Raw genomic sequence first — 115,343 nt, forward strand, 5'->3', positions numbered from 1 at the left:
TGACCTGCTGCGCCCTTTGCTGCTCAAGAAAAATGCCGACCTGCTGCACACCATAGACGGTGCCAGCAGCGCGCTGGATGCCGAACTCAATGGCCTGAAAACCCCGCAGGGCTACCGCACCTACGACACCGTCAGCGCCCCGCAGCGCCAACAAATCAGCAACAAGGCCAAGGTTATGGCCGATGCACTCGATGGAATCGATCCCGCCCTCGGCCTTAGCGGCCTGTAATTGCAGACGAGACGTACATGAGCGATTCACCACACACCCCGAACGAGTTCAACCTGCAACGCCGGCGCATCCTGATGGGCATGGGGGTCGCCGGGGCGGCACTGGCTGGCGGCGCCCTGAGCTGCCCGGCCATGGCCGCCGCCAACCCGGCCAATGCTCAAGTCACCCAGGCGCCGAGCAGCGACAAGACCCAGGATCATCACGACTTTCACGGCCAGCACCAAAATGGCATTGTCACCCCGCGCCCGGCCGCCGGTATGCTGGTGGCCTTTGATGTACTGGCCACGGACCGCGAAGGTCTCGAACGCCTGCTGCGCACCCTGAATGAGCGCATCGCCTTCCTGATGAAAGGCGGCCCGGTCGCCCAGGTCGATCCCAAGCTGCCGCCAGTGGACTCGGGCATTCTCGGCCCGGTGGTCAGCCCCGATAACCTGACCATTACCGTGTCCGTGGGCGACTCCCTGTTCGATGAGCGTTTTGCCCTGGCCAAGATCAAACCCAAACACCTGAGCCGCATGCAGGGCTTCCCCAACGATGCCCTGGACCCGGCCCAGTGCCACGGCGACTTGAGCCTGCAGTTTTGCGCCAATACCGCCGACACCAATATCCACGCCCTGCGTGACATTGTGAAAAACCTGCCCGACTTGCTGCTGGTGCGCTGGAAGCAGGAAGGCACCGTGCCGCCGCAAGCACCGGCCAAGCCCGGCGAGCCGGCGCAAAGTGCGCGCAACTTCCTGGGCTTTCGTGATGGCTCGGCCAACCCCGACTCCAACGACAACACAGCGATGAACCAGATTGTCTGGGTCCAGCCCGACAGTGGCGAGCCGCAGTGGGCGGTCAACGGCAGCTATCAGGCAGTGCGCATCATCCGCAATTTCGTCGAACGCTGGGACCGTACCCCCCTGCAGGAGCAGGAAAGCATTTTCGGCCGCAACAAGGCCAGCGGCGCGCCCATGGACGGTGCCCGGGAGACCGATGTGCCGGATTACAGCAAGGACCCCCACGGCAAGGTCACCAAACTTGACGCCCACATCCGTCTGGCCAATCCGCGTACCGCGCAGACACGCAACAGCCTGATTTTACGCCGGCCGTTCAACTACTCCAATGGCGTCAACAAGAACGGCCAGCTGGACATGGGCTTGCTGTTCATCTGCTACCAGCGCGACCTGGAACAGGGCTTTATCGCCGTGCAAACCCGGCTCAACGGTGAACCCCTGGAGGAGTACCTCAAGCCTGTGGGCGGCGGATACTTCTTCACCCTGCCGGGCGTGCGCGACGAACAGGATTTTATCGGCCGCTCGCTGCTCGATGCTGCTACACGCACCTGAACCTCAACCCACCGGAAAAAGTCCCATGAAGAAGACCCCGCTCGCACTGTTCCTGGCCCTGGGCTTGCTCCACACCCCTCTGTCGGCGCTCGCTGCAACCGCGCCACTGGATTTGGTGCAACCCGTGTCCGACTACAAGATCTACGTCACCGAGCAGCTGGATGAGCTGGCCAGCAACACGCAAAAATTCACCGATGCCGTGAAAAAGGGTGACCTGGTCACGGCCAAAAAACTCTACGCCCCGACCCGCGTTTACTACGAGTCGATTGAGCCGATTGCCGAACTGTTCAGCGACCTGGACGCCTCGATCGATTCACGCGTAGATGATCACGAAAAAGGCGTCACTGCGCCTGACTTCACCGGTTTTCACCGCATCGAGTACAGCCTGTTTGCCGAGAACAGTACCCAGGGGCTCGACACGCTCGCAGACGGCCTGAATAACGACGTCAAGGACCTGCAGACCCGCGTTGCCGGGCTGACCTTCCCGCCGGAAAAAGTCGTCGGCGGTGCTGCAGCATTGATGGAAGAAGTGGCCGCCACCAAAATTTCCGGCGAAGAAGACCGCTATAGCCACACCGACCTGTATGACTTCCAGGGCAACGTGGACGGCGCGAAAAAGATCTTCGATCTGTTCCGTGCGCAAATAGAACAGAGCGACAAGGCCTTTGCTGCCAAGGTCGACAAGAACTTCGCCACGGTGAACAGCATCCTGGCCAAGTACAAAACCGCCGACGGCGGCTTTGAGACCTATGACAAGGTCAGGGAAAACGACCGCAAGGCCCTCATCGGGCCGGTCAACACCCTGGCCGAAGACCTGTCGACCCTGCGCGGCAAGCTGGGTTTGAACTGATTCAAGGTTTCTCGCAGCGCCAACCGATGTGACTCACGTCACATATCCGCAGGTTGGCGCTGGGCTTTGCCTGCGCACTTGTTACTCATTAGTCATAAAAGCTGTGCTGAATCACTGTTCAAAATCGTTCAATCAATGTAAGAATCTTCCTGTTTAAGAAAAGTACTACTGTCAAGTCAGACAATGCTTGGGCGCTGTAAATACTTTCCTGAATAGCACCTGTCTAGCGTTTAGATAGGATGCACTGTTGACCCAACTTTTATAGGTTTTTCACAAGGACGCGTTTAACGTATGCAACAGCAACGAAAGCAATGCCCCAAGACTTTGCAACAAAATCATGTAGATAACGCTTTAGAACGACTTTACCTTTGTTAGAAACAGGCTTTACTCGTAAAGGGCCCGGATCTTTAACGCGCCCTGAGTTTGGTCGACAAAGACATGTCGTCTTGTGCCATTGAAACTGACTGGAACGAATACTTTGAAACCCTACCCAATCCAGTGTGTGTCGATCGTCATTCCGGTCTACAACGAAGAAGAAAGTCTGCCCGAGCTCTTGCGTCGTACAGAAGCCGCCTGCGCACAACTGAGCCAGGCCTATGAAATCGTACTGGTCGACGACGGCAGCCGGGACAAATCGGCGCAAATTCTCGAAGACGCTGCCGCACGTGAAGGCAGCCCCGTCGTTGCGGTTATTCTCAATCGCAACTACGGCCAGCATGCTGCAATCATGGCCGGCTTTGAGCACTCCAAGGGCGATGTGGTGATCACGCTGGATGCCGACCTGCAAAACCCGCCGGAAGAAATTCCGCGCCTGGTGGCACAGGCTGCTCTTGGGTACGACGTGGTCGGAACGGTACGCAACAACCGTCAGGACTCCGCCTGGCGCCGCTGGCCTTCACGGCTGATCAACCTGGCCGTACAACGCTCCACCGGGGTTGCCATGAGCGACTACGGTTGCATGCTGCGCGCCTACCGTCGCAGCATCGTCGACGCCATGCTCGCCTGCCGCGAACGCAGCACCTTTATCCCGATCCTGGCCAACAGCTTTGCCCGCCACACCACCGAGGTACTGGTCGAGCACGCAGAGCGCGAGCACGGTGACTCCAAGTACAGCGCCATGCGCCTGATCAACCTGATGTTCGACCTGATCACCTGCATGACGACCACGCCCCTGCGCCTGCTGAGCATCATCGGTTTCAGCATGGCAGCACTGGGCGCGGTCTTCGCCATTGCCCTGATCATGTTGCGCCTGATCTTCGGTGCAAGCTGGGCCGGCGACGGTACTTTCGTATTGTTTGCGGTGCTCTTCGTGTTTACCGGCGGCCAATTTATCGGCATGGGCCTTCTGGGTGAATACCTGGGCCGCATGTACAGCGATGTAAGGGCACGGCCACGATTCTTCATTGAAAAAATCGTACGCGCCGACTCTGCAACGCCTTCCGTTACAACCAGCACCCCGACTTCCTCTACTTCGACACAGGTTCAATCATGAGTTTGAAAGCCGTTGTTTTCGCCTATCACGATATTGGCTGCACAGGCATCGAAGCCTTGCTCAATGCAGGCTACGAAATTGCTGCTGTATTCACCCATGCTGACGACCCCAAAGAAAACAACTTCTACGGTTCGGTTGCCCAGCTGTGTGCACGCAAAGGCATTCCGGTTCACGCTCCTGAAGACGCCAACCACCCATTGTGGATCGAGCGCATTCGCAAACTGAACGCCGACTACATCTTCTCGTTCTATTATCGCCACCTGCTGGGCGAAGAGTTGCTGGCAAGCGTCAGCAAGGGCGCCTTCAACCTGCATGGTTCCCTGCTGCCACGCTACCGTGGACGCGCACCGGCCAACTGGGTACTGGTAAACGGCGAAACCGAAACCGGCGTAACCCTGCACCGCATGGTCAAACGCGCCGACGCAGGCGATATCCTGGCCCAGCACCGTATCAGCATCGAGCGTTCGGACACGGCCCTGACCCTGCACGCCAAGCTTCGCGAAACCGCCGCCCAACTGCTGGCCGAAGCCTTGCCACTGCTGCCACAAGGCAAGCTCACCGAAACCCCACAAGACGAATCCAAAGCCACTTATTTTGGTCGCCGCACCCCGGCTGACGGCTTGCTGCAATGGAACCGCCCGGCTGAAGAACTGTTCAACCTGGTACGTGCCGTGACCCAACCTTACCCGGGCGCCTTCTGCGCCGTGGGTGAGCACAAGCTGATTGTGTGGGGCGCCGAAGTGGTTGCCGGCAACCAGGGCCATGCACCTGGCCAGGTCATCAGCTGCGAGCCGCTGCGGATTGCCTGCGGCACAGACTCGCTGGTCATCACCGCAGGCCAGCGCAACGATAACGGCCTGTACCTGAGCGGCCCGCAACTGGCCCGCGAGCTGGGCCTGGTAGAAGGTTCGCGCCTGCGAGGCAGTGAGTCCGGTCGCCCGGCACGCCGCACCCGCGTGCTTATCCTTGGGGTTAACGGCTTTATCGGCAACCATTTGTCCGAGCGCCTGCTGCAGGACGACCGCTACGAAGTCTACGGCCTCGATATCGGCTCCGATGCTATCGATCGCCTGCGCAGCCACCCCAACTTCCACTTTGTGGAAGGCGATATCAGCATCCACACTGAATGGATCGAATATCACATCAAGAAGTGCGACGTGGTCCTGCCGCTGGTGGCCATCGCGACGCCAATCGAATACACCCGCAACCCGTTGCGCGTGTTCGAACTGGACTTCGAAGAGAACCTCAAGCTGGTGCGCTACTGCGTCAAGTACAACAAGCGCGTGATTTTCCCGTCCACGTCCGAAGTGTATGGCATGTGCCAGGACAAGAACTTCGACGAAGACACCTCCAACCTGATTGTTGGCCCGATCAACAAACAGCGCTGGATCTACTCGGTCTCCAAGCAACTGTTGGATCGTGTTATCTGGGCTTACGGTACCAAGGGCCTGAAATTCACCCTGTTCCGTCCGTTCAACTGGATGGGCCCACGCCTTGACCGCCTGGACTCGGCACGGGTTGGCAGCTCACGCGCCATCACCCAACTGATCCTGCACCTGGTGGAAGGTACCCCGATCCGTCTGGTTGACGGCGGCGAACAAAAGCGCTGCTTCACTGACGTGGCCGATGGTATCGAAGCCCTGGCGCGCATCATCGACAACAAGGATGGCAAGTGCGACGGCCAGATCATCAACATCGGCAACCCGGACAACGAAGCAAGTATTCGTCAACTGGGCGAAGAGTTACTGCGTCAGTTCGAGGCGCATCCGCTGCGTGACAACTTCCCGCCGTTTGCCGGTTTCCGTGATGTTGAAAGCCAGTCGTTCTACGGTACCGGTTACCAGGACGTCAGCCATCGCAAGCCAAGCGTGGAAAACGCCCGCCGCCTGATTGACTGGACCCCGACCACCGAGCTGAGCGAAACCATAGGCAAGACCCTGGACTTCTTCCTGCGTGAAGCCATGGTAGAAATCGCGGAAAAACGCTGATGCAAGCTGGACTGCGTATCGATGTCGACACGTACCGCGGCACCCGAGAGGGGGTGCCGCGGTTACTCGAACTGCTCGACGAAGCTCAGATCAAAGCGACGTTTTTTTTCAGCGTGGGGCCGGACAACATGGGCCGCCATTTATGGCGGCTGATCAAGCCCCGGTTCTTCTGGAAAATGATGCGCTCCAAGGCGGCCAGCCTTTATGGCTGGGATATTTTGCTGGCTGGCACCGCCTGGCCTGGCAAACCGATCGGCAAGGATCTGGGGCACCTGATGCGCCAGACCCTTGCCGCCGGGCATGAGGTCGGCCTGCACGCCTGGGATCACCACGGTTGGCAGGCCAATACCGCGCGCTGGAGCGAGACGCAGCTGATCGAGCAGATCCGCCGGGGTGTCGACACCCTGAGCGACATCACCGGGCAAGCCGTCGAATGTTCGGCGGCCGCTGGCTGGCGTGCCGACGAGCGCGTGGTCCGGGCCAAGGAAACCTTTGGTTTTCGCTACAACAGTGATTGCCGCGGGCACAGCCTGTTTCGGCCAAGGTTGGCCGACGGCAGGCTGGGGGCGCCGCAAATCCCTGTGGACTTACCCACATTCGATGAAGTGGTCGGGCCCGAGCTCAGTGCCGCCGATTTCAACTCATTCATTCTTGACCGCTTCAGCCCGCAAAAGCTGAATGCGTACACCATCCATGCTGAAGTAGAAGGGATTCTTATGGCCAATGACTTCCGTCAATTACTGGCGCAGGCCCGTGCCCGTGACATTCATTTCCAACCCCTGCGGGAGTTGCTGCCCGCCGACCTCGAGAGCCTGCCCGCCGGGCAATTGAGCCGTGGCGTGCTGGAAGGCCGTGAAGGCTGGTTGGGAGTGCAGAAGCCATGACTTCACGCTGGACAATACCGCTGCTGGTTCTGGCCTTTATCGCCTTTTACCTGTTGCCATTGGGCACCCACGGCTTGTGGATCCCGGACGAAACGCGCTACGCACAGATCGGCCAGCAAATCCTGATCGACGGTAACTGGGTCACCCCGCACTTTATGGATTTGCGTTACTTCGAGAAGCCGATTGCCGGCTACTGGATGATTGCCATCGGCCAGGCCATTTTTGGCGAAAACCTGTTTGGCGTGCGCATTGCCTCGGCCATCGCCACCGGTTTGAGCGTGTTCCTGGCCTATGCCGTGGCCCGTCGCCTGTGGAACGATCCGCGCAAGAGCTTTGCCTGCGCCCTGGTGTACATGACCTTTGGCCTGATTGCAGGCCAGGCCGGTTATTCCAACCTTGATCCGCAGTTTACCCTGTGGGTCAACCTGAGCCTGGTGGCGCTGTGGTTTGCCGTCGACAGCAGCTCCAATCGTGATCGCCTGATCAGTTGGGCGGTACTGGGTTTTGCCTGCGGCATGGGCTTTATGACCAAGGGTTTTCTGGCTCTGCTGCTGCCGGTACTGATCGCTCTGCCCTACATGCTCTGGCAAAAGCGCTTTCTGGAACTGGTCAAGTACGGCCTGGTGGCCATGCTGGTGGCGGCCATTGTCTCGCTGCCGTGGGTGTTGGCAGTACACGCCCAGGAGCCTGACTACTGGCGCTTCTTCTTCTGGCACGAGCATATCCGCCGTTTTGCCGGTGACGATGCCCAGCACGGTCGCCCATGGTGGTTCTACCTGCCGCTGCTAGTGGTTTCCAGCCTGCCTTGGGCAGCGTTGTTGCCGGTGGCCTTCAAGGACGCCTGGAGCAACAAACGCCATGCAAGCATTGTGTTCGTGCTGCTATGGCTGCTGCTGCCACTGGGGCTGTTCAGCCTGAGCAAGGGCAAACTGCCAACCTACATCATGCCGTGCATGTTGCCGTTGGCACTGCTGCTGGGCCACGCAATGATGCAACGGGTTGAACAGGCCAAAACCTGCGCCCTGCGCTTCAATGGCGCGGTCAACCTGATCGGCGGCAGTGCGGCATTGCTGGCCCTGGTGTATTTCCAGGTCAAACAGCCCTTCTATGACAACGAACCGCTGCATATGGCCCTGCTGGTCGTGGTGCTGCTGACGTGGATCATTACCGGCCTGCTGACACTGACCAAACCTCTGAAAATGTGGGCTGCGCCGGCACTGGCCATGGGTGTTCTGGTACTGGTACTGCCAGCCGCCATGCCGAGCAGCGTGGTTCACAACAAAATGCCTGACCAGTTTGTCCTGGAACATATGGATGAGCTGTCCCGGGCCAAGACATTTCTGAGTAACGACCTGGGCGCAGCGTCTGCTTTGGCCTGGCGTCTGCGCCGACCTGACGTGACACTTTACAACACCCAGGGTGAGGTCAAGTACGGCCTGACCTACGACGATGCCAAAGGTAAAAGCATTAGCCTGACCGAAGTTGGCCCGTGGATGGCTGAAGCTCGCCGCAAAGGCCCGGTCGGTGTGGTAATGCGGGTCAAGGACAGCGATGAGAGCCATGAAATGGACGAGTTGCCCAAAGACGCCAAGCGCTATGACGAAGGCAATATGGTGATTCTGATTTACCCGCAGATTGCTCCATGACCCTGACGCTATTGCTGTTGGCCTGTCTGTTGACCTGTGCTGGCCAGATCGCCCAGAAATACGCGGTCGAAGGTTGGCGCGGGGTTGACACCGGGGTGGCGCAAAAACTGCGCTCCCCCTGGTTATGGCTGGCACTGCTATGCCTCGGCCTGGGTTTGCTGGTGTGGTTGCTGGTACTGCAACGGCTCGAGGTCGGGGTTGCTTACCCGATGCTCAGCCTAAATTTTGTACTGATCACCCTGGTGGCCCGTTATCTGTTTAAAGAAACCATCGACCTGCGCCATTGGCTGGGCGTTGGGCTGGTAATAGCCGGGGTGGTTTTACTGGGGCAACACGCATGAGCCTGTACCGTGGATTTGCCTTTGCCTCAGGCAGTGTACTACTGGTCAGCGGCGCCCAACTGGGCATGCGCTGGAGCATGACGCGGTTGCCGCAGCCCGCCCAATGGCTTGAAGCGTTCAGCCAGGGCAGTGTCTCGCTCCCGGCGTTGGCCATGGTAGTTGCCGCCATTGTCGCGTATGCACTGTCGATGCTCTGCTGGCTGCTGGCCCTGCGCGATTTGCCCTTGGGCCGCGCCTATTCGCTGCTAAGTGTCAGCTATGCATTGGTCTACCTGCTGGCTGCCAGCCTGCCGATTTTCCATGAAAGCTTCACCCTTTCAAAAACCCTCGGTGTGACGCTGGTCATTCTTGGGGTGCTTGTGATCAATTCTCGACGTACTTCCGGAAACAGCGCATGAAAATCAGTGTATTTGGTAGTGGTTATGTAGGCCTGGTGCAGGCGACGGTTCTGGCGGAAGTCGGCCATGACGTCATCTGCATGGACATTGACCAGAAAAAGGTCGAGTCGCTGCAACAAGGTCACGTCAGCATTTTCGAGCCCGGGCTTTCAGCCTTGGTGCGTGAAAACCTCGAGAGCAAGCGCCTGCGTTTTACCAGCGATGAAAAAACCGCTGTCGAGCACGGCGAGGTACTGTTTATCGCCGTGGGCACGCCTCCGAGCGAGGACGGCTCGGCTGATCTTGGCCAGGTGTTCTCCGTGGGTGACGCCGTTGCCCGCCACCGCAAGGAGCCGCTGATCCTGGTCGAGAAATCCACCGTGCCCGTAGGCACTGGCGACGCGCTGACCGCCCATATCAACAAGGCCCTGGAGCAGGCCGGACGCTCGCTGCAATTTGACGTGGTGTCCAACCCGGAATTCCTCAAGGAAGGCTCGGCCGTCACTGATTGCCGCCGCCCGGACCGCATCATCATTGGCTGTGCCCGTGAAGAAGTGCGTGAAGTCATGCGCGACCTGTACGCGCCGTTCAACCGCAACCATGACCGGATCATTTTCATGGACCTGCGCAGCGCCGAGCTGACCAAGTACGCCGCCAACTGCATGCTGGCGACCAAGATCAGCTTTATCAACCAGATCGCCGAACTGGCCGAGCACCTTGGGGCCGACATCGAAGCCGTGCGCCTGGGCATTGGCGCCGACCAGCGCATTGGCTATCACTTCATCTACCCTGGCTGCGGCTATGGCGGTTCGTGCTTCCCCAAAGACATGCGCGCGCTGATCCACAGTGCCCAGCAGGTCAATTGCTCCAGCGATCTGCTGCAAGCGGTCGAAGCGATCAACGAGCGGCAGAAGCACAAGCTGTTCGAACGCATCAACGCGTTTTTCAAGGGCAACCTTCAAGGCAAGACCTTTGCGTTGTGGGGCCTGGCATTCAAACCCAATACCGATGACATGCGCGACGCACCCAGCCGCGTATTGATGGAGGCCCTGTGGGCTGCGGGTGCCAATGTGCGCGCTTTCGACCCCGAAGCCATGCAGGAAACCCAGCGCCTTTACGGCGATGAAGCGCGCCTGAGCCTGATGGGCACACCGGAATCTACCCTTAATGGCGCCGACGCATTGATCGTCTGCACCGAGTGGCAGCAATTCAAGGCGCCGGACTTCGACCTGATCAAGCAACGCCTGAGCGCGCCGGTGATTTTTGACGGGCGCAACCTGTATGACGGTGAGCGCCTGGCCAAGGCCGGCTTGCAGTACTTCCCGATGGGGCGTGGCGAGTCGTGCAACTTGCCGGTCGGGTCAACAACCCTTTGATGATTCAGCAGCGCCGCCATTGGCAACAATGGCGGCGTTTTTTTTGTGCGTCCCGATGAGACAAGGAAACTCGACATGCGTGCCGATTTCACCTCCCCCGCCCTGCTCACCTTGCGCAGGCAATCGCTGATTCTGGGCGCGCTCGCCTTGCTGCTGTTTATCCTGGGCAACCATCAAGAGGCCGCGATTGGCTTTGATTCGCGCTTTGTCATGTTCGCCAATGAAATGCTGCGTCACGGCCCCGGTTTTTTCCCGACCACCTACGGCCAGCCTTACGCGGACTACAGCGCAACCTCGACCCTGCTTACCTGGCTGCTGTCCCTGCCCTTTGGCAAAGTCACCAGCCTGACAGCTTGGCTACCTACGGCCATTGCCAGTGCAAGCATTGTGACCTTGATGTATCGCCTGGTAGCGGCGCAATCGCGCACCTGGGCGCTGGTCAGCGTGGCACTGCTGTTGCTGAGCATGACTTTTATCACCGAAACACGTGCGGTATCGCTTGACCAGATGCTGGCAGCGCTCAGTTTCAGTGCCTTCTACCTGGCTTACGCCCACGATCACTTTGCGGCACCACGCCGTCATTTCTGGCTGTTGGCCCTGCTGGTACTGGGTTTTGCCGTGCGCGGGCCGATCGGCCTGGTCATTCCCAGCGGTATCCTGTGCAGCTATTACCTGCTTAATGGCCAGTGGCGGCGCCTGATCAGCTTTGGCCTGCAAGCGCTGGTCTTGCTGATCCTGTGTATTGGCACGTTATTGATGCTGGCCTGGATCAGTGGCGGTGAGGCTTTTGTACATGAAGTCATCCGCATGCAAGTGACAGGACGCATGGATGGAACCGAAGGCGCCAGCGGCGTGCTGTATTACTTCACCAGTTCCATGGGCAATTACGCGCTGGCTTATCCGCTGGCCGTTTTGGTGCTGCTGGCGATACTGATTACCGGGCGCAAGCCGTCGGGGCCAGCCTTGCAACTGGTCAAGTACTGCGTTGGTGCAGCCCTGATCGTGATGATCGGCCTGTCGATTCCCCAGGCCAAAAAGGCCCGTTACCTGCTGCCCATGTTACCGATGGCCGCGATTATTGCGGCCTACCCGTTCCAGGTCATGCACGGGCGGGTATTTGCTGGCCTGCGCGGCTTGATTCAGGGGTTGTTCCTGCTGCTGCCGGGTTTACTGATTATCGGTCTGGTGATTGTACGCAAGCGTTTTGGTGAAGAGTTGCCACCCTTGACCGTCATATTCGTGGCCCTGGCCGTGCTTCAGGTTCTGGCCATTGGCGTACTGTTCAAAGCCCAATGGCGTGTTGCGGGGCTGGCAACCTGTGCGGTGCTGGCGATGTGGAGCAGCTATATCATGGTCTTCGAACCTGCAGAGCGCAGCCTTTACGATACGCGTACCTTTACCCTCAAGGCCATGCAACTGATCGACCAGGCTCCGGCCCCAGTAGTACTGCATGGCATGGGCAAGGACGCCAAGGCGATCAAGTTCATGGTTAACGTGGATCGTGATCTGCTACCGCTGTTCACCCAGTCATCCGCTGAACTGGCAGCATTGCCGGCTCCGGCCTGGATCATCATGGATCGCAAGGACTATGAGGCCTTGCAAGGCAGTGACCTGGGTAATATTGCCCCGACGCTGAGCGGTCGTTTCGACAAGAACGACTATGTGTTGCTGCATCGGCCTTGATCCTGTGGGAGCGGGCAACCCCGCTCCCACAACTACGGCAAAACGCCAGAGCACAAACAGTGCGCCTGCAGGTACAATCCCCGCCCTTCTCTCTCCCCAAGGAATCCCAATGTCAGGGCTTGAACTGTTTGCCGCCGCACTCGGCGTCATTGCTGTCTGGTTGACAGTCAAACAGAACCCCTGGTGCTGGCCCATCGGTCTGGTGATGGTGCTGCTCTACAGCTGGATCTTCTTCGAGATCAAACTGTATTCAGGCATGCTCTTGCAGGTATTTTTTGCCCTGTTGCAAGTCTATGGCTGGTGGCAGTGGACACGCGCAGGGGCACAGCATGAAGGCCGTGTCGTCAGCCGGCTAAGCCCATTGCAAGTGCTCGGCGGCGTGATTGCAGGCGCCATCGGCAGCGTCGCTCTCGGCGCCTCAATGGCCCATTGGACCGATTCCACTTTCCCCTGGTCAGATGCCACGCTGACAGCCTTCAGTCTGGTTGCCCAATTATGGATGGCGCAAAAACGCCTGCAGTGTTGGGCATTGTGGTGTGTCATCGATGTGCTTTATATCGGCTTTTTTGCCTGGCAGGACCTGTACTTCACCGCCGGCCTGTACGCGTTGTTTACCCTGATAGCCATTCAAGGCTGGCGTGACTGGCGCCGCGACCCGGCGCTGCGCACATGAAGGTGGTCGTTCTAGCGGGGCCGGAGTCGAGTGGCAAGAGCTGGCTCGCTGCGTTATTGCAGCAGCGCTTTGGCGGCACGATGGTGGGCGAGTATGTGCGCTACTTTATCGAGCAAAACCCTCGCGAGACCTGCCTGGCCGATATTCCGGACATCGCTCTCGGGCAGCTTCGCTGGGAAGACGAAGCGCGCGCCCAACAACCCGCGCTGCTGATTCTGGATACCCATTTACTCAGCAATATCCTCTGGAGCCAGACCCTGTTTGGTGACTGCCCACAGTGGCTTGAAACTGAACTGCTCAAGCGCCACTACGACCTGCATTTGCTGCTGTCCCCCGACGATGTGGAGTGGACCGCTGACGGTCAACGCTGCCAACCCTCACTGGCGGAACGCCAGGCGTTTTTTGCGGCCAGTCTTGACTGGCTCACCGATCATCAACAAACCGTACAAGTGATAACCGGCGACTGGCAGGCCCGGCAACAGCATGCCTGCGCCGCAGTCGAACAATTAATGGGTAGTCGGGAAACTTGCTCAGGCAGTATTAGTTCATAAGTTAGGTTGTTTACAACAAACAACTGGCAAGCGAGTTACTTAATGCTTTCAGCTTCTTGCCAATGTCCGTTGCTGTTACATGAAAATTTCGTGAAGCCTCTAAAACATTGGTTTGAGGCACGACTTTGCGCAATTGTAAGGTTAACGAGACACCCCCCTGCCCCACGTAATTTGCAACCCGGCCCTTATTGTACAAGGGCCGGGGCTGCACACTGACATCTCATGTTCGTTACACCTGATCCCGCCCGGAACAGTCATCGTGCTGTGTGCTGTTGTTTTCAAACATTAAATTGGAAATGGCACAGCTCATGCTCTCTTCCTATCACGCTTGCCAGGGCCAGCGTCGATAAGGGAGCACAGTCATGGGGCACGCATGTTGTGGTAATGGTCACCTGCTGATGGCTTGCAGCCTGAGCGCCTTGCTGGGCTGGTGCGCCGTTGTTCAGGGCGCCGGTAATGGCGAGATAGTGCTTACCCGTACCGTGCAACCCCATGCGGTGGGCAATCCGCCCATGCATCCCGATCCTGACCCGCTAACCGTCAATGCCAGCCCCTTGGCTCAAGTCATGGGGGCAACCCGTGAACTGAGCGATGGTGATTTTGCCAGCGTCAGCAGCGGAACTGCGATCACCCGGTCCATTTTGCCCAGTGGTAACACACTGCCCGGCCTCACCACCAGCAACGGCCTGCCAGGCATAAGCAATGGTCATGCTGGCGGCAGCGCAAACAGCATTTCCGGCACGATTGGCAACAGCATTAGCCAAGGGATGCGCCCGCTCTCTGCCCTGGGCCAGGGGAAATAACATGATTGCCTGCCGCCTGCCTGCACTGATTGCCGCGCTGCTGGTCACCTCCTTCGCTGTGGCGGCTTCCGATAACAACGCCACGATCAAGGATTCGGGGGCCAACTACCATGGCAATGTCTCGCTTAACCAGGCCTCTGGCGATCAGCAACAGCAAGTCAATATCCGTGCAATTGCCATCGGCACCGAGGCACGCGCTACGACTGCAGTGACCCAGAAACTCAATACCCCCGCCGACACCTCGCTCAATGCCCGGGCAACTATCGGTGGCAATTCCTTCAGTAATGGCAGCGGTGTGATCGGTATCAACCAGTCAGCCGGAGCCAATAACCAGATGGTCAATGCCGTGCGGGTCAGCATCAGTGCCCAGCCGCAAGGTATCGACGACAGCGCCTTGTCCCAGCAGAACGTGGCGCTGCTTCCAGACTCGGGTACCGCATCCCCCGCCAGCGGCAGTCGCCAGATCGTTACCAGCGATCAGGCCTTCACCGGCAGCCGAGGGGTGGTGCAGTTGAACCAGAGTGCAGGGGTGGGGAACCGCATGGCTAACACCCTGAATATCCGGGTTGCTGACTGACCCGGCAACAACGCAGTGCAATTGGAAAGTGCCAACACTTAACCCAACTAATGATGCACGGAGAAACACCATGAAACCGTCAATCGCTCTGAAGCCACTGGCTTTCGCTCTGGCAACACTGGTGGCCGTATCTGCTCAAGCCAACGGTAACGGCAACGGCAACAACAATCCGCCGCCTCCATCGACACCGCCTGCATACACCCTTGACCCTAATGCCGCCGCTGCTGCAGTCGTGATTGACGTGCAAAACAGTCATAACAACAAAGTGACCAACAAGGCGGTCGAAAACAATGCAACCATCAAGGACTCGATCAAAGGGTCTGAAGGCAACATGGGCGCGAACGCCGCTTCCGGCTCCGGCAACCAGCAAGACAACGCCGTAGCGATCGCCACTTCAGACGAGAGCTTTGTGTTTGGTACCGCTGCGTCCCTGACCAGCGCCACCCAGACCAACAGCCACAACAACTCGCACAACTATGGCGCACAAAACAACGCCTCGATCAAAAGCTCGGCCAATGGCAGTTCGGGTAACGTCGGCATAAACGTTGCTTCGGGCGAGTTCAACCAACAGAAAAACAACCTGGCCATCGCCGTATCCAATGGTCGTATCGCCAGCGCCGGGGCAACCGCCTCGCAAACCTCGAACAACCTGTCGGTGATCAACGAAGCCGGTGCGTCTTACCTGAGCAATGTGAATACCTGGAATCAAGGGTCGGGCTGGAACAACAAAACCCCTGTCGTCAACAACGCCACCATGGACCATTCGTTCAATGGCTACTCGGGTAATGGCGGTGCCAATATTGCGGCAGGTACCGGCAACCAACAAAGCAACTCGCTGTCCATCGCTGCCGGCTGCAAGGTCTGCATGTAGTCGCGACGCTAAAGAAGGGTCTCGTTTATGAGACCCTTTTTCCTTATTCAGGCGTATCAATCATGCGTATTGTCGCCCTCACCCTCTTCCTCGGCCTGAGCGCAATGGCCCATGCCGCACAGATGCCAATCGCTGCCCTGCCTGGCGGCAACCTGGTGTTCAAGCAGGTGCAGAGCATTCGTGAAAGGCGCTTTGCGGATATTGTTGAACAAAAAACCGATTTCAGTTGCGGCGCTGCGGCGCTCGCCACCGTACTGCGTCAGGCCTATTGGCTGGACGTCAACGAAGACCAGATCATCAAGGGGATGCTGCAAAACGCTGATCAGGATCTGGTTCGCACCCAGGGCTTCTCAATGCTCGACATGAAGCGCTACGTTGAGAGCATCGGCATGCGCGCCAGGGGTTACCGAATTCCGGCGCAGAGCCTTGAAAGCGTGAACATACCCGTTGTGGTGCTACTGGATATCCGTGGCTACAAGCACTTTGTCGTGCTGCAACGCGCGCAGAAGGACTGGGTGTATATCGGCGACCCTGTACTGGGGCACAAGCGCTACTCCCACGCAGATTTCCTCAAAGGCTGGAATGGCATTGTGTTTGCCATCATCGGCCCCGGTTACGACAAGACCAATGCGTTATTGACCCCGCCTGCCCCGCTGACCGCAAAAAACCAGCTCAACGGGTTTAACCCGGTCAAAGACGCAGAACTCATGGACTTCGGTTTTATCCAAAGCGACTTTTTTTAAGGTGCGTCAATCATGACTACGGGGCCCGACGCTCCAGGAGCCGTACATGAATACTTCCATTTGGCTGATTGCCGCATGCCTTGCGACCAGCCTGCACGCCCAGGCGGCGTCCTTTAAACCGGTTGAATTGAAAGACACTGAAATGGCCGAGTTGCGCGGCCGCTATGTGATGCCCGGGCGGATCATCAGTTTCGGCATCGTGATGAACAGTACCTGGACCAGCAGCAATGGTGGCGTAGTCGGCGCCAGTACTTCCATGTATGTGCAAAACACCATTGAACCCAAGTTTTACGTGTCCACTTACAGTTCTGCCGGTAACGGTGCCCCTGGCTCAAACGGCACTGGTTCGGTTACCGGTGGTGCGGGCCTGACCACAGCCCAGGGCGTCACCCAGAGCGTTCGGGCTGCGGGTGACAACAACAGCGCCTATAACAACGTCGACATCAATGTCAGCGAGGCCGACCAGGCCCCCGTGGTCAACCAGCAAGGGGTTTTACTCACGACCCATACGTCCATCACCCAGGCTGCTGGTGCGGGCAATGTGACCGTCTCGGCCACGGCTGGGGGCGTTCAGCTGGCCATCCAGGCCAACAACAATCAAGGCAACTCACTGCAGCAAATCGCCCAGGGTGGCGTATTGCAAAGCACTACTTTGCTGGGCGGCGGTAATAGGGTCAATAACATGGCACAACTTAACGTGGTACTGGGTAACAACCTGCCCAGCCTCGGCGCGCTCGATTGCAACCTCAATCAATTAAAAGGCCTTCGCAATATGGGTTATTGAACTAGGCTCAGGCTCTACAACTTGGCTTATCTGGACGGCTTATTTCATGCATCGATCGATAACCTTTCGCGCAGTTGTATGTATGAGCACTATATTCCCGTCACCCCTGTTATATGCAGCGGCTGATGCCGATCTAGCGCTACTAAAACAAGAACTTATGGAGCTTCGCCAACGTTACGATCAACAGCAAAAAGCCCTGGCAGTGCTTGAGCAACGGGTGCGTGAAGTTGAGGATCAGCCCGCGACGCCACAACCCAGGCGCCTGGCCAAATCACCGGCCGACATGAAGGGCAACCAGAACGTTACGGCTGCCAGTGGCACCAGTACCGCTGCACAAGGCAGCTCTTATGGCGCCGCGCTCAAGGATGACTCCGCCCCCGCCCAGAGTGTGGTCAACCTCTACGATGAAGCCAGCGGTTTTTTCGGCGGCGGCAAGTTCAGCCTCGAAACGGGTATTACCTATTCGCGTTATGACACACGCCAGCTGATTCTCAATGGTTTTCTGGCCCTGGATTCAATTTTCCTGGGCAACCTCAACCTCGACCGGATCAAGGCCGACAACTGGACCCTTGACCTCACCGGACGCTATAACCTGGATAACCGCTGGCAGTTTGACGTTAACGTTCCGGTGATTTACCGCGAGAGTACTTACCAGTCCGGCGGGGCCAACGGCGGTGATGCGCAAGCCACTTCAGAGCAAACGGTTACCCGCGACCCGACCATTGGCGACGTCAACTTCGGAGTCGCGTACAAGTTCCTCGACGAGTCGGTCAATACCCCGGATGCAGTCTTCAGCGTGCGGGTCAAGGCCCCCACCGGCAAGGACCCGTTTGGCATCAAACTGGTCAAAGCCTCTGAAAACACCAACTTGTTTGTCCCTGAAGACCTGCCCACCGGCAATGGTGTGTGGTCGATCAGCCCTGCCATTTCCCTGGTCAAAACCTTCGACCCAGCTGTGCTGTTCGGCTCTCTCTCGTATACCCATAACCTTGAAGAGTCATTTGACGACATCAGTTCCACGCAAAACCTGAAGCAGCCCGGCAAGGTCAAACTGGGTGACAGCTTCCAGATTGGCGCAGGGGTTGCTTTTGCCCTCAACGAAAAAATGAGTATGTCGTTTTCCGTGTCCGACCTGATTCAGAAAAAGAGCAAACTCAAGCAGGATGGCGGTGACTGGCAAACAGTTACCACCAGTGATGCCAACGCCGGTTACTTCAATATCGGCATGACCGTAGCAGCGACCGATAACCTGACCATCGTGCCCAACCTGTCCATAGGCTTGACCGACGATGCGCCAGACTTCACCTTCAGCCTGAAATTCCCTTACTACTTCTAAACAGCAAAAGGCCCTCCGCGCTTGAGCGCTGGGGGCCTTTTGCTGTTTTTAACGAATGTGATGCTTGTGCAGTAACCGATAAAACGTCGGCCGCGAAACCCCAAGCACCTTGGCGGCCATGCTCAAATTGTCGCTGTGCCGGTCCAGCACCTCGCACAGTGCCTGGCGTTCGGCGCGGTCCTTGTATTGTTCAAGGGTGTTCATCGTGCCGACCAACAACGGGCGCAACTCCAGGCCCAGATCATGCGCTTCGATCTGCCGCCCTTCGGCCAATACCAGCCCACGACGCACGCGGTTGGCCAGCTCGCGGACATTTCCCGGCCAGCCATGATTGCCCATGGCAATCAACGCCTCGTCACTGAACGTACGCGGGCGACGGCCTGTTTCCAGACTGTAGAAACGGGCAAAGTGACTGGCCAGCATGGCCAGGTCACCATGTCGCTCTCGCAAGGGGGCGGTGGTTAATTGCAACACGTTGAGGCGGTAATACAGGTCTTCACGAAATTGACCGTTGGCGACTGCCGCCTCGAGATCAACATGGGTCGCTGCCAGAATACGAACATCGATGGGGATCGGCTGGTTGCCGCCGACTCTCTCGATGTGTTTTTCCTGCAAAAAACGCAACAGGCTGGCTTGCAATTCCAACGGCAGATCGCCAATTTCATCCAGAAAAAGCGTACCGCCATTCGCGGCCTCAATGCGTCCAACCCTGCGCTGATGGGCGCCGGTGAAGGAGCCCTTTTCGTGGCCGAACAGCTCAGACTGGATCAAGTGGTCGGGAATGGAGCCGCAATTGATTGCAATAAAGGGCTTGCCGTTGCGCTGGGATTGACGGTGCAGTGTGCGGGCGACCAGCTCCTTGCCCGTACCGCTCTCGCCGCGAATCAGGATGGGCGACTGGGTGGGTGCAAATTTGCTCACCGTCATGCGCAGGTCCCGCATCAATCGGCTGTCACCCAGCAGTTCATCTTCCTGTACATCGGACGGGGTTGAAGTTTGCCCTCGCAGGCACGCCATGCCAAAGGCCCGGCCGAGTGTGACTTGGACCCGGGAGACGTCAAAGGGCAAGGTGTGAAAGTCAAAAAACCATTCGCAGACAAAATCCCCCACATTGTTCATTTTCAGTACGTCAGGGGTGAGCGCCGCAATCCACTCGGTACCACTGCGACTGATCATGTCTTTTACCGCTTCGGGACGTTCCAGATGAAAAGGTTGCAGCCTGAACAGGCCAACATCGCAAGAGCGGTCAACAACGGTTGCCAGAGTGCAGCTGTCGACCGCCCAGCCTATGGTTCGCAGACCGGGGAGCAATTCATGACAATCCGCACAGGGATCGACCACCAGCAGACGTCGGGGAGAGGACATTGCAAGCATGACTGTTCCTTGGCGCCAGAAAAACATAAAACAGCATTAAAAACAGTCCCTTGTTTAACTTACGCGTAACCTTAGCAAGCCATTGGGCGCTTTCTGGATCGTTTGTTTATAACCCTAATAGCCAATCAAACTGTACAGCCTCGTTCCAAGAGCAGGGGCGATAGATACACTCACTGAAAATTGATCTGGATCAGTCATATAAAAAAACTTTTAAAAATATGACGAAAGTGTGTGACCTGATGCCCCTCTAAAGTCATCAGTACAAGTAACCAACCGAACGGTAAGCCCAGCCGACGGTTAATCACTTGATGGGCATACTTGAGAGAACACCCTATGAACGCCCCGCTCCGTTTCAACGAAGCTCTTTTGATTGCCGGCCACGCTTTTGAACCTTTTCAATGCGTTGCCTGGGCTGCACAGGATGGTCATGGCGAGTTGAGCCTGACTGTTATCGATCGCACCAATACCCGTATCGGCCGCAAACAGATCCCGCGCAGCGCCTGCGCTGACGCCGCTCAGCTGGAAAGCCTGCTGGCACAAGCCCGCGCCGAGATCAGCAGCGAAGGCTACACCCTGCAGCCTTGGGTCATGCCTGCTTGAGAAGCGGCTGACTGATTTGGGAGCTGGTTGACCAGCTCCCACAAATAATCAGCCATCAATGTGCACATACTCTGCATTCAACTCGGCGGCCATTTGACGCGAGCGGCCCAAACGAATCGGGCCACGCTCGATATCGATCAACAGTCCCGGGCAGTCAATGGCCGGCAGCGTTGACCACTCTTTCAGTCGGCCATCGGTCAACAGTAAAAAGCGCTGTTGTTCCTCGGGACACTGTTTGCGGCGCCTTTCAAGCCAGTCAGCGACTTCCTGCAAGGCCTCCAGTAAAGGCGTCCCGCCTCCAGCACCCAAGCCCTGCAACCAGTCATTCAAGGCAGCAGACGCCTTGGAGCCGATGACCTGCCACTGCGGCGCCTTTGCGCTGACCGTCATCACCGCCACCCGCACACGCTGACGATACGCATCTTCAAACAGTTGGACCAGCAGCCCCTTGGCGTCACTCAGCGCCTGATGGCGACGGGTTGAAGCAGACGCATCCACCACCACCAGCCAGAGTTCCGGCGCTGCACTTTGCCGGGTTTTCCAGGCCAGATCAGCGTGCAGCCGGGGACGACCGCCGAGCAGGGTTTGCACCCAGTCGATCATCCCGCTGCCGGCGCTGCGGCTTGCGCCTTGCCTGCCCGCAGAGAGCTGACCTGACCGGGGCCTGGCATCCGCCCCCACTGCAGAACGGGGGCGGATGCCTAGGGCTTTTTTGGCCAGCTCGGCACTTCACGGCGCGCGCCCATGGGTTGCACCTGTGCAGGCAGTTCGCCCCACTGGCCCTGCCCCGATTGAGGCGAAGCATTGCTAGCCTGAGGGGGTGACTGCGGCGGTGGTGTTGACGCCTGGCCTTTAGGTTCTCGGCGGCGATGACGCAAGGCAAACTCGGCCACGGCATCAATATCGTCCAGGCTGATGGCCGCGGCCCCGCGCCAGGCGGCATGGGCCCGCGCTGCGCGCAGCCAAACCAGGTCGGCACGCATGCCATCCACCGCGGCGGCAAAACAGCGCTCAGTTACAACAGCCAGAGACTGATCATCCAGAGCGATGCTGCCCAGCCGTTCACGGGCCTGCTGGCAGCGCTCGCGCAAGGTCGTTTGCGCCTCATACCATTGCGCGCAAAACTTCTGCGGATCAGCGTCAAAGGCCAGGCGCCGGCGGATGATTTCGCTGCGTTCTTCCGGTTGCGGCTGGCCGCTGAGCATCACATTCAGGCCGAAGCGGTCGAGCAACTGCGGGCGCAACTCGCCTTCTTCCGGATTCATGGTACCAATCAGCACGAAACGCGCAGCATGCCGATGGGAGATACCATCACGCTCGACCACATTGGTGCCGCTCGCTGCCACGTCCAGTAGCACGTCCACCAGATGGTCGGCAAGCAGGTTGACTTCATCGACGTAAAGCACGCCGCCGTCGGCCTTGGCCAGCACCCCCGGGGAGAACTGCGCCTTGCCCTGGCCCAGTGCGGCATCCAGATCGAGGGTACCAACCAGACGCTCTTCGGTTGCGCCCAACGGCAAGGTGACAAACTGGCCGCTGGCAAGCAGGTCGGCCAGACCGCGTGCCAGCGTCGACTTGGCCATGCCGCGCGGGCCTTCGATGAGTACGCCGCCAATTTTCGGGTCAATGGCGGTCAGGCACAGCGCCAGTTTCAATGAGTCCGCGCCGACCACCGCCGATAACGGGAAATGTGGGGTGTCAGTCATGTTTTCGGGCTCCAGATTTTAGAATAGTGATCGGCCTTAATAGCCCCTCACCCCAGCCCTCTCCCAAAGGGAGAGGGGGCCGATTTTTGGTGAGGTATAAATCCTGAACATCCCCCGATCAGTCCCCTCTCCCTCCGGGAGAGGGTTAGGGTGAGGGTTGCCTGGTTACTCTTCCTCTATATCCAGCAACAGATTCTCCAGCGCCGCTTGATACTCCCCCGGTTCACTCCACAGCCCGCGCTGCTGCGCTTCGAGCATGCGTTCGGTCATGTCGCGCAGGGCATGCGGGTTGTGCTCACGCACAAACTCACGGGTATCCGGGTCCAGCAAATAGGCATCCGCCAGCAATGCATATTGATGATCATCGATCAGGTGCGTGGTTGCATCAAAGGCAAACAGGTTGTCCAGGGTAGCGGCCATTTCAAATGCGCCTTTGTAACCATGGCGTTTGACCCCTTCTATCCATTTCGGGTTGGCCGCACGGGAACGGATAACCCGGTTCAACTCTTCCTTGAGCGTACGGATCTTCGGCAGATCCGGCTGGCTGTGGTCGCCGTGGTAGCTGGCTGCGGCCTCCCCACGCAAGCTCTCTACCGCCGCCAGCATGCCACCCTGAAACTGGTAGTAGTCATTGGAATCGAGCAGGTCATGTTCACGATTGTCCTGATTTTGTACCACCGCCTGCATCTGCCCCAATCGCTGGGCAAACTGACCGCGGGCCGCCGTGCCTTCATCGGCGCCGCCATAGGCATAACCGCCCCAGTTCAGATACACCTCGGCCAGGTCGTCGCGGCTTTGCCACAAACGCCCATCGATTGCGTTCTGTACCCCGGCACCGTAAGCCCCGGGTTTGGCACCAAACACCCGCCAACCCGCCTGACGGGCCGCCAGTTCCGGGGCCAGCCCTTCGCGCTCCAGCTGTTCACGCTCGCTGCGCACTTTTGCCGCGAGCGGATTCAGGTCATCAGGTTCGTCCAGCGCCGCCACCGCCTGAACAGCGGCATCGAACAGGCGAATAAGATTGGCAAAGGCATCACGGAAGAACCCGGATACACGCAAGGTCACGTCCACCCGCGGCCGGTCCAGCAGGCTCACCGGGAGGATTTCAAAGTCATCCACCCGCTGGCTACCCGTGGCCCACACCGGGCGCACGCCCATCAGCGCCATGGCCTGGGCGATATCATCACCGCCGGTGCGCATGGTCGCAGTGCCCCATACCGACAGGCCGAGCTGACGCAGGTGATCGCCGTGGTCCTGCAAATGACGCTCAAGAATCAGGTTGGCCGACTGAAAACCGATACGCCAGGCCGTGGTGGTGGGCAAGTTGCGTACATCCACGGAAAAGAAATTACGACCGGTAGGCAGTACGTCCAGGCGCCCGCGGCTCGGTGCACCACTGGGGCCGGCAGGGACAAAACGCCCCGCCAGAGCATCAAGCAGACCCTGCATCTCGGCCGGGCCGCAGGCATCCAGACGCGGTGCAACAACCCCAAGCAACGCCTCAAAAATCCCTCGCACTTCGCTCCATTGCTCGGTGTCGGGCAATTGCAGCGTGCCCGCCAACGCCTGCTCGATCAGCTGCGCAGCATACAGTTCCAGACGTTCGCGGGTATCGCCTGCGGTGCGCCACAGCGCCTCGCTGACTGCTTGCAAAGGCGCGGGGCGACGTGCCGTCCAGGGCTCGGCCAGCGCACAGTCCAGCGGATCAAAACTCAGCCCGAAGGCTTTGGCCAACGCCCGCAGCACGCTTGATTGCGCCCCGCGTCCATCACCGCGGGGGATGCGCAGCAATGCCAGCAAGGTGTCGATGCGCAGACGCCCGGCAGGCGATTCACCAAAAATATGCAGGCCGTCGCGGATTTGCGATTCCTTGAGGTCGCACAGGTAGGTATCCAGCCGTGGTAGCCAGATTGCGGCATCGCTGTCGCTGTCGAGGTGTGCGTCCAGTTGCAGCTCGCGGTCGATATGGGTATCGCGCACCAGCTTGAGAATATCCCGTTGCAACTCCCGCGCCCGGCGCGGATCAAGCAGTTGCGCTTCGTAATACTCGTCGGCCAGCAGCTCCAGGTCACGCAGAGGGCCATAGGTTTCGGCCCGGGTCAGCGGCGGCATCAAGTGGTCAATAATGACCGCCTGGGTCCGGCGCTTGGCCTGTGCGCCCTCACCCGGATCATTGACGATAAACGGATAGACGTTGGGCATGGGGCCCAAAATAGCATCCGGCCAGCAGTGTTCAGACAGCCCGACGCCCTTGCCCGGCAACCATTCCAGATTGCCATGCTTGCCCACATGCACCACCGCATGGGCGCCGTAAGTGTTGCGCAGCCAGAAATAAAACGCCAGATAAGCATGGGGCGGTACCAGGTCCGGGTCATGGTAGACCGCACTGGCATCGACCTGATATCCCCGCGCCGGTTGAATGCCGACAAAGGTCAGGCCAAAACGCAGCCCGGCAATCATCAGGCGACCTCTGCGAAACATCGGGTCGTGCTGTGGCTCGCCCCAACGCTCAATCACCGCCTGGCGATTGGCTTCTGGAAGACGATTAAACATCGCCTGGTATTCATCCAGCCCAAGGCTTTGATGGCACGGGCGCAGGTCGAGGCTGTCGAGGTCGTTGCTGACACCGCCCAACAGAGCTTGAATCAACGCGGTGCCGGTATCCGGGAGCTCAGCAGCCACCGGGTAGCCTTCGCCCTGCAAGGCGCGCAAAATATTCAGCGCCGCAGCCGGGGTATCCAGCCCTACGCCATTGCCGATACGGCCATCGCGGGTCGGGTAGTTGGCCAGGATCAGGGCGATACGCTTTTGCGGGTTCGGCACACGTGCCAGCTCCACCCAGCGCCGTGCCAGTTCTGCGACAAAATCCATCCGTTCGGGATGCGCTCTGTAGCACACCACATCCGACTGACTGCGCTCACTGCGCCACGCCAGGTCCTTGAAGCTGATCGGCCGGCTGATGATCCGCCCGTCCAGTTCCGGCAAGGCAATGTGCATGGCCAGGTCCCGCGGGCCCAGACCCTGCTCGCTGGCTTGCCAGCCGGGCTGGTTGTCCTGGGCACAAATGGCCTGGATCACCGGGATATTGCGGCGAAACGGGCGCAAATGCGGAGCTTCCGGGCTGGACTGGGCAAACCCGGTGGTATTGAGAATGACCCCTGCGCCGACTTCATCGAGCAAGTCCTGTACCACCGCCAGGCAGCCTTGCTCCTTCAGGCTGGCGACCGCAATCGGCAGCGGATTTAGCCCTGCCGCCTGCAGTCGCTGGCAGAACACATCGACAAATGCCGTATTGGCCGCCTGCAAATGCGAGCGATAGAACAAGAGCGCCGCCACCGGTTGGCCCGGCTGCCAGTCGCCTTGCCAGTCCTGCAGTGCAGGGCTGGAATGGGCCGGATGATAAATGGCAGTACGGGGCAAGGTGTGCGGTTCGTCCCAGGCATAGTCGCGGCCCAGCCATTGGCTGGCCAGGCAACGATAAAGCTGCAGGGCGTTATGCCGCCCGCCCTGGCGCAAAAAGTGCCAGAGCCGCTCCGCCTGTTCGGCGGGTACCGTGCTCAGAGCGCCCAGTTCCGGGTCGGGGCGGTCATCCCCGGGCACCAGAATCAGGGTCACACCGCGTTCAGCCAGTTGCACCAGCCGTTCAATGCCGTAGCGCCAGTAGCCGATGCCACCGTGCAGCGACAACAAAATAACCTTGGCGTGTTGCAGGACCTCATCGACATACAGGTCGACCGAGCCGTGGTTTTGCACCTGCATCGGGTTGGCCAGACGCAGGCTTGGATAATCGTCAGGCAACTGCTGCGCCGCTTCGGCGAGCAGGGCCAGGCTTGAATCACCGCTGCACAGGATCACCAGCTCGGCGGGGGTCTGGCCGAGGTCGGCAATATTGTCGTCCGCTACAAAGCCGCCGGGCTGGGTCCTGAGCAAATGCATGGTTTAGGCGCTCAATGCTGTACGCAGGGTGGACTCGAGCAGGGCCGCGTCCAGGTCCTGGCCGATCAGCACCAGTTTGGTGGTGCGCGCTTCGTCGCTGCCCCAGGCGCGATCGAAGTGCTTGTCAAAGCGCGTGCCCACGCCCTGGATCAGCAAGCGCATCGGTTTGCCCGGAATCGCGGCAAAGCCCTTGACCCGCAGAATGCCGTGCTTGACCACCAGTTGGCTCAGAGCATCCATCAGCGCGCGCTCCTCTGCCTGAGGCAGCTCGATAGAGATCGAGTCGAAGGCATCGTGATCGTGATCGTGGTCATCATCGCCATCGTGATGATGGTCGTGATGGCTGTGGCGGCCATCGATATGGTCTTCCGAACCCGTCTCCAGGCCCAGCAGCACGTCCAGCGGCAAGCGACCGCTGCTGGCTTCGATGATCTTGACCGCCGGTGGCAGTTCTTCAGCCACTTCGGCACGTACACGGGCTAGGTCTTCAGGGCTGATCAAGTCAACCTTGTTGAGAATCACCAGATCGGCACTGGCCAGTTGGTCAGCAAACAGCTCGTGCAGCGGCGACTCGTGGTCCAGGTTAGGGTCGAGCTTGCGCTGGGCATCTACCTGATCCGGGAAGGCCGCGAAAGTGCCAGCCGCCACCGCCGGGCTGTCGACCACGGTAATCACCGCGTCAACCGTGCAGGCACTGCGGATTTCCGGCCACTGGAAGGCTTGAACCAGCGGCTTTGGCAGGGCCAGGCCCGAGGTTTCGATAAGGATATGGTCGATATCGCCACGGCGCGCCACCAGCTCACGCATCACCGGGAAGAATTCTTCCTGTACCGTGCAGCACAGGCAGCCATTGGCCAGTTCATAGACGCGTCCCTTGGCCTCTTCTTCGGTGCAGCCAATAGCGCATTGCTTGAGGATTTCGCCATCGATACCCAGTTCGCCGAATTCGTTGACGATCACTGCAATGCGACGGCCGTTGGCGTTGTCCAGCATATGACGCAGCAAGGTAGTCTTGCCCGAACCGAGAAAGCCGGTAACGATAGTGACGGGGGTTTTGGCCAGTGTTTTCATCGGATGCCCTTTGGCAAAACGGCGGGCATACGGGACGACGGCCGCAAGCAGTGCGCGGTCAGTCTTCGCCACCGGATCACCCCGCCCGGTTGAAGTAAGAATCTGTTACGAGGCAGGTCTCCTGGCTTACGGCTGATACCTACCTTGCGCCTTCCCGCCTGTGAAGCAGTGGCATTGCAAGATCAACGACCGTTTACAGTTGCGGGGGCAGCCGCGGCATACCGCGTTCCCTTCTTAGCTTCGCGCTGCGAAGAACCTCGAACGCGCAAGGCTACGCAGTGCTTTGTAACAGGTCAACACAGATACGTTTAGATACCCTGACCTATTGTGGGAGCGAGCCTGCTCGCGAACGACCTTCGCGAGCAGGCTCGCTCCCACAGGTGCAGTATTCCTGTAGCCGCTCACAAGGTAAGAGGCAGCGACCACAGGTGTTGTAGGCAACTTGTGTTCTAATTGCCGCCTTTTTTTCAGCCATAGCTCTTCAAGGATCTGCCCATGCCGTCCACTCGCCCAACCCGCGTCCTGATTATTGGCTACGTGTGGCCCGAGCCCCGCTCTTCGGCGGCGGGCGGACACATGATGCAGATCATCGAAAGTTTCTTGCAGCAAGGCTGGCACATCACCTTCAGCAGCCCGGCAGGCATTGGCGAACACAAGGCTGATCTGGCGACATTGGGCATTGATGAAGTCAGTATCGCGCTCAATAACAGCAGCTTCGATACCTTCATCACCGAGCTGGCCCCGGATATCGTGCTGTTCGACCGCTTCATGATGGAAGAGCAGTTCGGCTGGCGCGTGGAGAAGCATTGCCCGCAGGCCCTGCGCGTGCTGGAAACCTCCGACCTGCAAAGCCTGCGCGACGCCCGCCAGCAACAGCTCAAGGCGCGCCTCAAACTCGACGCCGACACTGATGATTTCAGCAGCCTGTTCGCCCCTGCACAACGGGAGACCTTCGAGCAGATGGCCGTTACCGATCTGGCGCAACGGGAGATCGCGGCGATTTATCGATGCGACTTGAACCTGATGATTTCCGAATACGAAATCGATCTGCTCGTAGAGCACTTCAAGGTGCCCCGAGCCCTGCTGCACTGGTGCCCGTTGATGGTCGACAGCGTACCTGCGCAGTTCGTACCCTTTGACCAGCGTCAGAATTTCCTGAGCATCGGCAATTTCCGTCATGCCCCCAACTGGGATGCCGTGCTCTGGATGAAAACCGCGATCTGGCCATTGATACGTCAGCAACTGCCCACGGCGCAATTGCATGTCTATGGTGCTTACACCCCGCCCAAGGCCACTGCGCTGCACAACCCGGCACAGGGTTTTCACGTGCTCAACTGGGCCGAAGATGCGCTTGAGGTGATGAGCAATGCGCGGATCTGCATGGCCCCCCTGCGCTTTGGTGCAGGAATCAAGGGCAAAATCGCCGATGCCATGCTCTGCGGCACGCCCAACGTCACAACTCCCGTAGGCGCCGAAGGCATGCATGGCGACCTGCCGTGGGCAGGTGCCGTCGAACAGAGTGCCAGTGCGATTGCTGCCGCTGCGGTGCAGCTGTATCAGAGCCCTGACGCCTGGCATCAGGCCCAGCAGCACGGAACGGCACTACTGGCGCAGCGCTATTTGCAAAGTACCCACGGCCCGGCACTGGTCGAGTGCATCGAAGCCTGCCGCGCCGGCCTGCAACAGCATCGGCGCAACAACTTCACCGGTGCCATGCTGCGCCATCATCAGCATAAAAGTACCCAGTACATGTCGCAGTGGATCGAGGCAAAGAATCGAACGGTTTGACTAGGGCTGTGCCAGTCGCGTCGCCTTGAACATCTCGGCAATCATGATGATGCGGTCTTTTTCGCCCGGTATCTGGACGCTTGCCGACATTGGCGCAAATTGCATGGCGTCGGCACTTTGCGTCTTGTCTGGATTGAAATTGACCGTAATTCGGGTTCCATCATCAAACACCGTGCGCTGCAGGCTCCGGTCTGCACTGAGCACCTGAAAATCAACCAGTGCCTGGGTAAAAAGCCGTTGATGCAAGGGCGAAAAAACCTCGTTGTAGGCCGCGATAAAGGGCAAGTCGCGCTCCAGCACGGCGGCATTGAGGTGGTACATGGGCGGCGTCATGTACAACAGCTGCAGCAGTGCCGTGTTCTGCTGCTCATTGGAAAATTTCAACGATGGGTAGGCCCAGTGATGCGTGCTGACCAGACTGTCGTGAAGCACCATTTGGTAAAGCGGCAAGCGGTACTTCCAGGAGCGGACATAGGTTGCCAGTTGCCGTTTGATCCGAACAGTCTTGAAAAACAGTGTTGGCGTCTCCGGGGGCCAGTACTGCCCTACAAAGAAAGGTGACTGTTGATTACCGGACATGTCAGGGTCGGTCCAGTCGAATGGTTGTGTGGCAATGCCGTGGCTGTAGGCAATATTGGCTGCAAACGTAGAAACCGCCCCCTCGCTGCCCGTGACCAGCCCCAACGACTCGCCCGGGTAATCCAGGCGCCGGGCAATCACCCGGGCATTTTCACTTTCACTGGTTTCCCGGCCGGGGGTGTAGTCCGCCTGTGCAGTGACCGCAGCATCGACATCGAGAAAATAGCTGTTGAGCCCGGCAGCACCTGCCACAGCCTTGATGCGCTGGCGCGCATAGTCCTGGGCCTCCCGGGGATTGGCAAAGACGCCAATGCCATTAAACCCCTTGCTCGAAGCACCGCTCGCATCATGCTGCCCTGCACTGGCCAGGTTCGCGCCCATTTGCGCAGCGGCCCAGGTTTCCGGTTCGGCGGGTGCATGAGCGTCTGCGTAGTTGTCGTACACCGCCACCAGAAACCCGGCTTGCTTGGCCAATGCCACAGCCTGCGGGTGCCAGAATGCATCAAGCCAGTCCTTGGCACCCAGCCAGGCACGGGTGAGCCCGGCTTGTTTGAGCGCGTTGACCGTATCCACAGACAGCCCTCCTCCCCAGCGCTCGGCCGGTAACAGGTAAGGCCCGAAAGCCTCGACCAGCTGAGTTCTGGCTGCCTGCCCCCACAGCACCTCGCCAGCCGGATCATGCCCCCCGTCCAGAGGTTCCTTGGCGGGTACCGCTACAACCTGCCGCATTCCCTGGTTGATGGCACGAACCAGTTGCAGTTGATTGAACGGTGAAACCATTCGTAGCCGTGAGCGCGTACTCGACAAACTCATGTCAAATACGCTGCGGGTTTGCGGATCAAAGCTTGCCCATAAACTGGCAGCCAGATGCCCGGGGGTACGGCGCGCCCGGTCAAAAGCCGTGATAAAGCTTGCCCAGTTGAGGACGTCTGTGGTTTTCAGCGGCCCTGCGTCCCAAACGTAGATATGGGGTGCACCGCCGAGCAGGGCAGTTTGCGGCACCGCACGAACTTTATCTGTCAGTGAAACGAACTGGCCGTTGCTCTTGAGCCAGTTGCGATATAACCCTGCGCCATATAACGGTTGTGCGGGGCCGGGGGCGATGCTGATCACAAAGGGCGCATCAGGTGCAAGCCGGTTGAAGTCATGCTGCAATTGCGGCACCGCAGTGTTTTTGACTCGCTTGATACTAAACAGGGTGTCAAAGGGCGTTTCTACTATCCAGGTGACCGACAGGTCCTCGTGCAATTGAGTCCAGAACGGCATGCTCAACTCACCCAGCAACTGCCCGCCGGAGTAGCGCTTGACCAGCCAGTTAAGCCAGCCGGGGTCATTGGCCGGTATATAGCTACCCTCGCCAAAAGGAATGGCGTAGGCGCGAATGTCGGTTTGCAGGCGCGGCCAACGCAAGCTTGCAGGGCGGGACGCCTGTATCGAAACGCGCAACCTGTCGTCCTCAACCTTGATGTCGACCCGGTATTGATTCCCCTCCTGGCTAATCGTCCAGCTGTCGGAAGCCAGTTCAGTGACCTCGCTGTCCTGCCTGAATGCACCGCCACTGAGCAACAAGGGCGCTTTGCCGGGCCGTAGCAAAAACACCTCAAGGGTTGCCCGGTTCACATCGAAGGTACCCTGAGCGACAGCAAAACTGGCTCTGCCAGTGGCATTGGCAGAGCCCGGCATCACAAGCCCCCATGCTGCAAAAAGCAGGACACACAAGAACCCACGGTAACAACGCAAACAGGCAAGATGGGCTTTCATAGCTGACTCATGTAAACGACGCAATACAGGAGCCGAACTGTAGGCAGCTGTATCAACTTGACGCCATAATCTAATTCTACAAAACATGTACGAAAAAGACTTCGACGCAACTGCCTATTCACTCAGGCGGGTGCGTCTGCGCAGCAGATACGTGTCCATTATCCAGCCCTTGCTTGCTCGGGCAGTACTGCGGGCCTGCTTGATCTGCTCGCACACTTCGCTCAGTTTGCCCGCGATCAGAATCTCGTCCGCAGTGCCGATATAGGCGCCCCAATAGATATCGACATTTTCATCGACAAAAGCTTCAAAGGCACAATGTGCGTCGAGCATGACCACGACATTATCCAGATCCTCGGCCACCAGCTTGCGTCCGGTGGTGATGCGGATCGGCTGGCCGATAGTGTTGAGCGCAATGCGATGGCGCGCGGCCAGGGCCTGTACACTGCTGATACCGGGGATCACCTCATGCTCGAAGTCGCTGCAGCCCCCGGCCCGGACACGGTCGAGAATACGCAAGGTGCTGTCATACAGCCCCGGGTCGCCCCACAACAGAAAAGCCCCGCATTCGCCATCGGCCAGTTGGTCTTCGATCAAGTGGGTAAACACTTCGGCCCGCTGTTGGTGCCAATCCTCGACGCCATCGGTGTAGCACGCCGTTGAGCTGTCACGCTGCGGGTCGTTGACCTGCACCACACGGTAGCCCGGCTCACGGATATAGCGCTGGCAGATCTGCAGGCGCATGCGCACCAGGTCTTCGGTGGCCTGGCCCTTGTCGAGCACAAACAGCACATTGGCGCGATTCAGCGCGTTGATCCCCTGGACGGTGATGTGCTCCGGGTCTCCGGCGCCGATACCGATCAACAACAGTGTTTTCATCCTGTAATACCCTCAAATCTGACTGGACTTAACCGCAGGAACCGGCATGATCCACGCCATAACAAGACTGACGACGGCCCAGCCCATGACCCGCTCCGCCCGCGCCACAGACCCGTCCTACGAACTGATGGACGACCACAATGGCCTGTCGATCATCTATCGCCAGCATGGCTTCCCCTGTCCGCTGGTGCGCTGGCACTTCCATAAGGAATACGAGTTGCATCTGATCGTTGCCAGCAGCGGCAAGGTGTTTGTGGGCGACTATATCGGTAATTTCCACCCTGAAACATTATTCCTCACCGGGCCCAACCTGCCTCATAACTGGATCAGCCAGGTGGCCGGTGACGAGGTGGTGCCCACCCGCGACATGCTGGTCAACTTCACCGATGAACTGCTTGAGAACGCCGCCTCGGTACTCACCGAACTCAAGTCCCTCACGCCAATGCTTGAACGGGCGCGCCACGGGATCGAGTTCCGCTGTAAAGCCACGATCCGCAAGGCTATGGATCTGATGCAGGCAATTGCCGGCTCCAGCGGCATCACCCGGCTTGGCCATTTCCTGATCCTGCTGGAACTGCTGGCCGGCTGTGATGACTACCAGCTGCTGTCTGGGGTCACCGCCGGAAATCTGGCCGACGAGCAGACCATCGATCGCACCAACCGGGCCGTCGACTATATCTTCAGCCACTACACCCGCGAGCTGCCGCTAGAAGAAGTCGCCGACTACATGGGCATGAAGCCCACCTATTTTTCCCGCGTATTCAAGCAAGCCACAGGGCGCTGCTTCATCGAGTTCGTCAATCGACTGCGCATCAGCAAGTCCTGCGAGTTACTGGCCGATGGTCAAAAGCCCGTCACAGACGTGTGTTTCGAGTCAGGTTTCAACAATATTTCCAACTTCAACCGTCGCTTTCAGCAACTCAAAGGAATGACCCCGTCACACTATCGTCGCCTGGCGGTGCAGCGTTTGACCGAGCAAAACCAGCGTGCACCGAGTGAACGCCTGCGCAGTGCAAAATAGTATCGATTGATGTGCTTCCAGTGATTTGTCACGCCGGTGATTGAGGGCTGTAATCGGCCCAGGCGCTTGCCCCGTGCGAGCCGCTATAAAAACAATAACCGTCCTTCAAAAGCCGCCAGGCCGCTGAAGTGGAGTGCTCAATGAATATTCCTGTCAAAGCGTTATGTGTCGCCACGTGCATGACCCTGAGTGGCATCAGTTCAGGCGCGCAAACCCTGACCATTGCCACGGTCAACAACAGCGACATGATCCGCATGCAAAAGCTGGCGAAAACCTTCGAGAGCGAGCACCCCGAGATCAAGCTCAACTGGGTGGTGCTGGAAGAAAACGTATTGCGCCAGCGCCTGACCACGGACATTGCCACCCAGGGCGGACAATTTGACGTGCTGACCATCGGCATGTACGAAGCCGCACTCTGGGGTGCCAAGGGCTGGCTCGAGCCCATGACCGACCTGCCCGCCACCTATGCCATCGACGATGTGTTCCCGGCGGTTCGCGACGGCCTGTCCGTCAAGGGCACGCTCTATGCCCTGCCGTTTTATGCCGAAAGCTCGATGACCTATTACCGTACCGACCTGTTCAAGGATGCCGGGCTGAGCATGCCCGAGCATCCGACCTGGGAGCAGATCGCCGGCTTTGCCCGCACCCTCAACAAACCTGACCAGGAACAATACGGCATCTGCCTGCGCGGTAAGGCGGGCTGGGGTGAAAACATGGCGCTGATCAGCACCATCGCCAACGCCTACGGCGCGCGCTGGTTCAATGAGCAATGGCAACCGGAGTTCAACGGGGCCGAGTGGCAAAATGCCTTGAATTTTTATGTCGGCACACTGAAAGCCTCAGGCCCGCCGGGTGCGACCAGCAATGGTTTCAACGAAAACCTGGCGCTGTTCAACAGCGGCAAATGTGCGATCTGGGTCGATGCCAGTGTTGCTGGCTCGTTTGTCACCGACAGTAGCCAGAGCAAGGTCGCCGAGCATGTCGGCTTTACCTTCGCCCCCCATGCTGTGACAGATAAAGGCAGTGCCTGGCTGTACTCCTGGGCACTGGCCATACCCACCAGTTCCAAAGCCAAGGACGCCGCCAGGACATTCAGCACCTGGGCCACGTCCAAAGAATACGGTGCACTGGTAGCGGAAAAAGACGGCATTGCCAATGTACCCCCGGGCACCCGTGCCTCGACCTATACCGAGGCGTACCTGAAAGCTGCACCCTTTGCCAGGGTCACCCTCGAGTCCTTGAAAGTTGCCAACCCTCAGGACCCGACCCTCAAGCCCGTCCCTTATGTGGGTATCCAGTTGGTCACCATTCCGGAGTTCCAGGCGGTGGGCACCCAGGTTGGCAAGCTGTTCAGTGCCGCGCTGATTGGCCAGACCACCGTGGACCAGGCTCTGGCCGCGGCCCAGCAGAGCACCGAGCGTGAAATGAAGCGGGCGGGTTATCCCAAGTAGCACTGCCAACACCAAACTCTGGTCTGTGGGAGCGAGCCTGCTCGCGAATACCGCGTCGACTCCTTCGCGAGGAGGCTCGCTCCCACGCAAAGCAATTCAGGTGTATTGACGATGACGACTTCGACTGTTATTGCCGCGCTCGCCGCCCCGCCAACGGGGCGGCGTCCGCGTCTGTTCAATCCCGGCTGGTTTCTGGTAACGCCCTCTGTGGCGCTTCTGTTGCTGTGGATGATCGTGCCACTGGGCATGACCCTGTACTTTTCACTGATCCGCTACAACCTGCTCTATCCCGGCGAAAACCAGTTCGTGGGGCTGGAGAACTTCACCTACTTCCTCACCGATTCGGGCTTCCTGCCCGGCGCAACCAACACTTTGCTGCTGGTTGGCAGTGTGCTGCTGATCAGCGTGGTGCTCGGCGTACTGATCAGCGCCCTGCTCGAAGCCAGCGAATTCATGGGCCGCGGCATCGTAAGGGTGCTGTTGATCTCGCCGTTTTTCATCATGCCGACCGTGGGCGCGCTGATCTGGAAAAATCTGATTTTCCATCCGGTATCCGGTATCCGGCGTCCTGGCCGCCGTGTGGAAGTTGTTTGGCGCCCAGCCGGTGGACTGGCTGGCGCACTACCCGCTGCTGTCGATCATCATCATTGTGTCGTGGCAATGGCTGCCCTTTGCGATCCTGATTCTGATGACCGCCATGCAGTCTCTGGACCAGGAACAAAAAGAAGCCGCGCGGCTGGACGGTGCCGGCCCCATCGCGATTTTCTGGCACCTGACCTTGCCCCATCTGGCGCGCCCCATTGCCGTCGTAGTGATGATCGAGACCATCTTTCTGTTGTCGGTGTTCGCCGAAATCTTTACCACCACCAACGGCGGCCCGGGCTATGCATCCACCAACCTCGCGTACCTGATCTATAACCAGGCGCTGGTGCAGTTCGATGTGGGCATGGCCTCGGCCGGCGGTTTGATCGCCGTGGTCATCGCCAATATTGCCGCCATCATTCTGGTGCGCATGCTCGGCAAAAACCTGACAGACAAGCCGTGAGGGCTCAGTGATGACACTTCAACAATCGCGCCGCCTGCAAAGCCTGCTGCTGGGCACCCTGGCCTGGGCTATCGCCATCCTGATCTTTTTCCCGATCTTCTGGATGCTCCTGACCAGTTTTAAAACCGAACTCGACGCCTTTGCCACGCCGCCCCAGTTCATTTTCACGCCCACGCTGGAGAACTACCTGCATATCGAACAGCGCAGCGGTTACTTTCACTTCGCCTGGAACTCGGTGGTGATCTCGTTCACTGCCACGGCCCTGTGCATGCTGATCGCTATCCCGGCGGCCTACTCGATGGCGTTCTACGAAACCAAGCGCACCAAGGGCACGCTGCTGTGGATGCTCTCCACCAAGATGCTGCCGCCAGTGGGTGTACTGATGCCCATCTACCTGCTGGCCAAGAGCTTTGGCCTGCTGGATACACGGGCGGCACTGATCATCATCTATACCCTGATCAACCTGCCGATCGTGGTGTGGATGATTTACACCTACTTCAAGGATATTCCCAAAGACATCCTCGAAGCCGCACGGCTGGACGGCGCCACGCTGTGGCAGGAGGTGGTGCGCGTATTGCTGCCGATCAGCAAGGGCGGCCTGGCTTCAACCCTGCTGCTGTCGCTGATCCTGTGCTGGAACGAAGCGTTCTGGTCACTGAACCTGACCTCTTCCAGCGCCGCGCCTCTGACTGCACTGATCGCGTCCTACTCCAGCCCCGAGGGCCTGTTCTGGGCCAAGTTGTCGGCCGTTTCGACCCTGGCCTGCGCACCGATCCTGATTTTTGGCTGGATCAGCCAGAAGCAACTGGTGCGCGGTTTGTCCTTCGGCGCAGTCAAATAAAAATACTGATTGGAGGCCCACTATGGCCAACCTGAGAATCAACAATCTGCACAAGGGCTTTGAAGGTTTCTCGATCATCAAAGGCATTGATCTTGAGGTCAACGACCGTGAGTTCGTGGTATTTGTCGGGCCGTCGGGCTGCGGTAAATCCACACTGCTGCGCCTGATTGCCGGGCTTGAGGAAGTGACGCACGGCACCATCGAGCTGGACGGTCGCGACATCACCGAAGTCAGCCCGGCCAGGCGCGACCTGGCCATGGTGTTTCAAACCTATGCCCTGTACCCGCATATGAGCGTGCGCAAAAATATGTCGTTTGCCCTCGACCTGGCAGGCGTGCCCAAGGCCGAAGTGGCAAAAAAGGTCAACGAAGCCGCCCGCATTCTGGAACTGGCACCCTTACTTGAGCGCAAGCCCAAACACCTGTCCGGTGGTCAGCGTCAGCGCGTGGCCATTGGCCGGGCGATTGTGCGCAACCCCAAGATCTTCCTGTTTGATGAGCCGTTGTCCAACCTCGATGCCGCGCTGCGGGTGCAAATGCGTCTGGAACTGGCACGCCTGCATCAGGAACTGCAAGCAACCATGATCTACGTGACCCACGATCAGGTCGAAGCCATGACCCTGGCCGACAAGGTGGTGGTGCTCAATGGCGGCAGGATCGAACAGCTTGGCTCACCGCTGGAGCTGTATCACCACCCCGCCAACCTGTTTGTTGCAGGCTTTCTCGGCACACCGAAAATGGGCTTTTTGAAAGGCCGGATCAGCCGCGTTGACAGCCAGGGTTGCGAAGTCGAGCTGGACGCTGGCACCCGTATCCAGTTACCCCTGAGCAGCCCTGCGCTGAGCCTGGGCAGCCCGGTCACCCTGGGCATTCGTCCGGAGCACCTGAACCTGGCCAAACCCGGTGAGTGCACCCTGAGTGTGACCGCCGATGTCGGCGAGCGCTTGGGCAGCGACACCTATTGCCACGTCAATACTGCCTGCGGTGAACCGCTGACCATGCGCGTGCGCGGTGATATGGCCAGCCGCTATGGGGAGCAGTTGCAGTTGCACCTGGACAGTGAACATTGCCATTTATTCGATGCCGGGGGCCTGGCCCTGACCCGTCCATTGCGCGCAGCTGCCTGAACCCACGAGATTGCCCCATGAAACTCAATCGCCGAAACCTCGACACCCTTACCAACCTGGTGGCCAAACCCACCTACCTTGGCAGCGATACCCGGCAGGGCATTGCCCACATCGGCGTGGGCGGATTTCATCGCGCCCACCAGGCGTATTACACCGATGCTCTGATGAATCGGGGCCAGGATCTGGACTGGAGCATCTGCGGCATCGGTCTGCGGGGCGAAGACCGCAAGGTGCGCGACGCTCTGGCTGGTCAGGACTACCTCTATACCCTGTTCGAACTGGGCGACAGCGACGACACCCAAAGCCGCATCATCGGCTCTATCAGCGGCATGCTGCTGGCCGAAGACGGCATCAATGCACTGATCGACAAGCTGGCCAGCCCGGCCATTCGCATCGTTTCGCTGACCATCACCGAGGGCGGCTATTGCATCGATGACAGCAGCGGCGAATTTATGTCTGCACTGCCACAGATCCAGCACGATCTCACCCACCCCGAAGCACCGACAACCGTGTTTGGTGTGCTGTGCGCCGCCCTGGCCCGACGCCAGGCCAGCGGTATCCGGGGCTTTACCCTGATGTCCTGCGATAACCTGCCCCACAACGGCGCTGTCGCGCGCAAGGCCCTGCTGGCTTTTGCCGCGCTGCGCGGTGCTGAACTACATGATTGGATCGCTGCCAATGTCAGCTTTCCAAATGCCATGGTGGATCGCATCACGCCCATGACCAGTAACGCCCATCGTTTGCAACTGCATGACCAACTGGGTATAGACGACGCCTGGCCGGTGGTCTGCGAGCCGTTTATCCAGTGGGTACTCGAAGACAAATTTGCCTGCGGCCGCCCGGCATGGGAAACCGTGGGCGTACAACTCACCGACGACGTCACGCCTTATGAAGAGATGAAAATCAAACTGCTCAATGGCAGTCATCTGGCATTGACGTACCTGGGGTTTCTCAAGGGCTATCGGTTTGTTCACGAAACCATGGGCGATCCCCTGTTCGTGACGTATATGCGTGCCTATATGGATCAGGACGTAACGCCGCAACTGGCGCCGGTGCCCGGCATTGACCTGACGGCCTACAAGAACACCCTGGTGGAACGCTTTTCCAATCAGGCCATTGCCGACCAGTTGGAGCGCGTGTGCTCGGATGGCTCGTCGAAGCTTCCCAAGTTCACCGTGCCTGCCATCAACCGGCTGATCAGCGATGGTGGCGAGTTGAAACGTGCGGCACTGGTGGTTGCAGCCTGGGCGCTGTATCTCAAGGGGGTTGATGAAAATGGGCTGCACTATGCCATTCCCGACCCGCGGGCGGAGTTTTGCCAGGCCCTGGTGGCGGATGATGAGTTGATCGTGCAGCGATTATTGAGCGTTGAAGAGATCTTTGGCGGCGCCATTCCCCGGTCTGCCGAGTTTGTGGCTGCGTTCGAGTGGTGCCTGAACAGCTTGCGTGATGTCGGGGTGAGCAAAACCCTGGAAAATCTGCTTCATCTTTGATGCCCAGCCCAGCCCTCTCTGGCAGAGGGTGCTGAATTGAGCAGTCGCAAGTGCACCGTTATCCCCGATCAGTCCCTTATCCCTGCGGAAAGGGTCTGTTAGAGGCTTTTGATCTGGCTAAGAGCAGGTTCCCATGAGCACAACCCACTTATACCTGGGCATCGATTGCGGCACCCAGGGCACCAAGGCCCTGATCCTCGACAGCGAGTCCGGCCAGGTGCTCGGGCTGGGCAGCGCCCCACACACGTTAATCCAGGGCGCACAGGGGCGGCGCGAGCAGGATCCCGGGCAATGGCTGGATGCATTGCAACACGCCACCCGCCAGGCCCTGACCCAAGCCGGCATCAGCGGCCAGCAGATTCAGGGCATAGGCGTGTCCGCACAACAACACGGGCTGGTGCTGCTCGATAGCCAAGGCGATGTATTGCGCCCGGCCAAACTGTGGTGTGACACCGAGTCAACTGGCGAAAACAACCAACTGTTAGAATGGCTGGGCGGCGAAACCGGCTCCCTGGAGCGGCTGGGCCTGGTGATCGCGCCAGGCTACACGGTCTCCAAGCTGCTCTGGACAAAACACCATCATCCTCAGATTTTGGCACGCACTGCCCATATCCTGTTACCCCATGACTACCTGAATTTCTGGCTGACCGGACGCTGCTGCAGCGAATACGGTGATGCGTCCGGCACCGGTTATTTCAACGTGCGCACTCGCCAGTGGGATCGCGAACTGTTGCATCATATCGATCCCGACGGCCATCTGGAGCAGGCGCTGCCCGAGCTGATCGAGCCCCGCCAACCGATCGGGCGTATCCGCCCGCTTATCGCGCAGCTGCTGGGACTGAACCCCGATGCCGTGGTATCCAGCGGGGGCGGCGACAATATGATGGCAGCCATCGGCACCGGCAATATCGAACCCGGAATCATCACCATGAGCCTGGGCTCGTCGGGTACGGTGTATGCCTTTGACCCGCAGCCACAGGCCCGCCCTGAGGCCTCAGTGGCCAGCTTCTGCTCGAGCACCGGCGGCTGGCTGCCGCTGATCTGTACCCTGAACCTGACCAATGTCACCGGTGCCGTGCGCGAGCTGTTCGGCTTGTCTCTGGAGGGTTTCAACCAGATGGCCAGGCAGGCACCCGCAGGCGCAGAGGGCGTCAGTCTGCTGCCCTTCCTCAACGGCGAGCGGGTGCCTGCCCTGCCCGATGCCACCGGCAATTTTCAGGGCCTTACACTGACCAACATGACCCAGGCCAATCTGTGCCGCGCAGCCATTGAAGGCACCACCTATGGCTTGCGCTATGGCCTCGATCTGCTGCGCCGCAACGGCCTGCAAAGCCACGTCATCCGCCTGGTAGGCGGCGGTTCAAAAAGCCCCCTGTGGCGCCAGTTAGTGGCCGATATCATGGCCACCCCGGTAGTCTGCCCTGAGCAGAGCGAAGCCGCCGCACTGGGGGCTGCAATTCAGGCTGCCTGGTGTGTGGCTGCTGACTCACCGACACTGGCTGATCTGTGCCGGCGTTGCGTGCGCCTGGATCCTGCGGGTGAAACCCGGCCCGAGGCCGATAACGTCCGGGCCTACGAACACCTCTATCAACGCTACCGACTACAGGTCGCAGCCTTAACCGAGTAAATGTTATGTATCTGGTATGCGGAGAAGCCTTATTCGATTTTTTTGCCCGGTCGCCTGAGAGTACGCCGACGGGCCAGGTGGACTTCAAGGCCATTGCTGGCGGCTCACCCTTCAACGTGGCGGTGGGCCTGCGTCGCCTGGGCGTCGACACCGCACTGTTTGCCGGGCTGTCGACCGACTACCTGGGCCAGCGGCTGAAACAGGTGCTGGTGAATGAAGGCGTGAGCACGCGATACCTGCATGATCTGGACGCGCCCACCACGCTGGCCATGGTCGCGCTGGATGCCAACGGCTCGCCCGCCTACAGCTTTCGCGGTGAGGGCTGCGCCGACCGGCAATTGCACGCCCATCACCTGCCGCTGCTGGGGCCCGAGGTGCGGGGTGTGCATGTGGGGTCTTTTTCGTTGGTGGTGCAGCCGGTGGGCGATACGTTGCTGGCACTGGTCAAGCGCGAGAGCGGGCAACGGCTGATCAGCCTTGACCCCAATGTGCGCCTTAATCCAGAGCCGGACATCGAACGCTGGCGTCAGCGGATCAAGGAACTGATCCCCTATGCCGATGTGATCAAGGTCAGTGATGAAGACCTGGAGTTGCTGTACCCCGGACAGGACGCGCAGGAAATTGCCCGGTCATGGCTCAACCATCGTTGCCAACTGGTGTTTTTGACCCGGGGCAGCCAGGGCGCCAGTGTGTTCAGTCGCGAACATGGCCAGCGTTCGGTGCCCGCCAGCCTGGTGGAGGTAGCCGATACCGTGGGCGCGGGGGATACCTTCCAGGCCGCAGTGATTGCATGGTTGACCGGGCATGGGCTGGACTCGATCGAAGGCATACAGGGCCTGAGTGCGGTGCAACTGGACGCCCTGCTCGACTTCGCCAGCCGTGCCGCAGCCCTGACCTGCAGTAAAACCGGCCCGGACCTGCCCTACCGCGAACAGCTGCTATAACCGTTGTAGCCGCTGAGGAGCACAACGAGGCTGCGATAAGGGCCGCAGGACCTTCAATATTTCAGGGTCGCTGCGCAACCCATCGCCGCCTCGCTGCGCTCCTCAGCGGCTACAGCACTTACCAGATCGACAGGTTATAGCTGACGATCAAACGGGTCTCATCCACGTCACGGGCAAACTGGGAGTAGTTGGTGCGGTAGGTGGCATTACGCAAGCGCAGGCTGACGTCCTTGAACGTACCGCTTTGCACGATGTATTTCAGCTCGCTGTCACGCTCCCACTCCTTGCCCTCTTCGCTGCTGCCCACCACCTTGATATGGTCGCCATTGACATAGCGGGTCAGGAACGACAGACCGTCGATGCCGATGGCTTTGAAGTCGTAGTCGTAACGCAGTTGCCAGGAACGCTCCTGAGCGTTGGCAAAGTCGTTGACCTGCAGGTAGTTGACCAGATACGGGTTGCTGCCATCCAGGTACGGCATTGAAGTATCGCCGTTCATGCGCTGCCAGCCAGCACTGATCTTGTGCCCGCCCAGTGCATAGCCGAGCATGGCGCCCAATGCGCGGTTGTCGATAGTGCCAGCTTTGGCCGAACCCGAGTCATCACTTTTCAGCAAGCGCACATCGGCGGACAACACACCAGGACCGACCGGTTGATTGGCCTGCAAACCGACAAACTGCTGGCGATAGATATCCTGCAATTCACCGTAGTGGTATTGCGCAGTCAGATGCTCGTTAACCTTGTAATCCAGACCGTACATGCTGAAGTGATCAGCGGTGATATTGCAGCCATAACGCTTGTTTTTGCAGTTCAGGCGCAGGTCCTGGGAGTCGGTGGAGTCCCGGGCGGTATAACGGTCAAGGCGCGAGGCCATGAACTTGAGATCCCTGATTTCCTGGGATACCAGCATGGCGCCATTGAACATGTTTGGCAGTAAACGGCCATCATTGTATTTGAGCAACGGCAGATCAGGCAGCAGCGCGCCGTATTTGAGCACGGTGTCGGATACGCGCATTTTTGCTGTCAGGCCAAATTTGGCGTACTGATCCTTGGAACGACGCGGGTCGCTGCCGGTCGAAGGCAGCAGGCCACTATTGCTGTCGGCCGGGCTGGAATCCAGCTTCAGGCCCAGCATGCCCAGTGCATCCAGGCCAAAACCGACGGTGCCCTCGGTATAGCCCGATTGCAGATTGAGGATAAACCCTTGCGCCGTTTCATCGCGCTTGGAGGCGCCCTGGGGGTTTGAGCTGCTACCATCGCGAAAATCGCGATTGAAGTACACCGTACGTGCTTCCAGTCTGGCGCTGCTGTCTTCAAAAAAGCCGCCGGCCTGTGACGGTGCGGCAAAGCCGGCACACACTGCCAGCGCGCCCAAGTGTGCTACCCGGCGATGCGCCAACAATGAAAAAGGATGAACCATGTACAAGCTCCAGCAGCCAATCATTGGCAGGGTGAAAACGACCGAAGACACGCTCGGATACAAAGTGAGCGTCCTCAATCAAAAAAAGGGGCGCAATTGTACGAAAGGCTAAGCTGGAGCCTCATTCGACCTTAGTCGCACGGTCAAGACCGGGCTTTGCAGCAAGGCTGACAGCCTTGTACCGGTATGCGGCCTTAAACAGACCGACTTACAGATTCAAATTCAGGACCTACCATGCCAATCAAGAGTTCAAGGCGCCACCAACGCTTGCAGGCCAGCGCCACCGAACAAGCTTTGCTTGAGCTTAACGAAACCCTTGAGGAGCGTGTGGCCGAGCGTACCCGGGCATTGGCCGAGGCCAATATGCAATTGCAGCTCGAGATACAGGAGCGGGCCCGTGCCGAGGAAGCCCTGCGCCACGGGCAAAAAATGGAGGCGGTAGGGCAATTGACGGGCGGCATCGCCCATGATTTCAATAATATGCTCACTGGCATTATCGCCAGCCTGGACCTGATGAAACGCTACATCGCGGCAGGCCGTATTGATGAGGTCGAGCGTTTTGCCGATGCCGCCGTCAACTCTGCGCAGCGGGCGGCCGCGCTGACCAACCGCTTGCTGACGTTCTCCCGTCGCCAGTCGCTGGATCGCAAGCCGCTGGACCCCAATCAGCTGGTGAAATCACTGCAGGAATTGTTCAGCAGCAGCAAAGGCGCGAATATCGACCTGATCCTGGAACTGGGGCAAAACATCTGGCCGGTCAATACTGACAGCGGCCAGCTCGAAAGTGCCCTGCTCAATCTGATGATCAATGCCCGGGATGCGATGCCCGACGGTGGCACCCTGGTAGTCAAAACCGCCAATCATTACCTCAATGCCAGCGATCTCGGCACTCTGGAATCAGTCAGCTCCGGGGATTACGTCATGCTCGAGGTCAGTGACAACGGCACCGGTATGAGCCCGCGGGTCCTCGCCAGGGCCTTTGACCCGTTTTTCACCACCAAGCCCGTGGGCCAGGGAACCGGGCTTGGGCTATCGATGATTTACGGCTTTGCCCAGCAGTCCGGCGGGCATGTCAGCATCAACAGCCTGAGCGGATGCGGCACCCGTGTGTGCTTGTACCTGCCGCGCCATCATCACCCGGAGGCGAAAACTCAGGCATAATCCGCGACCGCGCACTATGCCCCACTGTTCCAAGGTACAGATCACATGAAAGCTCAAGCCCGCCATATTTTGGTGAAAACAGCCGAAGAGGCCGAATCGCTCAAACAACGCATCGCCAAAGGCGAAGCCTTCGATGTGCTGGCGAAAAAATTCTCCACCTGCCCGTCAGGCAAACGCGGCGGCGATCTGGGCGAAGTGAGGCCCGGGCAGATGGTTGGCATCATTGACCAGATCATCTTCAAAAAACCGCTGCGGGTGGTGCATGGCCCGGTCAAGAGCAAGTTCGGCTATCACTTGGTGCAAGTCTTTTACCGCGACTGAACAGCCCCCTGCCCTCTGACGGCACCCTCGAAGACAGGGTTTGGGGTACTCGAGATTTCGGTCACTGCAGTCGCCACCAGCGCGGCAGCAGTTGCTGCACCTTCGGCTCGGCAAAACGGTCATCAATCAGAAACAGCGTGCCCTGATCGCTCTGGGTGCGAATTACCCGGCCGGCGGCCTGCACCACTTTCTGCACACCCGGATAAAGGTAGGTGTAGTCATAACCGGCGCCAAACCGTGCCGCCATGCGCTGTTTGATCTGTTCATTGACCGGATTCAACTGGGCCAGACCGAGGGTGGCGACAAAAGCACCAATCAGCCGCGCGCCAGGCAAATCAATGCCTTCACCGAATGCCCCGCCCAGCACGGCAAAACCGACGCCCTGACTGGTCAGGGTGAACTGGTCGAGAAAGTCCTGACGTGCTGCTTCGTCCATTCGTCGTGCCTGCAGCCACCGTGATATCGACGGATGGCGCTCGGCCAGTAGTTCGGCAACCTGTTGCATATAATCAAAACTGCTGAAAAACGCCAGATAGTTGCCCGGACGCTGCCCGAACTGCCTGGCAATCAGCTCCACAATCGGCTCCAGCGAAGCCTGACGATGGACAAAACGGGTGGATATGCGGCTCACCACCTGCACGTCCAGTTGCTCGGCGCCAAATGGCGATTCGACATCCATCCACAGCGCATCCTCCGGCAAGCCCAACAGATTGGCGTAATAGGTTTGCGGGCTGAGGGTGGCGGAAAACAGCACATTGCTGTGAGCACTCGCCAGACGCGGGCCGATAAAACCGGCAGGCACAATGTTGCGCAGATTGAGTTGCGAGAGGCGCCGCTTGCCGCCTTCAACCAGACTGACGTCGAACAGGAAATTGTCATCGAACAACTCCGCCACCCGATTGAACTGCAAGGCTTCGAAGTAGAACGCCTGCAGGTTTCCCGCCAGCCCATGGGGGTGATCGTTGAGGTAATCGCCTATGGCGGTGATGCAGGAAGACAAGGCATTCAGCCATTTGGCTGGCAGTTGCGGGTATGCCTGATAGGGGCCCGCCTGCGCCTTGTGCAGGGCACTCCATTCGCGGTCAAGGCGTTTGAAGGGTTTGTCCAGCGGTGCCGGAGCCGTGTGCCGTACGCTGTTGAGGGTCTGCTGATCGAGGCTTGCGCTGTACATCCCGCGCGCCCGCTCGACCAGGTTATGGGCTTCATCCACCAGGGTCCCGACCCGCCATTGGTTGGCCTGGGCCAGACCATAAAGCAAGGCACTGAAGTCGAAGTAATAGTTGTAATCGGCAATCACCAGATCAGCCCAGCGCGCCATTTCCTGACTCAGGTAATAAGGACAGACCTCGTGCTCCAACGCGACATTGCGCAGGCTCTTCTGATCGAGGGGGGTTTGGCCAATCGCAGCCCTTCGCGCAGCGGGTAAACGATCGTAGAAGCCTCTGGCCAAAGGGCAAGAGTCACCATTGCAGGCGTTTTGCGGGTATTCACAGGCCTTGTCTCGCGCCACCAGCTCCAGCACCCGCAACGGAGCGTCCTGCCCTTCGGGAAAAAGCACCTGCATCGCATCGAGGGCGAGTTTGCGCCCCGGCGTCTTGGCCGTCAGAAACAGCAGCTTGTCGAGCTGCTGGCCGGGCATGGCCTTGAGCAACGGAAACAGGGTACCGATGGTTTTGCCGATCCCGGTAGGTGCCTGGGCCATCAGGCAGCGCCCGGTGCTGACGGTCTTGTATACCGCCTCTGCCAAAGTCCGCTGCCCGGTTCGAAACTGCTTATGGGGAAAGGCCAGGGCACGGGCGGCAGCATTCCTGGCCGCACGATGGGCCATTTCCTGCTCGGCCCAGGCCAGGAACAACCCGCATTGCAGCTCGAAAAATTGCTGCAGGTCCGATGCTGACCAGGTTTCCTGCAGGCGGGTTTCCTTTTCACTGATAATGTCAAAATACACCAGCGCCAGGTCAACCTGTGGCAACTGCAGGCTCTGGCACAATAACCAGCCATAGACCCGGGCCTGAGCCCAATGCAGTTGACGGTGGTTGGCCGGTATTGCAGTGAATTCGCCGCGAAAGGTTTTCACTTCTTCCAGGACATTGGCCGCGGGGTCATAACCGTCTGCACGACCGCGTACGCTCAAGGCGCCGAACTGTCCTTCCAGGCTCAGCTCCGCCTGATACTCCGGGCTGCGCCGCGATGCAACCGTGCGATGCCCGGCTATGCCCTGCTGCGCCGTGGGCGAAGGGGTAAATCGCAAGTCCAGATCGCCAGTCTTGGCGGTGAATTCACACAAGGCACGCACTGCAACGCGATAATTCACCCTTGCAGCTCCTGCCATTGCACATAACACACGGTCACCGGCATCCCGTGCTCTTCACAAAAGGCCAGCCAGCGCAGTTGGTTGTCCTGCAGACGGTCACCCGGGCCTTTGACCTCAATCATGCGATAGGTGTGTTGCGCCGTAAAAAACTGGATCAGGTCGGGCATACCGCTGCGATTGGCCCTGATATCCAGCAACAGACGCCGAAACCAAAGTTTCAAGTGCGCAGGGGGCAAACACCGTAATGCCTCTTCCAGCAGGTTCTGATTCAGGTGATTCCAGGCCACGAAGTTAGACTGCACGCCAAATTTGGCAGCATAGGTGTCGCGGATAGTGGTCAGGTAACGGCCATCATCGAGCTGCGCCAGGCAAGCCTCGAACCTGTCGGCACGCTGCTGATAGAAATCATCTTCCAGCATGTCTGCCGGACCACTCTGATACGGGTGAAAAAAGGCGCCCGGCAAGGGTGCGAAAATCGCCGGCCAACACAGCAGACCGAAGAGCCCGTTAACCAGGGTGTTTTCCACGTAATGCACAGGCGCTGCAGCGCTGTGCAAGTGCGCGGCAGCCATTAGCTCGACACTGGCCGCTTCGTCCCGTGGCAGGCTCAGGTCGAGCCGGTCGGGTGCCATTGCCTGGGCCACGGGCAATGGCGCCAAGCCCAGCTTGCGGCGCAAGCGCGGGATGATTCGTCGCAGATGCTGAAGCTCGGCATCAGTCAGTGGGGCCTGTTGCGCGTCTTCGGCCAGCTGCAATGCCGGTGCATAGTGCGCCTGACGTTCGAGCACGCGAATGCTGCGCTGGCGTGCCTCGGGGTGCAGGCTGTGCTGATAGACCTCCAGTGCCCGCGTCAGATCCCCTGCCCGCTCCAGATGCTGACCCAGCTGAAACAACAAGCGCCCGCGGCGCCGTTGCAGCCAGCGGTTGCCTGCCTGGTAGTCGAGCACCTGTTGCAGCACGGCAGCGGCATCGCCACTGAGCTCAAATTGCTCGCGACAGGCATGGAGCTGCAAATAGCCCTCTATATCGGCCCGGCACCCCAGAGCACGGGACTCGTGGCTGAAATCGACCTTCTCATAGGTAAACAGGCCGAGGTCGGCCAGTACCAGATCGGACCAGCTCTGCCCCAGGTTGCCAAAAAACATCAGCCGCAGGCGGTCACACAGCGCTCGGTGGTTGAGGGTGTAAAGCGGCTCGGTAAGGCCGGGATGCCATTGGGAAAGGGGTTGGCGCTGGGTAAAGTCGGCAGCCAGTTGCTCGAACCAGTCCGTTTTTTTACCCTTGGGTTGCGTGATACGGGCACTGAAACAGGCCAGGATTTCCGCTTTTTGCAGTACATCAAACACGTCGGCCAAGGCCAAGGGCGCCTGATTATCCAGCCAGCCAAGGGCCAGCAAGGGGGCCGCCGCCAGCGCGGTATCACCGATTTCCGGGTAATTGAGCCTGCCGGCCCGGAAGTGATCGCCCTTGCGCATGATCATGCGCACCCACAGCGCTTGCGAGGGGCCGGGTAATTGGGCAAAACCTGCGATAAACCGTTGCTCGTCGACAGTCAGCACGTCTTCATAACGGGCAGCGATCCAGTCAAGCACATGCCGGAAGTTTTTCAGGTAGTAAAACGGGTCTTCGAGGGGATTGGAAATCACAGGCAGAACTAACCACTGAGCATGAATACTGGATATGCGTACAGATATCAGTTTGCCCGGGGCTCTGGCAAATTCTATTGGATGAGCGGTGCGTTCGCCGGGTCCCCGCCAGCAGGCCGGGGTGGTACTCACCCGCCCCCAAACCACCTGCCTTAGCCCGCAAGTACTGGGTGCCAGAGTTTTTTGCTTGGGTCGTGAGCGCACAATGTGGCAATCAGGGTGTTGCTTGTTCTCACGTCTGTTTTTTCCATTTGATAAAGCGCTTGCAACGATGCAAGGGGCAGTCCGCTTACAGACTCCAGCCAGGCGATATCGACCTGCGAAGAGCTGTCCGGGTCCATCAGTACCCGTCGAAACTCGTGGATGTATTGCAATTTTTCGGGGTAGCAGTTTTGTAGAAAGGACTCCAGGTCATCGGCTTTATTAACAAAAGGCGAACATATAAAGCAGCCCAACTGTTCATTATTGACACCGTGCAGTTCACCCAGGTACTGAGTGGCGACACCGTGCAACTTTCTAATTCGTTTCGGTGTATTGAACGAAGCGCCGAGCCTCTTTATCAATTGACCTTTAAACCGTTCATTGCACTGATTTTCCAGCGATGCACGGCGCAAGTAAGCATCCGCACCGACACTGTATTCCACCCCGTACTGGTAAGTGCCACGCAAACCCTGGAGGTGGGCAGCCACTAACACGACCGCCGCTTGCGGCTCTTCAATGTCCAGCATTTTTATATTCCATGGTCCCTCCACAAACATCAGTACCTGAGAACTCAACACGTCCGCTTCGTGGCATAAACAATCAAAAATATTGATCACGTCAATATCATTGCTGCCGCCACTGATTGCAGAAAACTCACCCCGATACGCGGGAGGCAATTTCAAGAACTCTTTATAGTCATCATCCAGCTTGCTGCACAACTTGACTGCGTTTTCAAAGCTTTCATGGTCATCACCCGGCGGTGCATGCCCGTGCTGCTCTGCAACCTGCTGGATCCACGTCACGTATTGCCCCAGATGGCTGGGCGGGCGCCGGTCAATCAGGGCGTCCACCCTGGCGCCCCATCTGCATGCCTGACGGTACAGCTTGGCCCGGGCCAGCAGGTCGGAGTAAAAGAATGTCGCTCTGGCGTCGCCTTGGGTCAGGTGTCCTGACATCAGCACCTGAGTACGATTCATCACCGAAGGCAGGCTCTCGAAAACCGTCTGTTTATGCAGCCTGGTTGTACTCTGCTCATCGACAATCAACAACTCGACACGCATATCTTCATAGATAAACAACTCGTTGCACTGGGTCTGAATTCGCTCCATCACATTGGCGGTCATGCGTGGCTGGCGCAGTATCGCAATGCGCAACTTGAACGTCTCTGGCGAGCGCCCGGCAATACTCAGTTGTGCGGCGCGTAAAAAAGCCAATGTATAGGCACACTCCTTGCCGCCCTCATGAACCACCATTACCCGGTAATTCCCTATGCGCTCCACGCCACCGGCCGCCACTAATAAACGTTGAATCAACAACTGCAATGCAATGCGCTCGGGACGACTGAAACACCCCAGAAGCCGATGCAGAACTTGTTGATACACAAAGCCCATGGCCTGTTCATGAAAGTTGTTCATGGATTATCCTCCGGATCGAGCTTCTTATTATCAGCACGCCCAATTAGACGCGCCCAGATTTACTGCAACTCTTGGACCCGGAAGAGACGAGACGCACATACGCACAGGAAGAAACCTACAAAAACCACTCAATAGAATACATGCTTTCTTATGCTGCACTCTTATGACATGTTCTTCAGCCGCACTTTCTTTCTGGATAAAGCAAACCAAAAGTCCGCTGGGGCCAGACACAAAAAAACGCGGCCCTGAACACTATGTTCAGGGCCGCGTTTATGAGACGGGAAGTTTTGCGCAGCCTTGTCAGGCTTCAGGTCGCAGCCACTTGCAAAGCAACTCGCCCCCGGCACGGACAACCATCCATATAACGATGGGCTTCTACAAAGTCCTCAAAAGGGAACACCTTGATCTCCAGCGGTGTGAGCACCCGGTCAGCAGTTAGCTGGTTGATATCACGCAAGGCACGTTTCATCGCCTCTTCGTCCTGTGCGATACCCAGCTCGGGCTTGCCAGTGAAGTTACCGATGCAGTGCACGAAGAACTTGATGTTCTTCTGAAAGCACGCACAGCCCGGAAACCCTGTCTGGTTACCGCCTTGCAAACCATACAGAACAAGGCTGCCACGAGGCGCCAGGACATCACCCAGCACTGACATTTGCGGGCCACCCAGACCATCGAGCACCACATCCACGCCCTTGTTGTCGGTGATCTTGTTGATCTGCATCAGCAAGTCCTGCTCTTCGGTGACAATCACCTTGTCGGCACCCAGTGCCAGCAGGCACTCGCGCTCACTGGCGTCCTTGGTCGCAGCAATCACCTTCAGGCCCATCGCCTTGCCCAACTGCACGAACGAAGGACCGGCGCAATGGCTGGCATCGGTGATCAGTACGGTCTGCCCGGGCTTGACCTGGGCCAGATCGACATATGCGAAATAGGCGATCAACAGCGGTGTGTAATGTACGCTGGCCTCTACCGCAGACAATACGTCCGGGTAGCGGGTCAGCGTGGAGCGTGGCATCAAAATCAGCTCGCCATAGGTCGGGTAGTCATTGGCGCTCTGGCCCGGAAAGCTGGCGACCTTGTCACCAATCGCCAGATCATCAACCCCGGCACCGACGGCGGTGACGATACCTGCCATTTCATGGCCGATACCCGCAGGCAAACGGGCGTGGCTGGGGGCCAGGTTCTGCCGCCAGAGCACGTCATACCAGCTGATGCCAATGGCTTGAACACGGACCTGCACTTCGCCGGGAGCAGGCGCGGCGACTTCGTGCTCTTCGCACTTGAGCACCTCGGCCGGACCAAACTTGTGAAAACGGATCGTGCGCGACATTACCAACCTCGCCTAATTAATCGCTAATACCACGGGACTTTATCCGGGCTTTGTGCGCAAGACTAACAGACAGCATTAATAGTCGACATGCCTGGCATTGATCCGCCGACAGGTTTACAGCGAGCAGAAGCCCTGAAAAACCGGGGAAACCACCATAAACAGGAGTTAAACCTCCTACAGTCAAGCAAGAAAGAAAATCTACCGAGTGACGAAAAAACAGTTTTGCCAGTAAGATCCGTTACCTCACTACCTGTTGAACCGACTGCGAAGCCTGCCCGATGAACCGTAACGACTTGCGTCGCGTCGATCTGAATCTGCTGATCGTCTTTGAAACCCTGATGCATGAACGCAGTGTGACCCGTGCAGCCGAGAAGCTGTTTCTGGGCCAGCCGGCCATCAGTGCGGCGCTGTCACGCTTGCGCAATCTGTTCGACGATCCGCTTTTTGTCCGTACCGGGCGCAGCATGGAGCCGACTGCCCGGGCGATCGAGATCTTTGCCCTGCTCTCGCCTGCCCTTGACTCGATTTCCACGGCGGTGAGCCGCGCTTCAGAGTTCAACCCGGCGACCAGCACCTCAGTGTTTCGCATCGGCTTGTCGGACGATGTCGAATTCGCCCTGCTGCCGCTGCTGCTCAAGCGCTTGCGTGCAGAAGCACCGGGTATCGTCCTGGTTGTCCGCCGCGTCAACTACATACTGATGCCGCCACTGCTGGCCTCGGGCGAGATTTCGGTGGGCGTCAGCTACACCAGCGACCTGCCTGCCAACGCCAAGCGCAAAGTACTGCGCCGTAGCCGTCCCAAACTGTTACGTGCCGACACCATGCCCGGCCCCCTGAGCCTGGACGACTTCTGCGAACGCCCCCACGCACTGGTGTCGTTCGCCGGTGACCTGAGCGGGTTTATCGATACCGAACTGGAAAAAATGGGCCGCAAGCGTCATGTGGTGCTCGCCGTACCGCAGTTCAATGGCCTGAGCACCCTGCTGGCAGGAACCGATATCATCGCCACCGTGCCCGACTACACGGCCGAAGCCCTTACCGCGGCGGGTGGCGTGCGCGCCGAAGACCCGCCGCTGGACACCCAAAGCTTCGAGCTGCATATGGCCTGGCGCGGCGCCCAGGACAACGATCCCGGGGAGCGCTGGTTGCGATCACGGATTCAGATGTTTTTCGGGGATCCGGACAGCCTTTGACACCTGCAAGGCGCAGGAGCAATTACCACTCACCTGGCAAATTCCTGCTGTGACTGAGCCTGTGCTGCAACATTCAGCGTGCGCAGGCCAAGCAATACAATCAGCACCATCACCGCTCCCGCGACAATAGGAACGGCAAAACCGGCGCGGGCGCCCCAGGCGTCGATCACCAGGCCTGCCACCACCCCGCCGAATGCCACGCCGATGCTGATGCCGGTGGACATCCAGGTCAGACCCTCAGTGACCCGCTGCGGCGGCAATATAAGCGTGCCCAGGTTCATGACAATCACCATGGTTGGTGCGAAAGACACCCCGGAAACAAACAGCAACAGGGCCAGGACATAGACACCGGATGAAAAAATCGGCAATACCGCAGTGATGGCCGTGACCAGAATCCCGATAAAAAATTGCTGTGCCATGGGCATGGCAATTCTGAAAGCGCCAAAGGCCAGACCGGCAATCAATGACCCCAGAGCATAGGCGGCAAGGATAAAACTGGCAGATGCCGGCCAGTCATGGGCGTTGGCAAAGGCAACCACGGCCACATCGACGGAGCCGCCGATAACGCCCATGCCCAGCAAGGCCAGGACAATGGTAGGCAGCCCCGCAAGACGCCAGGTCGAGCCTGTATGAGTGCTGGCCGATTTGATGATCTGTGGCTCAGTCTGGCGCTGCATCACAAACGCCGTAACGCCCACCGCCAGTAGTACGGCCACCGCCAGGGGCCCGGCTTCGGCAAACAGCCCGGTGCTCAGGCCAATCGCCAGGGGCGGCCCCAGGATAAAGGCCATTTCAGTCAGCACGGTATCCAGGGAGAACGCGGTATGCAGCAGCGACTTGCCGCGAAAAAGCTGGGTCCAGCGCGCCCTGGTCATGGCCGGCATGCTTGGCATGGTGCCTGCCAGTGCCGCCAGGACAAACAGCAACGGTGCGTCGGCACGCAGATGTGCTGCGGCGATCAACGCCAGCAGCATGGCGATGCTGAATGCGGTGAACACCGGCAGCACCCGGCGCTGGCCCAGCCGGTCGACGCGTTTTGATATCTGCGGCCCCACCAGGGCATTGGCCAGGGTAAAGGTTCCGGCCACCGCCCCGGCCAGCCAGTAAAGCCCTGTTTGCTGCACCAGCATGGTGATGATGCCGATGCCGATCATTGCCTGCGGCAAACGGGCAATCGAACTTGCCACCACCAACCCCATGACGCCAGGTATTGCCAGAAGTTCGCGGTAAGGGTTGGCCATGGTTATTCCTGTTCAAAGACGCTTCAGATAAAGAATCCAGCGTCGTATCCTTCTGGCGATAAGTCAAAGCCGGCGGCCTTGACCGCACTTTAAAACTGCCCGATTGCGGAGCCACAATGCACGAACATATTGCAGCCGTCCCTCTGGACAAAGCCTACCGACTGCTTAATCACGGCCCGACGATTCTAGTCTCGTCCCGCCATGCAGGGGTGCAGAATGTCATGGCAGCAGCCTGGGCATGCGCCCTGGACTTCGACCCGCCCAAGTTGACCGTGGTGCTGGATAAAAACGTGAAAACCCGCGCCTTGGTGGAAAACAGCGGGGTCTTTGTGATCCAGGTACCTACCGTAGCCCAAATCAGGCTGACCAGCCTGGTCGGCAGCGTCAGCCTGGTCGATGACCCGGACAAACTCGAGCATTGCGCGGTGCAACTGTTCGAGATGCCTGGTCATGACCTGCCATTTGTTGAAGGTTGCTCAGCCTGGCTGGCCTGCAAGTTGATCCCCGAACCGCACAACCAACAAACTTACGACCTGTTTATCGGGGAAGTGGTTGGGGCCTGGGCCGACACTCGCGTTTTCAGCGAAGGTCACTGGCACTTTGAAACGGCCGACCCGACCTTGCGCAGCCTGCATTACATCGCCGGAGGACATTACTACGCTATCGGCCAGGCGCTGGATGTGGATGTGGATGTGGATGTGGATGTGGATGAGAGCAATCTGTAGAGGCGCTTCCTGTCGTTGCGGGCAATATTCTGCAGTCCTCTTTGCCCTGCACACAGAAGAACAAGGCAAGCGTGTGCTAGCAACGCTGCCAATCATCAATTCAATGCCACAACTAACCGTGTAACATTCACCTACTCCAGCCAGCCCATCACGGCTCCCGCATGGGAAGCCGCAGACCGCTCCACTCTCTGCAACAGCATGAGCCTGGCTATTTTTTCAAGCTGACACCGTTCAACAACTTACAAACCGGGTAACAACCATGAACCGTCGTAAAAAAATCAACCAGATATTGAAGGCCAATGCCAAGAAGGCCAACGCCAAGCTGGCCCCGAAGAACAAGAACCCGTACATCAGCAAGGCTGACCGCCTGAAGCTGGCCGAGCAATCGGAGCAGGACACCACAACAACCACTGGGGATTAAGCCATGGTCATACCCGAGCCCCTCTTCAGGCAGGCAACGCCCCAGGATGCCGAATCCTGCTATCAGATCGAGGTTTCGGCCTATGAAGGCGATGAAGCAGCCACCCTGGAGAAGATCCGAACGCGAATCGCCCAGTATCCCCAAGGGTTTCTTGTGCTTGAGCAGGCTGGGGAAATCGTCGGGTTTATCAATAGCGGCTGTGCCTACAACGTCGTGATGTCGGATGAGGCTTTCAAGGAGCTGATCGGCCACGACCCTGTTGCACCCAATGTGGTAATCATGTCCGTAGTGGTTGCCCCCGCACACCAGGGCAAGGGCTTTGCCAGGCTGCTCATGAATGAGTTTGTCAGGCAGATGAGCAACCAGGGCAAGCACTCGATCCATCTGATGTGCAAAGAACAGCATGTACCTCTCTATACCGGCATGGACTATCAGTACGTCCAGCCATCGCCCTCCGGGCATGGCGGCATGGCCTGGCATGAAATGGTCATGGCGCTCTGACGGCTGAGAAAGCTTGCCGGATCAATAGCCCACCGCGAGAGTCCTACTTTTGACTCTCCCGCACCTCAAGCCTGTCCGGGCTGCTGCATCAAACGCAGGCCACTGGCCAACGCACCCGCCAGGGCAAAAGCGCAGCCCAGCCACAATGCATGGTACGGGCCGCTGACCGCAGACAAGTGAAAGCACAGCGCCACCAGTGACGCGCCCAGTGTCTGCCCGAGCAACCGCGACGTGGCGACAATGCCGCTGGCACCACCACTACGGGCCAGCGGCGCACTGGTCATGATCGCCTTGAGGTTGGGCGACTGGAAAAACCCGAAACCGGCGCCACACAACGCCATGCGCCAGCCAATATCAAAGGTCGAAGCGCCTTCGCTCAATAACGCCAGCGCTGCCATGCCTGCGCTCAACATCAACAGGCCGATGCCGCACAGCAGTGCCAGCGATACGCGGTCCGCCAGACGCCCGGCAATCAGCGCCATAACCGCTACCACCGCGGGCCACGGCGTCATCAAAAAACCGGTAGCCACCTGGCTGTGGCCAAGCGCCGTCTGCAACAGAAAAGGCAACGAAACAAACGCCAGCCCCTGGGCGCTGAACGCACAGATTGCGGTCAGAGAGGACAAGGCAAACAGTGGCCGCTTGAACAGATCAATCGCCAGCATCGGTGCCGGATGCGCAGCCTGACGGCGCATCAGCCATACCCCGCACACCAGCGCCACGCCGATCAGCCCCAGGCTTAAATCGCCCTCGGCGCCATGTACCGCCGAACCCAGCCCCAGCACCAGCAAGGCAAACAGCCCGGCACACAAAATCGCGGCCAGCCGGTCAAACGCGTGTCCGCTTCTGGGAATTTCCGGCAGCGAGCGCAAGCCCAGTACAACGGCCAGCAGTCCCAACGGTACATTGATCAGGTACAGCCAATGCCAGGTCGTCACCGACAGGATGGCCGATGCAGCCGTTGGCCCCAGAGTGAAAGCCAGCCCCACCACCAGCGAGTTATAGCCCAGCCCCTGCCCAGAATTTTTGCCGGATAGATGTGGCGCAACAACGCGATATTCACACTCATGATCGCCGCAGCGCCCAGCCCTTGCACCACCCGCGCGGCAGTCAGCGTGGGCAGCGACCACGCCAGGCCGCAGAACAGGGAGGCCAGGATAAACACCAGCAGGCCGCCGAGAAAAACCCGGCGATGGCCCAACACGTCACTGAGGGAAGCAAACGGCAACACCGCGGCAATGGTCGCCAGTTGGTAAGCGTTGACTACCCAGATGACCGAGGCGGAGTCAGTGCCGATGCCTTCGGCCAGGGTTGGCAAGGCGGTGTTGATGATGGCGGTATCGAGGGTCGCCATGCCAATCCCCAGGGAGATCGCGATCACGGCAGGCAGGCGTTTGTTACTGGGCAAACCATCGACAACTGAAGACATGAGCAATCCGCGTACACGACAAAAACGTCAAGATTAAGGCCTGCAGAGGATATTTTCTGTGGCCGATTGCGCACTCGGACGAAATTTCATGTTCGTCGATAGCCTTGTAGCCACACCGGATTATTGCTGCTTTACCAACAATGTTTCTCAGGCCTGAGGATTTCTCCCAAAAAACATCCGAACGTTCGGCAGCATGAGTGCGATTGATCTCAATACGCAGAAACTGGTGAGCAAGTGTGGAAGGCACGTTTGCCGGTGGGTGCGGTTGCAGCGCCGTTGATCTACAAGTCGCCGGCCACGGGCAAGCAATATGTGCTGATCTCGGCGGGCGGCATGAGCCACTCGCCTGATGTGGGTGACTACATCATTGCCTATGCATTACCGGACTAAGACGTTGTAGTCGCTGAAGAGCTTTGCGGTGTTTCAGTAAAACTGCGCGCCTGGGTTCTACACGGCTTTGCGGTCTGTCTCTAATCCCCTGTCCGGGCTTCCAGCGTTCCCAGCCAGCGCGCCTGGGAACACAGCAAATGCTGGCGCATGGCAGTCTGGGCAGCAATCACATCCTTGCATTCCAGGGCCTGCAAAATGGCCTCGTGCTCGACCACCGCGGCATCCCAGGTGCCGTGGTTTTCCGAACGCTCGCTCAACTGCGCAGAAATCGGGCTGTGACGCTCATCGAACAGCGCAGTAATGATGCGCACCAACGCACCATTGCCGGTCATCTTTGCCAGGCGATGATGAAACTTTCGGTCGTCTTCCAGCGGCGGACGGTTCGCTTCGATGCTCGCGCGCATGGCATCAATGCACTCCTTCAGGTAACGGTAGTCGCTCTTTTTCCCGTGCATGCAGGCCAGTACCACCGCTTCGCCCTCGATCAGCGCGCGGGCCTGCATCAGTTCAGTCGGGCTCTCGCCATGAGTGCCGGTACGGGCGCCGCCTTCGCTCGGTCGGGCAGCCACATAGACCCCCGAGCCCATTCTGATCTCGATGCTGCCTTCGATTTCCAGGGCAATCAGGGCCTCGCGCAACGACGGGCGCGAGACGCCCAGCAACTGGGTCAAATCGCGCTCGGGAGGCAGGCGCGAGCCCACCTTGAAGTCACCCTGGACGATGTAGTCGCGCAATCGGTCGGCGATTTTCTGATAGAGCTTGCGCTCTGAAGGAGCAAAGGTGGAGACCATCGAGGCAGCGTCCAAAAAATGATGCCAAAGGCTACCACACAGGCCCGGGTGCGCTGCACAAAGCTTGGAGCCAGCCCTTGGACGTGTGGGTGTTACATCACCGCGCCAATTTGCCAGGGCACAAATTCGTTGTCGCCAAGGCCGTTTTCCTCGCTGCAGGTTTTGCCGCCTGACGCGGTTGTGAGCATCAGTGCGAACAGGCGTGCGCCCGCCTCGATCACCGATTCCTCGCCATCGACAATCGTTCCGGCATTGAAATCCATGTCCAGCGCCATGCGCTCAAACAGGCGGGTATTAGTGGCAACTTTCAGCGATGGCGTCGGTTTACAGCCATAGGTAGAACCACGACCAGTGGTAAAGCAGATCAGATTCGCACCACCCGCCACCTGGCCAGTGGCAGACACCGGGTCATAGCCGGGCGTGTCCATAAACACCAGACCTTTATGCTGGACTGTCTCGCCATATTCATAGACCGCCATCAAGCCGGTAGACCCCGCCTTGGCCACTGCACCCAGGGACTTCTCGAGGATGGTGGTTATGCCTCCGGCCTTGTTGCCCGGTGAAGGGTTGTTGTTCATGTCGCCGTCATGCTGGCGTACATAGGCCTCCCACCAGTGGATACGGCCCATCAGTTTGTCGGCAATCTGCGCTGACGCTGCGCGGGCCGTCAGCAGATGCTCTGCCCCATAGATCTCCGGTGTTTCGGAGAGAATGGCGGTACCGCCGTGGCGCACCAACAGGTCGACCGCCGCACCCAGCGCCGGGTTGGCGGTAATCCCCGAATAACCGTCCGAGCCACCGCATTGCAGGCCTACGGTGAGGTGGCTGGCCGACACGCTGCTGCGTTGCTGGCGGTTGACCTGATCGAGCATGGCGTTGACCAGCTCTTTGCCGCGTTGCACGGTTTCGCGGGTACCGCCGGCGTCCTGGATCACCAGGCCTGCTTTGAGCACCGCGTTGCGCTCGGCCAATTGTTCCATGAGCGGGGCCAGTTGATTGACTTCACAGCCCAGGCCGATCACCAGTACACCGGCGAAATTGACATGATCGGCATAGCCACGCAGGGTGCGCTTGAGAATCTCGATGCCCTCGCCCTTGGCGCCCATACCGCAGCCGCTGTCATGGGTGATTGCCACTACGCCGTCCACATTGGGATAGTCGCGCAGGTAGCCCGCATCAAATGCCGCGGCAATCTGTTTGCACACGGTTGCCGAGCAGTTGACGCTGGAAATCACCCCGATGTAGTTGCGCGTACCGACACGCCCGTCTGCACGGACATACCCGGCAAAGCGGGCACCGCCGCCATCCTGGACGGTAGGTTGGTACACGTTGGCCAGCGTGTGGTTCGAGCTGGTCTGCGGCATCTGCAGGTTGTGCACGTGAACATGATCACCAGGGTGCAGGGCTGCACTCGCCTGGCCGATGGACTGCCCGTATTTGCGCACCAACTGCCCTTGGGCAACGGCACGCAGGGCGATTTTGTGCCCCGCAGGGATATCGGCCAGCGCAGTCACGCTCAGGCCATCGGCAAACAGTTGCTGACCCTTGGCAATGTCGCCGCGCGCCACCGCCACATCATCACCGCCAGTCAGTACAAGTAATCCAGGGTTGCTCATTTTCATGCTGGTTCCTCAACGGTTAGGGTGCGCTGCTAGCACTCGATAATGGCCTTGACCACGCCCTGCTGCGGATCCAGCAGCGTGGAGAAACGGCTGGCCACTTCGTTGAGGGGAATACGGTGGGTGTTGAGCGCCTGATCGGGGATCAGGCCGTCGCGCAGGCATTGCTCCACATAGCGGAAATCTTCGACGGTGGCATTGCGGCTGCCCATCAGGGTGGCTTCGCGCTTGTGGAACTCGGGATCGGAGAAGGTGATCGTGTCACGCACCACCGAGATCATCACGTAGGTGCCACCGTGGGCGATAAATTCAAAGCCACGCTCCATGGCCCGGGCGTTGCCGGTAGCATCGAAAACCACATCATAAAAATCGCCATCGGTAAGGTCGGCGAGCGCATCTTTATCGCCGTCGCCAATCTTCACCGCGGCGTGAATATTCAGATGTTTGCGGCAAAAATCCAGACGGTCGTCACGGGTATCCAGCACCGTGACCTGCGCTCCGCGCAAGCCGGCAAAAATCGCCGCGGCCATGCCGATCGGACCGGTACCGACTACCAGCGTGCGTTGCCCGGCCTGAAGGTTCGAACGGCGCACCGCATGGGCGCCAATGGACAGGAATTCGATCATTGCGGCCTGGTCCAGGGTCACCCCGACGGCCTTGTGGATGAACTGATGGGCGACACTCAGGTACTCGGTAAAGGCACCGTCACAGTGCACACCCAGCACCTGGATGCGCGAGCAGCAGTTGGTCTTGCCCTGCCGACAGGCGATGCACGTACCACACGAAATGTAAGGCATCACGTAGACCACATCGCCCGGCACCAGGGCGCTGCCCTCTTCGCTGGCCTCGACGATGCCGGAAAATTCGTGGCCCATCACCCGCGGGTACTCCAGATACGGCTGGTTACCGGTAAAAATGTGCAAGTCGGTACCGCACACACCCACGCGTTTGATCCTGATCAGGGTTTCACCGGGGCGACGCTCGGGAATAGGGCTTTCGAGGGTGGTGAGCAAGCGGGGTTCGTTACAGATCACAGTCAGCATTTTTTATTCTCCGTCGATAGCGCAAGGGCTACCGGGTATTGGCGAGACCACAATGGGTGCGGCTCGAAAACTACACGGAGGAAAAAATATTGGCAAGACCAATTATTTTTTTAATGAATTGGCCTTACCAGATTCCATGCCTGGATTTACCCCCCGAACGGGTCAGCAGGAGTCGCGCTCAACCAGCGGGCAGGCAATCTTGTGGATGGCGCAGTCGTCCCGGCCTTCGATCAGATGCAGTGCCGCGCGGCGACCCATTTCGTAATACGGCAACTGCACGGTGCTCAAGGGTGGGTAAAACAGCTCGGCAACCCCCACCATATTGTCAAACCCCAGTACCGCCACATCGTGCGGAATACGCAAGCCGCGACTGAGCAGATACTGATACGCCACCAGGGCAATCCGGTCGTTGCCGCAAATCAGCAGGTCAAAGGGCGGAGTTCCATTACCCGCTAGCAGCTGTTGCTCCAGCACCACAAGGGTGTGCTGATAGCCGTCATCGTCGGGCAGGTCGAACTGAGGCAGTTGCGCGGCACTGATCCCGGCCTCGTCCAGAGCGCGGGCCAGTCCGCGTTGGCGCAACCCCCAGGCCATACTGCTTTGCGGCAGGTTTATGCAGAGCGGACGGCGGTAGCCCTGTCGCAGCGCTTGGCGTACCGCCTGATACTGCCCGTCTTCATCGTCTGATATATAGCAAGCAATGCCGGTTTCGGTGCTGACGCAATTGCCCAGAACCAGCGGTATGCTGCGCAGTACCTGCGGAATTTCCACCCGGCGAAGCTGCATGGCGCTGAAGATGATGCCGTCCGGTTGATGGGAGAGCATCAACTCGATGGCCTTCTGGCAGGGCGGGGCTTCAAACACGTTGAGGATAAACACGTTCCAGCCATGCTCGCGGGACGTACGCTCCATCGAGAGCAGCATTTCAACGGCAAAAGGAGTGGTGGCCGTATCCAGGGCAAAGATGCCAATGGTCTTGCCACTGGAGTGGCCGCCGCGGGTCTTGCGCGCAGAAAGACTGGGCACATAACCCAGGGTCTCGACGGCCTGCAGCACTTTGGCCAGGGTCTCCTGATTCAACTTTCCCGGGGTGTTGAGGGCCCTGGAAACGGTCATCAGGGAAACCCCCGCCAGCCGTGCAACATCTTTTACTGAAGCCATGGGTACGCGCCATACGTGTCTGACCGGGCATGATGTCATGCCTGATAGCGTCAGAACAGCATGAGCAAGGACGGCGCGCCCTGCGCCAAAAGGCCTGACTTCATAGCTTCAGATCCGCCAGCCCCCACACCAGGGCCTCGCCAAAATGGCCTGTGCCATTGACGGCATAAGCCCGCAGCGCAAGGCTGTCAGTCTTTGGGTAAATTCGGCTGCTCAGATTCCAGGCGCCATCGTCGACGAACACTTCGATGGATGAACGATCGAGATAAATTCGCAGGGCAATGCGTGTCTGCCCTGCCGCGATCGGTACACTGCGAACTCCGCTCACCCCGGTGCCGGAATGTTGCCTGTCGAGCACCAGGCGCCGGGCCATGGCATCAAAATACAGCAAGGTACACTCCTGCTGGTCATCACTGCAGCGCAATGCCAGACCAAAATGTTCAGCGCTGCTGGCGGCAATATCCAGCTCAAGTTCAATCTCCAGCAGCGCCCCCCAGGTATCCAGCAACTGATTGGCAGACTTCAGCGCACCTATCTGCAGCACCTGCCCCGCCTGCCTCAATGCAATCAGCTCGCGGGCCGGACGCATCAGCAGTCGATCACCGTCGCGACTGACTTCACGGGGTAATGTCAGCGCCCCGCACCAGTGCTCGGCCTGGCTGGGCATCGGGCTTTCCCACATGTCCATCCAGGCCCATAACAAGCGCCGGCCATCTGGTGCGAGCAAGGTCTGGGCAGCATAGAAATCGTGGCCATGATCGAGTTCATGGAGCGGCCCACCGGGTTTGAACACACCCTTGTCGTCCAGTTGCCCCATGCGGTAGCTGTTCTGATACAGGTTCCAATTGTCATATCCGCAGGGCTTCAAGCCCTGGGGCGAGTACAGCAACACATCGCGCCCCTCCAGCTCGAAAATATCCGGGCACTCCCACATATACCCATCAAGTTCACGTTGCCCCTGCAGCGCACAGCCCAGAAAGTCCCAGTGCAACAGGTCATCTGAACGATAGAGCAGCAACTGCGGGTCATCCCCAAGGCGTGCCCCCAGCGCCATCCACCAGGCCCCGTGGCGCTGCCACACCTTTGGGTCACGAACATGCATGATGGCCGGGTCAGGCGGTGTGTCGATGACCGGCCCGTGCTTGATAAAGGTAATGCCATCGGTGCTGCTGGCCAGGCACTGGACCTGACGGATGTGCTGGTCATCACCCGGCTCTTGCAACCAGATGTGACCGGTATAGATCAGGTACAGGGTGTCATCGAGTACCACTGCCGAGCCTGAGAAGCAGCCATCACGGTCATAACTGTCACCCGGTGCCAGGGCGATGGGCAAATGCTGCCAATGCACCAGGTCGTCGCTGCTGGCGTGCCCCCAGTGCATGGGGCCCCATTGTGCAGAAAAAGGATGATGCTGATAAAACATGTGGTATTGGCCGCGAAAGAACACCAGGCCGTTAGGGTCGTTCATCCACCCGGCTGCCGGGGCCAGGTGATAGGCGAGGCGATAGTCGTTGCCGCGTTCGGGCAGTGTTTGTTCAATGGCGCGATGGGCCATGTCCAGCCGTGCAGCGTGCATGGGGTGGTCCTTGTCAGGGTTCATAACGGGTAACTGATTGAGTGATGGCGGGTAATGCCAGCGCTTCGGCAACAGCGTTTTTGCCCGGTGGTTGCCGTGGATCGTTGCGCAGCAGGGTCCAGGACAGCAGCAGGCAGGCGCCAGCCAGAGCGGACATGGCCAGGTACACATCGGCAAATCCGTATTGGTCATAACCGTAGCCAACCAAGGGCGACAGCAGCATGGCGGTGAGTTGCTGGGCGAAGTGAAAGCCCACCAGATAGATCGAGGCAGACAGGCGCGGGTCGAAATTGAACGCGATATATTTGAACACCGAGACCAGCAGGATCGGCACCTCAACCGCATGCAGCATCTTGAACACGGCGATGGCCCAGGTTTCTGTAGCCAGGCCGGAACCCAGAATGCGAAAAAACATGATGCTGCCCGCCAGGATCAGCCCGTATTTCGCACCGGTACGGCCAACCACCCAAGGGGCAACCAGGAGCAAGCCGGCCTCCAGCAGGACCTGGGATGAGTTCAGGTAACCATAGGCCTGAATGCCCTGTTCCGGGGTCGCAAAAAACGACGAGAAATACACCGGAAACTGCTGCTCGTAGATCATGTAAATTCCGCACACCCCGGTCAGATAGACACTGAAGGCCCAGAACCGCGGCAACTTGAGCAATTGCCATAGATCACCGACAGATACGGGGGCAGCGCCACTTGCGCCGCTGGCGCAGCCGGGTTGGTTGAACCGGCTCAGGTCCAGTCGAAACAGAATGAGCAAAAACGCCACGCCGGCAGCACTGCTCATGTAGAAGGCAATATTGGGGTTGATGTTGAACACCACACCCACAATGCAGGTGGCCGCAGCCCAGCCCAGGGAACCCCACATCCTGCTGGTGCCGAACTCGAAACCCACGTGCCGTGACAACCGTTCGGTATAACTTTCGATCACGCCAACCCCGGCCAGCATGGCAAAGGCCAGGAAAACCGCCCCCACCACTGCGCCGAGCACTACGTTCTGAGCCAGCAAGTGGCTATAGACATAAATCGCGAAGGGTGCGGCGGCGCACAGCAGCAGGCCAATCCATACCAGCAGCTTGCGGGACAGGCCGAGCTTGTCCTGCAATGCCCCGTAGAACGGCTGGATCAGCAGTGCTGCGATTGCATTCGCGGCAAATACATAGCCGGTCTGCGCGCCATTGAGGCCGATGACCTGATGCAACCAGATGGAAAAAAGCGAGTAACTGGAAGACCATGAAAAAAAGAAAAAAAACAGCAAACCGCTGATAAGCCAGTAATCACGCTTGACCGTCCGTTGCATGGGTGTCCCTCTTGTTCTTATTTAAGTTAACGTTAACATTTTCTCCTATTACGGATGCCTACAGCTTCGCTGTCAAGCTCATGGCTCAGGAAAGCAGCAATGGACAGGGGCTGGAAGCTCATATCAGGTCGCGATGACCCGGTGCCTGATCAGGTGTTTTTTTGACACCTTGCAGGGGAACCCCTGCGCAAGGACATCAAGCAGGTTAAGGATTAACCCGACTACGTCGCCGGCCTTCAGTCGGGCTCAGGCTAGCCTGTAATGTGCTGGCATTTGCAGGCTGACCCGTGCCAGGTAACAGGCCGCAGGGCGACTGGCACAAGGCTTACCCGCTAAGTTTCGTATACCATATATCTTTTACAAGCGAATGATGACCACCGTGGCCCATCCAAAACTCAATGCACCCGACCTCGGCAATTCGCCTTCCACATCGGAAATCATCACCCTGCATTTGCGCGATGCGATTGTCGCCGGGCATTTCGCTGAAGATGAACCGATTCGCCAGGATGATATCGCCCGCCAGTTCAATGTCAGCAAAATCCCCGTGCGCGAAGCCCTCAAGCGACTTGAAGCTGAAGGGCTGGTGATGTTCCAGCGCAACCGCGGCGCCATGGTCACGCGCATTTCCGAGGCCGAACTGGCGCAGATGTTCGAAGTGCGCATGCTCCTTGAAGACAAACTGCTGCGCCTGGCCATTCCCAACATGACCGCAGACACCTTTGCCCGTGCCGAAAGCATATGCCAGGAGTTTGTCGGGGAAGATGACGTGGGCCGCTGGGCCGAGCTTAACTGGGAATTGCACGCCTGCCTGTACGAGCCGGCGCAGCGACCGTTCATGATCAGCCTGATCCGCTCAGTCAATGACAAACTGGAACGCTACCTGCGTATGCAAATGAGTTTGTCGGCAGGTAAACACCGTGCCGATCACGAACACCGGGAGATCCTTGACGCCTGCCGCGCTGGCGATGTTGAGCTGGCCGTCAAGTTGCTGGATGAGCATATTGCCGGCGTGTGCAAAACCCTGTTCGAGCATTTGCCGCAAAGCCATTGAGCCTGTACGCAACGCTTTAGCTTGTAGTCGCTGAGGAGCGCAGCGAGGCTGCGATCGGTTTGGTGCGCCACTGCGACACAGCAGTCGTAAAATCGGTTAATGCGTTGGGCCAAGTACATCCGGGGCTCAGGGTTTACGACCGCTTCGCAATCGATCGCAGCCTCGCTGCGCTCCTCAGCGGCTACAAGATTTCGTGTTCTTCACTCCCCCACCGAGTACACCGTAATACACAGGTCGATCCCCAATGACTGCATGCGCAGCAACGTATCGATCGGGATCGGGTGGCTGACGGAACGTGGTGTAACTCCGCTGTTGTAGCCAATATCCAGGGTCTTTTTTGTACAGGCGTGCCATAACGGCTGCAGTGCTTGCGGCAATTGCTCAATGGCATCGAGCAAGGCCCTGATGCTTTCATCAGGGGTGGGGTAACTGCCTTGCGGGCCAAAGGCTTCGAAAACAGAACGATAGAGGTCGCCGTCAGCCTGACTGTCATGCAGGCAACTGATTGATTCCTCGGGCAGATCTCCAGGCGCCATGGCTTGTGCCAAGGGCGCCAGATTCACCGGAGCCGTGAGCATCAGGTCTGTATTGATGTAGTACACCCAGCAGTCATCATCGATAGGCACAGGCTTCACACTCCCAAAAAAAGTACCTAGCCCATACTGCCCGCAGGGCAAAAAGTAGCCAATACCGCCAAAAAGCCAGCAAGTGTTCCTTTGTGGGGCATTTCCCACAGTAATGCTCCCTTCTGTAACACCCCCCTGCTACCGCTCAACCCCTCCAGTACCAGAGTGCCATCACGCAAGCCTGCAAATACCGCGCTCGCTCACTTATTGCGGCCTGCGGCAAAAATCGGCACACGCCTTGCAAAACAAATATCGTATACGAAATCCAAAGACCGTTAATCAACAGCCCTTCAACGACTCCGAGGCTTCCATGAAAAACCCCGTACTTGCCGTAGCTCTCAGCGCTGTTCTCAGTACCTCCTTTATTGCCACGGCGCAGGCCGACAAGCTCGACGATATTATCGGTTCGGGCAAGTTGCGCTGCGCCGTCACCCTGGACTTCCCGCCCATGGGCTCCCGTGACGAGGCCAACAAGCCCGTCGGCTTTGATGTGGACTACTGCAACGATCTGGCAAAAGTGCTCGGTGTCGATGCCGAAATCGTTGAAACCCCCTTCCCTGACCGGATTCCGGCGTTGGTCTCCGGGCGCGCCGATGTCATTGTGGCCTCCACTTCCGACACCCTGGAACGGGCCAAGACCGTTGGCCTGAGCATTCCTTACTTTGCCTTCCAGATGGTGGTGCTGACCCTCCACAACACCGGTATCAACAGCTTTGAAGATCTCAAGGGCAAGGCCCTGGGCAACACCAGCGGCACCTATGAAGCCATCGCCCTGGAAAAAGACGTGAAAAACTGGGGCAGCGGTTCATTCCGCGCCTATCAGTCGCAGAACGACACCCTGCTGGCCGTTGCCCAGGGCCATATCGAGGCCACCGTGGTCACCAACACCGTGGCTGCGGCTACCCTTAAATCAGGCAAGTACAAAAACCTCAAGGTCGCCGGTAACGCGCCTTATGTGGTCGATTACGTGTCCCTGGGCGCCAAGCGCAACGAGTACGGCCTGCTCAACTACCTGAACCTGTTCGTCAACCAGCAAGTACGCACCGGACGCTACAAGGAGCTGTGGACCAAATGGGTCGGGACCGAGATTCCACCGGCTGATCTGACCGTACCTCACGTTTATTACTGAGGTATCCAGCATGTCCGGGATAAGTTCTCTTGAAGGCCGCAGCCTGGTTGATGGTTGTGCATCCGCCCCGCTGCTGTACGCCGAGGTCGGCCTGAGTTTCTGGGGCGGCGTCGATCCGTTCAGCGGCGAGGTGATCGACCGCCATCACCCGCTCAGCGGCGAATGCCTGGCCGGCCGTGTGCTGGCAATCCCCAGCGGGCGCGGCTCCTGTACCGGCAGCAGTGTGCTGATGGAACTGATCAGCAATGGCCATGCTCCTGCTGCGCTGGTGCTGGCCGAGGCCGACGAGATCCTGACCCTTGGCGTGCTGGTGGCACAGACCCTGTTCCAACGTTCCCTGCCGGTGCTGTGCATCGGCAAGGAAGCCTTTGGCCAATTGCGCGGCAAAGCGTTCGCCAGGGTCGATGGCACCGGTTTGAGCCTTTACGATTCAACGCCTGACGATACTCCGGCACCACGCAACGACAGGCCAACCGAAGATGCACACAGCTCGATCGAGCTGACCGCACACGACCGTGCACTGCTCGACGGCAGCCAAGGCAAGGCCGCTCAGGTGGCCATGCAGATCGTTTTGCGCATGGCGCATATCCAGGGCGCCAAATATCTGGTGGACATCACCCAGGCCCATATCGACGGCTGCATCTATACCGGGCCGGCGAGTTTGCGCTTTGCGCAACAACTGGTGGCATGGGGTGCCAAGGTGCGGGTACCCACCACCCTCAATTCGATTTCCGTGGATCAGCGCCGTTGGCGCGAACTGGGTATCGACCCGGCGCTCGGTGTACCCGCCAGAGCGCTGGGCGATGCTTATATGGCCATGGGCGCACAATTGAGTTTCACCTGCGCGCCTTATCTGCTCGACAGTGCGCCCAAGGCCGGCGAGCAGATTGTCTGGGCCGAATCCAACGCGGTGGTTTACGCCAACAGCGTGCTCGGCGCACGCACCCTCAAGTACCCCGACTATCTGGATATCTGTATCGCCCTCACCGGCCGGGCACCGCTGATTGGCTGTCATCTGGAAGATCAGCGCAAGGCCCGTTTGCACATAGAAGTGCCGCCCCTGTCCAACCTTGACGACTCTTTCTACCCGCTGCTCGGCTACCACATCGGTGCCCTGGCCGGCAGCCGGATCCCGCTGGTTTCCGGGCTCCAGCAGCAGCATCCGAACCTGGACGATCTCAAGGCATTCGGTGCGGCCTTCGCCACCACCAGCGCCGCTGCGCTGTTTCATATCGCCGGGGTTACCCCCGAAGCTCTCGACCCGACACGGGTGATCGATGGGCCGCTGCCGGTGTTCAAACTCAGCCTGGAGGAATTGCGGCTCAGTTGGCAGGAGCTCAACAGCGCCCGCGATGCCAGGGTGGATGTGGTGTCATTGGGCAACCCGCACTTTTCCCTCAGCGAGTTCGCCCGTTTGGCAAGCCTGTGCCAGGGCCGCCACCGTCATCCCGACGTGGTACTGGCGATCACCTGTGGTCGCACCGTGCTGGAGCAGGCCCGCGTCGCCGGGTATATCGCCGTAATCGAAGCCTTTGGTGCCGTGATTGTCAGCGATACCTGCTGGTGCATGCTCGGTGAACCGGTGATCCCGCCAGCCGCCAGAAACCTGATGACCAACTCGGGCAAATACGCCCATTACGCCCCCGGCCTGGTGGGCCGCAAGGTTCACTTCGCCAGCCTTGCCGAGTGTGTGGATGCGGCGTGCAGCGCCACGGCCAGCGGGCGCTTGCCGCAGTGGCTGCAAGCCGCTGCCTCACTGGAGAACGCACCCCATGTTTGACTATACCTTCCAATGGCGCTCTGCCCTGCGCGCCTTGCCAGACATGCTCGCAGGCGCCCTGGTGACCTTCGAGACCGCTGCCCTGTCGATGATCTTCGGTGTACTGATCGCCCTGGCCCTGACGGTGATGCGCGAAAGCAAAAACCCGCTGCTGCGCGGCGCCGGTAATGCCTGGGTGTCCATTGCCCGTAACACGCCCTCGTTGTTCCAGATTTATGTCCTGTACTTCGGGCTCGGCTCCCTGGGCCTGCATGTCAGTTCATGGGTCGCCCTGCTGGCCGGGATCACCTTCAACAACGCAGGTTACCTGGCCGAGAACTTTCGCGGCGGGCTCAAGGCCGTACCCGAAACCCAGGTACGCGCAGCTCGCTCGCTGGGTATGAGCGCCTTCCAGACCTACCGCATGATCGTCGTACCGCAGCTGCTGCGCATCGTGTTTTACCCGCTGACCAACCAGATGGTCTGGGCGCTGCTGATGACCTCGCTGGGGGTGATCGTGGGCCTGAACAACGACCTCACCGGTGTGACCCAGGACTACAACGTCAAAACGTTCCGCACCTTTGAATACTTCGCCATTGCCGCGGTGCTGTATTACCTGATTGCCAAGGCGATCGTTGCAGCAGCCCGGCTCATGGCCTGGCGACTGTTCCGTTACTGAGGACTGCCCATGTTTTCCACCAGCTTTACCTGGAACGATTTTCTGTTTTTGCTGCAGGGGGCATGGGTCACCCTGCAACTGACCAGCTGGGCGATTTTGCTCGGCACCGTTGCCGGCCTGCTGTTCGGCCTGATGCGTGCCTTGCTGCCACGGGCCAGCCTGCCGCTGGCCTGGGTGCTGGATGTGTTTCGCAGCGTGCCTTTGCTCATTCAGTTCGTGCTGTTCAACTCGCTCAAGAGCATCGTCGGCCTGAACATCAGCGCTTTCAGCGTCGGCTGCATCGTGCTGGGGGTCTACGCAGCCGCGTACTTCACCGAGATCGTGCGCAGCGGCGTGCTGGCAGTGCCGTTTACCGTGCGCCGGGCCAGCCGTTCGCTGGGCCTGAGCTACCTGCAGGACCTGCGCTACATCGTGTTGCCCATTGCCATGCGCGTGGCCTTCCCCGGTTGGCTCAACCTGGTGCTCAGCGTGATGAAAGATACCGCACTGGTGATGTGGATCGGCATCGTCGAACTGCTGCGCGCCTCGCAAACCATCGTCACCCGCATCCAGGAACCGATGCTGGTGCTGTGCATCGCGGGCCTTATCTATTACGTCATGAGCCTGGTGGTTGCGCGCCTTGGTGCTCGCCTGGAAAAAAGGTGGCAAGAAAATGATTGAGATCGACAACGTCTACAAATCCTTCGGCGACCTCGAAGTGGTCAAGGGCGTCAGCTTGACCGTGAACAAGGGTGAGGTGGTCTCGATTATCGGCGGCTCCGGCTCCGGCAAGTCGACCCTGCTGATGTGCATCAACGGCCTGGAACCGATCCAGAAAGGCCATATCCGCGTCGACGGCATTGCAGTCCACGACCGCGCCACCAACCTTAACCATCTGCGCCAGAAAATCGGCATCGTGTTCCAGCAATGGAACGCCTTTCCACACCTCACCGTGCTGGAAAACGTGATGCTGGCGCCGCGCAAGGTGCTGGGCAAAAGCAAGGCCGAAGCCGAGGCCCTGGCGGTGCAGCAACTGACCCATGTGGGCCTGGGCGACAAGCTCAAGGCCTTCCCCGGCAAGCTTTCCGGCGGCCAGCAACAGCGCATGGCCATTGCCCGCGCCCTGGCCATGTCACCGGACTACATGTTGTTCGACGAAGCCACCTCGGCCCTCGACCCGCAATTGGTGGGCGAGGTGCTCGACACCATGCGCATGCTCGCCGAAGACGGCATGACCATGGTGCTGGTCACCCACGAAATCCGCTTTGCGCGGGATGTATCCGACCGCGTGGCGTTCTTTCGCAATGGCCTGGTGCACGAAATCGGTACCCCCGATCAAGTCATCGGCAACCCTGTGCACGCGGAAACCGCGGCCTTCCTCAAGTCGGTCAAATAGGAGCAGAACATGCGTTCATCGAAAGTCATTCATGTGGTCAGCTGTCACGCCGAGGGCGAGGTCGGTGACGTGATCGTCGGCGGTGTGGCGCCGCCGCCCGGCGCTACCGTATGGGAGCAGTCGCGCTGGATCGCCCGGGACGAGACCCTGCGCAATTTTGTGCTCAACGAGCCTCGCGGCGGGGTGTTCCGGCACGTCAACCTGCTGGTGCCGGCCAAGGATCCACGGGCGCAAATGGCCTGGATCATTATGGAACCGGCCGACACTCCGCCCATGTCGGGTTCCAACTCGATCTGCGTGTCCACAGTCTTGCTCGATAGCGGCATCCTGCCCATGACCGAACCGCAAACCCGACTGGTGCTCGAAGCTCCCGGTGGCCTGATCGAGGCCGTAGCCGACTGTCGAGACGGCAAGGTACAACGGGTCGAGATCAAAAACGTGCCCTCCTTCGCCGACCGCCTGGATGCCTGGATCGAAGTCGAGGGCCTGGGCTCGCTCAAGGTCGACACCGCCTATGGCGGCGACAGCTTCGTACTCGCCGATGCCAAGGAACTGGGCTTTGCCATCAGCCCGGATGAAGCCAGGGACATCGTTGAGACGGGTTTGAAAATCACTCACGCCGCCAACGAGCAACTGGGCTTCACCCACCCGTTGAACCCGGACTGGTCGCATATCTCGTTTTGCCAGATCGCTGCGCCTGTGGTGTATGAGAACGGTATTGCCAGCGGCGCCAACGCGGTCGTGATCCGCCCGGGCAAGATCGACCGCTCGCCCTGCGGCACCGGTTGCTCGGCGCGCATGGCGGTGTTGCAGGCCAAGGGGCTGCTCAAGGTGGGCGAGCGCTTTATCGGCCGTTCGATCATCGGCTCTGAATTTCATTGCCGCATCGACTCCATGACCGAAGTGGCCGGCCGCGTCGCGATCTACCCGTGCATCTCCGGACGGGCGTGGATTACCGGTACCCATCAACACCTGCTCGACCCGAGCGACCCATGGCCACAGGGCTATCGCCTGTCCGATACCTGGCCGGGTGCCAACTGACCAGAGCATTTACGCAATACCCGTAGCAGCTGACGAGCGCAGCGAGGCTGCGTTCGTCATCTACAGGAACACTGCAACTGTGGGAGCGAGCCTGCTCGCGAAGGTCGTTCGCGAGCAGGCTCGCTCCCACAATAGGGCTTGACCTGCAACAGAGTATCTACATAAAACCGTGACTAAACGTATACGAAATACTATTTTAGCGACCGGAGGCAACAAACATGAGCAAGCGCATCAACTGGAGTGGCGTCTTCCCTGCGGTGACCACTCAATTCAACGATGACTTCAGCATCAACCTGGACAAGACCCACCAGGTGATTTCCAACGTCATCCGTGACGGCGTGTCGGGCCTGGTGGTCTGTGGCTCGGTGGGGGAAAACACCTCCCTGACCGCCGAAGAAAAAATCGCCGTGACCGAAGTCGCTGTGGCAGCCTCCGGCGGCCGGGTGCCGGTCATCTGCGGCGTGGCCGAGTTCACCAGCGTGCAAGCCGCCAAGGTGGCCAATGCCGTGCGCAAGGTCGGCGTCGATGGGGTGATGCTGATGCCCGCGCTGGTCTACGGTTCCAAGCCTTTCGAAACCGCCGAACACTACCGCTATGTAGCCAAGCACGCCGACGTGCCACTGATGGTCTATAACAACCCGCCCATCTACAAAAACGATGTCACCCCCGACATCCTGATTTCTCTGGCCGATTGCGACAACGTGGTGTGCTTCAAGGACTCCTCGGGCGACACCCGCCGCTTTATCGATATCCGCAATGAAGTAGGCGACCGTTTCGTGCTGTTTGCCGGCCTCGACGACGTGGTGCTGGAGAGCCTTGCCGTGGGTGCCGAAGGCTGGGTTTCGGGCATGTCCAATGTGTTCCCCAGGGAAGGCGAAACCATCTTCCGCCTGGCCAGGGCCGGACGTTTCGCCGAAGCCATGCCGATCTATGAATGGTTGATGCCGATCCTGCATCTGGACGCCCGTGCCGACCTGGTGCAGTGCATCAAGCTGTGCGAAGCCATTGCCGGTCGCGGCAGCGCCTTGACCCGTCCCCCGCGCCTGGCCCTGCCACGGGAAGATCGTGAATTTGTCGAACGAATCATGGCCAAGGCTCTGGCAAACCGCCCGCACTTACCTGATGTCGGTCTTTGATCAACGGCTTACTGTAGATACTCTGTTGCCGCCTCCCCCCTTGTGGGAGCGGGCTTGCCCGCTCCCACAACAAGCGCCACCCCGGCAAATCTATCCCTTCAGCAGCGCCTGCAGGTCATTGAACAAGGCTAACGGAATTTGCACCCCCTCCGCCTCGCTGCGCGCCCGCGCCTCATACCGGCGTTGCGACGGCAAGCGCGCGCCCTGCCCTTCGATCCCGGCAAACAAACCCTCGGCCCGGGCCAGATGCTCTTCGGTTGCCGCACCCAGAAAGCGCTGCGGATCAAACGCGATAATCAACTCGCCATGATAAGGCGATGACTTGCTCCCCGCGTCGTAAGCCAGGGACTCGGCGCTGGTCAAATCGCCAATCAGGGGCCCGGCAATCAACTCCACCATTGCCGCCAGTGCCGAGCCTTTATGCCCGCCAAAGGTCAGCATCGCGCCGCTGTCGAGCACCACATTGGCATCGGTGCTGGGTTGCCCGTGCGCATCAACACCCCAGCCCTCAGGAATAGCCTTGCCGGCCCGGCGATGAAGTTCGATATCGCCACGGGCAATGGCACTGGTGGCAAAGTCAAAGACAAACGGGTCACGCCCCGCCCGTGGCCAGCCAAAGGCAATGGGGTTGGTACCGAACACCGGCTGGCAGCCCCCCGCCGGGGCCACCCAGGCATGGCTCGGGTTACAGGCCAGCGCTACCAGCCCCGCCGCGGTCAACTGCTCGATTTCCACCCAGAGTGCGGAAAAATGCACACAACGATTGATCGCCAAGGCTGCAATGCCGTTGGCCCGGGTTTTTTCCTGTAACAGCGGCAAACCCGCCTGGAACGCCAACTGGGAAAACCCGCCGGCTGCATCCACCAGCACTATCGACGGCGCCTGGTCGATCACCCGCGGCGCGGCATCGGCCGAGACCTTGCCCGCGCGCAGTGAATTGACACAGCCCAATACCCGGTACAGACCGTGGGACGCGCAACCATCGCGCTCCCCGGCCAGCACCGTGGCGCTCACCGCGCGGGCATGGGCCTGGTTGAAACCGTTATGCAACAGGATCGATTCGGCAAGCTCGTAAGCCTGGGCCAGGGTCAGTCGTTTCATGGTCAGCTCCTTGAACAGACCTTTCAGACTGGACCATCCTCAGGCTCACGGCTTGATCGGTTCAGGCCGTGGGCATGACGAATTCAGCACAGAGCGGGCCATGAAAATACCCGGCAATTGCCTCAATCAACGCCGCATCCGTGACCGGGTCCAACCCCGGATACGGCTGGCCGTTATAGCTGCCGGTAAACGTCAGGACCGCCTCGATGCTGCCATTGTCCTGATACAGACTACGCATCTGCTGGCACTCCAGATCCTTGCTGTCAGTGCTGCGCAGCGCATAGTGCAACGCCAGCGCCGCGCCGAACTGCAGGGCACTGCTGTCAATCCCGTGCTTTCTGGCCAGATCGATACTGCGAAAAATCCGTTCGTTACGTTGCAGTTTGCGTAGTGGATCACGTCCGACACGGGCACAGGGGTCCTTGAAGGAGGTATTGCAGCGCTCCAGAAAGGTGGCTGAAAATGCTGCCACGGCATCTTCCATCTGCGGGTTTTCGGCCACCAGTGCCGGGCCGACTGCCTCACCGATCAAGCGCTGCGCCAGCTCACTGACGCGCGGGTCGCCCATGCCCTGCCCCAGCCAGGAGTACCCCAGCAGGCTCGCATACCAGGCAATGATCGCGTGCGGGCCATTCCACAGCAGGTTCTTGATGACTTGTGGCTGGGTGATGTCGTCGACCGTCTTCACCTGGCGCAAGCGCTCAAGCAGATTGCTGCAGCGCTGGGCGTACAGGGGCATGTCCGGCTCGCTGTTGAACAGGATCAGATGCAATTGGCTCAAGGCGTTGCTGGACTGGGTAAAAGGTCGAAAGCGGCTGATCAGGCGCTCGTACTCGGGCACCGGAGTGCGCGGTGCGGCGCGAGGTGCGTCAGGCTCGTCATCGAGGCTGTTCTGGAACATCTTCGACTTGATCCGCAACTGGCGCACCAGCGCTTCGTTGGACAACTTTGAGACGATGCGGCTGACCACCGTTTCTACAAAGTGGGTGTTGTCCAGAATCTTGCGGCACAGCTCGGCAGACACCAGCAACTCCAGTTGCGCCTGCACATGGCGACGCACAAAGTCCGCACCGCCGACCTTGTTCAGCACAATCAAAATGGTCAGCTCACGCCCCCGGCGCTCGTAGCGGCGCACCAGGCCCCGGGCAATCACCCCGGCCTGCTTGCGAATTGCCGTTTCAGGCAGGCTCAGGCCGATGATTTCCGCCACGTCATACATGCGGATCACTGCTTCGGCGTCGTCCATATCGATCATGCGCAGGTTATCGATGGTCTGATCGAAGGACGTGGCGCTGTAGCGCACACTGAAGCGGCCAAACGCCTGGATGGTCTCGCGCAGCATGCGTGAGCGGGTGGCGGCGATGATCTCGCAGGGTCGGGTGTAGCCGTCCCAGTGCGAGAAAATCTGCGTCAGGTAACCGCCGCCCATTGCGCCAAAACCATGAATACCGGCACTGAACTGATTGAGGGTGGGCGGGAAACTGTCGGTCAGCGCGGGAGGACCGAGATCGGGCATGCACTCGTTCAAGTCACCCAAAAAACCGTGCATGCTGGTGTAGGCCTTGAGGGCGCAGTCCGCGACTTCAGGCGCTGGCGGCTTGATATCCTCAATCAGGATCGGCTGGCCGTCGGCACGAATGGCCGACAACAGACCGTTTTGCGAGTCCTCCAGCATAAGGCAATGCTCTGGCAGACAATTGAGCGCGCTAGCCGCCTTGAGGAAAATCTCCGGGTGGGGCTTGCCCTGGGTCACCTCATCACCGCACACGGTAACGTCGAAATACTTCAGCACATTGGCATTGATCAGGTATTCCTCGGCGATGGCGCGACGGCTCGACGTAGCCACCGCCATGGTCAGGCCGTATTTGCGCAAGCGCTCCAGCACTTCCAGCAGGCCATCCTTGATCGGCACGCCGTGGTCACGCACATGGGCCAGCTCCAGCTCGTCGGCACGCTGGCGAACCTGGGCATAGGGGAAGTCTTCGCCGTGGTTGGCCCTGGCCAGGGCCTCAGCTTTTTTGGCACTCAGGCCTAATGAGCCGATCAGTGTTTCTTCACTCAGTGGCGTGCCGTAAATCTCCTCGGCGGCCTGCTTGAGCGTTTTGAAGCGCAAGCGCTCGGTGTCGAACATGGTGCCGTCCATATCGAAGATGGCACTGAAAATTCTTTTACCCTGAAAATAAATCATCAACACAGCTCCTTGTAGCGCGAGCAATTATTGGCTGCCCGCGGAAACGCTTTGGATCAAAAACGTGGTTTCAAATACAAATCCCGGGCAGCAGAACGCACCATTGACAGCGGGGCGTGAGTGCACCGGAACGGCTGGCGGTCAGAAATAATCAGGCGGAGGGACGTAACAATGGCGCCAGTTGGCGCAGCTGCCCGAGAAGCAGGGTCTCAGGTGGGGGATAGCGAAGTTTGCGAGAAAGCGGGAAATAAACCCTGTGACTGCACTGATGCAGCATTTGACGTGAGGCCCACAGCTTGCAATCAGGGATGCGAAGTGTGAGCCCAACTGGCGATTGATACGTGTGATTCCATCCATAAGGGCGTTTTAATTTCCTGTAATACTACGACTGACCTTTTTAGCTATAACCCATGCAACACGTCTAAATCAAGGATTGCCTTGAGCCACAGGCTGTAACGGCTGCGCAAAAAACCCGTCGGGCCAGGCCCTGATAGGCCGTCATGGCAGGCTCCCTGATGGCGAAGCGCCAAGCGCAACCCGGCTTGCGACTGTATGATGGCGCGCTTGAGAAACAGGCTCGGGTCTCAAGCCTGCCCACCGTTCAGGAGCTGTGCATGAACATGCTTTACCGGACTTTCAGCCAGGGAGAGTCCGCCCCGCGATTCTCTCTCAGTTTGCTTAGCCTCGGCCTGCTGCTGGGCAGCGCCATGCCTGCGGCACATGCAGCCGGGACCGAACTGCCGGCGACGTCGGTGACGGCCACGGGCAACGGCGATTATCAGGCCGACAACGCCTGGGTCGGTGGTTTCGACGCGGCGCCCTTGCTCGATACGCCGGCCGCCATTGCGGTGTTTACCGATGCCCTGATTGAAGACCAGCAAGCCCGCCTGCTCAGCGATGTGCTGAAAAACGACGCATCGGTCGGCGAAAGCTACGCGCCCGTCGGCTACTACGAGAATTTTGTAGTGCGCGGCTTTTCGCTGAACTCGGCCAGCAGCTACAAGATCAATGGTCGCACCATCACCGGCGAGCAAAATGTCGGGCTGGAAAACAAGCAGCAGGTAGAGCTGCTCAAGGGGCTTTCAGGCTTGCAAAGCGGCGTTTCCGAGCCCGGAGGCGCGGTCAACTATGTGACCAAGCGGGCAGCCGATGTGCGCTCTGTAACGGTGTCTACCGACGATCGCGGCAGCGGTTACATCGCCACCGATGTGGGGGGCTGGTTCGGCAGCGAACAGCAGTTCGGCCTGCGTGCCAACGTTGCCCATGAAGATATTCACTCTTATGTCGATCACGCCAACGGCCAGCGTGACTTCGCCTCTGTGGCGTTCGACTGGAACATCAACCCCGATGCCCTGCTGCAACTGGACGTGGAGTATCAGAACAAGGAGCAGCGCTCGGTGCCGGGCTATCAGTTGCTCGGCGGCAGCGAACTGCCGCATCACGCCTCGCCGAAAAAGCTGCTGGCGCACCAGAGCGGCTCGAAACCTGTGACCATTGATTCACTGAATATCAACGGCAACTTCGAATACCGCTTCAACGACAGCTGGAAAGGCAGCCTGAGCGCCTCACGCAGCAAGGTGGTGATCGACGACTACAGCTCGTTTGCCTGGGGCGGTTGTACTGTCGGCTGCGTTACACCCAATGTCGGCAACTACTTCACCCCCGAGGGCGGCTATGACATCTATGACTTCCGCAGCCCTGACGATACCCGGCGCAATGATGAGGTACAGGCAGCCCTCAGCGGTCGCTTCCATACCGGCGCAATCGGTCATGAGCTGACCGTGGGCAGCAGTGCATTCCGGCGCGTGGTGAATAATCGTGAAGCCATCAACCATTGGCTCGGCAGTGGCAATATCGACAGCGAGCCTGAAAACCTCGAGCGCTACAACGGCGCCCTCAACGACAGCCATCGCCGCCTGGACAGCCGCCAGTACGGGGTGTTTTTCAATGACCTGATCAGCTTCAACGAGCAATGGCAGACCATGATCGGCGGGCGCGAAGTGCGTCTGGATGAAAAGACCTTCGACGATCAGGGCGACACCACCCGCCACACCCAACGCTATGAATTCCTGCCCCAGGCCGCGCTGATCTACAAACCGGTGCAAAACATGACGTTGTATACGCGCTACAGCAAGGGCCTGTCCCTGGGTGGCACAGCGCCGTGGTTTGCCAGCAATGCCTTTGACATCCTGCCGCCCACCGTATCGCGCCAAATAGAGGCCGGGATCAAATACGACTGGCAGCGCATGAGCCTGAGCGCCACACTGTTCCAGATCCGCCAGGCGTACCAGTATGCTCGCCCCGAAAATGGCGAGTTCACTTACGTCCAACAGGGCCAGCAGAAAAACACCGGCATTGAGCTGGCGGCCAACGGTCGGGCCACCGAGCGCCTGCAGATTGCGGCCAGCGTCGCGGCGATCCGCTCCCGGGTCAGCGGCAGCGGCACGCCCGAATATGAAGGCCACCAGACCATCAACGTACCCACCCTGCGCGCCAGCCTCTACGGCGACTACGCCCTGCCCTGGATCGACGGCCTGGCCCTGCTGGGCGGCGTGCAGTACAGCGGCAAAAAATACGCCAGCCAGGTGGGTACGGTACAGGCCGACGCGTACGCCATCTTCAATATCGGCAGCCGCTACAGCACCCGTATCGAAGGTTACGACACCGTTTTTCGCCTGACCGTCGATAACCTGTTCGACAAGCGCTACTGGCGCGATGTGGGCGAATACATGGGCGATCACTATGTCTTCCAGGGGGCGCCGCTGACGGCAAGGTTGAGTGCCTCGATCAACTTCTGATCATGCTGCATTGCAGGGGGCATGTAGCCTCCTGCCTTCACCCTCTTGCATAAAAGGCCTGCGTCCGGAACACACGAACGCTTGTCATTCAGCGACAATTCCCAAGCTTTTCAGTGCTTTCAGCTGGCCGAGAAGCCAGGTATGGCAATGCTAATTTTCTGCACGCGCCGTGGATCACCCACTGCGTGCACAGGAGATTTACCATGCCAACGGACACCGCCTCTCCCGACTCGGGCCCCACCTGGTCAGCCCTGTTCAAAGACGACTGGGATACCTTTTGCTCACCGACTTCCCTCGCCGCAGTCGACTCGCCCGCGGCGTATCTGCAGGCGCTCTACCGGTTTGCCCTGGAAGTGGAGCAAACCGGCAAAGGCACTCAAGACAAAATCACCCTCGCTCAACGTGTACCTGCGCTAAAGGAACTGGTGATCAATGCTGAAAACACTTCCCGTCAGTTGCCACTGCTGACGCTGGTCAACGAGGCCCTGAACGCACCGGTCAAAACCTACCTGGACACGCATCGCGACATTTATGGCGGCCGCACGGTGCATCAGGTGCTGGCCGAATTACGCTACCCCCTTGAATTGCCTTTCGACCTGGCCCATCAGCAATGCGCGCTGGGGCTTGCGGGCAACAAGCCGGGGCTTGGTGCATTGAATTATCGCATCAGCCTGAAACTGCCCTATGACCAGCAGCCGGAGAACAAGTACGGCACGGTGCAGCAGCAAGCCTATGAGGCGCAGCGTCTGCTCACCCTGCTCAGCCCTGCACAACAAAACCTGTTGACCGAGGACTTTGAAGAACAGGGCACAGACACCTTTTACAAAAAACACTATGGCCACAGCCAGCCCATCACTGACCAACAACAGTTCATGCAGCACACCGGCCTGAGCACCGAGCAGTTCCATGAACTGCTTGCCCACGCCAGCTATCAGCCGCGCTTGTCTGGCAACGTCGTGCAGACGGCAGATCAGATTGCCCGGGATCACACTGCAGGCGCTCGCTTTATCAATGGCCCCTACAGAACAGGGCAAAAGAAACTGGGCCTGAGCATCGACTCATCAAAAAAAAACCACCTGCAAAATACAACTCCACAGCGTCATGACCGTTTGCAACGGATGATCCGCCTGCAACGCTGGCTCGATATGCCTTTCGCAGATCTGGATACCTTGCTCTATAGCATCGCCGGTTGTGAAGGCAGCAGCCCTGAACACCTTGCCATCAACGACAACAGCCTGCGTGCAATGGGTGTCTTTCGCTACCTGAACCAACGCTATGGCCTGACACCCGGAACATTTTCGGCATGGCTTTACCACATGCCCGTTCATGGGGTCGGGCAACACCCATCGCTATTCGACCAGGTATTCAACCCGCCGCACTGGCTCAACGCCCCCCTGACTCTCGACAACCAGCCGCTGGATCTCGGTACGACACAAGGGGTTCTGTATCGTGCCTGTGGCGCTCTGGGCCTCGAAGACACACCACAGTCCCTGGGGTTGCTGAAAACCCGTACCAAGCAATATTTCGCCACGCCTCGCCGGAATATCGAGACGTTTTCCAGCTTTTACCGACAGGCCACATTACCCGCAATGTTCGGACTGTCAGTCATGGACTGCGATCATCTGTGCCAGTTGCTGGGGGGCAAAACCTACCACCAGCAACTGGTCAAGCCGGGCTTGCGTCAGTCAGGCAGCAACTCGCCAGCGGACTTTCTCGATGTGTTGATGCAACTGGACTGGGCGGTTAGCTGGCTCAATGACAGCGGTAAAAGCGTTCAACAGTTACGCCAGCAATTGTTACTGGAGAGCACGTTGCTGCCCTCCTCCGTACAGCAGCGGCTCACGCAGGTCGAGGCGGTGTTGCAACGCATGCCCCAATATCTGCTGGCGCAATCCACACTCGATGAGCTGGACTTGCCGCAACCGGAAGCCGGTAGCAAACCCCTTGCCTACACCTGGAATGTGCTGCTGGCCAAAGGACTGCTCCGGGTCCAGTCCATGCTGCCCGCGCAACCCAAAGCGGACAGCCTGGAAAAAGGCGTGGCCTACATGGTCGACAAATACGTCAACCTGAGCCCCGATGCGGGGCGCAACCAGGCACTCAAGGCCCGGGTCAAGCAGATACTCAATACGCAGCTGTCCGCAGCCTACTCACAATTGCATCCTTTCAAGAAAGAAATAGATCAATTACTCAAGGATACCTCCCTGGCCAGCGAGGCCCCCGAGCTGATGAAACAGGCCTTCAGGCAAGCTTCGCGTATTTTCGCCAGTGCCCTTGGCAGTGATAAACCCAATGAATCCCTCAAACACCTGCTGCTGTTCTTTCCCCATGCAGAAACCGAGCTGCAACTGCCCATCAGCCGTGAAGCCCTGCAGGCTTTTCTGCTTGACCCCGGTTGGCTGGAGTCCGAGCAATCGGCACATTCAACCCTCAAGTTAACCCTGAGCACCCTGTATCTGTTCCAGAGGTTCAGTCATTTCAGCGACGTTTACGGGATTAACCACGCCACACTGCTCAATTATCTGAACCAGGCCAACCCTCAAAAACAGAACGGCGAACAAACCGGTCTGAACTCGCAAACCAGCGAATTGCTGGCCCAGATGCTGGGGTGGAACGCCAGCGAGATAGAGGTATTGATAAAGCCCCTGCTGGAAAAACGCGTGCGCTCGATGACTGAACTGGACTGGCTAATGCGCTGCCATGAGACCGCCAGGCAGACAGGTCTTTCGGCAAGCATGTTGCTGATGGCGACAGGCTTGACCGCCACCTTCAGTTCCGATGACTGGCAGCAGGTCGGCAGCGCCGTCTTCGCCACCGCCCCATGAGCGCAACGCTCATACATCTTTCCGAGGAATGTCCATGTCTGACCAACGCCACCGGCAACTCAATGAGCAGCTGCGCGATGCCTTGCTCGCGTTCTACCTCACCTACGTGCTGCCTGAAGACACCACCCTGCAAACCCCGGCTCGCAAGCACACAATCAACAACGCCAACGACCTGTACACCTACTGGCTGCTGGATGTGCAAGTCAGTCAGGCAGTGCCTACCAGTCGTGTGGCCAGCGCCATTGCCAGCCTGCAGCAATATATCAACGCCATTTCAGTGGGGCTGGAGCCTGGCTACGACAAACTTGGCATGACAACCAAACAACAAAACACCTGGCGCAACAATCTGCATGCCTATTCGGTTTGGCGTGCGATTCAACAGTTACGCAGCTTTCCGGCCAACTATCTGAACCCGATGTTACGCCGTGATAAAACCGAAAGTTTCCAGCAGCTTGAGAACGACATAAATCAATGTCGAATTAACTCGGACAATATACTGCCTGCCATTCAACGCTACTTGGCCCGATTTGAAGAGATCTGCAGCCTCAAGACCCTGAATGGTTACATTGATGGTGAAAAAGACAGGTTCGCCGAGAGCACTTACTACTTTGTTGCCCGATCAACTGTCGAGAACACTTACTACTGGCGCTCGCTGGATATGTCCAGGCGCTACTTGCATCCCGCCACAGGGGGTGCCCCTGCCCTCAAGCAGGACGCACCACAGCCCGGCGCCTGGTCTGACTGGAAAATAATACCTCTGCCTGCCTCGGAAAACATCCCGGAGCACAGCGTCCGTCCGATTTGCTTTAACAACCGCCTGTTTGTTGTCTGGGCTCAATGCATATCCCCGGCAGCGGCCAGTTACAGCGCTGATTATTTCTGGTCAGAGCCTGACGAATCGGAAAAAAACTATAAAGCACGCCTGGAAAACTACCTGAAAAGTCGTTTCATTCAGTTCCGCCTTTACTTCTCCTACATGAAATACGATGGCAGCTGGAGCGTGCCACGGGTGTGCAGTGATGAATACTGCGTGATGAAAGAGCTTAACAAACTGGACCAGAACGCCTTGATGCAGGCGACTGAAACAGTGGCAGTGCTGGACACCAGTACTAGCCCGGCATCCTTGTTTTTAGGGCTGAACGCCCATGCTCCGCAAAAGCCCGTCGCCGGCAGGGATCACACCCGCAGCGACTTTTTCCAGGCCGTGAGACTCGACCAGGACTTAAGCAGTGAGCGGTTATTCTCAAGGGGCACAGTGGCAGACCTTAAACCCAACGCTGAACACGAAAAACTGGCAAAACGTTATTTATCCCTGTTCATCTACAACAATTCGCGAAATTTCAATTTCCACGCCCCGACCAGCGAAACCGTCGCAATAACAGACATCGTCAGCAGTACCCCGACCCCGGCATTTACAGGTTGGAACTTCGAGAACAAACAGGCTTATATAAGTGACCAGCACTACCACAGCGATATTGTCTTCAACACCACATCCTGTGCGCTGGAAGTCAACGCCAGGCTTGAAAAAGCATTCCCCGAACAGCAGTCGGTCACCTTCAGGGCGAGTACCAACCGGGCCGAACTTACTCTCCATCTTGCCCTTCTGCGGCCGCTTCCCGGTAGCAGCGGCAAACTCAAGCTGGAACCTAGCTCGCTGCTGACTCTCAAGACCGAACTGATCCCACCCTGCAGCTGGGTATCGGTCTCCATGACCAGTCACAAAACCGGCGTTACCTATTCCAGCCTGATATATGAATTTCCCGACGACGCCCTCAGCGTCGTAAAACCGCAAAGGTTAAGTGCCGTACGCAAAGACTGGAACGTTTCGCTGGAAGGCAGATACATCGAATACGACGCTTTCAATACCTTGTTTGAAAACGCTCATTCCGACCACCGCATTACTCTTCATTTTTACGCCACACTCAATGAGCAAGTGAACAGTCAGAACGACTGGTTATTTGATAGTGTCATTGCCACGTTATATACCCGCCACTACAAGCCCGTGATCATGACTCCACGGGACGAAAACACACCGCACCCTTACAACATCCATCGCAACAACAGCTATATCGTCGGTGAACCCAATACCTCCCGCCGCGCACTCAACGGCGTATTTACAAGCCTGACCCCGGCCCATCTGTTCAGCGCCCATATTCAACTCAATCCTGAAACGCTCCGGCCTGAAGAGGAAGTGAGCAGCATTGCAAGCACGGGTACCCGGCCAATCACGATCCTTCACGGAGTATTGATTTACGACACGGACACACGCCATAACAGCCGCAGCCTGCGAGGTTATGCACTGAAGTCCCTGAGACTGAAACTGGATCCCAATAACGCCACCCCCATTACACCTCTGGCGCCCAGAATCTCACGCAGCCCGGCGCAGCCTGAAGGAACAGCCGAGTTTATCGACTTCAGCGGCTCCCTTCTCAAGTACAGCGATGTGGCTTCACCGAGAACCCTTCGTGCGCCGATCCACATGAACACCACTATTGGCAGACACCTGAGCGCCGCCGCCAATGTCAGTCTCGACCGGCTGTTTACGATAGCCACAAATCAATCGCACGAACCGGCGCTTACCAGCAATGCCACGCCCCACTCCCTGGATTTTCATGGCGCCCATGGCAAGTATTTCCGGGAGTTGTTCCTCTTCCTTCCTTGGCTGGTGGCCTGCCGATTGAACATGGAGCAGCGTTATGCCGAGGCCCAATCCTGGCTCAAATACATCTTCGATCCAGAAAGCAGGGCAACTGAACCGCAGCAACACTCAAGATATTGGAAAGTGCCCGCCCTGACCCAGGACAAATCAGAGCCGGGTTACCAGCAGGACAACCCGGACGATCCGCACCAGATAGCCCTCAGTAGCCCGTCCTGTTTCCGCCAAGCGTTGTATATGTTGTACCTGGACATCCTGCTCAATCGCGGCGATGCCGCTTATCGTCAAGCCAGTGCCGATAGCCTGGCAGAGGCCAAGCTCTGGTACGTTCGGGCCAGTAGCCTGCTGGGGCCAAGGCCGCAAATCAGCCGAGCCGATCCCTGGCAACCCTTAACCCTGCAGGATCTGGGCGCATCAAGCCAGAGCACCCTGTACCTGCCCCTGAATCCGGACCTGGTGTCACGCTGGGACAAACTTGAAAGTCGCCTCTACAACCTTCGACATCACCTCAGTATCAGCGCAAAACCCTTGCAACAGGCACTGTTCGCACCCGCGCTGGCTCCGCACCTGCTGTTGAGCCACTACGCCCACAATGCCAGCTCTGACCCATTGTCTGCGACCCGCCAACAAACCAGGGAAATCGGCCATTATCGCTACCAGGTTGTCCATGCCCATGCCGCGACCCTGGTCGAGAATGTCATCCAGCTCGGTAATACCCTGCTTGTGCTGTTCGAGCGCAAAGAGCAGAACGAGCACCTTCAGTTACAGCAACAACATGCCTGGGACCTCGCCAGAATCGCCGTCGATCAACAACGTCAGGGCATGCGGGCTGACGAAGCCAACCGCGAGGCGCTGCTGGCCGGTCGCCAGGTACTGGTAAGCCGCCAGCAGTATTTCGAAAAACTGCTCAATGAGGGTATCTCTCCAGCCGAAGCACAGGCCAGCCAGCAATATCTTGAAAGCGCACAGTGGGAAACCAAAGCATCCGTAGCCGAGGCTGCTGCAGGGCTGGCGATGCTGGCACCCAATATTTTCGGCACCTCCAACGGCGGGATGCGCTATGAAGGCGCCTTTTATGCGATTCAGGCTGCGGCCCGAAATATGGCTAATGAGAAACGCGCCAATGCCGGTCATCTGGATCGTACAGCGCTGTTCAACCGCCGCGTCCAGGAGTGGTCCCAGGCCCTGGAGCAGTGCCGTCAGGAGCTCACTCAGGCCGACTTGCAACTGCAGGCCCACGAACAGCAGAACACGGTGCTGCGCTTGCAACTCAGACACACGGAAACAGCTATGGAGCAGGCCAGATTCACCTACGAGGTGCTCAGCAAGCATTTTTCCAGCGCACAGTTGTATCAGTGGCTCAATAGTCATCTGGCTTCTTTCTACTATCAGGCCTACGACGCAGCCCATTCGTTGTGCTTGAGCGCACAGGCATGCTGGCAATTTGAACGTGCGGACTGGAACACCCGTTTTATCCAAAGCAGCCACTGGCACAATCAATTCAAGGGGCTGACCGCAGGCGAGTCGCTCAAGCTCGACCTGCAGAACATGAATACTGCCTATATGCAACGTAACCAGCGTGAACTGGAAATCAGCAAAACCCTGTCCTTGCGCCTGTTGCATGGCAAGGATCGGGTGCCCACGCTGAACAAGGACTGGGCGTCGCTGAAGCACGAAATGATCGTCAATGGCACCGTGGATTTTGAGTTGAGCAAGGCGCTGTTCGACGACGACTACCCCGGTCATTACCTGCGCCGGATAAAAAGCGTCAGCGTCTCGCTGCCTGCCACGCTCGGACCTTATGAAGACATTTGCGCGACCCTGACCCAGACCTGGAACCGAACCCACCTGTCTGCAAAAGACGACGATATGCTCGACAACATGCGGGTCAGGGAGCAGGTCGCACTGTCCACAGGGCTCAATGACAGCGGCCTGTTCACCCTCAACTTCGACAATGACGAACGCTATCTGCCCTTCGAGTACACCGGGGCAGTGTCCAAATGGCGACTGGCGTTTCCCAACCCTGCAGCCCAGTCATCCATGCTCAATTCCCTCAGCGACATCATCGTGCATGTGCGCTACACCGCGAGAAGCGCAGGAGGTCAGGGATGACGACCCAACAACACAGCACAGGCGAGGTGCAAACACCGTCCTTGCCCAAGGGCGGAGGCGCAATACAAAGTATCGGCACCACATGGGGAGCCGTCGGTATGACCGGTGCGGCATCGTTCGAGGTTCCCCTGCCACTGTCGCCGGGCCGGGGTTTCGACCCGGCCATCAGCCTGACTTACAACAGTGCCCTGGGTAATGGCCCGTTCGGAACCGGTTGGGCAGCCTTTGCTGGCTCGATTGCACGCAGCACGCTCAAGGGCGTACCCGCCTATGACAGTGAGGATGTATTTATCGGTCCGTCAGGTACGGAACTGCTCCCCGAACGGACAGCCCAAGGCATGCTGCAAACCCGTTCCAGCAGCCGTTTCAACGGGCTTCAACTGAACACCACCTACACTGTGGTGCGCTACCTGCCACGCCACGAAACCACTTTCGATCGCATTGAGCACTGGTCATCGACGTCAGACCCCGCAGGGTTCTGGCTGGTCCAGGGCGCAGACGGCAACCTGTACCTGTTTGGCAAAACGCACGCGGCCCGCATCGCCGATCCGCAGGCGCCTGCCCATGTTGCCCAATGGCTGCTTGAGGAAAGCCTCAACCCCCACGGCGAGCAGATCTACTATCAGTACAAGGCTGACACCCGGGGCAGTGGCCCTCGAGACTACAGCGCCCAGCGCTACCTTGCCCGTATCGGCTACACCAATATCGTGCCCAGGGAGCATCTGGAACTGTGGACAGTTGAAACACCGGCGCAAAAACAATGGCATTTTGAATTGCTCTTTGACTACGGCGAACGCACAACTGATCTGACTCGCCTCCCTTCCTATGGGGTGCAACAACCATGGCCGGAACGCAGTGATCCAATGTGTAACTATGCCTATGGCTTTGAACTGGCGAGCCGGCGTCTTTGCCGGCAAGTCCTGATGTTCCACTACTTTCCTGAAGAGCCTGCAATGGGCCGCGAACCGGTGTTGACCCGCCGGCTGCTGCTGGAGTACATGACCACCGCAACCGCAGGCAGCCTGTTGCAGGCCCTGCACAGCCAGGCCTGCGATGCCAGCGCAAAGATCTGCCACTGGCCGCCCCTGGAGCTGACTTACAGCGACTTCCAGTTAACTGGCATGCCTTCAGGCTATCAACGCTTTGACGCTTTGGACGGTATCAACGACAACCAGCGCTATCAACTGGTTGACCTCTACAACGACGGCTTGCCGGGAGTGCTCTGGCGCTCTGACAAAAGCTGGTACTACCGCGAACCCGTCCGGGCTGCCAACCCGGTCGAGCCTGATGACGTCGCCTATGGCCCGCTGCAAATGCTGGAGCGTATCCCGGTGGCACAGCAGACCGGTGCGCTGTACCAGTCCCTGGCGGACCTCAATGGCGACGGCCAGCTGGAGTGGATCATCGCCCAGCCGGGCATGAGCGGTTTTTTCACCCTGGAAAACGACCGGAGCTGGGCAAGCTTCGCGCCTTTTGCAGCATTGCCGCAGGAGTTCTTCCAGCCGACAGCCCAGCTCGCCGACCTGATGGGTAACGGTATTGACGACCTGGCGCTGATTGGCCGCAACAGTGTGCGGCTCTATCGCAACAAGGGCTCGCAGGGTTTTGCCCCTGCCGCGGACATGCCGCATCCCGATAACGATCTGCCACTGCCTGGCAATAGCGAAACTGAACTGATGGCGTTCAGCGATCTGCTGGGCAGTGGCCAGCAACACCTGGTACGCATTCGTCATGATGAAATCAAGTGCTGGCCAAATCTGGGCCGGGGCCGATTTGGCAAAGGGTTCGTATTCGCCACCCTGCCCTTCACCTACGCCGAATTCGAGGCCTCGCGAGTACTGCTGGCCGATCTGGATGGCTCCGGCGCCAGTGACCTGATCTACCTTCAGCCCGATCGGGCACTGATTTTCATGAACCTCTGCGGCAACGGCCTGCAAGCCGTGCCGACAGCGCTGCCCTGGCCCGTGGGGGTCAGGCATGACCGCTTTTGCCAGGTCAGTGTGGCCGACCTGCAAGGGCTGGGCTGTACCAGCCTGATCCTCTCCGCCCTTCTCCCTTCAGCCCGTCACTGGCGATACGACTTTGTCCGGCAAAAACCCTATTTGTTGATCGGTACCGACAACAACATGGGGGCATCAGGCCGGGTTACCTACCGCAGCAGTGCCCAGGAGTGGCTGGACGAAAAACCGCAACGGACACAGCGCACCGGTGGCCTGCCATTTGCGCTGCATCTGGTCAGCGAGCAGCAACAGCTGGATCAGATCAGCGGCAATCAGCTGACCCAACGCTTCACTTACAGGGAAGGTTTCTACGACAGTCTCGAACGCAAGTTCCAGGGCTTCGGTTTGCTGATGGCAACCGACACCGAGGGCCCTGCCGGCCAGAAACTCGACAAGGCAGCAACCGCACCCTTGCTGCGCAAGACCTGGTTTCACACCGGAAAAGCCCTTGATATGCCGCAGGACCAATACTGGGCGGGCGACAGGTTGGCCCTTGCGCCAGGCAACACACTGCTGACCCGCCTGGAAGCCGATAAGGAGCAAGACAGCGTACTGCCACCGCCTGCTTCCGGGCGCAGGATGGCTCTGGCACTGAGCGGGCTGGTACTGCGTGAAGAAGTGTTTGCGGCCGATGACCCGGAATCGTCACGAGTGCCTTTTACCGTCAGCCAGTACCGCTATATGCTGCGTCAATTGCAGACGCCCGAATCCCTGCTGGTACTTGCCCTGGAGTCACGGGTCTACCGCTACGAGCGCGAGGCAACCGACCCCGCCTGCCAGCACATCATCAATCTGCGCCGGGATCGTTATGGCAGCCTGACACACGGGGTAACCATAAATTACGCCCGGCGCAAGCGCGCATCCGACCTGCCGCCATTCGATGAGGCCCATCAACAGACCTGGTGGCGCGATACCCACGACCCGGCCCAGCAGATGCACTACATCAGTGAAATCCGGGCGCAGTTCATTCATCTGGACAATCCTCAACGCTGGCGCCTGCAACTGCCTTACCGGCAACGCAGCAATGCACTGGTGCTTGAAAAAGAAGCCCTCAACAGCGCGCATACCAGCTATGAACTGTTAATCGGCAACACCGCTGACAACCCTGTGCGACCGCAGGCACAGCGCACTCTGGGGGGGTTGTCCGTGCAATATTACTGCCTGGCGCAGAGTGACGCCCCGTTACCGGCGGGCCAGGCCAGCTTTCAGGCGCTGACGGCCTTCAAAGAGTCGGCCGAACTCGACGACCAGGCACTTGCCGCCTACGACGATGTGCCTGCACTGCCCGGAGGAACCCCGTTCGACCTGGCCAGCACCCTCGTCCAGGAGCATTACCATCCCATGAGCCTGTTCCTGCCTGAGCCAACAGACACCCGCGCAGCGCCAGCCCTGTGGTCACTCAAACAGGGCTTTACCCGTTACACCGACGTGCATGGTTTCTACCGGGCCAATCAGTTGCGAGCCTCTGAAAGCCACTCAGCGACCACACTCACCCATGACCGTTACGGTTGCCATATCGCCGCAGTAACGGCCGTGGACGGTTGCAGCACCCAAGCCGTCTATGACTACCGGTTAATGTTGCCCATCGAAATCACCGACCCCCAGGGGACTGTTCGGCAAGCGCGCTACGATGCATTCGGCCAGTTGCAAGTAACCAGTGTTTACGGCCAGGAAAATGGCAAACCAACAGGGTTCGCCCCGCTGACGGACTACAGGCGCCCAGCCAATGACAGCCCCGCTTTTGCCATCGACAACCCTCAAACAGCGCTGCTCGATGCTGCCAGCGCCTGCTTCCACGCCCCTTTCAACTGGATGGGCCACATCCCGGCAGCCCCCCCGGGCACACAATGGGTAACGCAGGGATATCTGACTCCGGACGGATATATTCGTGCCAGCGGCCGCATGCGCCTGGCAACACTGGACATGAGCATCACGGCGAATCGCCAACTGAACGAACAGATCCTCCAGGCACGCCGCGAACCGGTCTATGCCGCTGTGCTGCAAGCCGATAACTACCCGACGAGCGACGACAGCGTTAACCGGCAACTCCGGATCAGCCTGACGTTCACCGATGGCTTTGGACGTGAGCTGCAAACCAAGCAGAAAACTTCGGCGGGTGAAGCGTATGTGGTTGCCCCGTCGGGGCGACTGAGCCTTGACAGTGACGGCAAGCCCCTGCGTGCGTTCAGCGAACATCGCTGGCGGGTCAGCGGCAGGGTCGAATACAACAACAAGGGCCTGGCCATTCGAAACTATCGGCCTTACTTCGCCGATCACTATCGCTTTATCGATGATGAAGCCCGGCGCATAGATGGCTACTGCGATCAGCTGTTCTATGACCCGTTGGGCCGCATGACGAGCAAGCTCAACGCCAGGGGGCATCTAAGCCGCCAGACCCATTGCACCTGGTACAGCATCAGCGAAGATGAAAACGACACCTGGGAGCCTGGTTCAAGCTGACCAACCACATCGCGATGCAAGCCCGGGCCCGGAGGAAAATAGTCATCCTGCAGGCTTGCTCGCGAGGGCATCATCAGTGCGGGTTGCGCACCCCGACCACCCGGTAGCGCGGCCCGCCAAGGTGGCGAAACATCAACCGCATGGAGCCGCGCCTGGGGTTCGTCCCCAGCACGCTGCCGGTGGTATGCCACCGTGCGCACAGTTGAGCCCCGGGAATCGAAGGCCGTGAGTAAAGGTGTGAATCGATGAAGGGAAGACATGGATGCGTGACCTGACTGGCACATAGACGCACGCAGCCTAGGCAAGCAATCAGCGTGGCAGGTGGTACATATTGGTTATTATTACCCGTCGTGCAACACACCCTACGCTGGCAATAACACAGAATTTAATTGATAGTTTCCTAACAAAAAGCGCAGGCTAGAGAGCTTGGTAACGCTTTGTATCATTCCGGATGATATTGATCTTCGCTGGGTTCGATTCGTGCGCCAGCACTCGCGCCAGCATTATCCGCCCATCTCAATAGATCGGCGGACTCCCCTCATGGAACAGTCACTTAAACATTTGCGCTTCCCACTTGCGGCCCTGGCCATTGTGGTGATGAGCGCATGCGGCAAAACTCCCCAAGCGACTGCTCCGGCTCCTGCTGCAAAAGTCAGTGTGGCCAAGGTGCTTGAGCAACCGGTCAACGAATGGGATGAATTCACCGGTCGCCTGGAAGCTCCAGAGACTGTAGAAATTCGTCCACGCGTGTCGGGCCAGATTGATCAGGTCGCCTTTACCGAGGGCGCCCTGGTGAAAAAGGGCGACTTGCTGTTCCAGATCGACCCGCGCCCGTTCCAGGCCACCGTGCGTCAGCTTGAAGCCCAGGTGCAACAGGCCCGCGCCAATGCCAGCCGTACCGACAACGAAGCCCAGCGCGGCGAACGTCTGCGCCAGAGCAATGCCATTTCGGCAGAGCTGGCCGACTCGCGCACCACCGCTGCCCAGCAAGCCCGTGCCGGCGTCGCGGCCATCCAGGCAGAACTGGACCTGGCCAAACTCAACCTGAGCTTTACCCGCGTCACTGCACCGATCAGTGGCCGCGTCAGCCGTGCCGAAATCACTGCGGGCAACATCGTCACCGCCGATGTCACGCCGCTGACCAGCCTGGTGTCCACTGACAAGGTGTACGCCTACTTCGATGCCGACGAGCGTGTGTTCCTCAAGTACAACCAGCTTGCTCGTCAGGGTCAACGCGGCCAGACCACACCGGTGTACCTGGGCCTGTCCAACGAAGACGGCAACCCGCATCTGGGCCAGATGAACTTCGTCGACAACCGGGTCAACCCGCAAACCGGCACCATCCGTGGCCGCGCCGTGTTCGACAACGCCGACGGCAGCTTTACCCCCGGCCTGTATGCTCGCCTGAAACTGGTCGGTAGCGCCACCTACTCCGCCGTGTTGATCAATGAAGAAGCCGTGGGCACCGACCTGGGCAAGAAATTCGTGCTGGTGATGGACGCCGACAACAAGTCGACCTACCGCGCCGTGGACCTGGGCCCGAAAATCGAAGGCCTGCGCATTGTTCGCAGCGGTCTGAACAAGGGCGACACCATTATCGTCAAGGGCCTGCAGAAAGTGCGCCCCGGCTCGCCGGTAACGCCTGAAGTGATCCCGATGGCCAACGAACAGACCCTCGCCGCCCTGGCACAACAACGACAAGCCCTGGAAGCCAGCAACCTGCCACAAATCAAGCCCGCCACTGGCGCGCCGAAGTTGGCCAGCGTCGCGACTCCTCGCGGTTAAGGGACGATAACTCCGATGAATTTTTCCCAGTTCTTTATTCAGCGGCCGATTTTCGCCGCTGTGCTTTCCTTGCTTATCCTGATTGCGGGCGGCATTTCGCTGTTCCAGTTACCGATCAGCGAATACCCTGAAGTGGTTCCGCCTACCGTTGTGGTGCGCGCCAACTTCCCCGGTGCCAACCCCAAGGTGATCGGTGACACCGTGGCCGCACCACTGGAGCAGGCCATCACCGGTGTCGAGAACATGCTGTATATGTCTTCGCAGTCCACCGCTGACGGCAAGATCACCCTGACCATCACCTTTGCCCTGGGCACGGACCTGGACAACGCCCAGGTGCAGGTGCAAAACCGGGTGACGCGCACCCAGCCCAAACTGCCGGAAGAAGTGACGCGCATCGGCATCACGGTGGACAAAGCCTCGCCAGACCTGACCATGGTTGTGCACTTGACCTCGCCGGACAAGCGCTACGACATGCTCTACCTGTCCAACTACGCCATCCTCAATATCAAGGATGAGCTGGCGCGCCTCAACGGTATTGGCGATGTGCAGATGTTCGGCATGGGCGATTACTCGCTGCGGGTATGGCTCGATCCAAACAAAACTGCCTCGCGCAACCTGACAGCCACTGATGTAGTGACCGCCATTCGCGAGCAAAACCGCCAGGTGGCTGCCGGTGCCCTCGGTGCCCCGCCCGCCCCCAATGCCACCAGCTTCCAGCTGTCGGTCAACACCCAGGGCCGCCTGGTCACTGAGGAGGAGTTCGAGAACATCATCATCCGCTCCGGTGATGATGGCCAGATCACCCGCCTCAAGGACATTGCCCGGGTTGAGCTGGGCTCCAGCCAGTACGCCTTGCGTTCCTTGCTGAACAACCAGCCGGCGGTGGCGATCCCGATCTTCCAGCGTCCGGGTTCCAACGCCATCCAGATCTCCAATGACGTTCGCGCCAAGATGGCCGAGCTGAAAAAGAACTTCCCGGAGGGAATGGATTTCGACATCGTTTACGACCCGACCATCTTTGTTCGTGGTTCGATCGAAGCGGTAGTCCACACCCTGTTTGAAGCCCTGATCCTGGTAGTACTGGTTGTAATCCTGTTCCTGCAAACCTGGCGCGCTTCGATTATCCCGCTGGTCGCTGTGCCCGTATCGCTGATCGGTACGTTTGCAGTGATGCATATGTTTGGCTTCTCGCTCAACGCTTTGTCCCTGTTCGGACTGGTGCTGGCCATCGGTATCGTGGTGGACGATGCGATTGTGGTGGTGGAGAACGTCGAGCGAAATATCGAGCTGGGGCTTAACCCCGTCGATGCAACCAAGCGGGCCATGCGCGAAGTAACCGGACCGATCATTGCCACCGCGCTGGTACTGTGTGCGGTGTTTATCCCGGCCGCATTCATTTCGGGCCTGACCGGCCAGTTTTACAAGCAATTTGCCCTGACCATTGCCATTTCGACGGTGATCTCGGCTTTCAACTCGCTGACCCTGTCCCCTGCACTGGCAGCAGTATTGCTTAAAGGCCATCATGCGCCGAAAGACCGCTTCACTCGTCTGCTGGACCGTATGTTCGGTGGCTGGTTGTTCGGCCCGTTCAACCGCTTCTTCGTCAAGGCCAGTAACGGCTATGTCGGTACCGTGCGACGGATCATCCGTGGCAGCGGCATCGCCATGCTGGTTTACGCAGGTTTGATGGTGCTGACCTGGGCTGGCTTTGCCCACACGCCCACCGGCTTTGTACCACCGCAAGACAAGCAATACCTGGTGGCCTTCGCCCAACTGCCGGACGCCGCGAGCCTGGACCGCACAGAAGCGGTGATAAAACGCATGTCCGAAATTGCTCTCAAGCAACCTGGCGTTGCCAACTCGGTGGCCTTCCCCGGCCTGTCGATCAACGGTTTTACCAACAGCCCGAACAGCGGCATCGTGTTCACCCCGCTCAAGCCGTTTGATGAACGCAAGGACCCAAGTCAGTCGGCAGCGGCGATTGCCGCCGCGTTGAACGCACAGTTTGCCGACATTCAGGACGCCTATATCGCCATCTTCCCGCCGCCGCCGGTACAGGGGCTGGGCACCATTGGCGGTTTCCGCCTGCAAGTCGAAGACCGCAGTGGTCTGGGCTATGACGAGCTGTACAAAGAAGTGCAGAACGTGATTGCCAAGAGCCATAACGTGCCGGAACTGGCCGGGTTGTTCACCAGCTATCAGGTCAACGTGCCGCAAGTCGATGCCGCTATCGACCGCGAAAAGGCCAAGACCCACGGCGTTGCCATCAGCGACATCTTCGATACCCTGCAGATCTACCTGGGTTCGCTGTATGCCAACGATTTCAACCGCTTCGGTCGGACTTATCAGGTGAATGTGCAGGCCGAGCAGCAGTTCCGTCTCGAACCCGAGCAGATCGGCCAGCTGAAGGTGCGTAACAACAAGGGCGAAATGATCCCGCTGGCGACCTTTATCAAGGTCAGCGACACCGCAGGTCCTGACCGCGTGATGCACTACAACGGCTTTGTCACCGCTGAAATCAACGGCGGCGCAGCACCGGGTTACAGCTCGGGCCAGGCCGAGGCGGCGATGGAAAAACTGCTCAAGGAAGAACTGCCCAACGGCATGACCTACGAATGGACTGAGCTGACCTATCAGCAAATCCTCTCAGGCAATACCGCGTTGTTCGTGTTCCCGCTCTGTGTACTGCTGGCATTCCTGGTACTGGCTGCCCAGTACGAAAGCTGGAGCCTGCCATTGGCGGTGATCCTGATCGTGCCCATGACCCTGCTTTCAGCCATTACCGGGGTGATTATCTCGGGGGGTGACAACAACATCTTCACCCAGATCGGCCTGATCGTACTGGTGGGGCTGGCGTGCAAGAACGCGATTCTGATCGTCGAGTTTGCCAAGGACAAACAGGAAGAAGGCCTCGACCCGCTGGCAGCGGTGCTGGAAGCCTGCCGTCTGCGTCTGCGGCCGATTCTGATGACCTCCTTCGCCTTCATCATGGGTGTGGTGCCTCTGGTGCTGTCCAGCGGTGCCGGTGCAGAGATGCGCCATGCGATGGGTGTTGCGGTGTTCTCCGGGATGCTCGGGGTGACCTTCTTCGGCCTGCTGCTGACGCCGGTGTTCTATGTATTGATTCGCCGTTATGTAGAGCGCAGTGAAGCGCGCAAAGCGGCCAAGCACCTCACGTTGGAGTCGCAACAATGAGCGTGAAAGTTTTTCTGCCGAGCCTGTTGGTGCTGGCCCTGAGCGCTTGCGCCGTGGGCCCGGACTACACGACCCCGGCCACGGCCCCGGCACAGATCAGTGCCGACAACCTCAAGGGCTTTGATCGGGCACATTTTGAAGGGATCTGGTGGCAACAGTTTGACGATCCGACCCTCAACCAGCTGGTGACCCAGTCTCTGGCCGGCAACCGCGAGCTGCGCGTGGCATTTGCCCGCCTACGGGCGGCCCGGGCGATTCGCGATGATGTCAGCAACGACATCATGCCGACCATCACCAGCCGCGCCAGCAGCGATGTGGGCAAGGGCCAGATCCCGGGCACCACCGAGAAGCGCGTCAACAGTGAGCGCTACGACCTGGGCCTGGACATGGCCTGGGAAATCGACTTGTTTGGCCGTATCCAGCGCGAGCTGGAGGCCAGCGATGCCGACGAGCAGGCGGCTGCGGCCGATCTGTATCAACTGCAAGTGACCATGATTGCCGAACTGGTGGATGCCTATGGTGAACTACGGGGTGCACAGCTGCGCGAGCGCATCGCCCTGGATAACCTGAAAAATCAGCAGGACTCCAAGGCCATCACTGAAAGCCTGCGTGACGCCGGAGTTGGCGATCAGCTGGACGTGGTGCGCGCTGACGCCCGCCTTGCCTCGGTTGAAGCCAGCGTGCCGCAATTGCAGGCCGAGCAGGTGCGCGAGCGCAATCGTATCGCCACCTTGCTGGGCCAGCGACCTGAGCAGTTGAGCGTGGATCTGAGCCCCAAACAGCTACCGGCCATTGCCAAGGCGCTGAATATCGGCAATCCCGGCGACCTGCTGCAACGACGCCCGGACATCATGAGTGCCGAGCGCAAACTGGCGGCGGCGACGGCCCGTATCGGCGTGGCCAAGGCCGACCTGTTCCCGCGGGTCAGCCTTAGCGGCTTCCTCGGTTTTACTGCCGGACGTGGCTCGCAAATTGGTTCAGCAGCAGCCAATGCCTGGGCACTGGGCCCACGCATTACCTGGCCTGCATTTGACCTGGGCAGCGTGCGGGCACGACTGCGCGGTGCCGATGCAGAGGCCGATGGCGCCCTGGCCAGTTACGAGCAGCAAGTACTGCTGGCGCTGGAAGAGTCGGAAAACGCCTTCAGTGACTACGGCAAACGCCAACAGCGCTTGCTGTCGTTAATACGTCAAAGTGAGTCAAGTCGTACAGCAGCTGACCTCGCAGCCATTCGCTATCGCGAAGGCACGGTGGACTTTCTGGTGCTGCTCGATGCCCAGCGCGAGCGTCTTGCGGCAGAAGACAGCCAGGCCCAGGCCGAGGTTGAGCTGTATCGCGGCGTAGTGGCTATTTACAAAGCATTGGGCGGCGGCTGGCAAGCCGAGACTGTCGCCAGCGCGCACTGATTCAACGAGCTCCTTTGGTTGGCCGCAACCAACCATTTTTTGGCCCCGCGTACATTCGGTCGCGGGGCTTTTTTTTGCTTCGCTGAAGCCCGGCAAACACACAAACACGAACGCTGTTTTGAGGTAAGGAGTGCTTGCCCTTAATACCGCGCATCCACCGGTTTGCCACCCTTGGGCCAGTCCTTGGCCTTGTCGACAAAATCAGGTCGTGGTTGATGGGAGAAGTACTCAGCCACATCCACTGCCTCCTGATCCGATAATCCACCCTGCCCTAACGGGAATTTCTCGTGGAAGCCGATCGGCATATTGCGTTTCACAAACGCCGCCGCCGTGTAAGTGCGCGCCATGCCCGCGCCGATATTGAACGACTCGTTGCCCCACAACGGCGGGTACACAAAGCTGCCATCGGCCTGTTTCAGGCCCTGGCCGTCGTCACCGTGGCACACCGCACATTGCTGCGCATAGATCAGTTTGCCGTTTTCCGGATCGGGGACGATTTTCGGATCGACCTTGCCCACGCCACGGCCCGCAACCTTGTCCCCCGCTACCGTGTTCATTTTCATCCAGTCAAAATACGCCACCATCGCCTGCATATCCGGCGAGGCTACGGGCAAGGGTTGGCCATTCATCGAGCGACGGAAACAACCATTGATCCGCTCCTCCAGTGTCACTTCCTTGCCCGCCCGTGGCGCATAGCCGGGGAAGAACGCCGAGACCCCGACAAAAGGCGAGCCATCGGCCACGGTGCCTGCGTTCAAGTGGCAACTGGTGCAGTTCAGGGCATTGCCGACGTTATCCGGTAACAGCGCCTTGGTTTGCAGATGCAGGCGCATGCCGCGCACCACCTGATCGGCATTGGCGGCACTGAGCAGATTGGCCAGGCGCGGGGTGACAAAGGCGGTCTCGTCGACAGTCTCGGGGTTCAACTGCTTGCGCATCTTCGCGACTTGCCCTGGCTTGATCGCTGGAGCCGCGTTGCCCCAGCTGCTGCGCACAAAGCTGAGGATCTCGGCAATTTCATCATCGCCCAGCCGGGCGAAGTCAGGCATGGTGTACACCCGCGGGTGCGTTGCTGTTTGCGGGGTTTTCCAGCCGGTCAGGGTGATATGCAAGAGTGTCGTCGGGTTGGCCGCGACGATCCCCGGGTTGCCGTTCAACGGCGGGAACATGCCTTTGACCCCGCCGCCATCCGGGCGATGGCAATCAGCGCAGAACTGCGTGTAACCCAACCCGCCACGGCTGCTGTACAGCGTATCCGGTGCCTTGGCGGGTGTGATCGCCACGGCTGGCATCGGTAAATCATCCTTGCCTGCAGGTAGCGATTTCAAATAGCTGGCGATGGCAGTCAAGTCTGCATCGGTAAAGTGCTGGGTACTGTGGTGGATCACATCAGCCATATTGCCCGACACCGTAGCAAAACGGTTTTGTCCGGTCTTGAGCAACTGCACGGTGTCCTCCACCGTCCACAGGTTGCGCAGGCTCAAGGCGCGCCAGTGCTCGACGGTTTCCCCCGCCAGATAGTGCTTGCCGGCACTGCCGTCATCGCTCATGGCCTTTTCCTGAAAGGCGATACCACGCGGCGTATGGCACGAGCCGCAATGCCCCAGGCCCTGCACCAGATAGGCGCCACGGTTCAGTTCGACGCTTTTGTCCGGGTCGGGGACAAACGGCTGATTGTCGACAAACGCCCAGTTCCACAGCGCCAGCCCCCAACGCTGGTTGAACGGGAAGCCCATATCGGCCTCAAGATTGGCCATTTTTACCGGGGCCACGTCGTGCATCAGGTAGGCATACAGGGCGCGCATATCGTCTTCGCTCATCTTCGCGTAAGACGGATACGGCATCGCCGGATAGAGGTTTTTCCCCGCAGGCGTCACACCCTGGCGCATGGCCTTGTCGAACTGTTCAAAGCTGTACTGGCCGATACCTGTCTCGGGATCCGGGGTGATATTGCTCGAGTAAATCGTGCCCATTGGCGTTTTCAGCTCGAGCCCGCCCGCCATCTCGGCCCCGCCCATGGCGGTATGGCAGGCAATGCAGTCACCGAGCCGGGCCACATAGTGGCCGCGTTCAATCAGGTTTTTCTCGGGGTTGGCTGCCGGGGTCGGCTCGCTGGCCTGCACCTCAAGGGTACACAGCAACGTCAGGCCGGCTAATGCCAGACGTGGAAAGGTAGAAAGCATCGCGTTATTCCTTTAAGGCGTCGATCTGGGGTGGTCCCCTCGAAACGGGCCGTGCTGGTTTTGTTATGGACTCCTCACAGGACGCTTGTACCGGCTTTTACCGCCACGACGTTTGACCCGGATCATGCACGCCGCAACCAGGGTGTGTGGCCGGGCGCTCTAAGCAAGTTCCAAAACGGTATTTTCCCCTTTGATTTAAAGCACTTAGATTCGCTGCACCGGACCGCCGGACAGCCCCTTCTTATCTTCTTACAACAAGGTCCAAGCCATGTCCGTGCGCACACTCCTGATTGCTCTTTCCCTCGCAGGCCTCAGCTTCGGCGCGCAGGCAGCTGATTTGACCATCGGCTATATCACCGGCATCGACCCCACCAAACTGGCCCAGGCCGAGGGCAGTTACGACAAAGCCATCGGTGAAAAGATTGACTGGCGCCGCTTTGATTCGGGTCCGGCGGTGGTGTCGGCCCTGGCCTCCGGGGACCTGCAGATCGGCAATCTGGGCTCAAGCCCGCTGGCTGCCGCGGCCTCGCGCAATGTGCCGCTGGTGACTTTTATCGTCACCGCGCAGATCAAGGGTTCCGAAGCTCTGGTGGTGCGTGACGGCAGCGGTATCAACGGCCCGCAGGACCTGATCGGCAAGACCATCGCCACGCCCTTTGTTTCGACGTCGCACTACAGCCTGCTGGGCGCGCTGAAACACTGGAACCTGACCCCGCAGCAGGTCAAGGTGGTCAACCTCAGCCCTGCGCAAATCACCGCAGCCTGGAAGCGTGGCGATATCGACGGCGCGTTCACCTGGTCGCCTGCCCTGGGGGAAATTCGCAAGACCGGGAAAATCCTCACCGACGCCGGCCAGGTCAGCGAATGGGGCGCACCGACTTTTGAAGTCTGGGTCGCACGCAAGGATTTCGCGGATAAACATCCGGAAATCGTCGCTAAATTCGCCAAAGTCAGCCTCGATGCCATCGCCGACTACAACGCCCACCAGACCGCCTGGACTACCGATTCGCCGCAGGTGCAGACAATCGCCCGACTGACCGGCGCCAGCCCCGAAGACATCCCCGAGTTGCTGCACGGCGCGCACTTCCCTTCGGCAGCCGAGCAAAAGTCGGCGCAGTTGCTGGGGGGTGGCACGGCCAAAGATATCGCCGGGACGGCCCTGTTCCTCAAGGAGCAGGGCAAGATCGAAACCGTTCTGCCCGACTATTCAGCCTTTGTCAGCGATAAATTTTTGCCGCAATAACAAGCTGTTAGCCACTGGCACAACAAATGCTTCGTTACGCCCTACAACACAGTGCCTTGCACCGCCGGCTCCGCTCTGGCGCTGCAACAACCTGGGTGAACCCCGACGCCAGACGCGTCCCGGATCATAATAAGGAGCGTAAGGATGGCAACGCCTGTTACAGCGTCACCGATAAATATGCCTGCCGTGAAGACCGTGGGCTTTCTGGTGATACCAAACTTCACCACCATCGGTTTTGCCTCGGCCATCGAAACCTTGCGCATGGCCAATATGGCAGCGCGTTGTGAAATGTTTCGCAGCGTTATCATTGCCCCCACCCTTGATCCGGTCATGGCCAGCAACGGCATGCGTATCCTGCCCGACTATGTGATCGGCGATGCACCAAAACTGGACATTTTGCTGGTGGTGGGTTCAAACCCGATCGTCTCCCACCTCAGCAGCCGCCCGGTGCTCAACTGGCTGCGCAAACTGGCCCACGAACAAGTGGCGCTGGGCGGGATCTGCACCGGCAGCTACTGGCTGGCCCGCGCCGGGCTGCTCAAGGGTTATCGCTGCACCATCCACTGGGAAGATATCGAAACCCTCAAGGACCATTTCCCGGGGATCATTATTTCCAATCAGTTATTCGAACTGGATCGCGACCGCTATACCTGCTCGGGTGGCGTGGCGTCGATGGACATGACCTTGCAATTGATTGCCCGCGAACCGGGTGGCCGCGAGATTGCGGCCCACGCTGCCGAGTTGCTGCTGTGTGACCGAGCCCGCGGGCCGCAAGAGCAACAGCGCGTACCGCTGCGCCAGAAGCTGGGTACATCGCAGCCCAAACTGAGTCAGGTGGTGGCAATCATGGAGGCCAATCTGGAAGAGCCGGTCAGCCTGGAAGACCTGGCGCGGTTGAACGAAGTGTCGGTACGTCAGCTAGAACGCCTGTTCCACAAACACCTGCAACGCACACCCAGCCAGTACTACCTGGAGTTACGCCTGGCCAGGGCCCGGAGCCTGTTGCTGCGCAGCGAATCACAAGTGCGGGATATCGCCCTGGCCTGTGGCTTTGTCTCGGCGGCGCATTTTTCCAAGTGCTATAGCCGCCTGTTTGGTGTATCGCCCATTGGTGAGCGCAAGCAGGTGGCGTTGCACTAAAACATCACCCGTAGCAGCTGCCGAGCGGAGCGAGGCTGCTACGGAGGTGGGAGGCGGCAGGTTAATCCTGCAACGCCTTGTGCGCGGTCTCGCGGCTGGCCAGCATCGCCACCAGTGCCACTGCCGCGGCGGCCAGCAGGTACCAGGCCGGAGCCATTTTGTTGCCGGTCATCTGAATCAGCCAGGTGGCAATAAACGGCGCAGTCCCGCCAAACACGGCGTTGGCCACGTTAAAGCTGAAGGCAAAACCGCTGAAGCGCACCCGGGTCGGGAAGATCTCGGCCAGAAAGCACGGCAAGGTGCCGTCGTTCATTGCCAGGATGGCACCGAAGGCAATCTGGATCATCAGAATCACCAGCAGTGACGGGTTGCCCAGCATCCCGAACAGCGGAAAGGTCAGCAGCAGGAACATCACCGAGGCACTGACCAGCATGGTCTTGCGGCCATAACGGTCAGACAGCTTGCCCATCAAAAAAATCAGACCGATATAGGTCGCCAGCGACACCGTGGAAGCGATAAAGGAATCACTCTCGCTCATGCCCATTTCCGTCGACAGGTAGGTCGGCATGTAACTGAGCAACAGGTAGAAGGCCACCGCATTCAGACAGGTCACGCCAATCCCGATCAACACTGGTCGACGATGCACCGTGAGCAACTCGCGAACCGGGGCATGGGTCGCACACTCCTTGGCTTCCAGACGCTTTTCCATCTCAAGGAACTTGGGTGAGTCCTGCAAATGGACACGGATATAGCGCCCCACCAGGCCAAAGGGTGCTGCCAGCAGAAACGGCAGGCGCCAGCCCCAGTCGTGCAGGTTTTCAACCGTCATCAAGGCATGCATGCCCGCGACAAATACCGCGCCAAACAACAGGCCGGCCGCCGTGCTCGCCGGTACGATGCTGGTATAAAAACCGCGCTTGCCCTCAGGTGCATACTCGGCCAGAAACGCCGAAGCGCCCGCGTATTCCCCTGAGGCCGAAAAGCCCTGCACCAGACGAATCAACAACAGCAACACCGGTGCCCAGAGGCCGATCTGGTTATAGGTGGGCAGCATGCCGATGCAAAAAGTCGCCACGGTCATGATCAGGATCGACCAGGACAAGGCGCTGCGCCGCCCGTACTTGTCGCCAAAATGCCCCCAGACCAGACCACCGAACGGGCGCACGATAAACGACAGGGCGAACACCGCGAAAGTGGCCAGCAGCCCGGTGGTGGTATCGGTTTGCGGGAAGAACGTCAGGGCGATGACCGTCGCCAGGTAACCATAGGCAGCGTAGTCAAACCACTCGACAAAGTTGCCCATAAAGCTGGCCGTGGCGGCACGGCGCAATGCCTTGCGCTCACTGAGGCGCTCGACCTGCTGTTCGGGGGTCAGGGGCAATGCGATAGTTGCGCTGGGGATACTCATTGAGCACCTCCTGAGAAAGAGATGCGTGATGGAAAAATGGCAAGCAACGTCGCGACATGGGACATGACAGATACCCTCATTGTGTTCTTTTTGGCAGGGGTAAACAGGTCAGAAAACGCTGCGCAATCTGTGTGCGCATACGTTGGTATCGAGCTCGGAGTGGGAGCGAGCCTGCTCGCGAAGGTATCACCCCGGATTGACGAGGCGCCGCGGTGATACCTTCGCGGGCAGGCCCGCTCCCACAATGCCGCGCAATGACTATTTTTTGATGATGTTGTGCTGCGGGCCATACGGGAAGTGGGTGATGTTCTCGCCGCCCTTTTCGTTGACAATCAGGATATCGTGCTCGCGATACCCACCTGCTCCCGGACGACCTTCAGGGATCATGATCATTGGCTCGATCGACACCACCATGCCCGGCTCCAGCACCGTGTCGATATCTTCACGCAACTCCAGCCCGGCCTCGCGGCCATAGTAATGACTGAGGGTGCCAAAGGAGTGACCATACCCGAAGGTGCGGTATTGCAGCAGGTCGTGTTCCATGAAAATTTCATTGAGCTGCAGAGCAATGTCCGAACACTTCATGCCGGGCCTGATCAGCTTCAGGCCGGCCTCGTGTACCTTGACGTTGACCTCCCACAGGCGCAGGTGCTCGTCGGAGCAATGGTCCAGAAACAGGGTGCGTTCCAGCGCCGTGTAGTAACCGGCAATCATCGGAAAGCAGTTGAGGCTGAGGATATCGCCCTTGTTCACCTTGCGGCTGGTGACCGGGTTATGGGCGCCGTCGGTGTTGATCCCCGACTGGAACCAGGTCCAGGTATCCATCAACTCCGAATCGGGAAAGGTACGGGCAATTTCACGCACCATCGCCTGGGTGGCATGCAGCGCCACTTCATATTCCGGCACCTGATCGCGCAAGGCCTCGACGATGGCCGCGCCACCAATATCGGCAATCCGTGCGCCGTGGCGAATGATGGCGTGTTCTTCCGCCGACTTGATCATGCGCATACGCATGCACGGCGCGGCGATGTCCACCAGCTCGGCCTGGGGATAGCGGCTGGCGAGCTTGTCGCGATTGAGCAGGTTCATGTGATCGAACTCGATACCGATGCGCCCCGCCTTGGGCAGCGCCTGCTGGATCGCCACAAAGTAGTTGTCGCGCTGCCAGTCGGTATACACGATGTTGTCGGTGCCCATGGTCCGGCGCCACGGCTGCCCGCCGTCAATATTGGCGCTGATGGTCACCGCGCTGTCCTGGGTCACCACCAGCGCGTAGTTGCGGCCAAATGAGCAATACAGGAAATCGCTGTAGTAGTTGAGGTTGTGGTACGAGGTGAACACAGCAGCATCGATGTTGTTCTGCGCCATATAGGCCCGCAGTTTTCCCTGGCGGTTGGCGTACTCCTGGGCCGAGAACGTCGGAGTGACCTTTTCGCCGTTCTTTATCTGGATGGTTTTCGGCATTTGCATGGCATATGTCCCTGTCATTGATCGAGCGTCAGGAGCCGCCGGCAGGCGGGTCGTTGAGGAACATTCGAACAGATACAGGCACGGCTTTTTTGCGCGAATCCGACCTGTAGTTGATCAGATCCGCTGTGCAATCTTGCCCTCTATCCTTGATAGCATTTGCGCAGCATGGCCAATGATGGGATATTCGCAAATGTGAAATATTCTCATTAGAACCCCTATGCACACATCCCCCCGGCTACTTCTGGTAGAAGACGACTTCAGGCTGCGCCACGATCTGGAGCGACATCTGCTGCAACGCGGCTTTGCCGTGACATCCTGCATCGACGGCATCCAGGGCCTGAGCGCTTTGCAGTCGCAGTGTTTCGACCTGGTGCTGCTCGATATCATGCTGCCCGGCATGGACGGTCTGGCGCTGCTGGAAGCCCTGCGCCTGCAACAAAACGTCCCGGTGATGCTGATGTCGGCCTTGGGCAACGAGCAAGACCGAATCACCGGGTTTACCCGAGGTGCCGACGACTATCTGCCCAAACCCTTCAGCCTCGCCGAGCTGGACGCCCGCACCGATGCCCTGCTGCGGCGCATGGCCATGTTCCAGCGCCCGCCGGGGCTGCCGCACCACCCGCGGCTGAGCTTTGATGAAGAGGCTCTGGACGTGGTGCACAACGGCCAGAGTGCAGGCCTGACCCACTCCGAATTCCGCCTGCTGAGCATCCTGCACGAACATGATGGCGAGGCCTTGAGCAAGGCGTTTCTCTACCAGCAGGTGCTTCACCGCGTCTACACCCGGCTGGACCGCGGCCTGGATGTGCATGTGTGCAATGTGCGGCGCAAGCTGGCGGCCATTGGCGTGCGGCATGTGCAGATCCAGGCCGTGCGTGGCCAGGGTTATATCCTGGTCAGCATGGATAACCCCTGATGCGCCGCCATCCCTTGCTATGGAAACTGGCCCTGCTGCAAATCGCTTTCTGCCTGCTGCTGACCTGGATCATCTGGATCTGGGGAGTGTCGGCCGAACGTCGCACCTATTTTCTTTCGGCCGCCGACCAGCAGTACCTGGCCGACTACGCACAGCAGGCTGAAGGCATCTGGCACAACCAGGGCCCGGCCGGGCTGGCACGTTTTAGCGAAGAGCTGATGGCGAGGGAGGACACTTGGGTAACGGTACTGGGGCCAAACCTGCAAAGCCTGAGCAATACCCCTCTCACCGCCCACAACTATCGCCAGTTGACCTTTATGCGCCAACTGAACTGGCCCATGAGCCGACGTCTGCAGGACGAGCTGCCCTATGTCAGCATCCCCTTTCCCGGGCAGCCGCAACAAGGCCAGCTGGTGATCCAGCTTCCCGAGCGGTTGCTGCCCGGAGGCCTGACACCCTGGACCCATGTGCTCAGTCACGGCGTGATGCCAACGCTGCTGGCCGCGCTCCTCGGGCTGCTGATCTACCGCCACCTGGTGCTGCCACTCAACCGTTTGCGTGACCGCGCCGACGCCTTGCGTGCCGATGACCTGGACAGTGAAGCACCGCTGCCGCTGATCAAACGCAGGGATGAACTGGGGGAACTGGCCCAGGCCTTCGAACACATGGCCAGCCGCCTGCGCCAGAGCCTCAACCAGCAACGCCTGTTATTGCGCACCCTGTCCCATGAACTGCGTACCCCCCTGGCACGATTGCGCATCGCCCACGACAGCCATTTACCGGCTGAGCACATGCGCCAGCGACTCGATCGCGAGATCGACGATATGCAGCGCCTGCTGGAAGACACCCTCAACCTCGCCTGGATGGACACCGAGCGCCCGCAACTGGCAAGCGAGCCGGTGCTGGTACTGTCCGTATGGGAAGCCCTGTGTGAAGACGCCTGCTTTGAAAGCGGTTGGCCGGTCGAGCGACTGCCCTGTCTGCTGGGCGAAGACTGTTACGTGCAAGTGCATCTCGACAGCCTGGCCCAGGCCCTGGAAAACCTGCTGCGCAATGCAATACGTTATTCACCGCCTGCAGGCAAAGTGACTTTGAGCGGCTGGCGTGAAGGTGATACCTGGCACCTGTGCCTGAGCGACCAAGGCCCCGGCGTCGATCCGCAGGACCTGGCCAGCCTGTTCGTGCCCTACCAGCGCCTGAAGGGTTCGATAGGCGAAGGCTTCGGCCTGGGCCTGGCCATCGCCCAACGTGCCATTGAACTGCAACAGGGCCGGTTGTGGGCCAGCAATGGCCAGCCGGGGCTGTGCATGCATGTGCTGTTGCCGGTGGCGCGTCCCCCTGATTGAAACAGAAAACCCTGTGGGCTTGCCCGCGATGCCGCCAACTCGGTTCAACAGACAAACAGCGGCGATCCCATCGCGGGCAAGCCCGCTCCCACAGTGAAGTGTTTAGAAAGTTAATGCGCTTTACTCTCAATTAGCAGTAATTATCATTCGTGATCTTCCTGTATCAGGCTGTCCCGGAGATCACCCGATGTTGCAACATGCGCTGCGCCCTATCGCTCCCTTCGTTCTGTCCGGCTGCTGCTTGCTGGCCAGCTCCGTGCATGCCGCTGCCGCGCTGGAGCTGGAAAACACCAACGTGGTTGCCACCGCCCTGGAAGAAACCAAACAGGCACCCGGGGTCTCGGTGATCACCGCAGAGGACATCAAGAAACGCCCACCGTCCAACGATCTGTCGCAGATCATCCGCACCATGCCCGGGGTCAATCTCACGGGCAACTCCACCAGCGGCCAGCGCGGCAACAACCGTCAGATCGACATCCGCGGCATGGGCCCGGAAAACACCCTGATCCTGGTCGACGGCAAACCGGTCAACAGCCGCAATTCGGTGCGCTACGGCTGGCGCGGCGAGCGTGACAGCCGTGGCGATACCAACTGGGTACCTGCCGATCAGGTAGAGAGCATCGAAGTGCTGCGCGGTCCGGCCGCCGCCCTCTACGGCAACGGCGCGGCTGGCGGCGTGGTGAATATCATCACCAAGCAGGCCGGGGCCGAAACCCACGGCGACGTCACGGTCTATTCCAACTTCCCGACCCACAAGGACGAAGGCGCCAGCAAACGCGTGAGTTTCGGCCTCAACGGCCCGCTCACCGACAACCTGAGCTATCGCGTATACGGCAATATCGCCAAGACCGACCCCGATGACTGGGACATCAACTCAGGCCATGAATCAGAGCGCACCGGCAATCAGGCCGGCACCCTGCCCGCTGGCCGCGAAGGCGTGCGCAACAAGGATGTCAACGGCCTGCTCAGCTGGCGCATGACCCCGCAGCAGACCCTCGACTTCGAGGCTGGTTACAGCCGTCAGGGCAACCTCTATACCGGCGATACGCAAAACACCAACAGCAACGCCTACGTCAAAAGCCTGCTGGGCCACGAGACCAACCGTACCTACCGCGAAACCTATGCCCTGACCCACCGTGGTGAATGGGACTTTGGTAACAGCATGGCCTACCTGCAATACGAAAAAACCCGCAATACGCGGATCAACGAAGGCCTGGCAGGCGGCACCGAAGGCATTTTCAGCAGTGGTGATTTCTATACTGCGGTATTGCGCGACCTGACCGCCCACGGCGAGGTCAATCTGCCGCTGCACGCAGGTTTCGACCAGACCCTGACCCTGGGCAGCGAATGGACCCAGCAAAAACTCGACGACCCCAGCGCCAATACCCAGTCCACCAGCGAAGGCGGTTCGGTCAGCGGCCTGAGCAGCAGCAATCGCAGCACCACCTCCTCGGCGCAGATTTTCTCGTTGTTTGCCGCCGACAATATCGAGCTGCTACCCGGCACCATGCTCACCCCCGGCCTGCGTCTGGACCACCACAGCGTGGTCGGCAACAACTGGAGCCCGTCGCTTAACCTGTCCCATGCCCTGACCGAAACAGTCACCCTCAAGGCCGGCATCGCCCGCGCCTATAAAGCGCCTAACCTGTACCAGCTCAACCCCGATTACCTGCTCTACAGCCGCGGCCAGGGTTGCTATGGCCAGAGCACCAGTTGCTACCTGCAAGGCAACGCCGACCTGAAAGCCGAAACCAGCGTCAACAAGGAACTGGGCATCGAGTACAAGGAAAACGGCGTCGTCGCGGGCCTGACTTACTTTCGCAACGATTACAAAAACAAGATCGAATCCGGCATGAGCCCCATCGGCAATGCCGTGGGCGGAACAGGCACCTATGCCAATGCCGCGATCTACCAGTGGGAAAACGTACCCAAGGCACTGGTCGAAGGCCTTGAAGGCACCCTTACCCTGCCCCTGGCGCCGCAACTGACCTGGACCAACAACTTCACCTATATGCTGCAATCGAAAAACAAGCAGACCGGTGACGCCCTGTCTGTCACCCCGCGCTACACCCTTAACTCCATGCTGGACTGGCAGGCAACCGATGACCTGTCGCTGCAAGCGAGCGTGGCCTGGTACGGCAAACAGACACCGAAAAAAGTCGACTACCACGGCGACCGCGTCACCGGCACCGCCAACAACCAGCTTTCGCCTTATGCCATTGCCGGCATCAGCGGCACCTACGCCATTACCGCCAACCTGAGCCTGACCACGGGTATCGATAACCTGTTCGACAAGCGCCTGTTCCGTGAGGGCAACGCCCAGGGTGTGACCAATATCGCCGGGGCCGGGGCGGCGACTTACAACGAGCCGGGGCGTACGCTCTACACCAGCCTGACCGCGTCGTTTTAAAGCATATCGAGATCGCCTGATGAGAAACCTGACCCTGCCATTGACGCTGCTGCTTGCCCTGGCCCTCCCCGGGCAAGCCGCCCAGGCCCGGCCCGCGCCTGACCAGCTGATGGACACCCGCCTGCTGCAGCGCACAGATATGGACTACCGCTTCAGCCGTTTGCTGATCGACTCCGCCGATGGCCAGCGCCATTATCAGCTATGGATCGGTCGACCCAATGCCGCGCCGCCGAAAAACGGTTTCCCGGTGCTGTGGATGCTCGACGGCAATGCCGCCATCGGCGCACTGGATGCCGACCTGCTGCGGGATCTTGCCCATGGCAAGGCACCATTACTGGTCGCCATCGGCTACCAGACACCACTGCGCATCGAGCGCACTGCCCGCACTTACGACTACACCCCGAACAGGCCTGGCCTGACCGCGCAAACCGACCCGCTGAGCGGGCTGCCCAGTGGCGGTGCGGATGTCTTCCTGGACCTGTTGCGCGAGCGCATGCGCCCGGCGGTGGCGGCCAAGGCACCGATCAACCTGCAGGAGCAAATCTTATGGGGCCATTCCTATGGCGGCCTGCTGGTGCTGCACGCCCTGCTCACCCGCCCCGGAGAATTTGCCCGTTACGCAGCGGCCAGCCCGTCGCTGTGGTGGGCCGACATCCACCCCGGCGCGGACTTCAAGCAACGCATGAACGGGCACAAGGCCGATTTGCTGTTGATGCGCGGCACGGCCGAACCCGCTAACCCGCGCGGCCCGAGCGACGGCGAGCCAGACAGACTGATCCGCCAACTGGCGGGTGAACTGAGTGATATCCCGGGACTGGCGGTTGACTATCAGACATTCGACGGCATGAGCCACGGCGAAACCCTGCCGGCTTCGCTGCGGCGGGTATTGCAAAACTTGTAGCCGCTGCCAGCCCAGTCAACTTTTGCGGGAGCGGGCTTGCTCGCGATGGCAGCGCCTCGGTTGGTCTGGCAGACTGCAGCGCCTGTATCGCGAGCAAGCCCGCTCCCACAAGGTATGCGGCGGTGTCCATCTCTCCTGGAAGTTTACGTGTTTGAATTAACCAGCTATCTGGGTCTGTTCCTCGCCGCCTTTGGCGCAGCATCGCTGCTGCCCATGCAGTCGGAAGCCGTGTTGGTCGGCATGCTGCTGTCAGGCAAATATGCAGCCCTGACCCTGCTGGCTGTCGCCACCCTGGGCAATGTGCTGGGCTCGGTACTGAATTGGCTGTTGGGCCGCTCGGTGGAACGCTTTCGGCACAAGCGCTGGTTTCCGCTCAGCGAGCAAAAGCTCGACAGGGCCCAGCAGTTCTATCTGCGTTACGGGCGCTGGTCACTGCTGCTGAGTTGGATGCCGATTATCGGCGATCCGCTGACCATGATCGCCGGGGTCATGCGCGAACCGCTGTGGAGTTTCGTGCTGATCGTCACCCTGGCCAAAGGTACCCGGTACCTGCTACTGACCGCGGCAACCCTGGGCTGGTCCTAGACAACCAGCCTGCGGGGTGTCAAACCGGCTCTGCGGCGATGCGGTTTTCCATGGCCGGAGGGTATTCAGGCAGCCAGGACAGTGGCATCAGCTGATTGTACTTTTGAAAGAACGAGGACTGGATCCGCCCGCGAATCGGCTCAAGCTGCTCAATCAGCTGCGTCAGTGCCTGCTGTTGCAAAGCCAGGTTCACTTCATCCTCGGCCGTATTGCTGTCGGGCAGTGCCAGCGACTGCAACACAATACTGTCACTGAAGTAAGCCGGCACCCGCCGACCATTACGGTGCAGCTGGTTTTCGGCGCGATAGCATTGCACAAGCCCCGCCATGACCATTTCGGCCTTGTTCAGGCCACTGGCCAGGCGCGGTTTCAGATTGCGTTTTTCGTCCAGAACTGACTGATACCTCACCAGTTGCTCATTGCAGGCCAACACATCGGACTCCAGCTGTTCAAGGAACTCATGCTTGAGTGCCATCAGTTCGTTGCGTACATCTGCAATTTCGTCCTGGTACACACCCAGTGCTTCGTTGCGACGCTTCTGCTGTTTGCCATACCCGGCGTGATTTTGCGCACGCAAGGCGCACAATTCAGCCTCGCGCTCCCGTGCGCGGTATTCCAGACGTTGCAGGCGTACGGCGTAATTGTTCAGCAGGTCCTGTGCCGCCCGCTCGAACGCCTGATCAAATTCGCCGCAACGTTTTACCGTGCCAACAATATCCAGCGCTGTCAGGCGGGTTTGCACCAGGGCAATGCGCGCCTCGGCCCAGGCCAGCACCTTGTGCCGTTCTGACTCAAGGGTCGTGCGGATCTGTTCTACAATGGCCGTCAGCCGGGTGGCTTCCACAGGGGGATAGCCTTGCTCGCCATGGCGCCGGGCTTGCTCGACGATATTCAGCTCACGCTTGAGGCTTTCAAATTCAAGCGGTACCAGAAAAGGGTTATCCACGTGAGCACGGCTGCGCTCAGCCTGCCCCAAAATATTCAACAGCTTTTTGAATAACTGCATGGCGTTCGCTCCGCTAAACCCTTGATCTCAACAGCCGGCACTTCAGATTAATATCATCATGCCAATGCCTTTGCATAACAACAATAGATTAGTAGCACTTTGACATCTGCACAGCCAAAACCGTGGAAAAACAGCGTTATGGCGAATGATTCCTGATGCCAAATCTATAAGCTGACAGGCCTGTCAAGTTTATAAAAATTTATCCTGGCCACCCTGCAACGAAATACTATTTCAAGCAAATGCCTGCAAAATCCTGAAAAGACGGCACTTTTAACCACAAAAATCAGTTTAGTTTCGATATTAAAAAAAACAAAAAAATACACAAAATCTGAAATCAAAATGAAACAGCCCCCCTCTACCTTTGCAACCTGTCACTTGAGACAGGTTCTGGGCATTTCTTCTGCGTCCTGGCAAACCGCAAGTGAAAACCTGAACGGATGTTCAGCTTTTTGATCCCCTCTGTGGATTGGAGTACACGCAATGCGAAGCTGGGAAGAACCCAAGAAAAAGCGTCTGCATATCGAAATCATCCCGATGATCGACGTGATGATGTTCCTGCTGGTGTTTTTTGTATTGATCAGTCTCAACGTGATACCCGCACTCGGCATCAAGACCCAGTTGCCAGGTGCCGCTCATGCGCAGCAGCTCAAGCCGCAAAACAAGGCGGTCATCACCCTGGGCCTGGACGAGCGCCTGCAACTGGATGGCAAGGATCTGAACCAGAGCGATCTGGTGGCTCAACTCAAGGCCATGGAAAACCCTGACGAAAAAATGGTGATCATCCTCAACAGCGATGCAGGTGTTGAGGTGGCGCGTCTGGTCAGCGTGATGGATGTGCTCAAGGGCAGCGGCTTCTCGTCTGTCTCCATTGCGACGCGGAAGCTGTAGGCCATGTCGGTTTTTTTCAAATCACGCAAAGCCATCGCCTGTTTGCCGGCCATCTGCCTGCTGGCGGTGGCCGTCCATAGCAGCATGGACACGGACCTGAAAATCACGCCCAAATACGACGACAGCAGCGTCGAAGTGGCCCTGATAGATCTGGATGAACTGCTGCCTCCCCCTCCCGAGCCTGAACCGGAGCCCGAGCAGGTCGCCGAGTTGCCACCACCGGAGGAGGAAGTGGTCGAAGCCGTGGAAATCGCGCCTCCCCCACCACCCAAACCCAAACCGCCAGCTCCCAGGCCGCCGCCACCCAAGCCCAAGCCGCAGGTGGTCAAGGCCGTACCGACACCACCCAGGTCTCAGCCTCTGCCTGTGCTGCAAGCGCCCACGCCTGCACCCGCTACGGCCCCCCCTGTAGCGCCAGCCAGACCGATTGCCCAGGCCCCGCGCGCCAACCCGGCAGACCTGGAGAGCCGCTATATCGCCCGGCTGCTGGCGGAGCTGGAGAAATACAAGCAATACCCGCGAGGCCGCGAGGCTTCACTGCAACGCCCGCAAGGCAATGTGGTGGTGTGGTTGCTGGTTGACCGTAGCGGCAAGGTGCTCGACTCGGGCATTGAAAAGAAGGCGACCAATATGCTGCTCAATCGCGCCGCACAAACCAGCTTGCAACGCCTCGATAAAGTTGTGCCCTTCCCCGAGGAAAGTTTCTCGGGCAAGGATAAATACCGTTTCAGCGCCACGCTTGTATACAACACAGAGCCATAACTAAAGCACGTCAGCTCTGACACTTACGCTTAGGGGAAACTGTTTTGAAACTCAATACTTTATTCGCAACGCTACTGGCCGTTGGGGTTGGCGGCTGGACGTTATCAACGCTCGCAGAAGACACCGTTGATATAGGCAAGGTTAATGTCACCGGACAGAGTCTGGGTAATGGGCTTATGGTCGAAGAAGACAGCGCCAAAGGCCGTTCGACCGTAACCAAGGAAGCGATGGACGAAATGGCACCGACTGCCAACGCCATCGACAAGCTCAAGTACACCCCCGGCATCAACGTTTCCAGCACCGACGCATCAGGGGTAAGCGGCACCAGCTTCACCATGCGCGGGATGAACTCCGACCAGGTCGGCGTCTCCTCGGACGGTATCCCGATCAACGATTCCGGGGACTATGCGGTGTATGCCAACCTGCTCGGCGACCCGGAAAACCTCGGCGAAGTCTTTGTCACCCAGGGTTCTTCGGAAATCGACGGCCCGCATATCGGCTCCAGTGGCGGCAACATTGGCCTGGTGACCCTGCGCCCGACCAAGGACTTCGGCGTCTTTGTCAAACAGTCGGTCGGTTCCAACAGTTTGAACAAATCATTCGCGCGGATTAACACCGGCGATTTGAATGGTTTTAAAACCTTTGTCTCGGCGTCCCATACAGAAGGCGAAAAGTGGCGCGGCAAAGGCACCGTACGCGCCGACAGAGTTGAGTGGAACACCTTGTTCGAAGATGGCAACGGCAACTCGACCAATGCCATCTTCAAATACAGCACCCAGGAAAACTAC

Annotated in this window: 85 protein-coding genes, 3 pseudogenes and 1 riboswitch (2 of these 89 running past the window's edge); of the genes and pseudogenes, 61 read left to right on the forward strand and 27 right to left on the reverse strand. The window is 59.0% G+C overall.

All coding sequences use genetic code 11. The features are described 5' to 3' along the window. The 19 genes from efeO (FHL07_RS01605) to FHL07_RS01695 form a co-directional block, all read left to right on the forward strand. Positions 1-229 carry the final stretch of an iron uptake system protein EfeO gene (gene efeO / locus FHL07_RS01605; protein WP_095019948.1) on the forward strand. The gene continues 965 nt to the left of window position 1, outside the view, so the window shows 229 of its 1,194 coding nt (coding positions 966-1,194); its start codon lies beyond the left edge, outside the window; its stop codon occupies positions 227-229. A gap of 17 nt (positions 230-246) precedes the next feature. Beyond that, positions 247-1,557, forward strand: a complete 1,311-nt coding sequence (gene efeB, locus FHL07_RS01610) for an iron uptake transporter deferrochelatase/peroxidase subunit (protein WP_095000272.1) — start codon at positions 247-249, stop codon at positions 1,555-1,557. Between the two features lie 25 nt (positions 1,558-1,582). Next, positions 1,583-2,407 (forward strand): iron uptake system protein EfeO, encoded by an 825-nt coding sequence (efeO, locus tag FHL07_RS01615; RefSeq protein ID WP_095000273.1) that lies wholly within the window; start codon positions 1,583-1,585, stop codon positions 2,405-2,407. 478 nt (positions 2,408-2,885) lie between these two features. After that, a complete protein-coding gene (arnC, locus tag FHL07_RS01620; RefSeq protein ID WP_095000274.1) occupies positions 2,886-3,899 on the forward strand; it encodes an undecaprenyl-phosphate 4-deoxy-4-formamido-L-arabinose transferase in 1,014 nt (337 codons plus the stop codon). Beyond that, entirely contained in the window at positions 3,896-5,887 is a 1,992-nt protein-coding gene (arnA, locus tag FHL07_RS01625) for a bifunctional UDP-4-amino-4-deoxy-L-arabinose formyltransferase/UDP-glucuronic acid oxidase ArnA (RefSeq protein ID WP_095000275.1), read from the forward strand. Before arnC ends, arnA begins: the two co-directional genes overlap by 4 nt. After that, on the forward strand, positions 5,887-6,771 hold the full coding sequence (gene arnD, locus FHL07_RS01630; RefSeq protein ID WP_130871500.1) for a 4-deoxy-4-formamido-L-arabinose-phosphoundecaprenol deformylase: 885 nt from the start codon (positions 5,887-5,889) through the stop codon (positions 6,769-6,771). Before arnA ends, arnD begins: the two co-directional genes overlap by 1 nt. Next, complete coding sequence (arnT, locus tag FHL07_RS01635) at positions 6,768-8,417, forward strand: lipid IV(A) 4-amino-4-deoxy-L-arabinosyltransferase (RefSeq protein WP_095019953.1); 1,650 nt, start codon at positions 6,768-6,770, stop codon at positions 8,415-8,417. The genes arnD and arnT overlap by 4 nt, the downstream gene beginning before the upstream one ends. Next, positions 8,414-8,758, forward strand: a complete 345-nt coding sequence (gene arnE, locus FHL07_RS01640; RefSeq protein WP_095000278.1) for a 4-amino-4-deoxy-L-arabinose-phosphoundecaprenol flippase subunit ArnE — start codon at positions 8,414-8,416, stop codon at positions 8,756-8,758. The genes arnT and arnE overlap by 4 nt, the downstream gene beginning before the upstream one ends. Beyond that, positions 8,755-9,156 (forward strand): 4-amino-4-deoxy-L-arabinose-phosphoundecaprenol flippase subunit ArnF, encoded by a 402-nt coding sequence (arnF, locus tag FHL07_RS01645; protein WP_095000279.1) that lies wholly within the window; start codon positions 8,755-8,757, stop codon positions 9,154-9,156. Before arnE ends, arnF begins: the two co-directional genes overlap by 4 nt. Then, positions 9,153-10,511: a UDP-glucose dehydrogenase family protein gene (locus FHL07_RS01650; protein WP_095019201.1), complete on the forward strand. Its 1,359-nt coding sequence runs from the start codon at positions 9,153-9,155 to the stop codon at positions 10,509-10,511. The genes arnF and FHL07_RS01650 overlap by 4 nt, the downstream gene beginning before the upstream one ends. Positions 10,512-10,586: 75 nt before the next feature. Then, positions 10,587-12,194 (forward strand): ArnT family glycosyltransferase, encoded by a 1,608-nt coding sequence (locus FHL07_RS01655; protein WP_095019202.1) that lies wholly within the window; start codon positions 10,587-10,589, stop codon positions 12,192-12,194. A 109-nt stretch (positions 12,195-12,303) separates the two neighbouring features. Next, a complete protein-coding gene (pnuC, locus tag FHL07_RS01660; RefSeq protein WP_095019203.1) occupies positions 12,304-12,867 on the forward strand; it encodes a nicotinamide riboside transporter PnuC in 564 nt (187 codons plus the stop codon). After that, positions 12,864-13,418 carry an AAA family ATPase gene (locus tag FHL07_RS01665; protein WP_095019204.1) on the forward strand — a complete coding sequence of 185 codons (555 nt, stop codon included), beginning with the start codon at positions 12,864-12,866 and terminating at the stop codon, positions 13,416-13,418. Before pnuC ends, FHL07_RS01665 begins: the two co-directional genes overlap by 4 nt. A gap of 362 nt (positions 13,419-13,780) precedes the next feature. After that, positions 13,781-14,221, forward strand: a complete 441-nt coding sequence (locus FHL07_RS01670; RefSeq protein WP_095019205.1) for a hypothetical protein — start codon at positions 13,781-13,783, stop codon at positions 14,219-14,221. Position 14,222: 1 nt separating this feature from the next. Then, positions 14,223-14,798, forward strand: a complete 576-nt coding sequence (locus FHL07_RS01675; RefSeq protein WP_170943695.1) for an adhesin — start codon at positions 14,223-14,225, stop codon at positions 14,796-14,798. A 70-nt stretch (positions 14,799-14,868) separates the two neighbouring features. Continuing rightward, on the forward strand, positions 14,869-15,669 hold the full coding sequence (locus FHL07_RS01680; RefSeq protein WP_095000285.1) for a hypothetical protein: 801 nt from the start codon (positions 14,869-14,871) through the stop codon (positions 15,667-15,669). 62 nt (positions 15,670-15,731) lie between these two features. Further along, complete coding sequence (locus tag FHL07_RS01685) at positions 15,732-16,412, forward strand: C39 family peptidase (RefSeq protein ID WP_095019206.1); 681 nt, start codon at positions 15,732-15,734, stop codon at positions 16,410-16,412. A gap of 46 nt (positions 16,413-16,458) precedes the next feature. Then, positions 16,459-17,196, forward strand: coding sequence for a hypothetical protein (locus tag FHL07_RS01690; RefSeq protein WP_138737998.1), 738 nt, complete (start codon positions 16,459-16,461; stop codon positions 17,194-17,196). A 46-nt stretch (positions 17,197-17,242) separates the two neighbouring features. Further along, positions 17,243-18,532, forward strand: coding sequence for a transporter (locus FHL07_RS01695; RefSeq protein ID WP_095019208.1), 1,290 nt, complete (start codon positions 17,243-17,245; stop codon positions 18,530-18,532). Between the two features lie 48 nt (positions 18,533-18,580). Here FHL07_RS01695 and FHL07_RS01700 read toward each other — a convergent pair whose 3' ends face one another. Continuing rightward, positions 18,581-19,906 carry a sigma-54 dependent transcriptional regulator gene (locus FHL07_RS01700; RefSeq protein WP_095000289.1) on the reverse strand — a complete coding sequence of 442 codons (1,326 nt, stop codon included), beginning with the start codon at positions 19,904-19,906 and terminating at the stop codon, positions 18,581-18,583. A 333-nt stretch (positions 19,907-20,239) separates the two neighbouring features. Here FHL07_RS01700 and FHL07_RS01705 point away from each other — a divergent pair, with 333 nt between their 5' ends. Then, positions 20,240-20,506, forward strand: a complete 267-nt coding sequence (locus FHL07_RS01705) for a hypothetical protein (protein ID WP_095000290.1) — start codon at positions 20,240-20,242, stop codon at positions 20,504-20,506. A gap of 48 nt (positions 20,507-20,554) precedes the next feature. On the opposite strand, the gene FHL07_RS01710 is transcribed toward FHL07_RS01705, so the two are convergent. The 4 genes from FHL07_RS01710 to cobW all read right to left on the reverse strand — a co-directional run bounded on the left by FHL07_RS01710 (position 20,555) and on the right by cobW (position 27,219). After that, entirely contained in the window at positions 20,555-21,109 is a 555-nt protein-coding gene (locus tag FHL07_RS01710) for a vWA domain-containing protein (RefSeq protein WP_138737999.1), read from the reverse strand. Between the two features lie 98 nt (positions 21,110-21,207). Beyond that, positions 21,208-22,212 (reverse strand): ATP-binding protein, encoded by a 1,005-nt coding sequence (locus FHL07_RS01715; RefSeq protein ID WP_138738000.1) that lies wholly within the window; start codon positions 22,210-22,212, stop codon positions 21,208-21,210. A 165-nt stretch (positions 22,213-22,377) separates the two neighbouring features. Beyond that, the gene (gene cobN / locus FHL07_RS01720; protein ID WP_138738001.1) at positions 22,378-26,148 is read right to left on the reverse strand and encodes a cobaltochelatase subunit CobN; all 3,771 of its coding nucleotides are present in this window, start codon (positions 26,146-26,148) and stop codon (positions 22,378-22,380) included. Positions 26,149-26,151: 3 nt separating this feature from the next. Beyond that, positions 26,152-27,219 carry a cobalamin biosynthesis protein CobW gene (gene cobW / locus FHL07_RS01725; RefSeq protein ID WP_138738092.1) on the reverse strand — a complete coding sequence of 356 codons (1,068 nt, stop codon included), beginning with the start codon at positions 27,217-27,219 and terminating at the stop codon, positions 26,152-26,154. Positions 27,220-27,313: 94 nt separating this feature from the next. Next, a riboswitch (cobalamin riboswitch) is annotated at positions 27,314-27,494 on the reverse strand. A gap of 220 nt (positions 27,495-27,714) precedes the next feature. Between cobW and FHL07_RS01730 the strand changes: the two genes are divergently transcribed. Then, the gene (locus tag FHL07_RS01730) at positions 27,715-29,007 is read left to right on the forward strand and encodes a glycosyltransferase (RefSeq protein WP_138738002.1); all 1,293 of its coding nucleotides are present in this window, start codon (positions 27,715-27,717) and stop codon (positions 29,005-29,007) included. On the opposite strand, the gene FHL07_RS01735 is transcribed toward FHL07_RS01730, so the two are convergent. Together FHL07_RS01735 and cobF are read right to left on the reverse strand one after the other, a co-directional pair. Continuing rightward, positions 29,008-31,269, reverse strand: a complete 2,262-nt coding sequence (locus FHL07_RS01735) for a glycoside hydrolase (protein WP_138738003.1) — start codon at positions 31,267-31,269, stop codon at positions 29,008-29,010. A gap of 192 nt (positions 31,270-31,461) precedes the next feature. After that, on the reverse strand, positions 31,462-32,223 hold the full coding sequence (cobF, locus tag FHL07_RS01740) for a precorrin-6A synthase (deacetylating) (protein WP_095019966.1): 762 nt from the start codon (positions 32,221-32,223) through the stop codon (positions 31,462-31,464). Between the two features lie 85 nt (positions 32,224-32,308). Between cobF and FHL07_RS01745 the strand changes: the two genes are divergently transcribed. The 8 genes and pseudogenes from FHL07_RS01745 (at position 32,309) to FHL07_RS01780 (ending at position 41,771) form a co-directional block, all read left to right on the forward strand. Beyond that, positions 32,309-33,244, forward strand: a complete 936-nt coding sequence (locus tag FHL07_RS01745) for an AraC family transcriptional regulator (protein WP_138738093.1) — start codon at positions 32,309-32,311, stop codon at positions 33,242-33,244. 140 nt (positions 33,245-33,384) lie between these two features. Further along, positions 33,385-34,695 carry an ABC transporter substrate-binding protein gene (locus FHL07_RS01750; RefSeq protein ID WP_095019968.1) on the forward strand — a complete coding sequence of 437 codons (1,311 nt, stop codon included), beginning with the start codon at positions 33,385-33,387 and terminating at the stop codon, positions 34,693-34,695. A gap of 111 nt (positions 34,696-34,806) precedes the next feature. Beyond that, positions 34,807-35,740 (forward strand): annotated as a pseudogene (locus tag FHL07_RS01755) (carbohydrate ABC transporter permease). 7 nt (positions 35,741-35,747) lie between these two features. Beyond that, the gene (locus FHL07_RS01760) at positions 35,748-36,581 is read left to right on the forward strand and encodes a carbohydrate ABC transporter permease (protein WP_095000298.1); all 834 of its coding nucleotides are present in this window, start codon (positions 35,748-35,750) and stop codon (positions 36,579-36,581) included. A 22-nt stretch (positions 36,582-36,603) separates the two neighbouring features. After that, positions 36,604-37,707, forward strand: coding sequence for an ABC transporter ATP-binding protein (locus tag FHL07_RS01765; RefSeq protein ID WP_138738004.1), 1,104 nt, complete (start codon positions 36,604-36,606; stop codon positions 37,705-37,707). A 17-nt stretch (positions 37,708-37,724) separates the two neighbouring features. Continuing rightward, a complete protein-coding gene (locus FHL07_RS01770) occupies positions 37,725-39,200 on the forward strand; it encodes a mannitol dehydrogenase family protein (RefSeq protein WP_095000300.1) in 1,476 nt (491 codons plus the stop codon). A 133-nt stretch (positions 39,201-39,333) separates the two neighbouring features. Next, complete coding sequence (gene xylB, locus FHL07_RS01775) at positions 39,334-40,827, forward strand: xylulokinase (RefSeq protein ID WP_138738005.1); 1,494 nt, start codon at positions 39,334-39,336, stop codon at positions 40,825-40,827. Between the two features lie 5 nt (positions 40,828-40,832). Further along, positions 40,833-41,771 carry a carbohydrate kinase family protein gene (locus FHL07_RS01780; protein WP_095000302.1) on the forward strand — a complete coding sequence of 313 codons (939 nt, stop codon included), beginning with the start codon at positions 40,833-40,835 and terminating at the stop codon, positions 41,769-41,771. 118 nt (positions 41,772-41,889) lie between these two features. Here the strand turns inward: FHL07_RS01780 and FHL07_RS01785 are convergent, their stop codons facing one another. After that, positions 41,890-43,191 carry an OprD family porin gene (locus tag FHL07_RS01785; RefSeq protein ID WP_095000303.1) on the reverse strand — a complete coding sequence of 434 codons (1,302 nt, stop codon included), beginning with the start codon at positions 43,189-43,191 and terminating at the stop codon, positions 41,890-41,892. A gap of 282 nt (positions 43,192-43,473) precedes the next feature. Here FHL07_RS01785 and FHL07_RS01790 point away from each other — a divergent pair. Both FHL07_RS01790 and FHL07_RS01795 read left to right on the forward strand, forming a co-directional pair. Further along, positions 43,474-44,325: pseudogene (locus FHL07_RS01790) on the forward strand (sensor histidine kinase); the annotation flags it as partial. Between the two features lie 72 nt (positions 44,326-44,397). After that, the gene (locus FHL07_RS01795) at positions 44,398-44,673 is read left to right on the forward strand and encodes a peptidylprolyl isomerase (RefSeq protein ID WP_083369510.1); all 276 of its coding nucleotides are present in this window, start codon (positions 44,398-44,400) and stop codon (positions 44,671-44,673) included. A 61-nt stretch (positions 44,674-44,734) separates the two neighbouring features. Here FHL07_RS01795 and FHL07_RS01800 read toward each other — a convergent pair whose 3' ends face one another. From FHL07_RS01800 to FHL07_RS01815, 4 genes are all read right to left on the reverse strand, one after another. Beyond that, a complete protein-coding gene (locus FHL07_RS01800; protein ID WP_138738006.1) occupies positions 44,735-46,987 on the reverse strand; it encodes an ATP-dependent DNA helicase in 2,253 nt (750 codons plus the stop codon). After that, entirely contained in the window at positions 46,984-48,633 is a 1,650-nt protein-coding gene (locus FHL07_RS01805; RefSeq protein ID WP_095019974.1) for a VRR-NUC domain-containing protein, read from the reverse strand. Before FHL07_RS01805 ends, FHL07_RS01800 begins: the two co-directional genes overlap by 4 nt. 152 nt (positions 48,634-48,785) lie before the next feature. Then, positions 48,786-50,249, reverse strand: coding sequence for a hypothetical protein (locus tag FHL07_RS01810; protein ID WP_138738007.1), 1,464 nt, complete (start codon positions 50,247-50,249; stop codon positions 48,786-48,788). A gap of 307 nt (positions 50,250-50,556) precedes the next feature. Next, positions 50,557-51,579 (reverse strand): zinc-dependent alcohol dehydrogenase family protein, encoded by a 1,023-nt coding sequence (locus FHL07_RS01815; RefSeq protein WP_095000308.1) that lies wholly within the window; start codon positions 51,577-51,579, stop codon positions 50,557-50,559. Between the two features lie 278 nt (positions 51,580-51,857). On the opposite strand from FHL07_RS01815, the gene FHL07_RS01820 reads away from it, so the two are divergent. Beyond that, a complete protein-coding gene (locus FHL07_RS01820) occupies positions 51,858-52,772 on the forward strand; it encodes a LysR family transcriptional regulator (protein WP_095000309.1) in 915 nt (304 codons plus the stop codon). 29 nt (positions 52,773-52,801) lie between these two features. On the opposite strand, the gene FHL07_RS01825 is transcribed toward FHL07_RS01820, so the two are convergent. Further along, a complete protein-coding gene (locus FHL07_RS01825) occupies positions 52,802-54,013 on the reverse strand; it encodes an MFS transporter (protein ID WP_138738008.1) in 1,212 nt (403 codons plus the stop codon). A gap of 116 nt (positions 54,014-54,129) precedes the next feature. On the opposite strand from FHL07_RS01825, the gene FHL07_RS01830 reads away from it, so the two are divergent. From FHL07_RS01830 to FHL07_RS01840, 3 genes are all read left to right on the forward strand, one after another. Then, the gene (locus FHL07_RS01830) at positions 54,130-54,738 is read left to right on the forward strand and encodes a flavin reductase family protein (protein WP_138738009.1); all 609 of its coding nucleotides are present in this window, start codon (positions 54,130-54,132) and stop codon (positions 54,736-54,738) included. 259 nt (positions 54,739-54,997) lie between these two features. After that, the gene (locus FHL07_RS01835; RefSeq protein ID WP_095031598.1) at positions 54,998-55,159 is read left to right on the forward strand and encodes a DUF2986 domain-containing protein; all 162 of its coding nucleotides are present in this window, start codon (positions 54,998-55,000) and stop codon (positions 55,157-55,159) included. Positions 55,160-55,162: 3 nt separating this feature from the next. Further along, entirely contained in the window at positions 55,163-55,660 is a 498-nt protein-coding gene (locus FHL07_RS01840) for a GNAT family N-acetyltransferase (RefSeq protein WP_138738010.1), read from the forward strand. Positions 55,661-55,725: 65 nt separating this feature from the next. On the opposite strand, the pseudogene FHL07_RS01845 reads toward FHL07_RS01840, so the two are convergent. Beyond that, a pseudogene (locus tag FHL07_RS01845) lies at positions 55,726-57,089 on the reverse strand (MFS transporter). A gap of 234 nt (positions 57,090-57,323) precedes the next feature. Here FHL07_RS01845 and FHL07_RS23590 point away from each other — a divergent pair. Further along, positions 57,324-57,479: a hypothetical protein gene (locus FHL07_RS23590; protein ID WP_153326233.1), complete on the forward strand. Its 156-nt coding sequence runs from the start codon at positions 57,324-57,326 to the stop codon at positions 57,477-57,479. 80 nt (positions 57,480-57,559) lie between these two features. Here FHL07_RS23590 and FHL07_RS01850 read toward each other — a convergent pair whose 3' ends face one another. The 6 genes from FHL07_RS01850 to FHL07_RS01875 form a co-directional block, all read right to left on the reverse strand. Beyond that, entirely contained in the window at positions 57,560-58,270 is a 711-nt protein-coding gene (locus FHL07_RS01850) for a FadR/GntR family transcriptional regulator (RefSeq protein ID WP_095019978.1), read from the reverse strand. 92 nt (positions 58,271-58,362) lie between these two features. Continuing rightward, entirely contained in the window at positions 58,363-59,892 is a 1,530-nt protein-coding gene (locus tag FHL07_RS01855; RefSeq protein ID WP_138738011.1) for a UxaA family hydrolase, read from the reverse strand. 29 nt (positions 59,893-59,921) lie between these two features. After that, the gene (locus FHL07_RS01860; protein WP_095000323.1) at positions 59,922-60,932 is read right to left on the reverse strand and encodes a zinc-binding alcohol dehydrogenase family protein; all 1,011 of its coding nucleotides are present in this window, start codon (positions 60,930-60,932) and stop codon (positions 59,922-59,924) included. Between the two features lie 162 nt (positions 60,933-61,094). After that, positions 61,095-62,093, reverse strand: a complete 999-nt coding sequence (locus FHL07_RS01865) for a LacI family DNA-binding transcriptional regulator (protein ID WP_095019980.1) — start codon at positions 62,091-62,093, stop codon at positions 61,095-61,097. Between the two features lie 100 nt (positions 62,094-62,193). After that, positions 62,194-63,669 (reverse strand): glycoside hydrolase family 32 protein, encoded by a 1,476-nt coding sequence (locus tag FHL07_RS01870; protein ID WP_095031601.1) that lies wholly within the window; start codon positions 63,667-63,669, stop codon positions 62,194-62,196. A gap of 13 nt (positions 63,670-63,682) precedes the next feature. Next, a complete protein-coding gene (locus tag FHL07_RS01875; RefSeq protein WP_095019982.1) occupies positions 63,683-64,975 on the reverse strand; it encodes an MFS transporter in 1,293 nt (430 codons plus the stop codon). A 370-nt stretch (positions 64,976-65,345) separates the two neighbouring features. Between FHL07_RS01875 and FHL07_RS01880 the strand changes: the two genes are divergently transcribed. Next, positions 65,346-66,026, forward strand: a complete 681-nt coding sequence (locus FHL07_RS01880) for a GntR family transcriptional regulator (protein WP_138738012.1) — start codon at positions 65,346-65,348, stop codon at positions 66,024-66,026. A 200-nt stretch (positions 66,027-66,226) separates the two neighbouring features. Here FHL07_RS01880 and FHL07_RS01885 read toward each other — a convergent pair whose 3' ends face one another. Beyond that, complete coding sequence (locus tag FHL07_RS01885; protein WP_178084362.1) at positions 66,227-66,652, reverse strand: hypothetical protein; 426 nt, start codon at positions 66,650-66,652, stop codon at positions 66,227-66,229. A gap of 310 nt (positions 66,653-66,962) precedes the next feature. Between FHL07_RS01885 and FHL07_RS01890 the strand changes: the two genes are divergently transcribed. From FHL07_RS01890 to FHL07_RS01920, 7 genes are all read left to right on the forward strand, one after another. Next, positions 66,963-67,781, forward strand: coding sequence for an ABC transporter substrate-binding protein (locus FHL07_RS01890; protein WP_138738013.1), 819 nt, complete (start codon positions 66,963-66,965; stop codon positions 67,779-67,781). 10 nt (positions 67,782-67,791) lie between these two features. Further along, the gene (lhpI, locus tag FHL07_RS01895) at positions 67,792-69,561 is read left to right on the forward strand and encodes a cis-3-hydroxy-L-proline dehydratase (RefSeq protein WP_138738014.1); all 1,770 of its coding nucleotides are present in this window, start codon (positions 67,792-67,794) and stop codon (positions 69,559-69,561) included. After that, entirely contained in the window at positions 69,554-70,219 is a 666-nt protein-coding gene (locus FHL07_RS01900) for an amino acid ABC transporter permease (protein WP_138738015.1), read from the forward strand. The genes lhpI and FHL07_RS01900 overlap by 8 nt, the downstream gene beginning before the upstream one ends. 9 nt (positions 70,220-70,228) lie before the next feature. Further along, complete coding sequence (locus FHL07_RS01905; RefSeq protein WP_095000330.1) at positions 70,229-70,879, forward strand: amino acid ABC transporter permease; 651 nt, start codon at positions 70,229-70,231, stop codon at positions 70,877-70,879. After that, a complete protein-coding gene (locus FHL07_RS01910) occupies positions 70,872-71,594 on the forward strand; it encodes an amino acid ABC transporter ATP-binding protein (protein ID WP_095017989.1) in 723 nt (240 codons plus the stop codon). The genes FHL07_RS01905 and FHL07_RS01910 overlap by 8 nt, the downstream gene beginning before the upstream one ends. Before the next feature lie 9 nt (positions 71,595-71,603). Then, on the forward strand, positions 71,604-72,635 hold the full coding sequence (locus FHL07_RS01915; RefSeq protein WP_095000332.1) for a trans-3-hydroxy-L-proline dehydratase: 1,032 nt from the start codon (positions 71,604-71,606) through the stop codon (positions 72,633-72,635). Between the two features lie 218 nt (positions 72,636-72,853). Next, a complete protein-coding gene (locus tag FHL07_RS01920) occupies positions 72,854-73,771 on the forward strand; it encodes a dihydrodipicolinate synthase family protein (RefSeq protein ID WP_095000333.1) in 918 nt (305 codons plus the stop codon). Between the two features lie 90 nt (positions 73,772-73,861). Here the strand turns inward: FHL07_RS01920 and FHL07_RS01925 are convergent, their stop codons facing one another. Beyond that, positions 73,862-74,872 (reverse strand): Ldh family oxidoreductase, encoded by a 1,011-nt coding sequence (locus FHL07_RS01925; RefSeq protein ID WP_138738016.1) that lies wholly within the window; start codon positions 74,870-74,872, stop codon positions 73,862-73,864. A 61-nt stretch (positions 74,873-74,933) separates the two neighbouring features. Further along, positions 74,934-77,060 (reverse strand): bifunctional mannitol-1-phosphate dehydrogenase/phosphatase, encoded by a 2,127-nt coding sequence (mtlD, locus tag FHL07_RS01930; protein WP_095000335.1) that lies wholly within the window; start codon positions 77,058-77,060, stop codon positions 74,934-74,936. Between the two features lie 614 nt (positions 77,061-77,674). On the opposite strand from mtlD, the gene FHL07_RS01935 reads away from it, so the two are divergent. The 7 genes from FHL07_RS01935 (at position 77,675) to FHL07_RS01965 (ending at position 98,297) form a co-directional block, all read left to right on the forward strand. After that, positions 77,675-79,858, forward strand: a complete 2,184-nt coding sequence (locus tag FHL07_RS01935; protein ID WP_138738017.1) for a TonB-dependent siderophore receptor — start codon at positions 77,675-77,677, stop codon at positions 79,856-79,858. 203 nt (positions 79,859-80,061) lie between these two features. Then, positions 80,062-82,683, forward strand: a complete 2,622-nt coding sequence (locus FHL07_RS01940; protein WP_138738018.1) for a Tc toxin subunit A — start codon at positions 80,062-80,064, stop codon at positions 82,681-82,683. A gap of 34 nt (positions 82,684-82,717) precedes the next feature. Beyond that, positions 82,718-87,451: a Tc toxin subunit A-related protein gene (locus FHL07_RS01945; protein WP_138738019.1), complete on the forward strand. Its 4,734-nt coding sequence runs from the start codon at positions 82,718-82,720 to the stop codon at positions 87,449-87,451. Continuing rightward, complete coding sequence (locus FHL07_RS01950) at positions 87,448-91,911, forward strand: SpvB/TcaC N-terminal domain-containing protein (RefSeq protein WP_138738020.1); 4,464 nt, start codon at positions 87,448-87,450, stop codon at positions 91,909-91,911. Before FHL07_RS01945 ends, FHL07_RS01950 begins: the two co-directional genes overlap by 4 nt. Before the next feature lie 540 nt (positions 91,912-92,451). Next, on the forward strand, positions 92,452-93,696 hold the full coding sequence (gene mexE / locus FHL07_RS01955) for a multidrug efflux RND transporter periplasmic adaptor subunit MexE (RefSeq protein ID WP_095000340.1): 1,245 nt from the start codon (positions 92,452-92,454) through the stop codon (positions 93,694-93,696). A 15-nt stretch (positions 93,697-93,711) separates the two neighbouring features. Beyond that, positions 93,712-96,891 (forward strand): efflux RND transporter permease subunit, encoded by a 3,180-nt coding sequence (locus tag FHL07_RS01960; RefSeq protein WP_095000341.1) that lies wholly within the window; start codon positions 93,712-93,714, stop codon positions 96,889-96,891. Then, entirely contained in the window at positions 96,888-98,297 is a 1,410-nt protein-coding gene (locus FHL07_RS01965; RefSeq protein ID WP_095000342.1) for an efflux transporter outer membrane subunit, read from the forward strand. The genes FHL07_RS01960 and FHL07_RS01965 overlap by 4 nt, the downstream gene beginning before the upstream one ends. Before the next feature lie 140 nt (positions 98,298-98,437). Here FHL07_RS01965 and FHL07_RS01970 read toward each other — a convergent pair whose 3' ends face one another. Continuing rightward, positions 98,438-100,480: a c-type cytochrome gene (locus tag FHL07_RS01970; protein ID WP_138738021.1), complete on the reverse strand. Its 2,043-nt coding sequence runs from the start codon at positions 100,478-100,480 to the stop codon at positions 98,438-98,440. 268 nt (positions 100,481-100,748) lie between these two features. Here FHL07_RS01970 and tauA point away from each other — a divergent pair, with 268 nt between their 5' ends. Both tauA and FHL07_RS01980 read left to right on the forward strand, forming a co-directional pair. Beyond that, on the forward strand, positions 100,749-101,723 hold the full coding sequence (tauA, locus tag FHL07_RS01975; RefSeq protein WP_095023849.1) for a taurine ABC transporter substrate-binding protein: 975 nt from the start codon (positions 100,749-100,751) through the stop codon (positions 101,721-101,723). Positions 101,724-101,867: 144 nt separating this feature from the next. Then, a complete protein-coding gene (locus FHL07_RS01980) occupies positions 101,868-102,863 on the forward strand; it encodes a GlxA family transcriptional regulator (protein WP_095000345.1) in 996 nt (331 codons plus the stop codon). 61 nt (positions 102,864-102,924) lie between these two features. Here the strand turns inward: FHL07_RS01980 and FHL07_RS01985 are convergent, their stop codons facing one another. Continuing rightward, positions 102,925-104,166: an MFS transporter gene (locus FHL07_RS01985; protein WP_372241747.1), complete on the reverse strand. Its 1,242-nt coding sequence runs from the start codon at positions 104,164-104,166 to the stop codon at positions 102,925-102,927. Between the two features lie 363 nt (positions 104,167-104,529). Continuing rightward, complete coding sequence (locus tag FHL07_RS01990) at positions 104,530-105,741, reverse strand: M24 family metallopeptidase (protein WP_095019995.1); 1,212 nt, start codon at positions 105,739-105,741, stop codon at positions 104,530-104,532. Positions 105,742-105,958: 217 nt separating this feature from the next. Here FHL07_RS01990 and FHL07_RS01995 point away from each other — a divergent pair, with 217 nt between their 5' ends. From FHL07_RS01995 to FHL07_RS02020, 5 genes are all read left to right on the forward strand, one after another. After that, entirely contained in the window at positions 105,959-106,657 is a 699-nt protein-coding gene (locus tag FHL07_RS01995; RefSeq protein WP_095000348.1) for a response regulator transcription factor, read from the forward strand. Further along, positions 106,657-108,003, forward strand: a complete 1,347-nt coding sequence (locus FHL07_RS02000) for a HAMP domain-containing sensor histidine kinase (protein ID WP_138738023.1) — start codon at positions 106,657-106,659, stop codon at positions 108,001-108,003. The genes FHL07_RS01995 and FHL07_RS02000 overlap by 1 nt, the downstream gene beginning before the upstream one ends. 187 nt (positions 108,004-108,190) lie before the next feature. Then, positions 108,191-110,413 carry a TonB-dependent siderophore receptor gene (locus FHL07_RS02005; protein WP_138738024.1) on the forward strand — a complete coding sequence of 741 codons (2,223 nt, stop codon included), beginning with the start codon at positions 108,191-108,193 and terminating at the stop codon, positions 110,411-110,413. Positions 110,414-110,432: 19 nt separating this feature from the next. Then, positions 110,433-111,314 (forward strand): alpha/beta hydrolase, encoded by an 882-nt coding sequence (locus FHL07_RS02010; protein WP_138738025.1) that lies wholly within the window; start codon positions 110,433-110,435, stop codon positions 111,312-111,314. A 147-nt stretch (positions 111,315-111,461) separates the two neighbouring features. Continuing rightward, entirely contained in the window at positions 111,462-111,899 is a 438-nt protein-coding gene (locus FHL07_RS02020; protein ID WP_095019999.1) for a YqaA family protein, read from the forward strand. Between the two features lie 19 nt (positions 111,900-111,918). Here the strand turns inward: FHL07_RS02020 and FHL07_RS02025 are convergent, their stop codons facing one another. Beyond that, positions 111,919-112,905, reverse strand: coding sequence for a hypothetical protein (locus FHL07_RS02025; protein WP_138738026.1), 987 nt, complete (start codon positions 112,903-112,905; stop codon positions 111,919-111,921). 480 nt (positions 112,906-113,385) lie between these two features. Between FHL07_RS02025 and FHL07_RS02030 the strand changes: the two genes are divergently transcribed. The 3 genes in view from FHL07_RS02030 to FHL07_RS02040 are tightly spaced (at most 44 nt apart) and all read left to right on the forward strand, a layout consistent with a single transcriptional unit that may run on beyond the window. Beyond that, positions 113,386-113,793, forward strand: a complete 408-nt coding sequence (locus tag FHL07_RS02030; RefSeq protein ID WP_095000354.1) for an ExbD/TolR family protein — start codon at positions 113,386-113,388, stop codon at positions 113,791-113,793. 3 nt (positions 113,794-113,796) lie between these two features. Next, on the forward strand, positions 113,797-114,555 hold the full coding sequence (locus FHL07_RS02035) for an energy transducer TonB family protein (RefSeq protein WP_095023841.1): 759 nt from the start codon (positions 113,797-113,799) through the stop codon (positions 114,553-114,555). Positions 114,556-114,599: 44 nt separating this feature from the next. Beyond that, positions 114,600-115,343, forward strand: partial view of a TonB-dependent receptor family protein gene (locus FHL07_RS02040; RefSeq protein WP_138738027.1) — the beginning only. Its footprint extends 1,497 nt past the window's final position; the window shows 744 of its 2,241 coding nt (coding positions 1-744); it begins with the start codon at positions 114,600-114,602; its stop codon lies off the right edge, out of view.

Source organism: Pseudomonas sp. FSL W7-0098 (assembly GCF_005930585.1).
Lineage (GTDB): Bacteria > Pseudomonadota > Gammaproteobacteria > Pseudomonadales > Pseudomonadaceae > Aquipseudomonas > Aquipseudomonas bubulae.

Bases quoted from the DNA above. Each gene is read 5' to 3' on its own strand.
- FHL07_RS01880 (WP_138738012.1), top strand. From the start codon at position 65,346: ATGACCACCGTGGCCCATCCAAAACTCAATGCACCCGACCTCGGCAAT.
- FHL07_RS01825 (WP_138738008.1), bottom strand. From the start codon at position 54,013: ATGGCCAACCCTTACCGCGAACTTCTGGCAATACCTGGCGTCATGGGG.
- FHL07_RS01920 (WP_095000333.1), top strand. From the start codon at position 72,854: ATGAGCAAGCGCATCAACTGGAGTGGCGTCTTCCCTGCGGTGACCACT.
- FHL07_RS01730 (WP_138738002.1), top strand. From the start codon at position 27,715: ATGCCGTCCACTCGCCCAACCCGCGTCCTGATTATTGGCTACGTGTGG.
- FHL07_RS01650 (WP_095019201.1), top strand. From the start codon at position 9,153: ATGAAAATCAGTGTATTTGGTAGTGGTTATGTAGGCCTGGTGCAGGCG.
- FHL07_RS01830 (WP_138738009.1), top strand. From the start codon at position 54,130: ATGCACGAACATATTGCAGCCGTCCCTCTGGACAAAGCCTACCGACTG.
- FHL07_RS01695 (WP_095019208.1), top strand. From the start codon at position 17,243: ATGCATCGATCGATAACCTTTCGCGCAGTTGTATGTATGAGCACTATA.
- FHL07_RS01750 (WP_095019968.1), top strand. From the start codon at position 33,385: ATGAATATTCCTGTCAAAGCGTTATGTGTCGCCACGTGCATGACCCTG.
- FHL07_RS02035 (WP_095023841.1), top strand. From the start codon at position 113,797: ATGTCGGTTTTTTTCAAATCACGCAAAGCCATCGCCTGTTTGCCGGCC.
- FHL07_RS01785 (WP_095000303.1), bottom strand. From the start codon at position 43,191: ATGGTTCATCCTTTTTCATTGTTGGCGCATCGCCGGGTAGCACACTTG.
- cobW (WP_138738092.1), bottom strand. From the start codon at position 27,219: ATGAAAACACTGGCCAAAACCCCCGTCACTATCGTTACCGGCTTTCTC.
- FHL07_RS01705 (WP_095000290.1), top strand. From the start codon at position 20,240: ATGAACGCCCCGCTCCGTTTCAACGAAGCTCTTTTGATTGCCGGCCAC.
- cobF (WP_095019966.1), bottom strand. From the start codon at position 32,223: ATGAAAACACTGTTGTTGATCGGTATCGGCGCCGGAGACCCGGAGCAC.
- FHL07_RS01995 (WP_095000348.1), top strand. From the start codon at position 105,959: ATGCACACATCCCCCCGGCTACTTCTGGTAGAAGACGACTTCAGGCTG.
- FHL07_RS01875 (WP_095019982.1), bottom strand. From the start codon at position 64,975: ATGCAACGGACGGTCAAGCGTGATTACTGGCTTATCAGCGGTTTGCTG.
- xylB (WP_138738005.1), top strand. From the start codon at position 39,334: ATGAGCACAACCCACTTATACCTGGGCATCGATTGCGGCACCCAGGGC.
- FHL07_RS01960 (WP_095000341.1), top strand. From the start codon at position 93,712: ATGAATTTTTCCCAGTTCTTTATTCAGCGGCCGATTTTCGCCGCTGTG.
- FHL07_RS01990 (WP_095019995.1), bottom strand. From the start codon at position 105,741: ATGCAAATGCCGAAAACCATCCAGATAAAGAACGGCGAAAAGGTCACT.
- FHL07_RS01665 (WP_095019204.1), top strand. From the start codon at position 12,864: ATGAAGGTGGTCGTTCTAGCGGGGCCGGAGTCGAGTGGCAAGAGCTGG.
- FHL07_RS01940 (WP_138738018.1), top strand. From the start codon at position 80,062: ATGCCAACGGACACCGCCTCTCCCGACTCGGGCCCCACCTGGTCAGCC.
- mtlD (WP_095000335.1), bottom strand. From the start codon at position 77,060: ATGATTTATTTTCAGGGTAAAAGAATTTTCAGTGCCATCTTCGATATG.
- arnF (WP_095000279.1), top strand. From the start codon at position 8,755: ATGAGCCTGTACCGTGGATTTGCCTTTGCCTCAGGCAGTGTACTACTG.
- FHL07_RS01970 (WP_138738021.1), bottom strand. From the start codon at position 100,480: ATGCTTTCTACCTTTCCACGTCTGGCATTAGCCGGCCTGACGTTGCTG.
- FHL07_RS01655 (WP_095019202.1), top strand. From the start codon at position 10,587: ATGCGTGCCGATTTCACCTCCCCCGCCCTGCTCACCTTGCGCAGGCAA.
- FHL07_RS01900 (WP_138738015.1), top strand. From the start codon at position 69,554: ATGTTTGACTATACCTTCCAATGGCGCTCTGCCCTGCGCGCCTTGCCA.
- arnT (WP_095019953.1), top strand. From the start codon at position 6,768: ATGACTTCACGCTGGACAATACCGCTGCTGGTTCTGGCCTTTATCGCC.
- FHL07_RS01855 (WP_138738011.1), bottom strand. From the start codon at position 59,892: ATGAAAATGAGCAACCCTGGATTACTTGTACTGACTGGCGGTGATGAT.
- FHL07_RS02005 (WP_138738024.1), top strand. From the start codon at position 108,191: ATGTTGCAACATGCGCTGCGCCCTATCGCTCCCTTCGTTCTGTCCGGC.
- FHL07_RS01690 (WP_138737998.1), top strand. From the start codon at position 16,459: ATGAATACTTCCATTTGGCTGATTGCCGCATGCCTTGCGACCAGCCTG.
- arnA (WP_095000275.1), top strand. From the start codon at position 3,896: ATGAGTTTGAAAGCCGTTGTTTTCGCCTATCACGATATTGGCTGCACA.
- FHL07_RS01905 (WP_095000330.1), top strand. From the start codon at position 70,229: ATGTTTTCCACCAGCTTTACCTGGAACGATTTTCTGTTTTTGCTGCAG.
- FHL07_RS01675 (WP_170943695.1), top strand. From the start codon at position 14,223: ATGATTGCCTGCCGCCTGCCTGCACTGATTGCCGCGCTGCTGGTCACC.
- FHL07_RS02030 (WP_095000354.1), top strand. From the start codon at position 113,386: ATGCGAAGCTGGGAAGAACCCAAGAAAAAGCGTCTGCATATCGAAATC.
- efeO (WP_095000273.1), top strand. From the start codon at position 1,583: ATGAAGAAGACCCCGCTCGCACTGTTCCTGGCCCTGGGCTTGCTCCAC.
- FHL07_RS01860 (WP_095000323.1), bottom strand. From the start codon at position 60,932: ATGCTGACTGTGATCTGTAACGAACCCCGCTTGCTCACCACCCTCGAA.
- FHL07_RS01835 (WP_095031598.1), top strand. From the start codon at position 54,998: ATGAACCGTCGTAAAAAAATCAACCAGATATTGAAGGCCAATGCCAAG.
- FHL07_RS01710 (WP_138737999.1), bottom strand. From the start codon at position 21,109: ATGATCGACTGGGTGCAAACCCTGCTCGGCGGTCGTCCCCGGCTGCAC.
- efeB (WP_095000272.1), top strand. From the start codon at position 247: ATGAGCGATTCACCACACACCCCGAACGAGTTCAACCTGCAACGCCGG.
- FHL07_RS01765 (WP_138738004.1), top strand. From the start codon at position 36,604: ATGGCCAACCTGAGAATCAACAATCTGCACAAGGGCTTTGAAGGTTTC.
- FHL07_RS01780 (WP_095000302.1), top strand. From the start codon at position 40,833: ATGTATCTGGTATGCGGAGAAGCCTTATTCGATTTTTTTGCCCGGTCG.
- FHL07_RS02025 (WP_138738026.1), bottom strand. From the start codon at position 112,905: ATGCAGTTATTCAAAAAGCTGTTGAATATTTTGGGGCAGGCTGAGCGC.
- FHL07_RS01735 (WP_138738003.1), bottom strand. From the start codon at position 31,269: ATGCCGGGCTCTGCCAATGCCACTGGCAGAGCCAGTTTTGCTGTCGCT.
- FHL07_RS01840 (WP_138738010.1), top strand. From the start codon at position 55,163: ATGGTCATACCCGAGCCCCTCTTCAGGCAGGCAACGCCCCAGGATGCC.
- FHL07_RS01965 (WP_095000342.1), top strand. From the start codon at position 96,888: ATGAGCGTGAAAGTTTTTCTGCCGAGCCTGTTGGTGCTGGCCCTGAGC.
- arnE (WP_095000278.1), top strand. From the start codon at position 8,414: ATGACCCTGACGCTATTGCTGTTGGCCTGTCTGTTGACCTGTGCTGGC.
- FHL07_RS01820 (WP_095000309.1), top strand. From the start codon at position 51,858: ATGAACCGTAACGACTTGCGTCGCGTCGATCTGAATCTGCTGATCGTC.
- FHL07_RS01715 (WP_138738000.1), bottom strand. From the start codon at position 22,212: ATGACTGACACCCCACATTTCCCGTTATCGGCGGTGGTCGGCGCGGAC.
- tauA (WP_095023849.1), top strand. From the start codon at position 100,749: ATGTCCGTGCGCACACTCCTGATTGCTCTTTCCCTCGCAGGCCTCAGC.
- FHL07_RS01915 (WP_095000332.1), top strand. From the start codon at position 71,604: ATGCGTTCATCGAAAGTCATTCATGTGGTCAGCTGTCACGCCGAGGGC.
- FHL07_RS02000 (WP_138738023.1), top strand. From the start codon at position 106,657: ATGCGCCGCCATCCCTTGCTATGGAAACTGGCCCTGCTGCAAATCGCT.
- FHL07_RS01795 (WP_083369510.1), top strand. From the start codon at position 44,398: ATGAAAGCTCAAGCCCGCCATATTTTGGTGAAAACAGCCGAAGAGGCC.
- FHL07_RS02010 (WP_138738025.1), top strand. From the start codon at position 110,433: ATGAGAAACCTGACCCTGCCATTGACGCTGCTGCTTGCCCTGGCCCTC.
- FHL07_RS01935 (WP_138738017.1), top strand. From the start codon at position 77,675: ATGAACATGCTTTACCGGACTTTCAGCCAGGGAGAGTCCGCCCCGCGA.
- cobN (WP_138738001.1), bottom strand. From the start codon at position 26,148: ATGCATTTGCTCAGGACCCAGCCCGGCGGCTTTGTAGCGGACGACAAT.
- FHL07_RS01950 (WP_138738020.1), top strand. From the start codon at position 87,448: ATGACGACCCAACAACACAGCACAGGCGAGGTGCAAACACCGTCCTTG.
- FHL07_RS01925 (WP_138738016.1), bottom strand. From the start codon at position 74,872: ATGAAACGACTGACCCTGGCCCAGGCTTACGAGCTTGCCGAATCGATC.
- FHL07_RS01700 (WP_095000289.1), bottom strand. From the start codon at position 19,906: ATGCTTGCAATGTCCTCTCCCCGACGTCTGCTGGTGGTCGATCCCTGT.
- FHL07_RS01670 (WP_095019205.1), top strand. From the start codon at position 13,781: ATGGGGCACGCATGTTGTGGTAATGGTCACCTGCTGATGGCTTGCAGC.
- FHL07_RS01910 (WP_095017989.1), top strand. From the start codon at position 70,872: ATGATTGAGATCGACAACGTCTACAAATCCTTCGGCGACCTCGAAGTG.
- FHL07_RS01815 (WP_095000308.1), bottom strand. From the start codon at position 51,579: ATGTCGCGCACGATCCGTTTTCACAAGTTTGGTCCGGCCGAGGTGCTC.
- FHL07_RS01680 (WP_095000285.1), top strand. From the start codon at position 14,869: ATGAAACCGTCAATCGCTCTGAAGCCACTGGCTTTCGCTCTGGCAACA.
- FHL07_RS01865 (WP_095019980.1), bottom strand. From the start codon at position 62,093: ATGGCTTCAGTAAAAGATGTTGCACGGCTGGCGGGGGTTTCCCTGATG.
- FHL07_RS01745 (WP_138738093.1), top strand. From the start codon at position 32,309: ATGACCCGCTCCGCCCGCGCCACAGACCCGTCCTACGAACTGATGGAC.
- mexE (WP_095000340.1), top strand. From the start codon at position 92,452: ATGGAACAGTCACTTAAACATTTGCGCTTCCCACTTGCGGCCCTGGCC.
- pnuC (WP_095019203.1), top strand. From the start codon at position 12,304: ATGTCAGGGCTTGAACTGTTTGCCGCCGCACTCGGCGTCATTGCTGTC.
- FHL07_RS01870 (WP_095031601.1), bottom strand. From the start codon at position 63,669: ATGCACGCTGCACGGCTGGACATGGCCCATCGCGCCATTGAACAAACA.
- FHL07_RS01685 (WP_095019206.1), top strand. From the start codon at position 15,732: ATGCGTATTGTCGCCCTCACCCTCTTCCTCGGCCTGAGCGCAATGGCC.
- FHL07_RS01985 (WP_372241747.1), bottom strand. From the start codon at position 104,166: ATGGGCAACTTTGTCGAGTGGTTTGACTACGCTGCCTATGGTTACCTG.
- FHL07_RS01770 (WP_095000300.1), top strand. From the start codon at position 37,725: ATGAAACTCAATCGCCGAAACCTCGACACCCTTACCAACCTGGTGGCC.
- FHL07_RS01945 (WP_138738019.1), top strand. From the start codon at position 82,718: ATGTCTGACCAACGCCACCGGCAACTCAATGAGCAGCTGCGCGATGCC.
- FHL07_RS01850 (WP_095019978.1), bottom strand. From the start codon at position 58,270: ATGGTCTCCACCTTTGCTCCTTCAGAGCGCAAGCTCTATCAGAAAATC.
- FHL07_RS01810 (WP_138738007.1), bottom strand. From the start codon at position 50,249: ATGAACAACTTTCATGAACAGGCCATGGGCTTTGTGTATCAACAAGTT.
- FHL07_RS01980 (WP_095000345.1), top strand. From the start codon at position 101,868: ATGGCAACGCCTGTTACAGCGTCACCGATAAATATGCCTGCCGTGAAG.
- lhpI (WP_138738014.1), top strand. From the start codon at position 67,792: ATGTCCGGGATAAGTTCTCTTGAAGGCCGCAGCCTGGTTGATGGTTGT.
- arnD (WP_130871500.1), top strand. From the start codon at position 5,887: ATGCAAGCTGGACTGCGTATCGATGTCGACACGTACCGCGGCACCCGA.
- FHL07_RS01890 (WP_138738013.1), top strand. From the start codon at position 66,963: ATGAAAAACCCCGTACTTGCCGTAGCTCTCAGCGCTGTTCTCAGTACC.